Source organism: Vibrio hepatarius (assembly GCF_043642085.1).
In the GTDB taxonomy this organism is placed as follows: Bacteria; Pseudomonadota; Gammaproteobacteria; order Enterobacterales; family Vibrionaceae; genus Vibrio; species Vibrio hepatarius_C.
Genome location: NZ_JBHZSA010000002.1, coordinates 1 through 115,343 on the forward strand (window position 1 = coordinate 1; position 115,343 = coordinate 115,343).

100 protein-coding genes and 1 tRNA gene (1 of these 101 running past the window's edge) are annotated in these 115,343 nt (G+C 44.6%); 47 read left to right on the top strand and 54 right to left on the bottom strand.

What is annotated here, in order from left to right:
- Positions 1-130: 130 nt before the first annotated feature.
- A complete protein-coding gene (locus ACHUFZ_RS03180) occupies positions 131-829 on the bottom strand; it encodes a MaoC family dehydratase (RefSeq protein ID WP_394125850.1) in 699 nt (232 codons plus the stop codon).
- A gap of 316 nt (positions 830-1,145) precedes the next feature.
- On the opposite strand from ACHUFZ_RS03180, the gene ACHUFZ_RS03185 reads away from it, so the two are divergent.
- Positions 1,146-1,236 (top strand) — tRNA-Ser (locus tag ACHUFZ_RS03185).
- 209 nt (positions 1,237-1,445) lie between these two features.
- Here ACHUFZ_RS03185 and ACHUFZ_RS03190 read toward each other — a convergent pair.
- Together ACHUFZ_RS03190 and ACHUFZ_RS03195 are read right to left on the bottom strand one after the other, a co-directional pair.
- The gene (locus ACHUFZ_RS03190; protein ID WP_394125851.1) at positions 1,446-3,926 is read right to left on the bottom strand and encodes a putative bifunctional diguanylate cyclase/phosphodiesterase; all 2,481 of its coding nucleotides are present in this window, start codon (positions 3,924-3,926) and stop codon (positions 1,446-1,448) included.
- Positions 3,923-5,029: a substrate-binding domain-containing protein gene (locus tag ACHUFZ_RS03195; RefSeq protein ID WP_394125852.1), complete on the bottom strand. Its 1,107-nt coding sequence runs from the start codon at positions 5,027-5,029 to the stop codon at positions 3,923-3,925. Before ACHUFZ_RS03195 ends, ACHUFZ_RS03190 begins: the two co-directional genes overlap by 4 nt.
- Positions 5,030-5,205: 176 nt before the next feature.
- Here ACHUFZ_RS03195 and ACHUFZ_RS03200 point away from each other — a divergent pair, with 176 nt between their 5' ends.
- On the top strand, positions 5,206-6,213 hold the full coding sequence (locus tag ACHUFZ_RS03200; protein WP_394125853.1) for a substrate-binding domain-containing protein: 1,008 nt from the start codon (positions 5,206-5,208) through the stop codon (positions 6,211-6,213).
- A gap of 44 nt (positions 6,214-6,257) precedes the next feature.
- On the opposite strand, the gene ACHUFZ_RS03205 is transcribed toward ACHUFZ_RS03200, so the two are convergent.
- Positions 6,258-7,064: an AraC family transcriptional regulator gene (locus ACHUFZ_RS03205; RefSeq protein WP_394125854.1), complete on the bottom strand. Its 807-nt coding sequence runs from the start codon at positions 7,062-7,064 to the stop codon at positions 6,258-6,260.
- 123 nt (positions 7,065-7,187) lie between these two features.
- Between ACHUFZ_RS03205 and ACHUFZ_RS03210 the strand changes: the two genes are divergently transcribed.
- The 4 genes from ACHUFZ_RS03210 to ACHUFZ_RS03225 all read left to right on the top strand — a co-directional run bounded on the left by ACHUFZ_RS03210 (position 7,188) and on the right by ACHUFZ_RS03225 (position 11,899).
- Entirely contained in the window at positions 7,188-7,880 is a 693-nt protein-coding gene (locus ACHUFZ_RS03210; RefSeq protein WP_394125855.1) for an MOSC domain-containing protein, read from the top strand.
- A 216-nt stretch (positions 7,881-8,096) separates the two neighbouring features.
- Positions 8,097-9,107 (top strand): LacI family DNA-binding transcriptional regulator, encoded by a 1,011-nt coding sequence (locus tag ACHUFZ_RS03215; RefSeq protein WP_394125856.1) that lies wholly within the window; start codon positions 8,097-8,099, stop codon positions 9,105-9,107.
- Positions 9,108-9,244: 137 nt separating this feature from the next.
- The gene (nhaC, locus tag ACHUFZ_RS03220; RefSeq protein ID WP_394125857.1) at positions 9,245-10,720 is read left to right on the top strand and encodes a Na+/H+ antiporter NhaC; all 1,476 of its coding nucleotides are present in this window, start codon (positions 9,245-9,247) and stop codon (positions 10,718-10,720) included.
- A 12-nt stretch (positions 10,721-10,732) separates the two neighbouring features.
- Positions 10,733-11,899, top strand: a complete 1,167-nt coding sequence (locus ACHUFZ_RS03225) for a MalY/PatB family protein (protein ID WP_394125858.1) — start codon at positions 10,733-10,735, stop codon at positions 11,897-11,899.
- 67 nt (positions 11,900-11,966) lie between these two features.
- On the opposite strand, the gene ACHUFZ_RS03230 is transcribed toward ACHUFZ_RS03225, so the two are convergent.
- The gene (locus ACHUFZ_RS03230) at positions 11,967-12,422 is read right to left on the bottom strand and encodes a MarR family winged helix-turn-helix transcriptional regulator (protein ID WP_394125859.1); all 456 of its coding nucleotides are present in this window, start codon (positions 12,420-12,422) and stop codon (positions 11,967-11,969) included.
- Positions 12,423-12,501: 79 nt separating this feature from the next.
- On the opposite strand from ACHUFZ_RS03230, the gene ACHUFZ_RS03235 reads away from it, so the two are divergent.
- On the top strand, positions 12,502-13,653 hold the full coding sequence (locus ACHUFZ_RS03235) for an Acg family FMN-binding oxidoreductase (protein ID WP_394125860.1): 1,152 nt from the start codon (positions 12,502-12,504) through the stop codon (positions 13,651-13,653).
- Positions 13,654-13,716: 63 nt separating this feature from the next.
- Here the strand turns inward: ACHUFZ_RS03235 and ACHUFZ_RS03240 are convergent, their stop codons facing one another.
- Positions 13,717-14,955, bottom strand: a complete 1,239-nt coding sequence (locus ACHUFZ_RS03240; protein WP_394125861.1) for a DEAD/DEAH box helicase — start codon at positions 14,953-14,955, stop codon at positions 13,717-13,719.
- A gap of 278 nt (positions 14,956-15,233) precedes the next feature.
- On the opposite strand from ACHUFZ_RS03240, the gene ACHUFZ_RS03245 reads away from it, so the two are divergent.
- The gene (locus ACHUFZ_RS03245; RefSeq protein ID WP_394125862.1) at positions 15,234-16,049 is read left to right on the top strand and encodes a hypothetical protein; all 816 of its coding nucleotides are present in this window, start codon (positions 15,234-15,236) and stop codon (positions 16,047-16,049) included.
- A gap of 47 nt (positions 16,050-16,096) precedes the next feature.
- Here the strand turns inward: ACHUFZ_RS03245 and ACHUFZ_RS03250 are convergent, their stop codons facing one another.
- The 4 genes from ACHUFZ_RS03250 to ACHUFZ_RS03265 form a co-directional block, all read right to left on the bottom strand.
- Entirely contained in the window at positions 16,097-17,347 is a 1,251-nt protein-coding gene (locus ACHUFZ_RS03250) for a lipase family alpha/beta hydrolase (RefSeq protein ID WP_394125863.1), read from the bottom strand.
- Positions 17,348-17,553: 206 nt separating this feature from the next.
- Positions 17,554-19,521, bottom strand: coding sequence for an alkyl/aryl-sulfatase (locus ACHUFZ_RS03255; RefSeq protein ID WP_394125864.1), 1,968 nt, complete (start codon positions 19,519-19,521; stop codon positions 17,554-17,556).
- Positions 19,522-19,650: 129 nt separating this feature from the next.
- Entirely contained in the window at positions 19,651-20,550 is a 900-nt protein-coding gene (locus ACHUFZ_RS03260) for a LysR family transcriptional regulator (RefSeq protein WP_394125865.1), read from the bottom strand.
- 125 nt (positions 20,551-20,675) lie between these two features.
- Entirely contained in the window at positions 20,676-21,569 is an 894-nt protein-coding gene (locus ACHUFZ_RS03265) for a LysR family transcriptional regulator (protein ID WP_394125866.1), read from the bottom strand.
- 115 nt (positions 21,570-21,684) lie between these two features.
- Here ACHUFZ_RS03265 and ACHUFZ_RS03270 point away from each other — a divergent pair, with 115 nt between their 5' ends.
- On the top strand, positions 21,685-23,706 hold the full coding sequence (locus ACHUFZ_RS03270) for an alkyl/aryl-sulfatase (RefSeq protein WP_394125867.1): 2,022 nt from the start codon (positions 21,685-21,687) through the stop codon (positions 23,704-23,706).
- A gap of 100 nt (positions 23,707-23,806) precedes the next feature.
- Here the strand turns inward: ACHUFZ_RS03270 and ACHUFZ_RS03275 are convergent, their stop codons facing one another.
- From ACHUFZ_RS03275 to ACHUFZ_RS03290, 4 genes are all read right to left on the bottom strand, one after another.
- Positions 23,807-24,190, bottom strand: a complete 384-nt coding sequence (locus ACHUFZ_RS03275) for a lysozyme inhibitor LprI family protein (protein ID WP_394125868.1) — start codon at positions 24,188-24,190, stop codon at positions 23,807-23,809.
- Entirely contained in the window at positions 24,190-27,261 is a 3,072-nt protein-coding gene (gene tssI / locus ACHUFZ_RS03280) for a type VI secretion system tip protein TssI/VgrG (RefSeq protein ID WP_394125869.1), read from the bottom strand. The genes ACHUFZ_RS03275 and tssI overlap by 1 nt, the downstream gene beginning before the upstream one ends.
- Before the next feature lie 111 nt (positions 27,262-27,372).
- Positions 27,373-27,891: an Hcp family type VI secretion system effector gene (locus tag ACHUFZ_RS03285; protein ID WP_394125870.1), complete on the bottom strand. Its 519-nt coding sequence runs from the start codon at positions 27,889-27,891 to the stop codon at positions 27,373-27,375.
- Between the two features lie 184 nt (positions 27,892-28,075).
- Positions 28,076-28,984: a DMT family transporter gene (locus ACHUFZ_RS03290; protein ID WP_394125871.1), complete on the bottom strand. Its 909-nt coding sequence runs from the start codon at positions 28,982-28,984 to the stop codon at positions 28,076-28,078.
- A 169-nt stretch (positions 28,985-29,153) separates the two neighbouring features.
- On the opposite strand from ACHUFZ_RS03290, the gene ACHUFZ_RS03295 reads away from it, so the two are divergent.
- The 7 genes from ACHUFZ_RS03295 (at position 29,154) to ACHUFZ_RS03325 (ending at position 34,313) form a co-directional block, all read left to right on the top strand.
- Positions 29,154-30,233 (top strand): threonine aldolase family protein, encoded by a 1,080-nt coding sequence (locus ACHUFZ_RS03295; RefSeq protein ID WP_394125872.1) that lies wholly within the window; start codon positions 29,154-29,156, stop codon positions 30,231-30,233.
- A 62-nt stretch (positions 30,234-30,295) separates the two neighbouring features.
- Positions 30,296-30,559 (top strand): DUF2999 family protein, encoded by a 264-nt coding sequence (locus ACHUFZ_RS03300; protein WP_394125873.1) that lies wholly within the window; start codon positions 30,296-30,298, stop codon positions 30,557-30,559.
- A 138-nt stretch (positions 30,560-30,697) separates the two neighbouring features.
- Positions 30,698-30,958: a DUF5062 family protein gene (locus tag ACHUFZ_RS03305; RefSeq protein WP_053440852.1), complete on the top strand. Its 261-nt coding sequence runs from the start codon at positions 30,698-30,700 to the stop codon at positions 30,956-30,958.
- 182 nt (positions 30,959-31,140) lie between these two features.
- Positions 31,141-32,835 carry an RCC1 domain-containing protein gene (locus ACHUFZ_RS03310; protein WP_394125874.1) on the top strand — a complete coding sequence of 565 codons (1,695 nt, stop codon included), beginning with the start codon at positions 31,141-31,143 and terminating at the stop codon, positions 32,833-32,835.
- Between the two features lie 169 nt (positions 32,836-33,004).
- Entirely contained in the window at positions 33,005-33,145 is a 141-nt protein-coding gene (locus ACHUFZ_RS03315) for a hypothetical protein (RefSeq protein WP_394125875.1), read from the top strand.
- 197 nt (positions 33,146-33,342) lie between these two features.
- The gene (locus ACHUFZ_RS03320) at positions 33,343-33,837 is read left to right on the top strand and encodes a YcxB family protein (protein ID WP_394125876.1); all 495 of its coding nucleotides are present in this window, start codon (positions 33,343-33,345) and stop codon (positions 33,835-33,837) included.
- A gap of 152 nt (positions 33,838-33,989) precedes the next feature.
- Positions 33,990-34,313: a Fis family transcriptional regulator gene (locus tag ACHUFZ_RS03325; RefSeq protein ID WP_394125877.1), complete on the top strand. Its 324-nt coding sequence runs from the start codon at positions 33,990-33,992 to the stop codon at positions 34,311-34,313.
- 360 nt (positions 34,314-34,673) lie between these two features.
- On the opposite strand, the gene ACHUFZ_RS03330 is transcribed toward ACHUFZ_RS03325, so the two are convergent.
- The 7 genes from ACHUFZ_RS03330 to ACHUFZ_RS03360 form a co-directional block, all read right to left on the bottom strand.
- Positions 34,674-35,177 (bottom strand): hypothetical protein, encoded by a 504-nt coding sequence (locus ACHUFZ_RS03330; protein WP_394125878.1) that lies wholly within the window; start codon positions 35,175-35,177, stop codon positions 34,674-34,676.
- A gap of 13 nt (positions 35,178-35,190) precedes the next feature.
- Complete coding sequence (locus tag ACHUFZ_RS03335; RefSeq protein ID WP_394125879.1) at positions 35,191-35,442, bottom strand: HNH endonuclease signature motif containing protein; 252 nt, start codon at positions 35,440-35,442, stop codon at positions 35,191-35,193.
- Between the two features lie 409 nt (positions 35,443-35,851).
- Entirely contained in the window at positions 35,852-36,319 is a 468-nt protein-coding gene (locus ACHUFZ_RS03340) for an ImmA/IrrE family metallo-endopeptidase (RefSeq protein WP_394125880.1), read from the bottom strand.
- Between the two features lie 3 nt (positions 36,320-36,322).
- On the bottom strand, positions 36,323-36,685 hold the full coding sequence (locus ACHUFZ_RS03345) for a helix-turn-helix domain-containing protein (protein WP_394125881.1): 363 nt from the start codon (positions 36,683-36,685) through the stop codon (positions 36,323-36,325).
- A 337-nt stretch (positions 36,686-37,022) separates the two neighbouring features.
- Positions 37,023-39,887 carry an aminomethyl-transferring glycine dehydrogenase gene (gene gcvP, locus ACHUFZ_RS03350; protein ID WP_394125882.1) on the bottom strand — a complete coding sequence of 955 codons (2,865 nt, stop codon included), beginning with the start codon at positions 39,885-39,887 and terminating at the stop codon, positions 37,023-37,025.
- Positions 39,888-40,008: 121 nt separating this feature from the next.
- A complete protein-coding gene (gene gcvH, locus ACHUFZ_RS03355; protein ID WP_004411309.1) occupies positions 40,009-40,389 on the bottom strand; it encodes a glycine cleavage system protein GcvH in 381 nt (126 codons plus the stop codon).
- 36 nt (positions 40,390-40,425) lie between these two features.
- A complete protein-coding gene (locus tag ACHUFZ_RS03360; RefSeq protein WP_394125883.1) occupies positions 40,426-41,721 on the bottom strand; it encodes a serine hydroxymethyltransferase in 1,296 nt (431 codons plus the stop codon).
- A 369-nt stretch (positions 41,722-42,090) separates the two neighbouring features.
- Here ACHUFZ_RS03360 and ACHUFZ_RS03365 point away from each other — a divergent pair, with 369 nt between their 5' ends.
- The 5 genes from ACHUFZ_RS03365 (at position 42,091) to ACHUFZ_RS03385 (ending at position 47,087) form a co-directional block, all read left to right on the top strand.
- Entirely contained in the window at positions 42,091-42,714 is a 624-nt protein-coding gene (locus ACHUFZ_RS03365; RefSeq protein WP_004411311.1) for a helix-turn-helix domain-containing protein, read from the top strand.
- Positions 42,715-42,971: 257 nt separating this feature from the next.
- Positions 42,972-44,090, top strand: coding sequence for a glycine cleavage system aminomethyltransferase GcvT (gene gcvT / locus ACHUFZ_RS03370; protein ID WP_394126363.1), 1,119 nt, complete (start codon positions 42,972-42,974; stop codon positions 44,088-44,090).
- A gap of 105 nt (positions 44,091-44,195) precedes the next feature.
- Positions 44,196-45,161: a S1 family peptidase gene (locus ACHUFZ_RS03375; protein ID WP_394125884.1), complete on the top strand. Its 966-nt coding sequence runs from the start codon at positions 44,196-44,198 to the stop codon at positions 45,159-45,161.
- A 78-nt stretch (positions 45,162-45,239) separates the two neighbouring features.
- Positions 45,240-46,265 (top strand): S1 family peptidase, encoded by a 1,026-nt coding sequence (locus ACHUFZ_RS03380; protein ID WP_394125885.1) that lies wholly within the window; start codon positions 45,240-45,242, stop codon positions 46,263-46,265.
- Positions 46,266-46,418: 153 nt separating this feature from the next.
- Complete coding sequence (locus tag ACHUFZ_RS03385; protein WP_394125886.1) at positions 46,419-47,087, top strand: LuxR C-terminal-related transcriptional regulator; 669 nt, start codon at positions 46,419-46,421, stop codon at positions 47,085-47,087.
- A gap of 59 nt (positions 47,088-47,146) precedes the next feature.
- Here ACHUFZ_RS03385 and ACHUFZ_RS03390 read toward each other — a convergent pair whose 3' ends face one another.
- The gene (locus tag ACHUFZ_RS03390; protein ID WP_134837163.1) at positions 47,147-47,410 is read right to left on the bottom strand and encodes a DUF3012 domain-containing protein; all 264 of its coding nucleotides are present in this window, start codon (positions 47,408-47,410) and stop codon (positions 47,147-47,149) included.
- A gap of 307 nt (positions 47,411-47,717) precedes the next feature.
- On the opposite strand from ACHUFZ_RS03390, the gene rbsD reads away from it, so the two are divergent.
- The 7 genes from rbsD (at position 47,718) to ACHUFZ_RS03425 (ending at position 55,343) form a co-directional block, all read left to right on the top strand.
- Positions 47,718-48,137, top strand: coding sequence for a D-ribose pyranase (rbsD, locus tag ACHUFZ_RS03395; RefSeq protein WP_394125887.1), 420 nt, complete (start codon positions 47,718-47,720; stop codon positions 48,135-48,137).
- A gap of 24 nt (positions 48,138-48,161) precedes the next feature.
- Positions 48,162-49,667, top strand: a complete 1,506-nt coding sequence (gene rbsA, locus ACHUFZ_RS03400) for a ribose ABC transporter ATP-binding protein RbsA (protein ID WP_394125888.1) — start codon at positions 48,162-48,164, stop codon at positions 49,665-49,667.
- Positions 49,664-50,647 carry a ribose ABC transporter permease gene (gene rbsC / locus ACHUFZ_RS03405; protein ID WP_134837160.1) on the top strand — a complete coding sequence of 328 codons (984 nt, stop codon included), beginning with the start codon at positions 49,664-49,666 and terminating at the stop codon, positions 50,645-50,647. Before rbsA ends, rbsC begins: the two co-directional genes overlap by 4 nt.
- Positions 50,648-50,718: 71 nt before the next feature.
- Complete coding sequence (rbsB, locus tag ACHUFZ_RS03410; RefSeq protein WP_394125889.1) at positions 50,719-51,597, top strand: ribose ABC transporter substrate-binding protein RbsB; 879 nt, start codon at positions 50,719-50,721, stop codon at positions 51,595-51,597.
- 142 nt (positions 51,598-51,739) lie between these two features.
- Positions 51,740-52,660 (top strand): ribokinase, encoded by a 921-nt coding sequence (rbsK, locus tag ACHUFZ_RS03415; protein ID WP_394125890.1) that lies wholly within the window; start codon positions 51,740-51,742, stop codon positions 52,658-52,660.
- A 28-nt stretch (positions 52,661-52,688) separates the two neighbouring features.
- Entirely contained in the window at positions 52,689-53,693 is a 1,005-nt protein-coding gene (locus ACHUFZ_RS03420) for a substrate-binding domain-containing protein (RefSeq protein WP_394125891.1), read from the top strand.
- A gap of 111 nt (positions 53,694-53,804) precedes the next feature.
- Complete coding sequence (locus tag ACHUFZ_RS03425) at positions 53,805-55,343, top strand: DUF3369 domain-containing protein (RefSeq protein ID WP_394125892.1); 1,539 nt, start codon at positions 53,805-53,807, stop codon at positions 55,341-55,343.
- On the opposite strand, the gene ACHUFZ_RS03430 is transcribed toward ACHUFZ_RS03425, so the two are convergent.
- Positions 55,325-57,274, bottom strand: coding sequence for a sensor histidine kinase (locus tag ACHUFZ_RS03430; protein WP_394125893.1), 1,950 nt, complete (start codon positions 57,272-57,274; stop codon positions 55,325-55,327). The genes ACHUFZ_RS03425 and ACHUFZ_RS03430 overlap by 19 nt on opposite strands.
- A gap of 117 nt (positions 57,275-57,391) precedes the next feature.
- Here ACHUFZ_RS03430 and ACHUFZ_RS03435 point away from each other — a divergent pair, with 117 nt between their 5' ends.
- Together ACHUFZ_RS03435 and ACHUFZ_RS03440 are read left to right on the top strand one after the other, a co-directional pair.
- Positions 57,392-58,360: an ABC transporter substrate-binding protein gene (locus tag ACHUFZ_RS03435; RefSeq protein WP_394125894.1), complete on the top strand. Its 969-nt coding sequence runs from the start codon at positions 57,392-57,394 to the stop codon at positions 58,358-58,360.
- A gap of 119 nt (positions 58,361-58,479) precedes the next feature.
- On the top strand, positions 58,480-59,463 hold the full coding sequence (locus tag ACHUFZ_RS03440; RefSeq protein ID WP_134835936.1) for a chemotaxis protein: 984 nt from the start codon (positions 58,480-58,482) through the stop codon (positions 59,461-59,463).
- Positions 59,464-59,530: 67 nt separating this feature from the next.
- On the opposite strand, the gene ACHUFZ_RS03445 is transcribed toward ACHUFZ_RS03440, so the two are convergent.
- A complete protein-coding gene (locus tag ACHUFZ_RS03445) occupies positions 59,531-61,492 on the bottom strand; it encodes a DEAD/DEAH box helicase (RefSeq protein ID WP_394125895.1) in 1,962 nt (653 codons plus the stop codon).
- Positions 61,493-61,947: 455 nt separating this feature from the next.
- Between ACHUFZ_RS03445 and rnb the strand changes: the two genes are divergently transcribed.
- Positions 61,948-63,951, top strand: a complete 2,004-nt coding sequence (gene rnb, locus ACHUFZ_RS03450) for an exoribonuclease II (RefSeq protein ID WP_394125896.1) — start codon at positions 61,948-61,950, stop codon at positions 63,949-63,951.
- Between the two features lie 63 nt (positions 63,952-64,014).
- Here the strand turns inward: rnb and ACHUFZ_RS03455 are convergent, their stop codons facing one another.
- Complete coding sequence (locus ACHUFZ_RS03455) at positions 64,015-64,368, bottom strand: DUF3024 domain-containing protein (protein WP_394125897.1); 354 nt, start codon at positions 64,366-64,368, stop codon at positions 64,015-64,017.
- Between the two features lie 156 nt (positions 64,369-64,524).
- Between ACHUFZ_RS03455 and ACHUFZ_RS03460 the strand changes: the two genes are divergently transcribed.
- On the top strand, positions 64,525-65,346 hold the full coding sequence (locus ACHUFZ_RS03460) for a phosphate ABC transporter substrate-binding protein (protein ID WP_394125898.1): 822 nt from the start codon (positions 64,525-64,527) through the stop codon (positions 65,344-65,346).
- Between the two features lie 33 nt (positions 65,347-65,379).
- On the opposite strand, the gene ACHUFZ_RS03465 is transcribed toward ACHUFZ_RS03460, so the two are convergent.
- Both ACHUFZ_RS03465 and ACHUFZ_RS03470 read right to left on the bottom strand, forming a co-directional pair.
- Complete coding sequence (locus tag ACHUFZ_RS03465; RefSeq protein ID WP_394125899.1) at positions 65,380-66,207, bottom strand: sensor histidine kinase; 828 nt, start codon at positions 66,205-66,207, stop codon at positions 65,380-65,382.
- Positions 66,191-67,711, bottom strand: a complete 1,521-nt coding sequence (locus ACHUFZ_RS03470) for an HD domain-containing phosphohydrolase (RefSeq protein WP_394125900.1) — start codon at positions 67,709-67,711, stop codon at positions 66,191-66,193. Before ACHUFZ_RS03470 ends, ACHUFZ_RS03465 begins: the two co-directional genes overlap by 17 nt.
- A 191-nt stretch (positions 67,712-67,902) precedes the next feature.
- On the opposite strand from ACHUFZ_RS03470, the gene ACHUFZ_RS03475 reads away from it, so the two are divergent.
- Positions 67,903-69,240: an NfeD family protein gene (locus ACHUFZ_RS03475; RefSeq protein ID WP_394125901.1), complete on the top strand. Its 1,338-nt coding sequence runs from the start codon at positions 67,903-67,905 to the stop codon at positions 69,238-69,240.
- Between the two features lie 10 nt (positions 69,241-69,250).
- On the top strand, positions 69,251-70,048 hold the full coding sequence (locus ACHUFZ_RS03480) for a slipin family protein (protein WP_394125902.1): 798 nt from the start codon (positions 69,251-69,253) through the stop codon (positions 70,046-70,048).
- Between the two features lie 3 nt (positions 70,049-70,051).
- On the opposite strand, the gene ACHUFZ_RS03485 is transcribed toward ACHUFZ_RS03480, so the two are convergent.
- The 3 genes from ACHUFZ_RS03485 to malK form a co-directional block, all read right to left on the bottom strand.
- The gene (locus tag ACHUFZ_RS03485) at positions 70,052-71,293 is read right to left on the bottom strand and encodes a diguanylate cyclase (protein WP_394125903.1); all 1,242 of its coding nucleotides are present in this window, start codon (positions 71,291-71,293) and stop codon (positions 70,052-70,054) included.
- 23 nt (positions 71,294-71,316) lie between these two features.
- On the bottom strand, positions 71,317-71,607 hold the full coding sequence (locus tag ACHUFZ_RS03490; RefSeq protein WP_394125904.1) for a hypothetical protein: 291 nt from the start codon (positions 71,605-71,607) through the stop codon (positions 71,317-71,319).
- A 213-nt stretch (positions 71,608-71,820) separates the two neighbouring features.
- Complete coding sequence (gene malK / locus ACHUFZ_RS03495) at positions 71,821-72,939, bottom strand: maltose/maltodextrin ABC transporter ATP-binding protein MalK (protein WP_134835924.1); 1,119 nt, start codon at positions 72,937-72,939, stop codon at positions 71,821-71,823.
- Between the two features lie 651 nt (positions 72,940-73,590).
- On the opposite strand from malK, the gene malE reads away from it, so the two are divergent.
- The 3 genes from malE to malG all read left to right on the top strand — a co-directional run bounded on the left by malE (position 73,591) and on the right by malG (position 77,324).
- The gene (malE, locus tag ACHUFZ_RS03500) at positions 73,591-74,772 is read left to right on the top strand and encodes a maltose/maltodextrin ABC transporter substrate-binding protein MalE (RefSeq protein WP_134835923.1); all 1,182 of its coding nucleotides are present in this window, start codon (positions 73,591-73,593) and stop codon (positions 74,770-74,772) included.
- A 74-nt stretch (positions 74,773-74,846) separates the two neighbouring features.
- A complete protein-coding gene (gene malF, locus ACHUFZ_RS03505; protein ID WP_394125905.1) occupies positions 74,847-76,421 on the top strand; it encodes a maltose ABC transporter permease MalF in 1,575 nt (524 codons plus the stop codon).
- A gap of 12 nt (positions 76,422-76,433) precedes the next feature.
- Positions 76,434-77,324 (top strand): maltose ABC transporter permease MalG, encoded by an 891-nt coding sequence (malG, locus tag ACHUFZ_RS03510; RefSeq protein ID WP_394125906.1) that lies wholly within the window; start codon positions 76,434-76,436, stop codon positions 77,322-77,324.
- A 329-nt stretch (positions 77,325-77,653) separates the two neighbouring features.
- On the opposite strand, the gene ACHUFZ_RS03515 is transcribed toward malG, so the two are convergent.
- Complete coding sequence (locus ACHUFZ_RS03515; RefSeq protein ID WP_053440814.1) at positions 77,654-77,899, bottom strand: hypothetical protein; 246 nt, start codon at positions 77,897-77,899, stop codon at positions 77,654-77,656.
- A 142-nt stretch (positions 77,900-78,041) separates the two neighbouring features.
- On the bottom strand, positions 78,042-78,527 hold the full coding sequence (locus ACHUFZ_RS03520; protein WP_394125907.1) for an acyl-CoA thioesterase: 486 nt from the start codon (positions 78,525-78,527) through the stop codon (positions 78,042-78,044).
- A gap of 297 nt (positions 78,528-78,824) precedes the next feature.
- Here ACHUFZ_RS03520 and ACHUFZ_RS03525 point away from each other — a divergent pair, with 297 nt between their 5' ends.
- The gene (locus tag ACHUFZ_RS03525) at positions 78,825-80,597 is read left to right on the top strand and encodes an amidohydrolase (protein ID WP_394125908.1); all 1,773 of its coding nucleotides are present in this window, start codon (positions 78,825-78,827) and stop codon (positions 80,595-80,597) included.
- Between the two features lie 59 nt (positions 80,598-80,656).
- On the opposite strand, the gene ACHUFZ_RS03530 is transcribed toward ACHUFZ_RS03525, so the two are convergent.
- The 20 genes from ACHUFZ_RS03530 to ACHUFZ_RS03625 form a co-directional block, all read right to left on the bottom strand.
- Positions 80,657-81,823 (bottom strand): alpha/beta hydrolase, encoded by a 1,167-nt coding sequence (locus ACHUFZ_RS03530; protein WP_394125909.1) that lies wholly within the window; start codon positions 81,821-81,823, stop codon positions 80,657-80,659.
- A gap of 20 nt (positions 81,824-81,843) precedes the next feature.
- Positions 81,844-82,056 (bottom strand): hypothetical protein, encoded by a 213-nt coding sequence (locus ACHUFZ_RS03535; RefSeq protein ID WP_394125910.1) that lies wholly within the window; start codon positions 82,054-82,056, stop codon positions 81,844-81,846.
- A 213-nt stretch (positions 82,057-82,269) separates the two neighbouring features.
- The gene (locus tag ACHUFZ_RS03540; protein ID WP_394125911.1) at positions 82,270-83,706 is read right to left on the bottom strand and encodes a glyceraldehyde-3-phosphate dehydrogenase; all 1,437 of its coding nucleotides are present in this window, start codon (positions 83,704-83,706) and stop codon (positions 82,270-82,272) included.
- 541 nt (positions 83,707-84,247) lie between these two features.
- A complete protein-coding gene (locus tag ACHUFZ_RS03545) occupies positions 84,248-85,672 on the bottom strand; it encodes a DUF4832 domain-containing protein (RefSeq protein WP_394125912.1) in 1,425 nt (474 codons plus the stop codon).
- Between the two features lie 12 nt (positions 85,673-85,684).
- A complete protein-coding gene (locus tag ACHUFZ_RS03550) occupies positions 85,685-86,083 on the bottom strand; it encodes a hypothetical protein (protein ID WP_394125913.1) in 399 nt (132 codons plus the stop codon).
- Between the two features lie 18 nt (positions 86,084-86,101).
- Positions 86,102-87,202 carry a glycosyltransferase family 4 protein gene (locus tag ACHUFZ_RS03555; RefSeq protein ID WP_394125914.1) on the bottom strand — a complete coding sequence of 367 codons (1,101 nt, stop codon included), beginning with the start codon at positions 87,200-87,202 and terminating at the stop codon, positions 86,102-86,104.
- A 5-nt stretch (positions 87,203-87,207) separates the two neighbouring features.
- The gene (locus ACHUFZ_RS03560; protein ID WP_394125915.1) at positions 87,208-88,410 is read right to left on the bottom strand and encodes a glycosyltransferase family 4 protein; all 1,203 of its coding nucleotides are present in this window, start codon (positions 88,408-88,410) and stop codon (positions 87,208-87,210) included.
- A 10-nt stretch (positions 88,411-88,420) separates the two neighbouring features.
- The gene (locus ACHUFZ_RS03565) at positions 88,421-89,407 is read right to left on the bottom strand and encodes a glycosyltransferase family 2 protein (protein ID WP_394125916.1); all 987 of its coding nucleotides are present in this window, start codon (positions 89,405-89,407) and stop codon (positions 88,421-88,423) included.
- The gene (locus ACHUFZ_RS03570; protein ID WP_394125917.1) at positions 89,404-90,783 is read right to left on the bottom strand and encodes a capsular biosynthesis protein; all 1,380 of its coding nucleotides are present in this window, start codon (positions 90,781-90,783) and stop codon (positions 89,404-89,406) included. Before ACHUFZ_RS03570 ends, ACHUFZ_RS03565 begins: the two co-directional genes overlap by 4 nt.
- Positions 90,780-91,991, bottom strand: a complete 1,212-nt coding sequence (locus tag ACHUFZ_RS03575) for a lipopolysaccharide biosynthesis protein (RefSeq protein ID WP_394125918.1) — start codon at positions 91,989-91,991, stop codon at positions 90,780-90,782. The genes ACHUFZ_RS03570 and ACHUFZ_RS03575 overlap by 4 nt, the downstream gene beginning before the upstream one ends.
- On the bottom strand, positions 91,988-94,150 hold the full coding sequence (locus ACHUFZ_RS03580; protein WP_394125919.1) for a GumC family protein: 2,163 nt from the start codon (positions 94,148-94,150) through the stop codon (positions 91,988-91,990). The genes ACHUFZ_RS03575 and ACHUFZ_RS03580 overlap by 4 nt, the downstream gene beginning before the upstream one ends.
- A 12-nt stretch (positions 94,151-94,162) precedes the next feature.
- Positions 94,163-94,732 carry a polysaccharide biosynthesis/export family protein gene (locus tag ACHUFZ_RS03585; RefSeq protein ID WP_394125920.1) on the bottom strand — a complete coding sequence of 190 codons (570 nt, stop codon included), beginning with the start codon at positions 94,730-94,732 and terminating at the stop codon, positions 94,163-94,165.
- Between the two features lie 2 nt (positions 94,733-94,734).
- Positions 94,735-96,036, bottom strand: a complete 1,302-nt coding sequence (locus ACHUFZ_RS03590) for an outer membrane beta-barrel protein (protein ID WP_394125921.1) — start codon at positions 96,034-96,036, stop codon at positions 94,735-94,737.
- Entirely contained in the window at positions 96,020-97,435 is a 1,416-nt protein-coding gene (locus tag ACHUFZ_RS03595; RefSeq protein ID WP_394125922.1) for an undecaprenyl-phosphate glucose phosphotransferase, read from the bottom strand. The genes ACHUFZ_RS03590 and ACHUFZ_RS03595 overlap by 17 nt, the downstream gene beginning before the upstream one ends.
- A 225-nt stretch (positions 97,436-97,660) precedes the next feature.
- Positions 97,661-98,110, bottom strand: a complete 450-nt coding sequence (locus tag ACHUFZ_RS03600; protein WP_004411362.1) for a dCMP deaminase family protein — start codon at positions 98,108-98,110, stop codon at positions 97,661-97,663.
- Positions 98,111-98,996: 886 nt separating this feature from the next.
- Positions 98,997-100,274 (bottom strand): cytosine deaminase, encoded by a 1,278-nt coding sequence (locus tag ACHUFZ_RS03605; protein ID WP_394125923.1) that lies wholly within the window; start codon positions 100,272-100,274, stop codon positions 98,997-98,999.
- A gap of 9 nt (positions 100,275-100,283) precedes the next feature.
- Entirely contained in the window at positions 100,284-101,522 is a 1,239-nt protein-coding gene (codB, locus tag ACHUFZ_RS03610; RefSeq protein WP_394125924.1) for a cytosine permease, read from the bottom strand.
- Between the two features lie 784 nt (positions 101,523-102,306).
- Positions 102,307-103,653: a magnesium transporter gene (locus ACHUFZ_RS03615; protein WP_394125925.1), complete on the bottom strand. Its 1,347-nt coding sequence runs from the start codon at positions 103,651-103,653 to the stop codon at positions 102,307-102,309.
- A 118-nt stretch (positions 103,654-103,771) separates the two neighbouring features.
- The gene (locus ACHUFZ_RS03620) at positions 103,772-104,995 is read right to left on the bottom strand and encodes an HlyD family secretion protein (RefSeq protein WP_394125926.1); all 1,224 of its coding nucleotides are present in this window, start codon (positions 104,993-104,995) and stop codon (positions 103,772-103,774) included.
- Positions 104,995-105,342 carry an MFS transporter gene (locus ACHUFZ_RS03625; protein WP_394125927.1) on the bottom strand — a complete coding sequence of 116 codons (348 nt, stop codon included), beginning with the start codon at positions 105,340-105,342 and terminating at the stop codon, positions 104,995-104,997. The genes ACHUFZ_RS03620 and ACHUFZ_RS03625 overlap by 1 nt, the downstream gene beginning before the upstream one ends.
- Positions 105,343-105,468: 126 nt before the next feature.
- Here ACHUFZ_RS03625 and ACHUFZ_RS03630 point away from each other — a divergent pair, with 126 nt between their 5' ends.
- Positions 105,469-106,461: an AraC family transcriptional regulator gene (locus ACHUFZ_RS03630; RefSeq protein ID WP_394126364.1), complete on the top strand. Its 993-nt coding sequence runs from the start codon at positions 105,469-105,471 to the stop codon at positions 106,459-106,461.
- 18 nt (positions 106,462-106,479) lie between these two features.
- On the opposite strand, the gene ACHUFZ_RS03635 is transcribed toward ACHUFZ_RS03630, so the two are convergent.
- On the bottom strand, positions 106,480-107,139 hold the full coding sequence (locus tag ACHUFZ_RS03635) for a pyridoxamine 5'-phosphate oxidase family protein (protein WP_394125928.1): 660 nt from the start codon (positions 107,137-107,139) through the stop codon (positions 106,480-106,482).
- Between the two features lie 94 nt (positions 107,140-107,233).
- Here ACHUFZ_RS03635 and pdxR point away from each other — a divergent pair, with 94 nt between their 5' ends.
- The gene (gene pdxR / locus ACHUFZ_RS03640) at positions 107,234-108,658 is read left to right on the top strand and encodes a MocR-like pyridoxine biosynthesis transcription factor PdxR (protein WP_394125929.1); all 1,425 of its coding nucleotides are present in this window, start codon (positions 107,234-107,236) and stop codon (positions 108,656-108,658) included.
- Positions 108,659-108,699: 41 nt separating this feature from the next.
- On the top strand, positions 108,700-109,458 hold the full coding sequence (locus ACHUFZ_RS03645; protein WP_394125930.1) for a class II glutamine amidotransferase: 759 nt from the start codon (positions 108,700-108,702) through the stop codon (positions 109,456-109,458).
- Here the strand turns inward: ACHUFZ_RS03645 and yjeH are convergent.
- On the bottom strand, positions 109,444-110,703 hold the full coding sequence (gene yjeH, locus ACHUFZ_RS03650; RefSeq protein ID WP_394125931.1) for an L-methionine/branched-chain amino acid transporter: 1,260 nt from the start codon (positions 110,701-110,703) through the stop codon (positions 109,444-109,446). The genes ACHUFZ_RS03645 and yjeH overlap by 15 nt on opposite strands.
- Before the next feature lie 214 nt (positions 110,704-110,917).
- Here yjeH and ACHUFZ_RS03655 point away from each other — a divergent pair, with 214 nt between their 5' ends.
- The 6 genes from ACHUFZ_RS03655 to yddG form a co-directional block, all read left to right on the top strand.
- Positions 110,918-111,370 carry an Lrp/AsnC family transcriptional regulator gene (locus tag ACHUFZ_RS03655; RefSeq protein WP_394125932.1) on the top strand — a complete coding sequence of 151 codons (453 nt, stop codon included), beginning with the start codon at positions 110,918-110,920 and terminating at the stop codon, positions 111,368-111,370.
- Positions 111,360-112,280, top strand: a complete 921-nt coding sequence (locus tag ACHUFZ_RS03660) for a LysR family transcriptional regulator (RefSeq protein ID WP_394125933.1) — start codon at positions 111,360-111,362, stop codon at positions 112,278-112,280. The genes ACHUFZ_RS03655 and ACHUFZ_RS03660 overlap by 11 nt, the downstream gene beginning before the upstream one ends.
- Positions 112,281-112,397: 117 nt before the next feature.
- The gene (locus ACHUFZ_RS03665) at positions 112,398-113,012 is read left to right on the top strand and encodes a LysE family translocator (protein WP_394125934.1); all 615 of its coding nucleotides are present in this window, start codon (positions 112,398-112,400) and stop codon (positions 113,010-113,012) included.
- Between the two features lie 38 nt (positions 113,013-113,050).
- On the top strand, positions 113,051-114,046 hold the full coding sequence (locus ACHUFZ_RS03670; RefSeq protein WP_394125935.1) for a Gfo/Idh/MocA family protein: 996 nt from the start codon (positions 113,051-113,053) through the stop codon (positions 114,044-114,046).
- 13 nt (positions 114,047-114,059) lie between these two features.
- The gene (locus tag ACHUFZ_RS03675; RefSeq protein ID WP_004411377.1) at positions 114,060-114,458 is read left to right on the top strand and encodes an OsmC family protein; all 399 of its coding nucleotides are present in this window, start codon (positions 114,060-114,062) and stop codon (positions 114,456-114,458) included.
- 63 nt (positions 114,459-114,521) lie between these two features.
- Positions 114,522-115,343 carry the 5' portion of an aromatic amino acid DMT transporter YddG gene (gene yddG / locus ACHUFZ_RS03680; RefSeq protein WP_394125936.1) on the top strand. Its footprint extends 102 nt past the window's final position, so only the first 822 of its 924 coding nucleotides appear in the window; it begins with the start codon at positions 114,522-114,524; its stop codon lies off the right edge, out of view.

The following is a 115,343-nucleotide window of genomic DNA, read 5'->3' on the forward strand; positions in this document are numbered from 1 at the left end:
TTTCCACGTTCAGTCCTCTTTGTTCCGACCAAATATCCGTTTAGGTATAAGCGTTAGCGCTTATCCGAATGGCATTACGATGATATTCATCGGGCGTTTTTCTTATAATTATAAAGGGGTACGCAGTGGCTTAAAAGTGCAGTTGAATCACTGAAGTAACAACAGCGCCAGGGCGACGAACACCGTCAATTTCGACTTTAATTTCGCGTTCAATTTCTAAGCCTTTGCGGATAGGCGTCACTTTAGAAAGGGTGCTGACTGCACGTACGCGATTGTCTGCTTTAACTGGGTAAGGGAAGCGAACCTGATTTAAACCAATATTCACCACCATTTTAGCGGTAGGGAACATGTTTTTATCTGGATCAACGCTGTCAGTTAACTTAGGCAATAGTGCCAGTGTTAAGAACCCATGAGCAATCGTCGTTTTAAATGGAGACTCAGCTTCAGCGCGCTCAGGATCGGTGTGGATCCACTGCATGTCTTCGGTCACTTGACCAAACTGGTTGATGCGCTCTTGTGATACATCAAGCCAATCGCCAATATGAATAACATCACCAATTTGTTGTTGAAGCTCTAGGTACAAAGCTTGCGCTTCAGGCTTCATTTCGATTGGTTTCGGCTGCTGTGGAACGACTTGATCTGGTTTTACTTCATCGTTGACTGCTGGAGTGTGAAAATCACGCAGGCGTGTAAACAGATGACGATTATGAGCCTTGTTAACAATCTCTCCCCAGTACTCACGCACTGTTGGTGTCATCCAGTGCATAAACTCTGAATGATGCTTAGAATTTGTTAGACCGCGATGTTTAAATAAGTCAGCGACTTTCATAAAAACCTCAGATAAAGACTATTCGACTCTGTTAATTCACTAATTTTGAAACAGTTCACACTATTGTGCAATGACTTTCGGGCGTACAAGTGTTACCTGAAAGTGCTTTTTCATATTTAAATTAATTAGTTATAAATAAAACACTATTTTATTGTAAATGTGTGAGTAGAGCTTTTAGCTCAGAGAATGAGGCGGAAATCACGTTGTGAAGAGTGAACCCTTCTCAGCAACTGCTTAGTTTCTCAGCACTTAAACCATAGGCTGCGAATTAATGCTTTACAAGCTTAGGGCTTATACCTAATATACGTCCCGCAACGGAGAGATGGCTGAGTGGTTGAAAGCACCGGTCTTGAAAACCGGCATACGTTAATAGCGTATCTAGGGTTCAAATCCCTATCTCTCCGCCACATTCAGTAAAAAGGCCGCTAAGAAATTAGCGGCCTTTTTCGTATCTACAGTACTGGCAATCACCTAACGGTATGTCTTTCTATGTGCTAAGTCCCCAAGTACGTTTAGGTTTCTTCCCTGTCATTCTAAGTAAGTCAGTTCGAATTATTGGAATGGTTTGCGAAACCCAGTAAGAAATGCATTGGTCAGCGAAGAATAGAGCCTCAGGTTAACATGTGATTTGACGTTGGGTGTTTGAATCAACTTCGGAGATGAATTCTAGCCATTCAGAAACGGGTAGAGGGCGAGCGAAGTAATAGCCCTGAGCACAAGAACAGCCAATTTGGCGTAAAGCCTCTACGTGTGATTCGGTCTCTACACCTTCGGCAATGACTGAAAGATCAAGCACCTCGGCAAGTTTGAGGATGGCACTGGTGATTTCGTAATCCAATTTGGATGTATTCACTTCTCGGATAAATGTACGATCAAGTTTGATGCAGTCTGCAGATAGGTTTTTGAGCATAGAAAGGGAAGAATACCCAGTTCCAAAGTCATCAATGGCAATTCGGTAACCTTTCGCATGCAGTTTTTCGATAGTCCGAGAGCAGGTTTCAAAATCACGCATCATATCGCGTTCGGTTATTTCTAGCAGGAGCTGTTCTGGCTTACACTCAGTCTCGTTAAGAATTTCTTGTAACTGATCAGCAAGATCTGTTTTATAAAACATTCGTGCGGAGAAATTGACGGAGATGATTAAATTGTCGATATTCGTACCAGCGCGTTTCCATTCAGTAATTAGCGTGGCGACTTTTCGGAACACCCATTTGTCAATTTCGATAATGAGGTCGGTTTTTTCTGCCACTTCTAAGAAGTCGAAAGGAGGCAATAAGCCAAGCGTCGGGTGTTGCCATCTGACGAGTGCCTCTGCCCCTGCAATACGCTGGCTTTCCAGATTCACTTTGGGTTGGAAGTGGACGACTAATTCATCGTTCTTGATGGCATTGTGTAATCCCATGTTAATTTCGATGAGGTCAGTGACTTCATGTGTCATCTGATCGGCATAGATACGATATTGGTCTCTACCGTTTCTTTTCGCATGATACATGGCAGTATCCGCGTTTCTCACCAAAGTTTCTCCATCTTCTCCATGAATAGGAAATTGACAGATCCCGATACTAGCAGAGACAAAAATCGTTCTATCTTCAATATAATACGGCATTCTTAATGCCTTATTAATTTTATCGGCAATCTGTTCACCCTGTTCAGAATTCATATCGGCGAGGACTATCATGAATTCATCCCCACCCATACGCGCAACGAACCCCGAATCGCCGATAAGCTTGGTAAGAATCTCAGAAATACTCACCAATAAGTTATCTCCAGAGGCGTGACCGAGTGAGTCGTTAATCGTCTTAAACTCATCAATATCTAAGTAAAGGAGGAGGAAAGGGCTGGTGTTTGATTGTGAAAATGTAATCTGTTCATCAAGCTTTTTGGTTGCTAACAATCGGTTCGCAAGTAATGTCAGTGGATCGTGATGAGCAAGAAAGTCGAAGTTCTTTTTCTCTTCATGGAGCTCTAGGTACGCTTCTGATAGTCGTGATGACATATTGTTATAGGCGTTTTCGATGAGGCTCCATTCATCGGTACGCCCCAAGTCGATAGGTTTTTTGGTACCGTTGGAAACGAGTCTATCAAAGCCGTCCTTTAGATCATCGAGTGGCTTTCTGATATGGAGGCTAACCACTCGATTAATCAACAGTACAGAAAGCAGTATCGCAAATATACTAATCACGATGGCATTGAATCGAGATTGACCTATTTCTTTCTCAAGTTGCTGCGTTAGTTCGACCGCTTGCGTTTGTACGCGCTTTTCTGTCCCTTCTACCATTCGCAGTAACTCGTTTTGAGCGCCAACTAATGCTTCCATTACAATCCAACGTTGTTCAAGGTTAGCGCGGATTCGACGTAGAGCGGCATTATAGCGCTTAACGGTTTTCTGGATTTTTTTCTTTTGAGCAACGACCTCAGGCGTGTGTATGTCCACGTTTTCAAGGTGAAGAAGCAGTATGTCTAGCTCTTTTTCAACTTCAATTAGCAATACCTTTTCAGTCTCAGGCGTGATGCGGCTATGGATATCGCCAATCATTTTACCTGTGGTGAGGAAGGCTTCCCGTAGCATATTGACTAAATCGATCTCGTTATTGTAATGCTGGATACCATGGCTATTTAGTTGAGCTATCTTGCTGTCAGCAATAACAAACTCTAACTCATTAATTTGAATAGCGAGTCGAGTATCAATCTTATGGGTTTGTTTTAAAATTCGGTTTAGAGCAAGTGAACTTCCTAGAAATCGATGGAAGTTGTCAATAAATGCATCAATCTTGTTAGAGAATGTTTTATTGGTAGAGAGATCTCTAAGTTTTTGAAGTTGTAGATCAATATTGAATGCTTGAGCTGACAAGGTACTTTCACTGAACAGAAACGTCTGTTCGAGTAATTTGACTTTTGACGTTAGGTCAAACACGCGGCGACTGATTTCTGAATTAACGATTAGCTCAGATACATGGGTACTGGTTTCTGTTTTTAATGTAGATTCGACGTAATAGAGTGAGCGGATTACTATCAACACGGCGACACTTACGATAAGTAAAGAAACCAAGCTAGAAATGATGAGGCGCTGCGTGATATTGATGTTTTTTATAATCATTTCGGCTTCCAAATCTTTAAATAAGCTTCGCGATAACCGTTTTGTGGGTCATAAATGCCACTTGCTTGTTGGCTGACAAGTTCGTCGACGTTATCCGGTGTAACCAAATGAACTGGAGCAGAATAGCCACTGGGTTTTAAACCGTTAAAGGCTCGGTTAAGTTCGTCAATGATTTGCCAACCTTGCAAATACAAAGGTTCAGGAACGGTCGCTAGTTGAAAATCATCGTTGTTAATTCGTTTGTATGCCGCCTTACTTCCGTCTCCGGCTGATATGTTACTTGGGACGTGATCGAGTGACTCTAAAGAGGGGATAGCATAATCAATGTATAGGTCGTTTATGGCTAATATATGGGTGATTTTTCTATCATATTTATTCCAAAGACTTTCCATTGTTTTAGGCATTAGCTCTGAAATCTTATCTAATGGTAGATCGTTAACTTCCAATAGCTCGCAATCTTCGCAACGCTTAATAGTGTTCGCCATGGTATCTGATTTTATCGTGGCAATTTTGTAGTTTGAGTCGGTGAAAATAAGCGTGTTCGCTTTGCCTTCTGAATTTGCGATGGCAAGCAAGGCGGCAATTTCTGCGACATCTAAGGGATCGGTAGTGATGTTCATATATAGGCCTATGTCATCATTACCACCCGCTAACTCTGTTGCATGCCACCCGATAACGATGATGCCAAGGTTTTGAGCAAATTTTAGGACATCCCTATGCCTTACAGCATCAATGCCACCAAGAACGATTGCGTCAGGCTCAAAACCGATCGCTTTTCGAATCGCGGCGCCTTGACGGACTTCGGAACCAACGCCGTCGAGAAACCTCAAGTGCCAATCAAGGTGCGAATTGGCCTCAGACATTCCTTTTCCCACGCCATAAACGCCGCCATTTCTGAGATCAGATGCAACGAAGATAATACTTTTTTCGTAAACCGCTTGCGGCCCATTAGTAGGACCGTCCCAAGTCGTATTACTGGAGACTGCTTTTTGTACTTTTGCTTTTGCGTAGTCAAGAAACGTTTCGCTACTGTTGTTCGCGTAACTATAAGAGCTAGATACTGCACAAAAGATCACGAGCAAGCGCCTAATCAAAATCGCCATAAATTTATAATGTGTAATTCATCTGATAATTTTGGTGTATATATTTATAATAATGTTATTACACAATCAAACAATTGGTAACATTTATGGTTTACTTGGTTGATAAAATAGTAAATAAGTGTGTCTTAGTAGTTCTTTTGTTTAGTCCTATAGCGGCATTAGCACATGAATCAGATATGGATGAGAAAAGTCATATCTTCCATCATTTTCAATCTGCTGTGAGTGAAGAGCCGAAGTCAATCAAAAGTGACATCGTTAAGAAAACGATCCAAATTGCACTTATCTATCCGAGTGCTGATATCTCAGATTTCTGGGTTCGTAACTACACGGCACTTACTAAGCGCTTGTCGGCATTGAATATCTCTTATGAAGTTACCGAGTTTTCATCAAAGCAAATTGAACATTCTCTTCAAACGCAGTACACGGACAAGGTGCTGAGCGGTGAAAAAATGTACGACTTTGTTATTTTTGGTCCTTCGGAGTTGGATCTGCAAGCCAATAATATTCAAAAACTATCGGCTTCTAATGATTTCAAAACTTTCATATGGGCTTTCCATACGCCTAATGAAAACTGGGAGTCTCAACCGGATGCATGGTTTGATTTCTCTAGCAGCATGGGCGCAGAAGTGCTTTGTGGACACGTGATTGAACATTTGGGTAAAGATATCGAGTTTGCTGCGAATAGAGGGATCCCTGGTATTACAGATACCCAGCGTTCACAAGGATTTATTGATTGCGTCGAAGAGCAAGGCGATTGGTTAACTGTCTATGAGCATTTTGGCCAATATCAAAAATTAGGTGCTGCCGATGGGGTGAAACTCATTCTGGATAATTTCCCTGAAGTAACCATGATCCACAATGCAAATACTGCCATGACAATGGGAGCGGTTGATGCGCTGCGGGAAGCTGACAAACTTGACCCTATTTATGTCACTGGCTGGGGCGGTACAGCGAAAGAGATTGAGAAAATCCGAGCAGGAGAGCTAGATGCGACGCCTATGCGCATGAGTGATGATCTCGGTGTCGCGACTGCAGAAGCCATAAAGTTTCATTTGGAAGGCCGGGCCGTTGAGGTACCTTTAATCTACTTAGGTAGGATTACCGTGGCACATAACGAAATGAGTGATGCTGAAATTGATAATCTTACGCGAGAGGCCTTTCGTTATTCTGGCGTGAATGAATAGGCGTCCCTTTGTTCCCCACATTCAGTAAAGAGGCCGCTAAGAAATTAGCGGCCCTTAACGCGGAATTGCTGCGGAGTGACATCAAAATAGGCTTTAAACGCTTTGATGTAAGAAGAGTCGTTTTGGTATCCCACTTGATCGGCAATGCTTTGAATTGAACGATCTTCGTCTAACAAAGAGAGTGAGTAAATCAGCCTGATTTGTTGCCGCCATAGCTGAAACGAGGTGTTGAATTCTTTGGAGAACAAGCGTGACAATGTTCGCTCCGACGCACCGACTTTCTCTCCCCACTGTTTGAGTGAAAAATCTAATGCTGGTTTGTCAGTCAGCGCTTCGAATATCAGCTTTAAACGCCTATCTTTTGGCAGCAGCAATTGAAACGTTTGTACATTGTCTTTCATGATTTGATCGTGCAACACAGCGAGCAGGCGCAACACTTCCTCATCACTCACTAGCCCTTCACACTGGCGGCGTATTTCTTGTAGCAACTCATTTAAGAACGGCGTCAAGGTGATGGTTCGAACTTGATGCTCATATTCAGTACCAAAGGCGGGGTTAAGGTAGATGCCGACAAATGTCGTATGGCTAAGGGCGATAGATTCATGTTGAATGCCCGCAGGCACAAACAGCGCAGAGGTGTGTGGTACAAGGTGCTGATAGTAATCTGTTTTGGTTTGTAGCAAGCCTTTGATGGGGAAGATGACTTGATGCCACGTGTGTTGGTGCATCGCATCGATGTAACCTTTAGGCATGTCGATAGTTTTGACCAGCGCTGGTGAGTGAGGATTTGCTGCCATCATTTCATTTGAGGTCATCACACCAGAGTGAGAATCTATTTGGCGGGTTAGCATTGTTAACTGTCCTTACATCCCTATACTGACACGAGTTCACTAGGCTATCATGCTCAACAGTGTGAATGAAGCCGAGAAGGACAACCTATTACGGTATTAATCTTCAGGCAATAAGGAAGAGATATGAAGAAGTTGGGTGTTATTAATAGCGTATTGGCGGGCAAAACCGTTGCCTTTGCACATGGTGCGAAAAGTGCGATTAACAAACAGGTTCTACCGAAGCGTCAGCATGCAACAGAACTGGGTTTTACTAATGATGAACAAGGCGACCCGCGCTTTCATGGCGGCATTCAAAAAGCCCTTCATATTTACCCAAGCGAACATTATCCCGTTTGGCAGCAAGAGCTAGGCGATAAAGCGATTTTTCAATCCGCTGGTGCGTTTGGTGAGAACCTTAGCTCAAGCGGTGTGACAGAAGAGTCCATTTGCTTGAAAGATAAGATCCGCATCGGCTCAACATTATTGGAAGTATCTCAAGGACGTATGCCTTGTTGGAAACTCAACGTACGCTTCGAGCAAAGCGATATGGCGAGAAGGCTGCAAGATACGCTCCGAACAGGCTGGTACTTCCGAGTTTTAGAACAAGGTGATATCGGCGCAGGTGACGAGATTATTTTATGCGAAAGACTTTACCCAGACTGGTCGCTAGCTCGCATCATGGGCGCGGTATTCACTGGTAGCCTAGATAAAGCAGAACTCAGCCGATTGGCCGAACTGCCGTTGGTTGAGTCTTGGGGCAAACTTGTCGAACGTCGCTTAGAAACTGGCGAAGTGGAAGATTGGGAAATGCGCTTGGTTGGCCCCACTGTCGGCTGATGTTCGACCTTCATTAAAATGGCTTGTTAGGCCACTAATCGGATGTCATCTGATTAGTGGCTTTTTGTTATCTTGTGACTCTGTAAATAAGAAGGCTGCATCTTTCTAAAGTTCTATCCTTTGAGCTTACTAACATAATCAACAATAAATACTCGCTACACTCTGCCTCGTTTTATCCTACTTTTCATTCACCTTCATATTCTCTTGGAGAACCCAATGGCGACCATGAAAGACGTCGCGGACTTAGCGGGTGTTTCGACCGCGACTGTCTCACGAGTGATTAACCGCACTAGTTATGTAGAGCCTGTAACTCAAGAGCGTGTCGAACGGGCAATCAAAGAGCTCAACTATCGTAGGGATGCGCGCGCAACCGCTCTGGCAAATCGCAGTAACAACACACTTGGTTTGTTAACGGGTAATTTGGCTGACCCTTTCTTTGCACTTATTGCTAAAAGCGTTGAAGAAGTCGCCCGTGCGAATGGGTGTCAGCTAGTGGTGGTCAGTGGGGGGCATAATGCTCAGCGAGAAAAAGAAGGACTCGACTTTCTCATTAGCCAAGGTTGTGAGGCGATGGTCGTTCACTCAAAAATGCTCGATGACACCACCTTGATGCAATACGCTGCGCAGCTTCCTGCTATGGTGTTGCTTAACCGTACAATCGCACAAATTTCCAATCGTTCTGTCTGGGTAGATAATCGAGCGGGAGCACGCCAATCGGTCGAATATTTGATTGAGCAAGGTCATCGTAAGATTGCCTGCGTTACCAGTGATTTACCTATTGAAGATCGAACAGAGCGTTTAGAAGGTTATCGGGAGGCGATGGACGCAGCCAATCTTGACATCCCGACTGGATGGGTGATTAACCAAAATTTCAGTGAGTCGGGCGGTGAAGAGGCAGGGCGCCAGCTTGTCCAATCGTGCCCGGGTGTCACAGCGGTAGTGACGTTCAATGATGTGATGGCTGCAGGTTTAATGGCAAGCTTGCATGAACAGGGCTTCTCGGTGCCGGATGATATTTCCATTGTTGGCTTCGATGACGTTTTGTTAGCACGTTATCTCTATCCACGACTAACTACTATGTATAATCCGATCGATGAAATGTCGACATATGCAGCGAAACTGGCGTTAAACTTAAATAAAGATGGTTATTCTCCGCCAAACCAGCACCAATTTAAGGCTGACTTAGTGACTCGTCAAACCGTTAAAGCAATAGAAAAAATTGGATAAAACTGTGATGAATATTACATTCGCATACCTCATGTAAGCGCTTACATGAAAACGACACACCGCTCTCATTTTGCCTATTATCTGACCGTTACTATCTATTCCGAACAAACCCTACATCGATCCTGAGGAAAAATAACATGACAAACTCAAAGCCTCTCCCGTCGTTCGGATTAGCACTCGCCCCAATTGCGGTGATGTTTGCACTTCTGGCTGTCGGATACGGAATGCTTGGACTTCGCATTGAAGTCCTATTACTGATTTCAGCAGTTTTCACTGGTCTTATCGCATGGAAGATCGGCTACAACTGGGATGACATCATTAACGCCATCGTAGAGAAATTGGCTAAAGCGATGCCAGTTATCCTGATTCTAGTTTCAGTGGGCGGCCTTATCGCCAGTTGGATGGTCAGTGGCACAATCCCTTACATGGTTTACTGGGGACTTAAAGTCATCAGCCCTGAATACATTCTAATTGCCGCTTTCTTTGTTACTAGTGTTGTCTCTGTTTGTACTGGTACTTCTTGGGGCTCTGCTGGTACCGTTGGTGTTGCGCTAATGGGGGTTGCAGCAGGTCTTGACGTGTCACTTGCCGCTGCGGCTGGTGCAGTGGTATCTGGTGCGTACTTTGGTGACAAAATCTCACCACTATCGGATTCAACTAACTTTGCCCCTGTGGTTTCGGGTACTACTCTGTATGAACACATCCAACACATGCTTTACACGACTCTACCGGGTTTTGTGATTGCATCTGTGGTGTTCTTCTTTGCTGGTCAAAGTGCTGATATCGCTAATATTCACGAGCCAGAGAAAGTGGTCCAAATCATCTCGGGCTTAGACAATCTCTACAACTTCAACATCCTACTTCTTATTCCGCCAGTGATGATCTTGTGGGGCGCATTAACTAAGAAACCTGTTCTGCCACTGATGCTTGGTGCATCAGCAATCGCAATTGTGCTAGGTATGATTTTCCAAGACTTTTCTCTAAAACAAGGTTTCCAAGCTTACGTCGATGGCTTCAACCTAGCGATGTTTGAAGCTAACGGTCACAGCGTAAATAGCTTAGTGCCAGATATCGCCAAACTGCTTAACCGCGGCGGTCTGTTCTCAATGATGAGCACAATTCTATTGGTATTCTGTGCGTTCGCTTTCGCTGGTATTTTGAGCCTGACAGGTGCACTAAACGTGGTACTAGGTAAGTTCCTACACGCGATTCACACCACAGGTCAGCTGATTGCTTCGACTGTAGTGGCAACCATCACTGTGGTTTTCACCACCTCTGACGGCAAGTTAGCGCTGTTGATTCCGGGCGAGTTGTTCCAAAACGCTTACCGCAAAATGGGCTTAGACACGAAGAACCTGTCTCGAACCATCGAAGATGCCGGCACTATCATTGAGCCATTGGTTCCTTGGACAGCGGCAGGTATCTACATGGCAGGTACGTTAGGCGTGGCAACGTTGGATTACCTACCATGGGCAATTCAGTGTTACACCGCCGTGATCTTCGCTCTCATCTATGGCTTCACTGGCTTTGGTATCGCAAAAGCAAAGCCAGAACAAAACGAACAACAGATTGCTGACGAGCATTCAAATACACCAGCAGTAGAAACAAAATAAGGTAAATCATTGATGAACGCTTTCGACCAAATTCTGAACCGCAAGGAAAGTGGCTCTGTTAAATGGGACTTTATGCAGCAAAAGCTGGGATTGGCTGGGACGGATCTACTCCCAATGTGGGTCTCCGATTACGATTTTAAAGCTCCGAAAGTGGTGTTAGACGCGCTACAACAACGTATTGAGCATGGGATCTTTGGTTACGCAGAACGCGATGATGCCTACTACCAAGCGACGATCGATTGGTATCAAAACCAGCATGATACCCACGTTAAGCGTGAGTGGATCACTACGGTACATGGCGTACTTCCTGGTCTTGCGATGGCATTGCAAATGCTCACCGACAAAGGTGATGGCATTGTCATGCAAAGTCCAGGATATGGCTCCTTCCGTAAGATCATTGAATTCAACGATCGTGTTGTGGTCGAAAACCCACTGACAGAAACCGAGGGTGAATATCAGCTCGACTTTGATCATCTCGAAACCTGCTTTGCTAATGGTGCAAAAGCAATGATCTTTTGTAACCCACATAACCCTACAGGGCGAGTTTGGTCTGAAAGTGAAATAACAAAGGTTGCCGAACTGTGTGAGCAGTACCAAGTGTGGCTGCTCAGTGATGAGATATGGGGTGATTTGGTAGTTGGTGATGCGCAATACTATTCAGCTTTGCGTCTGCCACGAAATCTCACAAAACGCCTGATAGTGGCAACGGCTGCAAGTAAGACGTTTGGCTTGTCTTCACTGCGAATTTCTAACTTTATGATTCCAGATGAATCACTCCGAGCACAGTTTACTCGCAGGTTAGATGCTCATGGCATGGACGTGTTCAATAGTCTTTCAATGAGCGCCGCCACCCTTGCTTATCAAGAATGTTCAGGTTGGTTAACCGAGCTAAAAGACTATTTGCGAGCTAACATCACCAAGCTTGAGCTGTTTGTACAAACGCAACTGCCAAAGGTGAAGTTTGTCTCCCCACAAGCAGGCTATTTGGTTTGGTTAGATTGTCGTGCGCTTAACCTAACTGACACTGAACTGGAGCAAAAGTTTGTCGAGGCTGGGCTTGTACCAAGCATGGGCATTGGTTTCGGTAAAGAAGGCTCTGGCTTTGTTCGCCTTAACCTAGGCTGCCCAGTAGGCACATTAGATCAAGCCTTGGTGCGAATCAAACAAGCGCTAAGCTAGTCGTACAAACAATAGATAAAACAAAGCCACGCTACTCAATCAGAAGCGTGGCTTCTTATATCTAATTTTAAGCGTCGCGATTGTTATCTAGCCAATTCTGCAGACGTTGAGAGTGTTCCAGCATCTGCTCAAGTTGCTTCTCGTCCCATTGCTCAAAGCATTGGTCAACGGTGGGCAGAAAGCTCATAAACGCACTTTGAACCTTGTCCAACCCCTGATGATTAATACGAATCCACTTCTTACGCCCATCTTGTTCGTCTTTACGAATCTCTATCAAATCCATTTCAGACAGCTTGTTCACCACCTTAGTGATGCCAGGCTGGTTCATTTGCATCACTTCTGCTAATTGACTGATCGTCTGCTCTTTGCCTGGGTGGCGAGAGAAGTGATTGAGCAGATTAAACTGAGATTGATTAATGCCATGAGGTGCCAAAGCTTTACTTAACCAGGCGTCAGTTAGCTGATTTATTATTCCAAGTGATATCAATAGCTTGAATGAGTTCTGCTGTTTTTCTGTCAACATTTTATAGAATACCCTTGATTTACATTCCGTGGAATGTATATTTATTCCATGGAATGATTCTAGCAGTTCGAGGGATAACATGAACAGAAGAAACTTTATCAAAGTCTTAGGAGCAGGCGGCGTTGTTGTCGCGGCGAGTCCAATTTTGGTTAATCAGTTGAGTACATCCAATAGCGTCACTTATCGGCCGACGCATACCTATGATGATATAAGAAAGACACTGCTCAGTTACGCGATGCTAAGTGCGAATCCGCACAACATTCAGCCATGGAAGGTAGCGTTACCAAATCAAAATCAGATTCTCCTTTACGTCGATTCTGAGCGCTTGTTACCTCAAACTGATCCGATCCATCGTCAAATTCATATCGGTCAGGGAACCTTTATTGAAGGGTTAGTGATTGCGGCAACGCGTTTTGGTATTCGAGCTGAGGTTGAGTATTTTCCGCAAGGGGAGTACGACAATCAGAGCCTTGAAGAAAAGCCGGTCGCAGCGATTACTTTAACTCCCGATCCAGAGGTACAAGCTGATCCTCTGTTTGGTTATCTGGCAATTCGTCAATCGACAAAGACGCCTTACCAGACTGATATCGTGGCTGAGGACCAATTGGCTCTTATACAGAACATTACTGGTGGCGATGGCTTTGCGATGAAGTTTATAAATGCGAAGAGTGACAATGGGGCAATGAGCCAGTTTCTTACTCAAGCCATGACGATCGAAGAGCAGCAAGCGGCGAGGAGCTTGGAGACGATTGCCATGTTCCGTTTTAATGACAAAGAATTTGCAGAGTACAGAGATGGGTTTGGCTTGGCGCAAAATGGCGTCTCTGGCGCGAAACGTTGGCTAGCGGAAAAGCTGTTTGTGACCCGTGAAAATGCAGAGAGTGACCCTAAACGCTTTGGTGAAGAAGGTATCAAAGCGACGCAAAAAGCGGCTGAAAATGCCCCTCACTTTGGCTTATTAGTGAGTGAGGACAACAGCCGTTTAGCCCAGGTAAAATGTGGACGTATATATCAAAGAATCAATCTAGTCACGACGTCGATGGGCTTAGCACAACACCCTATGAGCCAGATTCTTCAAGAATACTCCGACATGCTGCCGTTACAGGATGAGTTCAAACAGCATTACGCAATTGAATCGAATCAAACCGTACAAATGTTGTTTCGCTTAGGCAAGTCAGAACTGACTCCATCGTCGCCGCGCCGAGAAGTGAGCGATATAGTACAAGCGTAACTCAAACAACTCTGGACCAAGCCACTTACAAAATGTGAGAGACGTAAGTGGCTTAGCTAGCGGTTATTTTGCTTTTGGGGCAGAGCGCTTTGCTTTGCCTTGGAACTGCTTAATGCTTTTCTTAGCATTGGTTCGGCGGTTGGCTTTCTTATCGCGAGGGGCGCGTTTGCTCTCACCGGTTGATGGTTTATCAGTGACCGGAAAACCTTCAAGGTCTTGGGTTGGCAATTCACGCTGAGTGAGCTGACGAATGGCATTTAATGCGTCGGTTTCACCATGGCAAACCAGTGATATTGCAACACCTTGCTCTCCTGCACGGGCTGTACGTCCGACTCGATGAACATAGGTTTCCGCATGCATCGGCAACTCAAAGTTAATCACCACTGGTAGTTGCTCGATATGAATACCGCGCGCTAATAGGTCGGTAGCAATCAACACCTGAGTTTGCCCAGACTTAAACTGCGCCAGCGCTTCTTCTCGCTCTGCTTGGCTCTTGTTACCGTGCAGCGCATCGGTTGAGATACCCGCTTTATTTAGCTTCTTCGCCAAACCATCGGCGTTCTCTTTTGCTCCAATAAACACCAACACCTGCGTCCAAGCGTTCTGCTTAACTAGCTCAATCAAAGCTTTGGTTTTGCTTCCTTTGTTAACTAGATACAGCGTTTCAGTGATCTCTTGGTTTGTACTGTTTTCTTGGTGCGCCGCCACCTGTTTGGGATCGCACATAAGTAGCTTGGCTTTCTGCTTCAGTTCATCAGAAAACGTGGCTGAGAACATCGCGGTTTGGCGTTTCGTTGATGTTTTCGACGCAATAGTTTGTACATCCGGCCAAAAGCCCATATCGAGTAGACGATCCGCTTCATCCAACACAAGGTATTGCACGCCGCTTAAGTCTAAACCGTTGTTGGCAAGGTCAACCAAACGACCTGTCGTAGCAACAAGAATATGAGGATTTGCCGCTAGCGCTTGTAGTTGCTGCTCTTTATCGACGCCACCGCACAAACACACCGAGTTAAGACCAAGATCCTGACCAACTTGGTTAATCGCCTCACTCACTTGAGTCGCCAGCTCTCGTGTTGGTACTAAGATAAGCGCTTGCTGCTGAGGATTTGCGTGTAACTTTTCCAATAAAGGCAAACCATAAGCAAGGGTTTTTCCGCTGCCCGTATTTGCTAATGCCAATATGTCTTTACCCGCCATCAGTTCAGGGATCGCCAATGTTTGAATATCAGTCGGCTTTTTGAAGTCTTGTGGCAGTGCTTGGATAAGTTCAGAACTTAATGAAAGAGTAGAAAACGGCATGTGCAGGCCTTTTATTTAACGGCGTTGGAAACAATCACGGTGCGACAGTACGCAGGCGCGGACTTTACCACAATCGAGATGATTAAGTGTAATGCTTTAAGGCTCAGTGTTGATTACGCTGATGCTTCGATAGAGTTTATTTATTGCCTCGACGTAAATCCATAGATAGTAAGAATCAATTAAACCCGACTTAATTGACTGTTTATCTTCGCTCTATCGATAGCTTAGGTCGAAGCTCTTAGGATCTTGATGTTTTAATCAATAACATCGAGAGAGATATGAAGCATCCCATTCCTAAAGTTTTGGCGTTAGCGTTGGTTTCTGCCTTCGCTCATGCAGAGTCAGCACCTGAGAGCAGTGAGCAAGTTCAAGATATGTCTGACCCATTAGCGGTATATACTCAAGGTGGCTTTGGAGTCTCTGATAAAGGCCTAAACCTGAAAGTGGGTCAGACGTATGACACTGGCAACCCTGACACGATGGCGATGAATATCATTGAAGTAAAAGGCATTGCGGGCGAACAGTTGGGTTGGAGCGGTTCGAGTAAACGTGATGATTCGATTGATAGCCTGCGTTTTCGCAACTTTAGTGTCGACACCACCAGTGGCCGTGGTGCGCAGCTAGATATGAACTATAACGTTGCAAAAGAGCAACTGGATACCTCGTATAGCTTTATTCAAGCATTGCCAAAGTGGGGAGCGCTACAGCTCTATCCTCTAGCTGGGGCAGGTGTACGAATCACCAATGGGCAAGTCGATACCACGGTCGATACTGAGTCAGGCACTTACCCCATTGATAAGAGCATTGGCTATACCATACCTGGTGTTTATGGTGTGGTAGGTATGTACAGTAAGCTGGCCATTACCGATAAGATTTGGGTGAACTACAACCCTATGTGGTTAACCGCGATAGCGGGTTCGGATGACTTTATGGAGTCCGCATTTGGTCAAGGAAACAGTGAAGTCTTTGCCAACGAAGTGTCACTCTCTTATCAAATTACTCCAAGATTCAATGTGCGCTATTTTGCTAACTGGACACAGGAGCAAGAATTCAAAGAAGGCGATCAAAGAATCGAAGTGAACTACCAGTTCTAGTTCGCGACAAGGCCAGTTAGTAATACGACTAGCTGGCTTATTATTATTTACTCTTTTTGCTCACTCTCTACTCTCAACCAGAAAGCTCTGATCTTAGTGTAAACATCCGGTTGTTTGAGAATGTCGGTATGGTTGTAGTTAAAGCCATATATTTCTTCTGCTTGTTCTTGCGCTTCTACCCTTAGCTGACTGCTCATCAAAATCGTTCCATCACTGCTCGCCCCGATATCTCCTGTCCCTTTGTCGTACCCAAAGATCAATAAGTGTGGTGGCCGAAGGTTTTTCCTGTCAGATGGAAATAGGTTTTGGATCGCGTGACCATTTGGCATCAAGCCAGTCCATGATGGCATTGCGACCGGAGAATACTTCACACCAGACTCGGCAGATGGCACACCGCCGAAAGGGGAGGCGATAGACGTAAATGATCGAATAGAGTGGCATCGATTGCCGACACTACAGACATTGAGGTAACGCTGAGTTAAGACCCCACCCATGCTATGAGCGACAATATGAATAGGACGGTATTGATACTGTTCGTTGAGTTGTCGCATTAAACTGGCGACAGAGTGTGCTAAGAAAGTGAGTGACAAAGATGAAGGGTAATTAACAAGCCAAGGCTGGTACTTATCTTTATCCAAAAAAGCGATCATCTCTTCAAAGTCTTGACCGCTACCGCCCATACCGTGAATAAATAGCACGGGAATCTTTGCGGGATCATAAGCTTCAAGGAAGAAGATTCCCCCGTAATCGTTTTCAACAAACTGCAGCGGTTGCCACATCCCCATCTCTTTTGCTCGCGCAGAAAACACAGGGTCATCTAATGTGACGACAGCCCCAACACGATCTTCTCTGACTTTAAACTCTAGGTAGGGCACGACAGCTAACCCATCCAAAGTAGGTACACCACCAATTTTCTTGTTATCTGATTGAATAAAAACTCTATTGTTGACTAATGTCTCTTGTTTGAAGAGGTAACTAGGTTCGCTGAGCTGATAGGTAAAATCGAAATTCTGGTCTTCAAAGACAAAGATGTAGTCAGTCAAATTGAAAAAAGAGGGGAAAGCCGTTTTATCGGTTTTTTCCATTGAATTGACTGTGAGCACACTCGACTTATTGAGCTCACTGAGCTGAACAATAATATGCCTTTTTGTGCTATCAGTAGTAGGGACATTGACGGTAATTTCTTTGTATATACTGTCGACGGCTTGCAAGTCAGAGCGTAATGACAGTAAGTTGCCACAGCCGATCAACTGTAGGCTCAGTAAAGTAACTAGGGATAATTTGAACATCATTTCCATATGTGCTCTGTGCGTGATGTTCTTATCATAGCGGTGTCAGTGACTGGATGTAAAACAAGTAAACTGACTGTGAATACTTTGACCAACAAACGGATATCGGTTTATGAGATCTCTATAGGTGTGAAATTCGAGGAATGACAGGTGTAAAAAAGCCCGCGGACTAGACGGGCTTTGACTTAAACAACTATTTGGATTTTAGTAATGGTTTAAGGCGTTACAACACCGAACCACATGTCGAATTGATCAAACACGGACATGAGTTTGTTAAATTCAACTTGATCAGAGACTCTAAAGTCACCAGCTTTGATTTCCTCCTGCAACGTTGCTTGTTTTGTCATCATGTTTTCAAATGCTTGACGGGTCATAGTAATCGTTAGGTCAGCATCGCTAAACTGCTTGTCTGAGTATGATTTAAGTACTGAATTGCTTAAATTCATGGAGTACTGACCATCGCCTTCGACATTGATATTGACCTGAATGTCTAATCCTTTCGCCGCGTCAGGTTTTACCGTTACGCCTAAGTAGTTCATGAACTGATCAAATGGCATATTTTTCGCGATTGCCGCCGTGTTTGGTGTCGCGACTGGCTTGATACCTTGACGAAGCTCTTTTGCGCCGCCTAGGTAGTAGTTACGCCATGGGCCTGATTCTGATTGGTAACCAAGTTGCTCCATTGCATCGGCTTCTAGGTAGCGAGCGTCCATATTATCTGGGTTAGCGAAGGTGACATTGTTCAGTAGTGTTACTGCCCAGCGGTATTCGCCTTTTTCAATCGCTGTTTCAGCGAGATCGATAACCTTGTCTTCACCGCCCATCGCTTCAACGTATTTGGTGCCTTGCTCTGTTGGTGTTAGCGGGTTTAGGTTTGCTGGGTTACCGTCCCACCATGCGCCAAAATAGAAGTCGTACGTTGCACGTGCGTTGTGCGATACCGTGCCGTAGTAACCGCGGTTGTACCACTCTTTGCCTAATGAATCTGGCAACTTGATTGATGCTGAAATCTCATTTGGTGTGTAACCTTTGTTGGCTAAACGAAGCGTTTGGTCATGAACAAATTTGTACATGTCGCGTGTTTTCTCTAGCTGGTTTTGGATTTTTTCTTTACCAAACGTTGGCCAGTGGTGCGATGCAATCATGGTGTCTGCTTTATCACCATAGGTGTGCAGTGCTTCGTCAATGTACTGTGCCCAAGAAGAAGCATCACGCGTTTTTGCACCACGTAACGTAGAGATATTATGGATGGTGTGCGTCATCACTTCTGCTGCCATCATGGTTTTGTATTGCGGGAAGTAGAACATGAATTCAGAAGGGGCTTCTGATTCTTGCGCCATAATCACTTCTAACTCAACGCCATCTACTTCCATCTCCTGACCAGTGATGTTGGCGATGTGGGTAGGTTTAACAATGCCCGGAGCGCCAGAAGAGGTTGTTTTACCTAGACCACCATCGACTTGGCCTTTGCTGCTTGCATCAAGCAAGTTACCGTACATGTAAGATGCGCGGCGTGACATGGTGTTACCCGCCATTAAGTTCTCAGCGATCGAGTGATCAAAGAAACCTTCCGGTGCAAGAATCTCAACCTTACCTGCATCAATGTCTTCTTGGCTTGTTACACCTAAGATGCCGCCGAAATGGTCGACATGAGAGTGAGTGAAAATCACACCTGTAACTGGTAAATCTGCAACGTTATCACGCAGAAGTTTTAAGCCTGCAGCAGCAGTTTCTGGAGAAATCAGTGGATCAACCACTACCCAGCCATCATCACCTCTAATGAAGGACATCACTGAAAGGTCAAAACCGCGGACTTGGTAGATGCCATCTTTGACTTTGAATAGACCATCAAGATTGTTGAGTTTTGCTTGGCGCAGAAGTGACGGGTTAATGGTATCGGTGTTTTTATCTTGTTCTATAAAATCGTACTTGCTGAAGTCCCAAATAACTTTACCGTCCGTGTCTTTGATGGTTTTCTCTGGCCAAGTAGCAATGAAACCACGGGAAGCGTCGTCAAAATCGCTTTGATTGTCGAAGTTTAGGTACTGCTTCAGTTGTTCGTTTTTTGCGACAGTGAAGCTTGACGCGTCTTTGGCTGCATTGGTTGTTGACGCCGCGAAACTGAATGCCGGCGCAAGAGTGGCAACGATAGCTAAAGATACGATTGATTTTTGAAAGTTCATAAGTCATCTCTCTCTGATAGTGCGAACGGGTATGCGTTCGTCGATGAAGAGATAATATGAAGTTTGGATTTATCAATCGATAGGCTTAAATTTAAATGTGGATTTAGTTTTATTTAATCCACATCGCATTTAGCGAAACCGCTTAGTGACTTTAAGTAGAGACTCTTTAAGCCATTGGTGTCCTGTATCTTGCTGTTGGGAGTGATGCCAAGTCATATAAATCGGCAAAGGCACCGATTTAAAGGGGAGCGGGAAAACTTGAAGCTGGTGGCCTGGAGCAAGTAGATCGGCGTGCCATTGACTTGTCACACACAGCCACTCGGTCTGCGCCGCCATCATCACGGCATTACAAATCGAATCGGTCTTATAGACGATATGGCGGGAGGGTTGTGGTTCACAAGCGAGTGAATCGAGGATGTCTTGATTAAAACGTTGTGTTCCCCACAGTAGGTGCTTCTCAGTAAAGAACTGCTCGTGCGCGAGCGAGCCCTGAATGCGTGGATGATTTTTACTACATACAACAACGAGCGGCAGTTCAAATAGGAATTCATTATGATAGCCGTGCTCGTCTAAAGGGATGGTCGTGATAATAAGATCGACTTTACGCATACGCAGATCATCTTGGCGGCTACTTTCGTTGATATGCTCGATATCGGCGGAAAGTTTCACGTTCGGTGCGTGCTTAGCCCGATACTCTATCATTGGTGGCACTAACATGAGGTCGAGGTCTTTATGGCTAGAAATACGAAACGTCCGCTGGCTAGCTTGTGGGTTGAAATGTTGTCTCGATTTAGCGCCATTGAGTAGTAGGTTCAACGGCTCTTGGATCTCTTCGTGCAATTCGATAGCGAAATTGGTCGGTGCAATGCCACGTCCTTTACGAATAAACAGTGGATCTTGGTATTGCTCACGAAGGCGGTTCAATGCGTGGCTGACTGCAGGAGCCGTAATGCCTAAGCACTCTGCGGCTTCATTGACGCTGCGCGTTTTCATTACCACATCGAATGTTTTGAGTAGATTCAGGTCCATAGTTATTCCTATCGTTCAGTTCTAGCTAAGCGCGCTATCACCAAGAAATCATATCTGGGTTGAGTTAATTAAGATAGACAGTCAGGTATCTCTGGCGAAATTAGTAACCATCGTTGCTACTTAGCCTACTCAAAATACGATTTCAGTTTATCCCTTAACCAGATATTGGATGGGCTTTTGCGCACTCGATTATGGGCCATTAAACGATATTGGATTGGGATATCAGTAAACGGTAGTTTTAGTACTTGGATATCTAATTTATCGGCGAACAGCTTAGCGATGCTGGCTGTCATGGTTGCAATGCAGTCACTGGTTGAGACCATCGACATCTGTGAAACTAGAGAGGTACATTCTGCCGCAACCATGCGTTCGCGCAGGCTCTCTTCAGTGAAATAATCCGCCAGATAAGCATCTTCTCGGCGCAGTTTCAAAGTAATATGTCTCTCTGCATAGAACTGATCACGGCTGATGTTTTGCGACACTCTCGGGTGACCTTTGCGGGCAATGACACAAATTTGGTCGTCAAACAGGGCTTCAGTGAAGAATGCATTGGTCGCATGCTCCGTAAACTCGATGGCTAAATCGGCTTGGTGCTGATTTAAACCATGCAGCAGCCTTTCTTCGTTGGAGTGGGTGGGTTGGAGCTCAATGGTGACATTACCCAGCGTCATGTCAGCTTCAATTTTAGGTAATAGCATTAGCATCACGGGCTCAGACGTGTAAACGACGAACTTATGTGGATGATTAGTACTAAACCCGTTGAGACTTTCTAACGCATTGCTGATTTGGATCAGGGCGGGCTCCACATGACGAATCAGTTCTTGGGCGTGATGAGTAGGGGCGATCCCTCTGCCAGAGCGAACAAATAATTGGCTGCCTACTTGTTGTTGTAACCTTTTGAGCAAGCCACTGACTCCAGGTTGGGTCATCCCCATCTCTTCGGCGGCAAGCGTAATAGATTGATGTCGATAAACGGCGATAAAAACTTTGAGGAGATTCAGATCTAAGTCATTGAGCATAATGGCCTACACATAATGAATTGTGATGTCTTAAATACAGTTTCATGCATGTATTGCTATGTGTCAACGGGGTAAATTAGCTTCATACCCGATATCAAACCCCAAGAGGTTCATCATGAAAACTCGATTTGCTCCTTCAGTTCTTTCTCTCGCAGTTGTTATGTCATTTGGCGTATCAGCCAATGATTATGCATCAATCGATACCTATGAAGGCAAACCTGCAACCGAGCACACAGTGAAGGCGAATGCAGCGATGACTAAAATCCTACCATGGGAAGATACTTCTGCATTTGAGCGTACAACTCGCGGCCTAATTGCTGAGTTCGGTACGCACGAAGCTGGCGAACTAAAAAATCGTTTTGAGTACATGACGGATATGTCAGTAAAAGATCTACCACCAACGGTGAACCCATCTATTTGGCGTCAGGGCATGCTTAACTACGCTGCTGGTGGTTTGTATGAAGTGACGGACGGTGTTTACCAAATTCGCGGTGCTGACCTTTCTAATATGACCATTTATCGCACCGATAACGGTTATGTTATTCACGATCCTCTGCTATCAAAACAAGCTGCAGCGGCATCTTGGGAGTTCGCTAAGACACATTTACCAGCGATTAATGGTGAGCATAAAATCACAGGGCTTATTTACTCTCACATGCATGCTGATCACTTTGGTGGCTCTCGCGGTGTTGTTGAGTCTGGTGATTTCGCTGAAGACGCAAAAATCTATGCGCCAAAAGACTTCATTAAAGAGCTGGCAGATGAAAACGTCATTGCTGGTACCGCGATGGGCCGACGTGCGAACTACCAATATGGCACAACGTTAGATAACAACACTAAAGGTATTGTTGATAATGCTTTAGGCTTGGGCACCTCACGTGGTGAAGTGACGTTAGTTGCGCCAACAAATGAAATTCAAGAGCGTGAAAAAGTCATTACCATTGATGGTTTGGAGTTCCACGCGATCAATATGCCAGGAGCAGAAGCGCCGGCAGAGATTGTACTTTATGTACCTGAGTATCGTTCACTCAATACCGCAGAACTTACCTATGATGGTATGCATAACATCTACACATTCCGCGGTGCAAAAGTTCGTGACTCTTTGGTTTGGACTAAGTACTTAACTGAGCTAAAAATGCGCTATGTTGATAGCGGCTTAGTCGACAATATTCACGCGGCTCACTCGGCACCAGTTTGGAACAACGCCAACACTGACGTTAATGAAATCTCAGAGTACATGACGCTACAACGCGATAACTATGGCTTTATTCATAATCAGTCGATGCGTTTAGCGAACCACGGCGTAACGATCAATGATGTTGGTCGCGAGATTGAGAAGATTGTTCCTCAATCACAAATTGATACTTGGCACACTAATGGTTATCACGGTTCATACAGTCATAACGCTCGCGCAGTCGTGAACTTATACTTGGGCTACCACGACATGAACCCAGTGAACACTAACCCGCTACAAACGACTGAAAAGTCATGCGTTTATGTCAACGCAGCAGGTGCAGACACCTTGTACAAAGCAGGTATGAATCACTTTAACCAAGGTGAGTACCAAGAAGCGTCTCAGCTATTTAATGACTTAGTGCAATGTGACCCTAATAACATCGATTACCGTTTTGCATTAGCAGACAGCTTTGAGCAGCAGGGGTATCAGTCAGAAACCATGGCATGGCGTAACAGCTATCTGCAAGGTGCAGTAGAGCTACGTACTGGTGATATTCAACCGTCAATTAAATTGGCTTCAGCAGACGTGATTGCCAATACGCCAACAGGTATGTTCTTAGACTTTATCGCGGTAAGTTTGAATGCACCTAAAGCAGAAGCGGCAGAGCTAAACTTTAACTTTGGTGTTTACCACCCAGATATCGAAGAGCGCTACTACGGTGAAGTATCGAACGCGAACATGTCGAATATCGAGGTCGAGAAAATCCCAGCGGTTGATGTTGAGCTAATCATCCATAAATCAGACTTTACGCGAGTTGTTCTAGGTGAAACAACACTAGATGAGCTAGTAAAGTCAGGCCAAGCAGGTATTAAAGGCGATGCGTCTCTTATCAAGCAGCTAGGTGGTTCACTCGATAAGTTCGACGGCCTGTTTGAAATCTTACCGATGCCGACTAAATAGTTGAGTGAGTAGTAAAACGAAGCCCCGCAATTGCGGGGCTTTTTGTTTAGATAATGAGCGAACATAGGTCGAGTCGGTGAATATTATAGGATTAGACGAGTTAAAAAAATTCTTCGACTACGGCTCTAGTGTCCATTAAATATGATTCACGTTGTTTATATTCTCTTGTCATACATTCGCTAACGGTAATTTCGTGGGTAATAGAGCCTTCTTCAACAAAGTAAGCGTATACATCACAATTTAGAGCAGCACTCTTTTCCCATTGTTCTTGTGAGCGTTTTATTTGGCTTTGGTATTCTTTCACGTCGCTTAGATAATCGAGTAATTCCGAGTAAGTTTTGAGTACTTTAGATTTTGATACTGCCTCTTCCGATTTTTGGCACTCTAAGCGTTCACTTAACGTTTTAAGTTTAGAGCATGCATAAGCCGATACACTCAAAAGAGCACTAGCTAGAATGATCGTTACTGTGACTTTTATCTTCATTAGTTCCTCAAATAATTAGCCCGCTGTCTTCCCGGTTCATAAGAGCTAAGAACCGAGCTTTTTTCAATGTATTCAATAAGGATTTCCTTATCATTACTCATACCTTTAGTCATAGGTCGAGGGCCTTTAGTAAAGCCTTGATAAACAAAGTCAACGAGAACATCTCTTATTTTACTATCTAGACTCACCCATTCAACTCGGGTGTCTTTGTACTTACTCGTCCATTTCTCATAGTTTGTAGATGCCCGTTTTTCATACTGTGGGTAAACTAATTTAAAGAGGTTATATTGATCTTTTCTTGTGATATCGTTTATTCCCTTCCCATGTTGCTCTACAAAGAGCTTTGCTTCATTCCCTTTTAAACCAGCACTTTGTGATATGGCTGATGCTGTTTCAATTTCTACGCCGGAAGAAGTTAAATCAGAGTAAATCTCTTGCTCGCTTCTATTACCACAGTCATAGCCCCTACCAATTGTGACTCCAGACTTAGCGGTTCCTGGCCAATGTATGGTTCTTGAAAAATGTAGAGAACCTCTAATGTCATTCCCTTCCGCATCAAAAGTTAATTGGCCTTTGGGTACAATTAACCATTTTAGATCCATTTCATCATTATCATACTCCCAACCCTCAACCAGAGCTTCATCGAGCCCTAGAATTGTCCCTTGTCCAGTGATGCCATCAACAGTACCAACATCATAAGCAAGATGAGTTTTATTGGTTGGTGTATAGTTCTCTTGGAACAGCTTAATTTGACGTTCAGTGGTTGAACCATAGTCGCCATCTGCGCCAAACTTACCCAAATCAAAGCCTAGTTTTATCAGAGCTTGTTGGATGTATGCTACTTCTTGCCCATTTGCGCCTTTTTTATATGGAGGGGCATCACGGTTCGCGAGCTTATCTAGCGTTAATGATTGTTTTAATGTTGGGGACTTAAGCCGTAGAGCTTGGCTCTCTTCATTAGCAGCTTCAGCAGGTGATGGAGTTGTTTCGTTAGTGCTTGAATTACTCAACTGAGCACTTGTCGTTGCTGCTTGTGCCGTTTGGCTAAGTTCAGTCACAACGTTAGCATCGGCAGCTTGTTTGGTTGCGGTGGCCGTATTCTTTTCAAGTTCGTTGACGACGGTGTTGTTAGCATGCGTTTTCGGTAGTTCTGCTAGCTTTCCTGAGTACCCACTACCTGAGCCTGCACTACCACCTGAATTTAGGTTCACTCCAGCACCAACTAAATGCACGCCAGCAGGATCGACTTTAACAAAGCTACCTGCCGCTTTTAGGGTGATCTCGCTGCCTGCTTCAATGACGACTTTATTGCCAGCTTTTACATGAATTTCAGAGCCTGAATCGTTGACCCATACACTGCCGGTTTTCAGGTGCAGACTGCCTTCAACAATGAGTGTTTGATCTTTTGTAACTTTGCTTCTTTCATCCCCTTCGACCGTTTGGTGATGATTGCCTAGAACCTGCGTTCGTTGGGTGCCCTGAATGGTGAGGTGCTTATCGTGCTTGATATGCAAGGTACTGTCATTGTTAACTTCACTGTCCCAGTCTTTTTGGGCGTGAAGATAAATTTGCTCTTGTCCTGATTGGTCTTCAAAGCTCAGCTCATTGAACCCTTCACCTTGATGGGTTTCAGTGCGGATAACTGTTTTGCTTTTATGCTCAGGAAGAGGGTAAGGCAGCGTATTAGTGAAGTGATAAGTTCGACCGGTAATAATGGGTTGGTCAGGATCTCCATTGAGAAACTCGACAATTACTTCATGACCAATTCTTGGAATAGCGATTGCGCCATATTGGCTGCCTGCCCAAGTTTGTGAAACACGTACCCAACAAGAGCTGTGTTCATCTCCGTCCGAGTAGCGATCCCAAGGGAACTGCACTTTTACTCGCCCGTATTCATCACAATAAATTTCTTCATTCTCTGGGCCAACAACAGTGGCCATCATAGGTCCGTGAATCAGTGGTTTTAGCTCTGGATTAGGCTGCCAATTATATTGGCTTGGGATAACAGAAAATGTATTTGAGTAGGTGGTTGCTCCCGAGCCGGCCTCTTCTTCGAGTGCTTGTGGTTGTGAGCCTACGTGGTGGACAGAAACAATGACCCAGTTTTGATTTACAGCGTCGTCAAAGTGGTCTTGTAGTTCAAACTGATAACCTGCTTGAAGCATTGCCACATTACTCACGCCTTTTGCTAAATGAGCATCTCGGCGCAGGTATTCCAGCCGAGTCTGAGTAAATCTCTGCCCAGATTGATCGTCTTTAAAGCGCCCCGGAGCATCAAAATGTTCATAGATTGAGTCTTGTTGATGAGGATCAGAGGTGCTTGCATGTTGTTGGAAAGAGTAGCGAGGCTTTATAAAGCTTCGATCTTGTGTTTCAACATGACTAGATTGAACAGACGCTGATACATTAAAGTCAGAGACATAAGGCGTATCACTTGTGCCGCCACCAAGGGAGTTGAAAGATACTGGGATTGCTAGGTTAGGCAGAGTGGAACTGTCATCACTAAAGAGCAGAGTGTGCTGACCATTTTTAAATGCAAAACTGTAGTTTAGTCCTTCTTCAGCCGCTAAGCGCTGCAAAAAAGCAAGATCGGTTTCTCGGTATTGGACACAGAATTCTCGTTGGCTGTAGTCCTTTTTAAGTGAGAAAGCGAAGTCTTCGATTTTCATCTCTTGAAGTAGAATTGAGATAATTTCAGGAACCGTTTTTAACTGAAAGATGCGGCAGTTATGTCTAAGTGATAGTCGTTCTAATGCAGGAACCAAGGTAAGGCGATAAAAAGTGTGGTGATGACCGGTGTCGCCTTTACTAAAGCTTCTTGCAATACCATGAACTCGACGAGAAACTTCGCCGTTACGATACAAGGTTAACTGGACAGGTTTATCGACAACGTCCGGCGCCCATAAATCAGGGCGACGACTCGCTAACTCAATATCGTAATGGTATCCGTTGCAGATTTCGCCACTCTCGAAATGGTGGTGAGATAGTGTTTCTGTGCCTTGAAACTCTCTGACCACGAAGGTATCAGAATTCAGTCCGTCTACGGAGATTGTAAAGTTCAAAGTGGTCATTGGCGCGGTCCTACAAAATGACTAAAACCCTAATCAAGAGACAATGCGGATCACCTCTTGATTAGAGCAATAAATGGCCCACCATAGGGCAGGCCATTGATCTCGTAGCGATTAAGCTTCGATAGGTTTACGCCAGTCGTCAGAACCAGACGTACCCGCGTTAACGTGATCCCAAGTGATCTTACGGTAAGACATTGAAACAGTAAGGTTTTGAGTGAAATCAGACATTGATGGATCTTGACAGTGAGGCATTTCACAGTTGATATCAACGATTGAAGCGTTCTCTAGTTTTGTCGTAAAGAAGTTTTCTTGCTTACCTTCGATAGACGTGCGGTACCATTTAAGCTCAACAGTCTTCATCTTCTCACCAGATGAAAGTGCGTTGTAAAGTAGAGGTACCGCTTTGTTTAGTGAAACAGTGAATTGGAACGGCTTATGTACGCGTTGACCTGAAGGCTGACCAGATTGTGGGTCAGTCGGAACTGTCACCGTGTGGTCAAACTTTTGTACTAGCATTTCATCTTCATGGCCTTCAACAAATGAATCACCGATAGAATCAGCAGTACAAGCGCCTGCAGTAATTAGACCCTGAGTTTCACCATCAATAGAGATATAACATGGAGTTGGCATAGCATTCCTTCCTTCTTTAGTAAGTTCAAATAACAATTAAATGCGATTACTAAAGAGCAACTGCTATGCCTGATTTTAATTTGCTTAAAAATCAATGGCTTATGTTTTTATTGTTTAGTGGGCGAGCAAGTCTTTACCTAAGCTAAGCAATAATGTGAGGAACAGGGAGCAAGTATGTGCGAAATTATGCTGTTCGCTTAAATGGTTTGAGCATTTTGCTTCCGAACACGTTGATGAGAGCGCCTGTGACAATCAAACTTCCGCCTAGATAAGTCCAAAAGGACGGAATTTCATTGAATAGCCACACACCAAGTAGCGCTGAAAATACGATTTGAATGTAGGAATAAGCAGAGGCTTTGCCAGCCGCTTGTGTTTGCATCGCTTTGGTCAAACCATATTGGCCAATTTGAGTAAATACACCCACCAGAACAAGCATCAGCGTTAGGTATAGGCTTGGCCAGACAAACTCATCCCACATTAAAAATACCGATGTGGGTAGAGCGACTAAAGGGAAATAGAAGATGATCACTGAGCTGTCTTCGGTTTGGCTCAGCTTACGCACAATGACGTAAGCAATCGAACTCCCCATCGCACCAATCAGTGCTGTCATCACACTAAATAGCGGTAGATCATACGTGACGCTGCTGCTCATGCTCGGTTGTACCATCACCATTAACCCCGCCAAACAAAACGCGATACAAACCATAGTGGATGACTGAACGCGCTCTTTTAAAAACAGCACACCCAGTAGCGCGGTAAAGACAGGGTGTAAATATTGCAAAATGGTAGCTTCGGCTAGGGGAAGTGTCGTCACTGAATAATAGACACACATCAGGGCAAGCGTTCCCACAGTTCCTCGTACCAAGAGCAGTGGCTTGTTATTACCCCAAACGGAAATACGCTTACGTTTTACATCTAGGTAGCTGATGATCAGAGAAACAAGCGCACGAGCGGCGACAATCTCGAAGACAGGTATGCCGTAAGTGCTGACATATTTAACGCATGCCGACATCAGCGCGAAGCCAAGTGCAGAAAGGATCATGTAGCGTATGCCTATAGGCACTTGGTCGAAAGAAAAGCTAGATAACGGCATGGGTGGGCTTGTTTAAGGGAACGTAACGACAATCATGTCATTTGCGCTGCTAAGGTTCAATGGATCTTCTGTTATAGATATCATTCTCTCGCTACCTAAATGAGGTTATTTACTCCGGCGGATTAAGCAGATAAATTGAAATCAAAACCTCTATCTAAGGACAGGATAAATGAGCGCAGAGCTAAAGCAATATTGCCATATTCACCTACCAGGGAACCGTGATTATTCTCCTGCCGAACATTTTACTCAAATGGCAGCTTGGTGCGCCGAGCATAATGTTAGCCATGATGTTTATGGTGATGGAGAAACGATTCAAGCGTTTGAGAAAAAAGTTGCAGATCTGTTGGGCTATGAGGCTGGGTTGTTCGTTGTAACGGGTACAATGACTCAACCGACTGTGCTAGATATGGTTGCACGTAAAAAAAGAAACCCGATAGTGGCGATGCATTCCTCTAGCCATATTTGTTTGCATGAAAAGCAAAATTATCAGCTGCAAGATCGATTCAAAATCCTGCCTATTGGTAATCCGTTTCAACCATGGACGCTGAAAGAGCTGCAAGCATGGCATGATGAAATTTCGGCGGTTTTGTATGAGTTACCGATGCGTGAGATCGGTGGTCAACTCCCTAATTGGCAAGAGCTTGAAGAGATAAAGTATTACTGCGCAAGCAAGGGTATTCACCTTCATATGGACGGTGCTCGTTTGTGGGAATGTGCGGCTTACTATCAGAAGACATATCAGCAAATTGCTCACGGTTTTGATACTGCTTACGTCTCTTTATATAAAGGTGTCGGCGGGTTAGGTGGTTCGATGCTGCTGGGGTCAAAAGAATTCATTGAAGAAGCTTCAATTTGGATGAAGCGACAAGGTGGCAACCTTTATCAACGCACGCCTTATATTGTCTCCGCAGCGATGCAATTTGATGACAGGTTGGCAAATCTACCAAGTTTGTTTGAGCGAACTCAGCAAATTTATCGACTAATAGAAGCATTCCCGCCATTGGTGGTGAACCCAGCAGTGCCTCATGCCAATATGTTTCACCTGATTTTGCCTTGCAGCTATGACAAAGCGTTAGAAGTACAAAAAAGGATGGCGATGGAAAAGGGCATCTGGTTTGGTATTCCTCAAAGAATGGAGCACCCGAATCACTGCAAAGTGGAATGGTATGTGGGCGATAACTTACAAGCGATCAGTGACGATGTGCTACGTAATTTCTTTGCCGAACTACTTGAAATGACGGCGTCTTAACACCACATCAAGAGTAACCGCTTGCTCGATAATGAGCCCATTAATTTAAATTAGGTATTGTAATGAACCCAATTCTTGCGCTTTTGAAAGAGAACAACATCAGTGATGAGCAAATCAACGAGCTTTTTCAAACGTTAACTCAAAACCCATTAGCGGCGATGGCGACGATCGGCCAACTTGGTTTGCCTCAAGATAAACTGCAACTACTTATGGGGCAGGTGATGCAAAACCCTGCACTTATCAAAGATGCCGTTGAAGAGCTTGGGCTAGATTTTTCGAAAGTAGAAGAAGCCAAGCAGAAGCTACAAAACCAACAGCAGCAATAACTTAGAACAGTGAAAGCCAGTCAAATCCATTGACTGGCTTTTTTCTTTATACTGTTTCTCAATTTGAGAGCCTAGTGACCAAGATCGTTGTTCAGCTTGGTATACTCACCAAGAGGATCGACAAGAGAGTGTGATGATATGTCAAAAACAGCAAAGCTCCATAACGAAGATAAGTTAGTCAAAAAAGCATTAGAAATTGGCGGTAAGATGGCCAAAATGCAAGGGTTTGATTTGCCGGATTCTCCGCAGCCAGTCAGGGTTAAAGCCATCTATCTGTTCTTGGTCGATGCTAAGCAAATTGCTCCACTGCCAGAGAGCAAACTCGATGGTGCAAATATCAAACACAGATTGGCATTATGGATTCATAAAGCGTTACCAGATAATGATCCTTTAAAGTAGTCTGTTTACTTTTCTGGTTGTCTAGCTATCGGCTATACCGCTTCGATAAACTATCTAGCAGCACTCAAAACATAATCCAAAACTAAACTTTTGGATTATGTTCTATCCTTATTGATATAAGAATTATTAGTACAATTGTTGGCTTTGCTTGAACATGGCTTCATGTGTCGAGACATCTGCCAATGAAAGTTATTCTTGTCGCCTTTATCACCGTTTTAATCACCGCATGCAAATGGGAGTATCCGTGCGGTGATTTGTCTCCTGTGACGGTGGTGGTATCAAACTGTTCAGCTTCTAATACTGAATCTGAATCTGAATCTGAATCTGTCGTCGTAGCATCGCAAGCAAAGCTCAATGACATTCAACTTAACGGCTTAATGACGTTAGGTAGTACTGCTCAAGTCGTGATTAGTTGTGAGGATTGCCCTGGAACCATCTACTACCGGTGGCTTATCGACAATACGGTAGTCAGTACGTCTGACAGCCATGAGTTCACAGCTTCGGATCTCGGAAAAACCGTTCGTATTGAAGTGCAACTCACCGACTCGCAACAAGTGGTGAGCCAGTCTGAGCACGCGACATTTCAAAGTATTGTGGTAGAAGAAATCATTACCAATCCTTTTGCCTTTGCGGCCAGAAAAACGGATGGCTCGGTCGTTACTTGGGGCACTGCCCCTAATGGAGGAAACTCCAGTTCTGTGGCTGCCGATTTAGTCAATGTCACGACTATTGTTCCCGGAAATGGCACATTTGCTGCGATCAAACAGGATGGTAGTGTAGTCACTTGGGGAATCGCGTCATATGGTGGTGATTCAAGCGCCGTTGCAGGCCAACTAACGAATGTCACTCGTGTTGCGGCGGCGGATTTTGCTTACGCTGCATTAAGAAGTGATGGTTCGGTTGTCACTTGGGGGGATGCTACCCGAGGAGGAGACAGCTCTGCCGTTCAGGCTCAGTTGACTAACGTTGTTGATATCATTGGTAATGGTTTTGCCTTCACTGCGCTTAAAAGTGATGGCAGTGTGGTTACTTGGGGGGACCCTCTCAGAGGTGGTGATTTAGAAGGGTTAACACCAAGCAATATAACCAGCGTGGTCGGTAATAATACGTCATTTGTCGCGATAGATAATTTAGGGGCGACTTACTTCTGGGGTTTAGACGCATCTGGTGGAGTACCGGTTTCTGTAATGCCAAACTACGCGGCAAGTGATGTTCAATCGGCGATTGGGCATGACTTAGCTGTAGCATTGCTGAAAAGCGATGGTTCGGTCACAAGCCACGGTAACAATTCATTCGGCGGAGACATGGCAACCTTAGCCGCTAGAATTACTAACGCAGTTTCGCTATACAGTTCTTGGACTGGGTTTGCTGCTCTTATTAATGATGGCAGCATTGTTAGCTGGGGGAATATTGATGGTGTCAGCTATGGGGTCTCTGGCAACACGGCATTTTTAGAGCCTACAGTGACTAATGCCACCATGATTACCGCCTCAAGAGATGCCTTTGCGGCGGTCGAAGCTGCAGGCACTGTGGTTGCTTGGGGGGATGCTAATGACGGTGGGGATAACAGTGCGGTAGTCGCTGATTTGGTAAATGTGGACTTTGTTGTAGCGGCACGCGCGGCTTTTGCGGCCAAAAAGTCAGATGGCAGTGTGGTCGCTTGGGGGGACGCTACTCGCGGCGGAGATACGTCACTCAACCTATCGGGTGCATTAAGTAATGTTGAGACTATCGTAAGCTCTCTTTATTCTTTTGCAGCGATTACTGATGATAAACAAGTAGTGACATGGGGGCTGCTTAGCCATGCTGATATCAGCTTAGTATCTGCTGATCTTGAGCCGAGCGCAATCCAATTAGACAACTCCTATGCCCCTTAATAGCTCATTAACTTAACTGAAGCTGAATGTAAGTGAATAAAATGCTCAATCTTAAATCTCGCTGACCTCTAGGAGTTCACTGTTGAGGTATATCTATTCAATATTGGGCTAAACAAAGCTTACGAATTTGATCCAATAACTAAACTCGACAATCAGCAAGGCTAAATTAATGACTATTTACTGTGTGTTTCTACTGATATTTGTCGCTGCTGTGATGTGGCGAAATGATAACAAGCTAAACCGCGAGATATCGAGATTGAAGCAGGAAAATGAGTCATTGAAGGAAGAGCGTGATAGCCTAAAAATGTGAGTCTCTTTTGAGGTTTTAGAGCTTGCTTTCCTTTTGGGGATGACGGTGATGCTAGTAGGAGTTTTTATCTTCGGTATTATTGATTTACAAAACAGAATCAAAACTGCTAAAGATAACTCCCGAGAAGCGATACAATGCTCGCGTTGCAAGATCGCTACATGAAATACTCATTCACAGAAACCTCAAAGTAATCATACATGTCTAAAGATTTCGACTTCACCACAGAATACACACTCGACAAACCCTTTTTTGCTGAGTGCTATGATCAAACTAGCCAGCCCGCTAAGTTCCCTCAAGCGTATTTGAAAGGGATACTCTTTCTTATTTTTGGTGTGGTTTTATTGGAATTTGAACTGCTGCCTAATGGCTACGTCGGTTGGTTCTTTATTGTATTGAGTGTGATTGAAGCGTTCAGTGTTTATTGCAAGCGAACCTGGTGGCTATGGCGACAAACTATCAGCTCCAGCCGTGGCAGCAAAGTGGTGTTTCAAGTCAATGCCGACGGCGTAAGCTACAAAAGTGGCAAAATCGACCGCAAAATCGCTTGGAGTGAAATAGACCAACTGGAGCAAACCGATTTAGGTTTTATCCTTCATTTGGGTAAACAACGTCAATATGTGAGTAAATCTTGCTTAAATGAAGAAGTCATCGCGTTTATGGTAGAGCAACAAGCAGCTTTAAAAGCAAGTTAATACTGTTACTGGCAATAAGACTTTGCTGTTAGGCGAGTCACTAAGTTGTCATTAAACAAAGTGATCAAATTGAGTAATACCACTCTCTCTTTAGTGAGTGGTATTAAGGCGATACAGTGGGCATTTAAAATTGCTAATAGGAAGTTCGCTCTATGCGCAAAACAGACAAGAAGATTGAAAATCAAATTCGAGACGTTTTAACCGAAGTTTGTGAAGATACGTTAAAAGGCTACGATGGTTTTCTTTGGGTGACTCATACGGTCAAATACTCCTCTTTTCCACAAAGCTTAGAAATAGTCTGTGTATTCGAAACGAACCAAGATAGAGCAAGTTTTTTGGCGGGAGAAGGCCAGCAGCATGTCTCAGCAACTATCCAAAATGCGTTTAATAAAGTTGGGGTCCAACTAAAGAACGTAGGTAAGCAAATCAGTTACGATACACAGCAAAATCGCGAGCGCGGTCATCAAAGAAAGTGATTTGAGTTTGTTGTGGAAACCTGAGGCTTTGTTTTGCTAGTTTTGATATAAAGCCTGAAGGCTAATGTCTATCCTCTAAAGCAGGACGATTAACGCTTGCCAATCTAAGGCTTTGGTATACCTGAGCTGTTTTGGGTAAATCGCCTTTGCTCCGAGACGAGTTATTACTTGAACTGTTGTTTCCAATAATTTTCTAGTTTTGAGATACAAAAAGTAATGGATGGCAAGAGGCAAGGCCTGACCTCATCTCATTCTGAAAGCTTAGATATCGAAGTAGGTCAATAAAGAAAAAAGGCCCTTATTAGGCCTTTGTTCAATACCAGCAAGTAGTGACTGCTTGATTTTTCTAGTTCAACTTGATTATTGAACCGTGTCTTTAGCGTACTCATCTATTGAGCTATACAAAGAACCAAATCCCTTCGTCGAAAAATTAAATACCCAGTCAGGCGAATCTCTATGAGGGAGCACAAATGTCACTCGCTTGTTTCTGTAGTGATTAAACTCTTTCAACACATAATCATTACTTTTATCTGTAGTGGGGTAAATGTTCAGCCACTCGTTTTTGTAGCAGGTCATATCAAAAGCGACTTTTCTATCGTTTACGGTCATAGTGAGTGAGCCTCGATATGAATTGTCTTTGTCTTCACAAAAGTTTTTGTGAGACAGAACCATCTGAAATTCAACAGAAGGAGAATCACTTTTGAGGTCTGATGGCCTGATCATCGCTTGAAAGTCACTATCAGGGCTATTTACCCACCCTTTGTAGTAGTTATCAGCATCTCTCCACCAAGATTCATTAGCGGCAGTAGCTTGGGTTGTGCCTAGCAGAAGCACGCACACTATAAAGGCATTAATCTTTTTCATTATTAAATCCTTTTTAGTATGGGTATTGGTTGCCTTTACGGCGATTTTCTTGAGTTTGTAAAGCTTGTAGGTTTCTGGCAGCGTTGCTACCACCTTTTGATTTTGGACGCTTGTGATCAACTTCCCAGCCTTTGGCTCCTTGAGTTCCGTAGGCCGGTTTGTAAATTTCGTTGCCTTTTGCGTCACGGCGGAATAGGTTTGGATTCTTTCCGCGGATAGGGCACGCTGCATTCCAAGCTGCGTCTTTTTGCTTTTGAGTAGCCATGTTGGCCTCCAGATTATAAATAGTATTAGTAATAGCCCCTAGCCTTAGAGATAGAGGCTAAGGTCAATTACTTACCGCAATTATTGCAGTGAGGGATTACTAAGCAGCGTTTACCTTTTTTCGGGTAGATAACTTTGCCGTTTTTAGTCACATGACTGACAAAGCTTACCTCGCAAGGTTGCTTACACTTAGGGCAGTATCCGCTTTTCATAGCTCAACTCTCCGTAAGTTTGAGAGCTTCACCGCACTAACGTGTCTTGCGTTTCGACGCAAAAAGTCTATAATCTGGGTTGTCAAACAAAGATTCGACTCGGTTAACTCTCGGGTTAGAATTATCCCTAGCTTCTAGTTTGGTCGCTTGAGCTAAGGTGCCTAATTAGCCCTTTCCATGGTCAGTGGATGGGGCTTTTTACATATAGAAATCAAACGAAAGTTGGTCTGTTTGATATCCCATGTTTTTCAATATTACCTCGGCAAATGTATCAGCTTGCCATTCTGCATCTTCTTCTTTTATCGCGGGTTCATTTGAAAAGTGAAGTACTGGTCTGTGCCCCAAGAACAAATGTCCCATTTCATGTAACATCACTGCCAGAGCGTCACGTTCACCAATGCAGGCGTTATCATAGATAGATTGCGGAACGCATATGGTTGCTTTACTCGGGTCGCAGTGACCTTTAGTTATAAACAGCCATTCACTATCATCGATGACGTTTAAAATTACTCCTAACTCAAAGAGCGATTCGAACACTTGATCCAGTTTGTTCTTGTTTCGTTTGTTAAATCTAAACGCTTTCCCTACGTTATTGGCGACAGTACAGATATGACTATGAGAAACCGGCTGAACTCGGTTGCCTCTTAGTCGATATGCTTCGGGCATACACTACTCTCCATGATGCTTATTAATCTCTTCCAGAAATGTAGCGAATTTTTTTAGTTCATCCGGTGTGAACGGAGAGTTTGCAAATCCAGCAACAAGCATTTGTTGCTGTTGCGAAAGTCCGCTTAGTGAGACGCTTTCATTTGCTACATCTGCTAGTTGAGATAAATTGTTAATTGGTTGGCCTTTTGATTCAAAAAATGCCTCAATTTTATTTACCCAGTCTTTAGATATCTTTTTACTACCAGTTTCTAAGCCACTCAGAAAAGCTGCTGACGTGCCTAGCTCTTCAGACATGGTTTTAAGTGTATAACCTGTGTCTATGCGTGCTTTTCGGACTGTCTTGCCAAATTCTGTAAGTGCCATTTTGTTGCCTCCTGAGCCCTCGTTGAGTGTTTATGTGGGGCTACAATACAAATATAACTCTATCGGTTATTCAATTCAACCAAAAAGGTTAAATTCATTTTAGTTTTGGTTGAATTGGTTTGTCAATAGCTATTCTGGTAATTTATACAGGCTGTATTTGTTTACAGTTTTGCTTAATCAAAGACTCTGTTGGTAAGGGGCCGTTACAAGCATTGAACATTGGGATTGTGTGATAGTCCGATGCAGCTTCTGTCCAATAACTAGTCAAGCCTAACTAACCCAAAAACAAAAAGGCGAACCAACTGGTTCGCCTTTGTCTATTTAGTGCCTACAAAAATTAATCTTCGTAGTTGTCTATGCTTGGGCATGAACAGATTAGGTTACGGTCACCGTAAACGTTGTCTACGCGGTTTACTGTTGGCCAGTATTTCCAAGACTTCGTTGCTGGTGATGGGAAGCAACCTAGCTCACGTGAGTACGGACGATCCCACTCTGCCGCAGAAAGATCAACTTGAGTGTGCGGTGCGTTGACTAGAGGGTTGTTCTCTAGTGGCCATTCACCGTTCTTCACTTTAGTCATCTCTTCACGGATTGCGATCATCGCATCACAGAAGCGGTCTAGCTCTTCTAAATCTTCAGATTCCGTTGGCTCAACCATCAATGTACCCGCAACTGGGAACGACATAGTTGGTGCGTGGAAACCGTAGTCCATTAGACGCTTCGCGATATCTTCTTCGCTGATGCCTGTCTCTTCTTTTAGTGGACGAATATCGATAATACATTCGTGCGCGACGCGGCCGTTAGTACCACGGTAAAGAACAGGGTAGTGAGGGCGTAGACGCTCCATCACGTAGTTAGCGTTTAGAATTGCGACTTTCGTTGCGTCTGTTAGGCCAGCTTCGCCCATCATCGCGATGTAAGCCCACGAGATTGGCAGGATAGAGGCACTACCTAGGTCTGCTGCTGAGATAGCGTAATCGTCACCTTCTACACCGTTTTCAATGTGACCTGGTAGGAAAGGTGCTAGGTGAGATTTAACACCGATAGGACCCATACCCGGACCGCCACCACCGTGTGGAATACAGAACGTTTTGTGTAGGTTTAGGTGAGAAACGTCAGAGCCAATAAAGCCTGGAGACGTTAGGCCAACCTGTGCGTTCATGTTCGCGCCGTCTAGGTAAACCTGACCGCCTGCTGCGTGTACCATCTCACACACTTCTTTCACTTGCTCTTCATATACGCCGTGCGTAGAAGGGTAAGTGATCATGATGCTTGATAGGTTTTCAGCGTGCTTTTCAATTTTCGCTGCTAGGTCAGCCATGTCGATGTTGCCATCATCATCACACTTCACCACAACCACTTTCATTGAAACCATTGAAGCTGTTGCAGGGTTAGTACCGTGCGCTGAGCTTGGGATCAAACATACGTTACGGTGACCTTCGCCACGGCTATCGTGGTAGCGTTGAATTGCGATTAGACCTGCGTACTCACCCGACGCACCAGAGTTTGGCTGTAGTGAGAATGCGTCGTAGCCAGTGATTTCACATAGCTTCTCTTTTAGATCTTTCGCTAGTGCAGAGTAACCTGCTGCTTGATCCATTGGCGCGAATGGGTGAATTGAACCAAACTCAGGCCATGTCACAGGGATCATTTCAGCGGCAGCGTTTAGCTTCATCGTACAACTGCCCAGTGGAATCATACCGTGAGTCAGTGAGAAGTCTTTGTTCTCAAGCTGCTTGAGGTAACGCATCATCTGCGTTTCGCTGTGGTGCGTGTTGAATACTGGGTGAGTCAGGTACTCAGAAGTACGACGTAGTGCTTCTGGAATTGCCGCAAACTCGTTACCAGCGATTTCAGATGATAGTGCGTTTACTTCATCTTTAACGCCAAATACTGCGAATAGTGCTTCGATATCTGCTGTTGTTGTTGTTTCATCACAGCTGATACCTAGTTTGCCATCTAGCTTACGTAGGTTGAGGTCAGCAGCTTGCGCTTTTGCGTATAGTTCTTCAGTGTTACCAGCAGTGTTGATTGTGATGGTGTCGAAGAAGCTATTGTGAGCGAGTTCGAAGCCAGATTTAGTCAGACCAGCAGCAAGGATAGCTGTCATGTGGTGAGTACGACGAGCAATCGTGCGTAGACCTTCAGCGCCGTGGTAAACCGCGTAGAAAGACGCCATGTTTGCTAGTAGAGCCTGAGCCGTACAGATGTTTGAGGTCGCTTTCTCGCGGCGGATGTGCTGCTCACGAGTTTGCATTGCCATGCGAAGCGCTTGGTTACCGTTTGTATCGATAGATACACCGATAACGCGGCCTGGCATAGTACGCTTGTGCTTGTCACGCGTCGCCATAAATGCTGCGTGTGGACCACCGTAGCCCATAGGAACACCAAAACGTTGGGCAGAACCGATTACAACGTCTGCGCCCATTTCGCCTGCTGGCTTAAGTAGAGCCGACGCGAGTAGGTCTGTAGCAACTGTTACTAGTGTCTTGTTTGCTTGCGCTTTAGCGATGATGTCCGTTAGGTCACGTACTTCACCTGTTGTACCTGGGTACTGAACTAGCGCGCCGAATACGTCTTGTTCAGGTAGAGACTCTAAAGAACCAACTTGTACATCAAAGCCGATGTACTTTGCGCGAGTCTTAACCACTTCTAGTGTTTGTGGGTGAACATCGTCAGCAACAAAGAAGACTTTGCTCTTGCTCTTACCTGCACGCTTACACAGCGTCATTGCTTCACCGGCAGCGGTTGCTTCATCCAGTAGTGACGCGTTAGCAATATCCATTGCTGTCAGGTCCATCACCATTTGTTGATAGTTAAGCAGTGCTTCTAGGCGGCCTTGAGAGATTTCTGGCTGGTAAGGCGTGTACGCTGTGTACCAGCCTGGATTTTCAAGCACGTTACGTAGGATGACGTTTGGCGTGAAGGTATTGTAGTAACCTTGGCCGATGAACGTGCGTTTTACTTGGTTTTGGTCGGCGAACTCGCGCATTGCAACCAACATATCTGCTTCGCTTTTCGCTTCCGCAAGTGTCATTGGCTGTTCTAAGCGAATTTGCGCAGGAACGGTTTCGTCGATCAATGCGTCAAGGTTTGCAACGTTGATCGCGTCCAACATTTTCTGTTGGTCAGATTTATTTGGGCCGTTGTGGCGTGCAACGAACTCATTTTGTGTGCTGAGGCTTTGAAGTAATTCAGTCATTGTCCTTTACCTACTCCGGAGTTCGGGTAATGGGTACCATTACTGATACATTTAATTATATGCCCGAACTTAGAAAAAAAGCTGCCATCCAAGGCGGAGGCAGCTTCTTAATGTGTCCTAATTACTCGTCTTCGACTGAGTTTTCGTACTCTTCTGCATCTTTAAGATTATCTAGCTCTGACGCGTCAGACATTTTCACTTTCACGATCCAACCGCCTTCGTACGGTTCTTCGTTGATAAGCTCAGGGCTGTCTTCTAGCTCTTCATTGATTTCGACGATTTCACCAGTGATAGGCGCGTAGATATCAGACGCTGCTTTTACAGACTCAACAAGAGAGAAAGATTCACCTGCTTCGATTTCAGCTTCTACTTCTGGTAGGTCTACGAATACTACGTCACCTAGCAAACCTTGTGCGTGGTCAGAAATACCGATAGTTACTGTACCGTCACCGTTGTCACGTACCCACTCGTGGCTCTCTGCAAACTTCAGTGTCTTGTCCATTGCTTAATCTCCAAATATGAATTTGATAAAAATTGTTTATTGGTAAAGAGGGAAACGGCCACAAAGTGCTTTCACTTCTTTGCGTACACGTTGTTCCACTTCAGCGTTACCTTCTGGGTTTTCAACCAACCCGTCTAGTACATCGCCGATCCAATTACCGATGAGTTTGAATTCTTCTGCGCCAAAGCCGCGGCTTGTCCCCGCAGGGGTTCCCAAACGGATGCCCGATGTAATCATAGGCTTCTCTGAATCGAATGGGATGCCGTTTTTGTTACATGTGATACCGGCACGTTCTAGAGCTTCTTCTGCTTTGTTACCTTTCAAGCCTTTAGGGCGAAGGTCAACCAGCATTAGGTGCGTATCTGTACCGCCAGTCACAATGTCACAACCGCGAGTTTGCAATACTTCTGCTAGAACTTTTGCGTTATCGATCACTGAATCGATATAAGTTGAAAATTCTGGGCCTAAAGCTTCACCAAATGCTACCGCTTTCGCAGCGATGACGTGCATCAGTGGACCACCTTGTAGGCCAGGGAATACCGCTGAGTTAATCTTTTTGATGATGTCTTCGTGGTTGGTCAGGATCATACCGCCACGTGGGCCACGCAGTGTTTTGTGCGTTGTTGTTGTTACAACATGTGCATGTGGAAGCGGGCTAGGGTGTGCGCCCGTTGCGATAAGGCCAGCAATGTGCGCCATATCGACCATTAGGATTGCGTCGACTTCATCAGCAATTTCGCGGAACTTAGCAAAGTCGATAGTACGTGGAATAGCACTACCGCCGGCAATGATCATTTTAGGCTTATGCTCAAGTGCTAGATCACGAACGTCGTCGTAGTTGATTTCTAGTGTTTCACGATCAACACCGTACTGAACTGCGTTGAACCATTTACCAGAAAGAGCTGGGCGAGCACCGTGTGTTAGGTGACCACCTGCGTCAAGAGACATACCAAGAATCGTGTCACCAGGTTGAAGGAGTGCCAGCTTAACTGCACCGTTAGCTTGAGCGCCAGAATGGGGTTGAACGTTTGCGTATTCACACTTAAACAATTGTTTTGCGCGCTCGATAGCAATCGCCTCTACCGTGTCGACATGTTCACAACCACCGTAGTAACGGCGACCTGGATAGCCTTCTGCATATTTGTTGGTTAGGCAAGTGCCTTGTGCCTGCATTACCGCTTTAGAAACGATGTTCTCAGAAGCGATAAGCTCAATTTGTTCGTTTTGACGTGTATTTTCAGCTTGGATTCCAGCAAATACAGCGTCGTCTGTAGCAGCAAGGTTAGTAGAGAAAAAGTTCTCTAGGCTGTGGTTTTGAAACGGTTTGTTCATGGTAGATGACCTTCCATTCGTGCCGACGAGATTTTTTGTAGGGTAATTGTTCTCATCAGTTCTAATTTATTACTGCTCTTCTCTTAGTAAGAACAGGGCGAATTTCCAACCCCTAAATAGTGGGGAAAAACGAATTCAATTGTTAAATCTATCAATCGTTGAATTCGGAAATAACATCTCTACAACTAACAAGCTGGTAACATAGCGGTTGTCGAAGGAACAATCAACCAAAAATTTCCTATTGGAAACAAGGTTTCTATTTTTGTTAACAAGAGCACGGTTTATTTCTTGTTCGCACCTTTCCTCTATTAAACGCTTCGGGCACAATGAAAATGACACAGGAAGTAGTAAACGCATTAAGAGGGAAGCATGCCCGAAGATATCTATGATGAGTATCCATCACTGACGTTATCTAAAGAGTCAGTCGATGAAAATATTGAGCCACTTAAGCTAGGCGAACGGATTAAAACCATTCGTGGCAAGCTGGGGATCACACTTGAGGAAGCGAGTCAGCGTACCGGCTTAGCGCGTTCAACCCTGAGTAAAATAGAGAACGAACAGATCTCTCCAACCTTCCAAGCAATGCAAAAATTGGCAATGGGTCTTCAAATAGATATGCCGCAACTGTTTGAACCGCCAAGAAAAAAGGTAGCGACAGGGCGTCGTGATATCACTAAAGCCAATCAAGGTAAACCGCACCCAACGCCAACTTATGAACATGAGCTTTTAGCGACTCAGCTTTCCAATAAGAAAATGATGCCGTTCAAGAGTCAGGTTCATGCGCGCAACTTTGAAGAGTATGGAGATTGGGTGCGCCATGACGGTGAGGAGTTCTTATTGATCCTTTCTGGCTCGGTCATGTTCTATTCTGAGTTCTATGAACCGGTTGAATTGAGTGAAGGCGATAGCGTTTACTATGATGCCAATATGGGCCATATGCTTATCTCAACCAGTGAACAAGATGCTCATATTCTTTGGGTTACGGCCAAATAAAGTAATAATGATGTAAATTTCTTATAGTAAAGGCAAACGTTTGCTTTTGGTTTTTAGAAGAGTACAATAGCGCCATCTTGACGATTAACTGTTCAAGATGGCGCTTTTATTTTATCTGTTCGATGTGAATATGATGTTAAATGTCACATTTTGAACTGTTCCCACCTTGTTAATAGTGCAAAACCTCTCCACTCGTGTTTATTATTGGAAACAAGGTTTCCTGTATGGAAAACGAACCTGATTAAACGGAGACAATGATGACTCAAGAATTACTGAAAACGCCTTTACATGCTCTTCATGTAGAGGCAGGCGCAAAGATGGTTCCATTTGCAGGCTATGATATGCCTGTTCAATACAAGCTCGGCGTGAAGAAAGAGCACTTGCATACGCGTGATGCAGCAGGTCTTTTCGATGTATCTCACATGGGCCAACTTCGTCTACATGGTGAAGGGGCGGCTGCGTTTCTTGAATCATTAGTTCCTGTAGACATCATTGATCTACCAAAAGGCAACCAGCGTTATGCATTCTTCACTAATGAAGAGGGCGGCATCATGGATGATTTGATGGTGGCTAACTTAGATGATCACCTATTTGTTGTAGTTAATGCGGCATGTAAAGAGCAAGATATCAATCATCTTGAAGCGCATCTTCCATCAGGTGTTGAGCTAGAAATCATTGATGATCGTGCTCTATTAGCACTGCAAGGCCCTAAAGCGGTAGATGTACTTAAGCGCTTTAATGCTCAAGTAGCTGACATGGTCTTTATGGATGTGAAGAAGCTTAATATTCTCGGCGTTGAATGTATTGTTAGTCGCAGTGGTTACACGGGTGAAGACGGTTATGAAATCTCTGTGCCAAACACGCATGCTGAAGAGCTAGCGCAAAAGTTAACTGCAGAAGAGGAAGTTGAGTGGATTGGCTTAGGTGCACGTGACTCTTTGCGTCTTGAGTGTGGTCTTTGTCTATATGGTCACGATCTAGATACAACCACAACGCCAGTTGAAGCAAGCCTACTTTGGGGCATCCAAAAGATTCGTCGTATTGGTGGCGAACGTGAAGGTGGTTTCCCTGGTGCTGATATCATTCTTAAGCAAATCGAAACCAAAGATGTGACTCGTAAGCGTGTTGGTCTAGTCGGTCAAACGAAAGCACCAGTGCGTGAAGGTGCTGAACTGTTTGATGCAGATGACAACAAAATTGGTGTTGTAACCAGTGGTACTGCTGGACCAAACGCGGGTAAGCCTGTTTCAATGGCATATGTTCGCGCAGATCTTGCCGCTATTGGTACTGAAGTATTCGCCGACGTACGTGGTAAAAAGCTTGCAATGACGGTTGAAAAAATGCCATTTGTGCCGCAGAGATATTACCGCGGTTAATCAAATGTGACGAAGCATAGCTTTGTGTGCTAAAACCTCTCTTAGGAGAGGTTTTTTTGTATGAATTTCTCGTACAATAAAACGGATTTTTAAAAGGTAGTAATTATGAGAAGTATTTCTGTTTTAGCTTCTTCTTTATTATTAGCATTTAGTGCTAATAGTGCAGAAGTAAATCCATATATCGTTAACGGAACGGATATCAGTGCGTCGACACATCCTAGCTTTGTAAGCCTTTTTTATGACCGCATTGATTATGACGGGGTGTATGGTCAAGGACCGTATTGTGGTGGCACGCTGCTTTCCGCAAACTACATTTTGACCGCCGCCCACTGTATCTACGGTGATTCAAACTATCAATTGTTTACCTCTGTGGTGCCTCAACTACAAAACGAGAGCGACTTCCCGAATTCAGTGTTACAGCGTGTTATGGTTAGTGAGTATTACTATCCGAGTACTTACAACAACTCGACACTTTATGATGATATCGCGATTTTGAAATTGGCCAGCCCGATCACTGCAGTAAATACTTATGTTGATCTTGCTGACAATAGTGAGCGCTCTACATACCGCCAGACGTCTGAAGTCTTTTATGCGGTAGGGCATGGAAATACCCAAAGCAACGTTGATTCAACGGAAGAGTTACAGCGAACCCAGCTAAAATGGGTTGATAATACGACGTGTGATTCAATTTACACTACAGATACCAGTGAAAACCTGTGTATGGATGGTGCTGCGACAGTCACTTATGACAATGGTACATGCCAAGGTGATTCTGGTGGTCCACTTTACTGGAATGGCAAGCAGGTAGGGATTACAAGCTTTGGACCTGAAACATGTGGAGACCCTGCTGTGGCAGCGAATTCTGTGTTTACTGAAGTTGCTCTTACAAAGCATAGTGACTGGATCAACTCAGTCTTAAATGGTAATGAAACACCTAAAGTGACAGTATCTGACAGTCAGCGCAATGCAACCCTAAATCCTAGTACTGGTGGCGGTGGTGGCGGTGGTTCACTGGGCGTATTGGTTTTATCCGCTCTAGGCCTACTTGGCTGGAGACGTAGACTTAACTAGTCGCATCTTGAGTAACTAAATCTATAAAGTGGGAGTTATCAACTAAACTAAAGATCAGTTCATCAGGGATTCGATGTTATGCCTAAGTTGTATTGGTCTTTATGGTTGTTGATATACTCCTCTTGCAATTATGCTGTTGAAATCCAGCCATATATTGTCAATGGTTCCAATGCGAATATCGTAAATTACCCCTCATTTGCCAGTCTCTTTTATCGCTCTGATAGCCTCTACAGTACTTCGTCATATTGCGGCGCGACCATGATCAATTCGCGGTATGTTTTGACAGCTGCCCACTGTATCTACGGCGATGACAATCTAATGCTACATACTGTCGTTGCCCCTCAACTGGAAGATGAAAGCAATTTTCTTTCCTCGCAACAAGCAAAAGCGAAAGCTTTTTATTACCCCGATAGCTACGTTGATTCTGCAAGCGCTTTATGGCGAGATGATATCGCGATCATCGAATTAGAAACGGCGTTGGCAGTGTCTGATTACACCTCGATACTAAACACCACAATCAATAACACCTTCTCTGATAGTGATGAGTACAAGGCGGTTGGTCACGGCTATATCGAAGGTAATGTTGCTGGTGGCACACGGCTACTTGAGACTGAGCTTACCTACATCAGCACACAATCTTGCCAGTCCATCTATGGCAGTGCTTTAACTTCAAGCCACTTGTGTTTTACCGGACCGATTCAGGGAGGATATCGTAATTCTACCTGTAATGGTGACTCTGGTGGCCCTGTGTATTGGTATAACGGTAGTCAATACATTCAAATTGGCATCACCAGTTTTGGCCCTGCGACTTGTGGTGATACAAGTGTGGATGTGACCTCTGTGTTTACCGATATACATGATTATCAAGCCTGGATAGGTCGAGTGATCAATGGTCAAGAAGAGCCAAAGGCTTATGTTGTCACCTCCGGTGACGTACGAACGTTGATCAATAATGATTCAAATTCAAACGCCGAATCAGTGTCGGCTCCAGTTGAGGCAACTGAGTCTAGCGGCGGAGCATTTGGATTACTAAGTATGCTTTTTGTTACGCTACTACTTTTAGTCAAGCATCCAGTCGCATTAGGCCGAAACGAGTCTAGTTAACATCTTTCTCACAAATAAGAATTGCACTACAACTATATGAATATTATGAATGTTTAATGGTTTATCTATAAACCTTAGCCAATCTACATGTTGACTATTTGTGTCTAAACGATAGTTTTAAGTCACCGATAGAGATGCGCTGAGGTTTCCGCTATGACGAACAATGATGTTTACCAAATCACCCTTATTTCTGATATCAGTATGCAGTCGAAGCTGCTCAAAGATTCATTAGAGAAAGGCCTCCCTATACAGGTTAATATTGTTTCTTCTGAAGCGTTGAGGGCTTTTGACTCTAATGGTGGAAAAATCGATGAGCTGGTCTTGATTGATTTTCATTATTTAGATGACGAGAAGTTTGAGTACTACAACAACGCGAAGAATCAAAGCAAAGCGACTATCAAGGAAATAGTGTTTAATTGCCCGATCGAAGCGCCTTCTAGTCAGCTGTTCAAGTGGCGCAATTTGGTTGGTGTGTTTTATATCGATGATGATGTTTCTTTGCTCTTGAAGGGCATGGATAAGATCATGAATGATGAAATGTGGTTATCACGCAAGGTTGCTCAAGATTACATCGAGCATTTCCGCTGTGCGAATACTGTAACGACCTCACAAGCTTATGCCAACCTGACTAAGCGCGAGAAGGAAATCATGCGTCTACTCGGCCATGGTGCATCTAACGTGCAAATTGCTGATGAGTTGTTTGTCAGCGAAAATACTGTGAAAACGCACTTGCACAACATCTTCAAGAAAATTAATGCCAAGAACCGTCTTCAAGCACTACTGTGGGCCAATAATAATATTGCCTTGGAAGAGCGCGTGTAGCGGCAGTATTCAAAGTCTCTTTTTAAACAGGTCTGATATCGCTATCAGACCTTTTCTATTTAGAATACACAGTGCTTGGTATAGCTAGCAGCGTCATTGGCGCTCCAGTCACCTTTAGGGGTATCTTCAAGATCATTACACCAAGCTTCGCTACCAACAGCATCTTGTAATACGCAGTGTTTCGCGTAATCCACTGCGCCTTGAGCGTTCCATTCACTTTTTGGCGTCTCTGCCATGTTATCGCACCATGCTTGCGTGCCGACTTCATCTTTACATGCGCTTAGGGCTAATAATGTAAATAAAGCTAACGTAATTTTCTTCATCTCTATATTCCTAATTCTGTTCGGCGCAACTATACCTAAAAAGCAAAAAATGTGTGTAAGTAAAAGATTAAAACAGCGAAAAATGGCCCATCGAAACGTTTCGATGGGTGAGGCAGGTCACTTTGCTTAGCTGATCTCAGGCGCCAAAGAGGATCAAATTCACACTCTATAAATTGCACTCTCGTAATTCTTTAATGAGCGATTAATATTCTATCGAAACGTTTCGATGAGTTTTCTCTCAATAACAAGAGCGATAAAAACGACGAAACTCACGCTGGTTTGAACGTGTATTCGATAGGTCGATGAAATGAAAAAAAGTACCCTAATAAATTCTGAGCTTTCCTACTTAGTGGCTACGTTGGGCCACACTGATGAAATCACCATTTGTGATGCTGGTTTGCCTATTCCCGATGAAGTTCAGCGTATCGATTTAGCGCTTACTCATGGTGTCCCTTCTTTTCTCGAAACAGTCAAAGTGATCATGAGTGAGTCCCAAGTTGAGGGCGTGGTTATTGCTGAAGAGTTTGTCACAGTCAGCCCTAAGCACCATGACGCGCTAGTTAAACAGATCAAAGCGGAAAGCGAAGCGACCGGAAAGTCGATTTCAGTGACTTATGTTTCCCATGAAGAGTTTAAGTGTCGTACGGCGAATAGTCGTGCGGTGGTTCGCACGGGTGAATGCACGCCTTATGCGAACGTGATATTTCAAGCTGGTGTGGTTTTTTAGCGCCCGTAACGGAAAGGAATAATTATGACTCAAGCCATCTTACAGCTGAGTTCGATTGAAAAGGCTTTTCCGGGCGTGAAAGCGCTCGATAAGGCGAGCCTGAATGTTTACTCAGGGCGCGTAATGGCGCTAATGGGAGAAAACGGCGCAGGTAAATCGACCTTAATGAAAGTGCTAACTGGTATCTACTCAATGGATGCCGGGTCAATTCACTATCAAGGTGAACCCGCGGCATTCAAAGGTCCGCGAGACTCGCAACAAGCGGGTATTAGCATCATTCACCAAGAGCTTAATTTAATCCCTGAACTGACCATCGCAGAGAACATTTTCCTTGGTCGCGAGTTCACTAGCGCCTTTGGTGGTATTCAGTGGGGCAAGATGTATGACGAAGCTGACAAATTACTAGCGCGTCTTAACGTCAAACACAGATCAAAAACCTTGCTCGGTGATTTGAGTTTGGGCGAACAACAAATGGTAGAGATTGCCAAAGCGCTATCATTTGAGTCCAAAGTCATCATTATGGATGAGCCGACGGATGCGCTGACGGACACTGAAACGGAATCTCTGTTTAAAGTGATTAATGAGCTGCGTGAACAAGGCTGCGGCATCGTTTATATCTCTCACCGATTAAAAGAGATCTTTGAAATCTGTGACGACATTACTGTGCTACGTGACGGTAAGTTTATCGGCCAATGCCAAGTTTCAGAAACCGATGAAGATGGTCTGATTGAGATGATGGTGGGCCGTAAGCTTGATGAGCAATACCCTCGTATTGATGTGACTCATGGCGAGACCTGCCTTGAAGTCATTGGTCTCACTGGCTCTGGTGTCAACGATGTGAGCTTTACCCTTAAGCGTGGCGAGATCCTAGGTATTTCGGGCTTAATGGGAGCCGGTCGCACTGAGCTGATGAAAGTGATCTACGGCGCGTTACCTAGTGAGCGTGGTGTTATCAATCTTGATAACAAAACCATCAATCCGGTCAGCCCTCAAGACGGCTTAATCAATGGTATTGCGTATATCTCAGAAGATCGTAAAGGCGATGGCTTGGTACTGGGACTTTCAGTTAAAGAGAACATGTCTTTATGCGCGCTAGATAAATTGACCAAAGGTGGCCGCATTCAACATGGTGACGAAGTAGTGGCAGTTGAAGACTTCATCAAACTCTTCAACATCAAAACCCCAACTCGAGACCAAATCATTGGCAACCTATCAGGCGGTAACCAACAAAAAGTCGCCATTGCCAAAGGTCTAATGACCAAACCTAAAGTATTGATCCTTGACGAGCCAACCCGCGGTGTCGATGTTGGCGCGAAGAAAGAGATCTACCAACTGATCAACAAATTTAAAGCTGACGGTATGAGCATCATCTTAGTCTCTTCGGAGATGCCAGAAGTGTTAGGCATGAGTGACCGCATTTTAGTGATGCATGAAGGTCGCTTAAGTGGCGAGTTTGATGCCAAAGACGCCGATCAAGAAAAATTACTCGCCTGTGCCGTAGGCAAAAAGATTAATGAGGAAGCAGCATGAGTACCAATACCATGAGCAAACCAACCGCTACACACAGCAAAAAGCTGCTAAGCAAAGAATGGCTGATTGAGCAAAAATCTCTGATCGCACTATTGTTTTTAATCGTCGTGGTGTCGTTTTTAAACCCTAATTTTTTCACCGTCGACAATATTCTAAATATCTTACGCCAAACCTCGGTGAACGCGATTATTGCCGTCGGTATGACGCTGGTTATCTTAACCGCTGGTATCGACTTAAGTGTTGGCTCTGTCTTGGCTCTTTGTGGTGCATTTGCCGCGAGCTTGATCGCAATGGAAGTGCCGGTACTTATCGCAGTACCAACGGCTCTGTTTGCTGGTGCGGCGCTGGGGGCGATCAGCGGCGTGATCATTGCCAAAGGTAAAGTCCAAGCATTTATCGCTACGCTGGTGACGATGACGCTATTGCGTGGTGTCACTATGGTTTACACCGACGGTCGACCAATCTCTACTGGCTTTACGGATACGGCTGACGCATTTGCTTGGTTTGGTACAGGCTACGCACTGGGCATCCCTGTCCCTGTATGGCTGATGGTGATTGTATTTGCTTCTGTTTGGTATGTGCTTAACCACACTCGTTTTGGACGCTATGTTTACGCTCTAGGCGGTAACGAATCGGCGACTCGTCTATCTGGCATTAACGTTGACCGAGTGAAGATTGGTGTATACGCAATCTGTGGTCTTCTTGCAGCGCTTGCCGGCATTATCGTTACGTCTCGTCTTTCTTCTGCGCAGCCGACCGCTGGTATGGGCTACGAGCTCGATGCGATTGCTGCCGTTGTACTCGGTGGCACCAGTTTGATGGGTGGTAAAGGCCGTATCATGGGAACCTTAATTGGTGCACTGATCATCGGTTTCTTGAACAACGCTCTGAACCTACTTGATGTTTCTTCTTACTACCAAATGATCGCAAAAGCCGTGGTAATCCTACTTGCGGTACTGGTGGATAACAAAAATAAGTAACTCATAAATACCTAATTCATAACAGGTTCGGAGGAAAGGACTCCGGACCACCCTACACAAGGACTAACACAATGAAAAAACTCGCAACTCTTATATCTGCTGCACTTCTTTCATCAACCGTTTCTGTTTCAGCGCAGGCACAAGACACGATGGCAATCGTACTGTCTACACTGAACAACCCATTTTTTGTCACGATGAAAGATGGTGCGGAAGCGAAGGCAAAAGAGCTTGGTTACGACCTGATTGTTCTGGATTCGCAGAATGACCCGAGTAAAGAGCTATCAAACATTGAAGATCTTACTATTCGTGGCGTGAAAGCGATTCTGATCAACCCAACGGATTCAGATGCGGTTTCAAATGCGATTCGTATGGCTAACCGTTCTAACATCCCTGTGTTGACGCTAGACCGTGGTGCAAGCCGTGGTGAAGTCGTGAGCCACATTGCGTCTGATAACGTAGTTGGCGGTGAAATGGCGGGTAACTACATTGTCGAAAAAGTGGGTATGAAAGCGAAGGTTATCCAGCTAGAAGGTATTGCGGGTACATCAGCGGCGCGTGAGCGTGGTGAAGGCTTCATGAATGCTGTTAAAGGTAGCGACATGAACGTACTGGCGAGCCAACCTGCTGACTTCGACCGTACTAAAGGTCTAAACGTAATGGAAAACCTACTGGCGGCTAACCCAGATGTACAAGCGGTATTTGCTCAGAATGACGAAATGGCGCTGGGTGCACTGCGTGCTGTTCAAGCCTCGGGTAAAGATGTCATGATCGTTGGTTTTGATGGTACAGATGATGGTATCGCAGCGGTTAACCGTGGCAAGCTATCAGCAACGATTGCACAGCAGCCGGATCTGATTGGTGCGCTAGGTATCGAAACAGCAGACAAAGTATTGAAAGGTACGACGGTTGATCACTACATCCCAGTTCCTCTGAAAGTCATTACTAAGTAATAATTCTGCCTTCCTTCCCATTTTATCTGTCGTATGGGAGGGAGGGCGAATAAGCTTGCGTTCTTCACTGTATCCAAGAGCGCAAACTTATTACTCCTGTTCAAATTGTATAAAAGGTTCACAAAGAACCGAGGATAACCGTATGAATAAGTTAGTGGTTTTAGGTAGTGTTAACGCTGACCATGTTCTTCAAGTGCCTTCTTTTCCTCGCCCAGGCGAGACGTTGCATGGTCGAAACTATCAAGTTATTCCTGGTGGTAAAGGGGCAAACCAAGCAGTAGCAGCAGCTCGCTTGAAAGCAGACACCGGTTTTATTGCCTGTGTCGGTGATGACGCGTTTGGTATTAATATTCGTGAAAACTTTAAGATGGATAACATCAACATCGCGGGTGTCAAAATGCAGCCTAATTGCCCAACAGGCATTGCGATGATCCAAGTGTCAGACAGTGGAGAAAATAGCATTTGCATCTCTGCGGAGGCGAATGCCAAATTAACCGCAGAAGCGATCGAGCCTGATCTTGAACGCATTCGCCAAGCAAACTACTTGCTGATGCAGCTAGAAACCCCTATGTGTGGTATTGAAAAAGCGGCGCAAGTAGCAAAAGAAGCTCGCACTAACGTTATTTTGAACCCAGCGCCAGCGCGAGAATTACCAGATTCACTGCTTGCATGTGTTGATGTGATTACGCCGAATGAGACTGAAGCGGAACTGCTAACGGGCGTGACAGTAACCGATAACGACAGTGCTCAAGAAGCGGCGAATGCACTTCACCGCAAGGGTATTGAAATTGTGCTGATTACCTTAGGCGCTAAGGGCGTGTGGTTAAGCCAAAATGGCCGTGGTGAGCTCATTGCAGGCTTCAAAGTGGATGCGACAGACACCACAGCGGCGGGAGATACCTTTAATGGGGCATTGGTCACTGGTCTATTAGAAGATTTGCCTTTAGAATCAGCGATTAAGTTTGCTCATGCAGCTGCGGCTATCTCTGTGACTCGATTTGGTGCTCAAACATCCATTCCGACACGTGATGAAGTGGATGCATTTCTAGAACAACGAATCTAACTCAAGACCCACGTATGGAGACAATGACATGGCGACAATGAAGGATATTGCCAAACTAGCCGGAGTATCAACTTCTACAGTTAGCCATGTCATTAACAAGTCTCGATACGTGAGTGAAGAAATCTCAGAGCGAGTCAACAGCGCCGCTAGAGAGCTCAACTACCGTCCTTCCGCGCTTGCTCGAAGTCTTAAAGTGAATCGCACTAAAACCATTGGTATGTTGGTGACGACATCAACCAATCCATTCTTTGGTGAGGTTGTGAAAGGCGTTGAGCGCAGTTGTTATCACCAAGGCTATAACCTTATCTTGTGCAATACCGAAGGGGATAACGAGCGCATGCGTGGCTCGATCGATACCCTTTTGCAAAAGCGTGTCGATGGACTGATATTAATGTGTTCCTCTCTAGAGGGTGAGCGCATTGATGTTTTTGAGCAGTACCCTGACATTCCTGTTGTGGTGATGGACTGGGGACCAATGTTGTTCACCAGTGACAAGATTCAAGATAACTCTTTACGTGGTGGTTACCTTGCGGCGAAGCATCTAATAGATTGCGGACATAAGCAGATTGGCTGTATCACTGGTCCGTTAGTTAAGCATCAAGCCCAAATGCGTTATGAAGGCTATAAACGCGCTATCAACGAAGCAGGGCTGACATTTAACGCTGATTGGATTGTAGAAGCTGACTTTGAGTGTGAAGGGGGCTATGACGCCTTTAATCGCATCTACGCCAAAGGCCAGCTGCCAAGTGCTATCTTCGTCTGCAATGATATGATGGCAATGGGTGTGATTAATGCCGCCCATGAAAAAGGCATACAGATTCCTCAAGACCTTTCTATCATTGGCTATGATGACATTCACATCGCCAAGTTCATGACTCCCTCGCTTACCACTATCCACCAACCCAAATATCGCCTTGGTAAGGCAGCAGTTGAAGCTTTGCTTAATAAGGTTGAAGGTGGCTCCACCGATGCTCAGGTGGTTCAGCTAGAACCGACGCTTGTCGAACGCTCAACAGTACTGACGCTTAACTAACTTACCAATAAATAGTGGCGAGTGGCTCTCAAGGGTTGAGCCGCTAATCCCATAAATGGCTAGAACTGTGCTAAACCTAAGTTAGGGCTAATATATTTATTGGATGAGCAAATGGAATTGTTCGCAGACTACAACAAGAACGAGACTGATCCTCCGACTAATCAGCACAAGCAAGCTGAACCTTGGACTGTATTGCTTGTTGATGATGATGAGCAGGTGCACCAAATCACTCGTTTAGCTTTATCAGGATTTTCCTTTGATGGTCGTCCGCTTAATCTCATTTCTGCTTTTTCTGCTCAAGAAGCCAAACAGGTTTATCATCAACATACTGGTATCGCCCTTGCACTGGTTGATGTCGTGATGGAGAGCGATCATGCAGGACTTGAATTGGTAAAATATCTGCGAGATGAGGTTAAAGATACATTAATTCGTGTTGTTCTGCGTACTGGACAGGCGGGACAAGCGCCGGAAGATGTGGTCATCCGTGAATATGAGATTGATGATTATAAAGAGAAGACAGAACTCACAATCCAGAAGCTAAAAACGCTGCTCTATTCTATGTTGAGAGCTTATAGAGATTTATGTCTAATCGATGCTCAAAAGACTGGATTGAAAAAAGTCATTGAGTCGTCAGCCAAAGTGCAAAACACCACCACGCTCCAAACCTATGCATCGTCAGTACTTGAACAGCTTACCTCTTTACTGCAATTGGAAAAGTCTGCGTTTTACTGTGTGGTAAAACCTCGACCTGATGGTGAGCCTTCGCGTGCTCTGACCTTAGCGGCAACCGGAGAGTATGTGGACTGTTACAGTGAGTGTGTGATAGATAAGTTGCCTGAAGAGGTCGCGAGTCGCTGCCAAACCGTTCTTGAGGAACGCAGTTCACAACACTTTGGTGATGCATTTGTTTTCTACGCCCATGATGAGCAGGGTGTCGATAGCTTACTGTACGTCAACTTTCATCAAGTTTTGTCTGAGCTAGACATTCAATTGCTCGAAATTTATATGCAAAATATTGGGCTTACGTTTGAGAATTTAAACTTGATGTTGGATATTCGTGAAACTTCCAAAGAGTTGGTGTATAGCCTTGCAAATGCGGTGGAGGCACGAAGCAGAGAAACGGGAGCCCATGTGCAGCGGGTCTCTATTTTTTGTGAGAAGCTTGCTCTGCTTTATGGTCTTAGTGATGAAGAAGCCAATATGATCAAACATGCGGCTCCACTTCATGATGTGGGTAAGGTCGCTGTGCCAGATTCCATTTTGCATAAACCGGGCAAACTGGATGCAAGTGAATGGGAAGAGATGAAAAAGCATGTGGATTATGGTGTCGAAATTCTTGACCGCTCTACACGCCGTTTGATTGTTAAAGCGAAAGAGATCGCGGCTTACCACCATGAAAAATGGGATGGAAGTGGGTATCCAAACGCGTTAACGGGTGAAGAGATTCCAATTAGCGGCAGGATTGCTGCTCTGGCGGATGTATTTGATGCGTTAGGTTCTAAGCGCAGTTATAAAGAACCTTGGAGTGATGATCAGATTAGACAAGAGATCATAGGTCAAAAGGGCAAACACTTCGAACCTAAGCTGGTGGAGTTATTACTGGATAATTGGGATGAATTTATCGCTGTACGTCAGTCGTTGCCGGACTGATTAGGTATTTCTAACGGCAGTTCTTTCGGTAGAATTAATTGAAACAGTACTCCGCTCCCGAGCTCAGATTCAAAAGCGAGCTCACCTTTTAGCTTTTGTTTGACGAGGTTAAATACCAAGTTCAACCCCAACCCTGAGCCACCCTTACCGCGCTTAGTGGTGTAGAAAGGCTCAAAAATTTTCTGGTGCAAGCTAGCATCAATACCAGCGCCATTATCTCGATACTCTAGAATGATGTTATTTTTATCTTGTTTGAAATGAATAGTGATTTTCGCTTCAGCTACGTCGTCAAAAGCGTGATTGATACTATTCATGATAAGGTTTGATATCACTTGGGTCAGAACCCCAGGAAGGCTGTACATTACTAACGAGGTATCACCTTCGAGTAATGGCGTAACAGGCACTTTTCGTGTTTCGGGATGAAGGCTAGCGACCAAAGCTTCTATAACTTGTTGGACATTGAATTGACTACGACTCTCAGACACTTGGTCCACGGCGGTTTGTTTAAAGTCCCTGATGAGCTTAGCGGCTCGATTTAGGTTTTGTTCAAGCATGGTACTGCTCTCTGTTAAGCAGTCAAGTAGCGTGCGAAATTGCTCTGTGGTTAATGTTTGGTCGTTGAATGCTTGGTTCGCTTCGTCTGTGACTTCTTTAATCACAGAGGTCGCAGTGACCGCTATTCCAAGTGGTGTATTGACCTCGTGGGCGACGCCAGCCACTAAACCGCCAAGAGCCGCTAATTTTTCTGATTCGATTAACTGATCTTGGGTTTGCTTAAGTTGTTGCATACTTTGCTCAAGATCTTGAGTGCGAATCGCGACGGTTTTTTCAAGATTTTGGTTGAGCTCCTCGATCTCGATTTGAGTCAGTTTAAGCTCGGTAATGTTGATTGCTGTGCCGCGGAAACCAATAAACTCCCCTTTGTCAAAGCGAGCTTTTGCCTTAAACAGTAGGAAAACTTGCTTGTCATTGATGGTTAGGGCTTCCTCGCACATCGAGATGTTGTATTGGTTTTTTAGCCTGCTACAGAGAGATTTACATGGTGCTAATGCAGGTACTTCTTCGAGTATAGGTTTAGTATCCGTGGCGATCTTTAATGCGAAGCGCATACTCTCTGAGCAGTAGACTAGTGCACCGGTGGCATCGGTCTCCCATAACCAGTCAGATGATATATGGGCAAACTCTGCCAAACGTTCTTGTTCATTTTTGATGTTCCCATACAGCCTAGTGACGTTATCGGTAATCTTATTGGTTTCGGCGGCCAACCAGTCGATCTCGTCCTCCTTTTCTGTGATCCACTTGAAGTGCTCTAACTCTATCGGTTTGGCTGGGTGTCTAGGGTTGTATTTACGTAGATACTGAGCAATCGAAAATATGCGTCGATTAATGCTTTTGTGGAACACTATTAAGATGACAAAACAGACCAGAAAGGTTTTAGCTGCATTTAAACTTAAGGTATAGATTGCTTGCCATATGAGGTAGTTATATATCTCTTGTGCGTCGGATTGAACGTGTATCTGGCCGATTTCTTCAAAGCGAGTGGTATTGGGGTGATGGTAGACCAAAGGGTACTGTTTTGATATTGAGTTTGTAAGTACTTCCTTACCTGACTGGAATGTGTAATCACCACTTGTGATTTTTAAATGATCTACTCTGGGTAAATTAACTAAGCCGTCAATTTCCTGCTGAAGTGCAATTAGATCGAAGTCCCAAAGAAGAGTCGCGATTAATGGAGCGTGGACATCTCTTACTTCGATTTGGCGCTGTTGAACCGTATCAAACTCTTTTTTATAGTCCCATGAAAGCTGTAATAGTGTGGTGAGTAGCGTAATTGCACCGCTGAGCAAAACCATGATCAAAATAATTCTTCTACCGATGCGGCTATAGAAGGGACTAGTCTGACTTTCTTCTATCTGTTTTGTTCGACTCATGGCGCTCAATCAATAGTTTATTTCTGAGTATAGCTTGCCGTAGAGTAAGTGGGACAATCATCCTGCAGAGAGCATTGAGCACAACTACACTTACTAGAGAGTTCAGAGGAGGTCATTATGCGTCTGCTAGCTGTATTGCTCATTATGGTAACGACAAACGCTTTTGCGACCAAAGTATTGCTCATCGAGAGCTATCACGCTGAGTACCCTTGGGATGTTAGCTATGTCAAAGGGTTAGAACAAACATTGCTGCCTTCAGTGATACTAGAAACGTTTCAGATGGACACCAAGCGAATACCCAAGAGCGAGTATGAACGTAAAGCAAACGAAGCTTTTAACGTGTATCAGCAACTCAAACCAGAGATTGTCATACTGGGAGATGACAATGCATTAGCATATATGCTGCCTAAACTTTATGATGAAGATATATCGATTGTTTTCTTGGGCATTAACTCCAATCCTAGGCACCTCTTTGGTCAGTACAAAGGCCAAGCAAAAATCACCGGCGTATTAGAAAGGCCGCTATTTGTTAAGTCACTTGGTGAACTAAGAACTATGTTTTCCGATGATCCTTTCAAGGTTAGGGTGATGTTTGATTCAGGGGTGACTTCCCAGATCGCAAAAGAGCACATAGATAATCAATATCGCTTAATTCAAGAAAATTTGGGTATTGATGTGGAGATTCTAACTATTGGCACTAAGCAAGAGTGGCGCGAAAGCGTTTTGCGAGCCAAAGAGGAAGGCGTTAGTGTGATTATTATTGGTTTGTACCATACTCTGGTCGATGAGACGGGTAAAAATGTACCGGCTACTCAAGTGATCAATTGGACAAGTGATAATTCACCTTTACCTATCTTTGCTTTCTGGGATTTTGCTGTAGGGGAGGGTAAAGCGGCAGGAGGCATTGTATTATATGGCTATAGCCAAGGTGAGATGGCGGCCACTTTGGTCAATAGAATTGTAAATGGAGCGTCGGCTAGTAGTATGCCGATTCAGATCGAAAACAAGGGCAGTGCTATTTATTCACAGGTGGCGATGGAGCAATGGGGTTTGACTGCTCCAAGTCATTGGAAGTCCATTGATTAGATGAATTGGATGTTGAATGAATCACAATATTTGCTAATGTTCCCAAATGGAATTTACAAATAGCTTAATAGCGGTTACAAAGTCGCTAGCCCTTAAAATTGAGCGTAGGCCAAAAAAATATGAGTGTATCAAGTAGTACGATACTGACCGAAAGTGGTACTAATGAACTAGAGATTATCGAGTTTCACCTAGTGAAGCGGATGCCTGATGGTAGTAAAAAGACCTGTTACTACGGTATCAACGTTGCGAAAGTTCGTGAGGTAATTCAAGTACCAGAAACGACGGACTACCCGAATGCTCAACCCCATATGATCGGCGTTTTTTCATCACGTGACGTGTTGACACCGCTGGTTGATTTAGCGGGTTGGTTAGGTGTACCGACCAATAGTGAGCTTGAGCGTAAGTTTGTTATTGTTACTGACTTTAACAATATGACCAATGGCTTTTTGATCGATTCGATTAGTCGTATTCACCGAATTTCTTGGAATGATGTTGAATCACCGAGTCAGTTTTTAGAGGCTGGTGAACAAGATTGTGTGGTTGCTGTGGTTCGTAAAGATGGCAATCTGATCATGATTTTAGACTTTGAGAAGATCATCGCAGATATCAACCCAGAGCTAAGCATGGAAAAATACGATGTGACGCTTGATAGAAGTGTTGACCTGAACCAGCGCATGGTCACTAAGCGTAATGCTAAAACAGTTATGGTCGTCGATGACTCTGCGTTTATCCGCTCTATGATTCAAGACACATTGAGCTCTGCGGGCTACAACATTATTGCGTGTAAAGATGGTGGAGAAGCGCACGAGAAACTGATGAATCTTATCGAGGTAGCGAAGGAAGAGAATCTGCCGGTTAGCGAGCTTATTGATGGCGTCGTGACGGACGTTGAAATGCCACGTATGGATGGTATGCACTTGGTGAAGCGTTTACGTGATAGTGAGGCTTATGCCACTATGCCGATCGTGATGTTCTCTTCGTTAATGAGTGAAGATAATAGAGCAAAAGCCTTGGCTCTTGGGGCGAATGATACGATCACCAAACCAGAGATTGGCCGTATGGTCACCTTGATGGACAAGTATATCTTTAGTAATAACGCTTAGTTGTTATTTAGAGCTGGCATAAAAAAAGGATACGCATTGCGTATCCTTTTTTGTTTGAGTCGGTTGATTAACCTTCGCTGCGGTTACCGCGACCATGGCCTCGTTCGCCACGGAAGTTACCACGGTGATCGCCACCACGGTTACGGTCAAAGCGACGCTCGCCATCACGACGGCCGCCTTCACGGTTACCATCACGACCGCCTTCACGGTTACCACGGTAGCCACCTTCGCGGTTGCCGTCACGGTTACCACGGTTGCCTTCACGGTTACCACGGTAGCCACCTTCGCGGTTGCCGTCACGGTTACCACGGTAACCACCATCACGACGGCCGCCATCGCGGCGTGGTTCGCGGAAATCGTTGAAGTCACATACTACAGCGTCAACTTGCTTCTGACGAATACGTAGTTTTTGTAGCTTGCCAGCAGTCTCAGAAGACATTGCTTTTGGTAGCTGAACGTATGTTTCGCCTTGTGCTAGTTTGATTGCACCGATTGAACCTTTTGTTAGGCCAAGTTCGTTTGCAAGTGCGCCAACGATGTCTTTAACTTGAACGCCTTGCTCACGGCCAACTTGCAGTTGGTAAGTATCCCAATCTTGAGTATTGAAGCTGCGACCACCTTCACGACGACCGCCGTCACGGCCACCATCGCGATCACGACGTTCTTTACGACGTTGCTTGTCACGCTCAATTGCTTCAATCATTGGGTCTTCGCCAATGTAGAATAGTGGGCGCTTGCCTTGCTGACGCTTAAGCAGGATTGCTGCTAGTGTCGCTGGGTCTAGCTCTAGAGACTCTTGTAGTTTTTCAACTAGCTCAGAGAACTTCTCTAGTGCTTTGTGTTCTTTTTCAGTTTCTAGTTCAGCACCTAGCTTAGCTAGACGAGCTTCTGCTACTTTGTCACGGTGTGGAAGTTGGATTTCTTCCATTGATGACTTAGTTACACGCTCGATAGTGCGAAGCATACGCAGTTGGTTTGTACGAACTAGAAGGATCGCTTTACCTTTACGTCCAGCACGACCTGTACGACCGATACGGTGGATGTATGATTCAACATCGAATGGGATGTCGTAGTTGAATACGTGAGTAATACGTGGAACGTCAAGACCACGTGCTACAACGTCAGTTGCAACTAGGATATCGATAACACCTTGTTTGATGTGATCAACAGTACGCTCACGTAGAGACTGAGGAATGTCACCGTGTAGTGCAGATGCTTTGAAGCCACGTGCAGATAGCCAATCAGCTAGACGTTCAGTGTCTTGACGAGTACGTACGAAGACGATTGACGCGTCAGTTTCTTCTGTTTCTAGAAGACGAGACATTGCTTCGTCTTTCTCTACACCTTTAACAACCCAGAACTGCTGTTCTACTTTGTCTACTGTGTGGTTCTTACCTGCAACGTCGATCGTTTCTGGATCACGTAGGAAGCGCTCAACAATGTTTTTAAGCATTGGAGGCATAGTCGCAGAGAATAGTACACGTTGTGCAGAAGAAGGAGCGTGCTCCATGATCTCTGTTACATCGTCAACAAAGCCCATGTTTAGCATTTCATCAGCTTCGTCTAGAACGAATGTGTGTACTTCGTCTAGGTGTAGACGGTCACGGTTGATAAGGTCTTGAACACGGCCTGGAGTACCTACAACGATATGAGCACCGTTTTTAAGAGCACGCATTTGATCAACGATAGAAGCACCACCGTAGATCTCTAGCACTTTAAGGCCAGCGATGTTTTTACCTAGGTTCTTAACTTCTGCTGCTACCTGAATCGCTAGTTCGCGAGTTGGTGCAAGAACGATAGCTTGAGGCTTACGTTGGCCAAGATCGATTTTGTTAAGAAGAGGTAGAGAGAAAGCAGCCGTTTTACCAGTACCAGTTTGAGCTTTACCTAGTGCGTCTTTACCAGCCAATAGGTGCGGGATAGCAGCAGCCTGAATTGGAGTTGGTGAAACAAAACCCATACCATCAAGAGCTGAAAGGATAGAGTCGTTAAGCGCTAGATCGCTGAACTGAATTACAGAATCTGTCATTGGGATCCTACTGTATATAAGTCAATAAAAGGTCCCACGAGCTCTACCAATTCCAATACCAATCCAGATATTTGCTGAGATCCGTTCAGATGCGGATAAGTCGTAAATCGCATCAAGCCGCTAGGGACATAAAAATATCGTTGCGGCGCAATGTAGTGAACATCAATGTTGCAGCGTCGATATGAGGGGGCGGATTATTCCTTAAATGCATAAAAAAAGCTAGAAAAAATTGAAATTCATCACAATTTTTTCCTAGATTGAGACTGTTTTTTCACATAATCGTCATTCTTTTTCATTGGTAGTATGAATTTCGCACTGTGGAACCACTTGGCTAACTTATTGAATTGTTCATTATTCAACAGATAGTCACGGTCAGACGCTAGCTAGGGTAAGGGCTCAATGGTATAGTGTGCACAATTTTTCGGTGTGATACTTAATCGGTTAAAACAAGATAGATGTTTCAAGATAACCCTCTACTGGCTCAACTTAAGCAGCAAATTCAAGAAAACCTTCCTAAGAAAGAAGGCACGATCAAAGCGACTGAAAAAGGCTTTGGTTTTTTAGAAGTCGATAGTAAGACAAGTTACTTTATTCCGCCTCCGTATATGAAAAAATGCATGCATGGCGATAAAGTGAAAGCGATCATTCGTACAGAGAAAGAGCGCGAGCAAGCTGAACCAGAAGAACTATTGGAACAAGGTGTTAACCGTTTCATCGGTCGAGTGAAGCTGTTTAAAGGCAAGTTAAACGTTACGCCAGATCATCCACAACTTAAAAAGCTCTCTTTGAAAGCAAAGACGCGTAAAGGCATTAAGAGTGATGATCTAAAAGAAGGCGATTGGGTTGTTGCTCACCTTACGCAACACCCATTAAAGGGCGATAACGGCTTCTTTGTAGAGATTAGCGAAAAGATCACAGATACCGATGATAAGATCGCACCTTGGTGGGTAACACTGGCTCAAAATGATTTACCTAATAGCGAACCAGCGGGTATCGATAACTGGGAAATCAAAGATGATGCGGATCTAGAACGTGTTGATTTGACGCATGTTCCATTCGTAACCATTGATGGCGCATCAACCAAAGATATGGATGACGCACTTTACGCTAAGAAAACCGAATCTGGTGATTTTGAGCTGACGATTGCGATTGCCGATCCAACTGCGTACATCACACCAGATAGCGAAATGGATAAAGTTGCTCGTGAACGTGGCTTCACGATTTACCTACCAGGTCGTAACATCCCTATGTTGCCGCGTGACCTAGCGGATGAGTTGTGCTCACTAATGCAAGATGAAGTGCGTCCAGCGCTTTGCTGCACGGTAACAGTAGGTAAAGATGGCGTTATTGGTGATGACATCAAGTTCTTCGCGGCGAACATCAAGTCACACGCTCGCCTTGTTTATGACCACGTATCAGATTGGCTAGAAAATGGTGAATCTACGGAGTGGCAACCAAACGAAGAAATCGCGCAAATCGTTCGTGATCTTTACGACTTCTCTTTAGCGCGTGCGGATTGGCGTGAGCAGAATGCTGTGGTATTCCCGGACCGTCCAGACTACCGTTTTGAGCTGAGTGAAGATAACGATGTGATTGCGATTCATTCAGACATGCGTCGCAGTGCAAACCGCCTTGTCGAAGAGTCAATGATCACGGCAAACATCTGTGCTGGTCGTACGCTACAGTCAACGTTTAACTCAGGTGTTTTCAACACGCACCTTGGCTTTAAGCCAGAGAAAATTGCTGATGTACTGGGCTTCGTTAACCCAGAAGGTGAGTTGCCGTTCACTGCTGAATCTGTAGCCACACTGGAAGGCTTCGCCGAGCTACGTCGTTGGTTAGGTAAGCAAGAATCAAGCTACCTAGATAACCGTATTCGTAAGTTCCAAGCGTACAGCGAAATTGGTAACCAGCCTCTACCACATTACGCGATGGGTCTCGATATCTACGCAACGTGGACGTCCCCGATTCGTAAATATGGCGATATGATCAACCACCGTATGCTGAAAGCACACATCTTAGGTAAAGAGCCTGTTCAAACGGCTGATGAGACAGTGGGCGAAGAGCTAGCACTGCACCGTAAACACCACAAGATTGCTGAACGTAACGTTGGTGATTGGTTGTACGCTCGTACTCTTGCTGAAGAGCCAGCGAAAGAAACCAAGTTCAACGGTGAAATCTTTGATATTAACCGTGCTGGTATGCGTGTTCGCCTAATTGAAAATGGTGCAGCGGCGTTTATTCCGGGCTCTTTGATTCTTGCTAATAAAGAACGTCTAGAGTGCAGCGCAGACAATGGTACGGTTTCTATCGATAAAGAAGTAATTTACCGACTTGGTGACGTACTTGAAATCGTACTGACTGAAGTGAACCAAGAGAATCGCAATTTGGTGGCAAAACCAACGCAGATCTTTGAAGATGTAAAGACGGTTGAAGAAGTAGAAAAAGCGGCAGAGTAAGCGCCACTATCTATTCAGAATAGTGAAATAAAAAGGGCGCTCGGTGAGCGCCCTTTTTTCGACTTAATCTAACCAAAACATCGATTTAGGGTCTTTGTCTATTTCTCTCATAATGGCAGTGAGATCACTGCTTCGAGCAAGGTAAGGATAGGGCAGCCATGTGTCTAGCTCTGATTCATGAGGAAGGAACAACTGCCATTGATTGGAGTCGTGGCACCACAAGACCTTGGCTATAGGGTTCATATAGTTGCAGTGGCTTGAGTCTAGCAGAAAGTGCTGCTTGATAAAAATCACGCCATCGGTCAGTGGCTCATAGCTGGCCTTTCCGAGTTCAGCAGGCGTACTTTGATTACGCTGCTTACATATTAGTTCAGCTCTGCTCTCGACTTGACGCTGCAACAAACTCACTAATCCCATATTACCCTCATCCTTGCGCGGTTGGCAGAATACACTTGCTTTAAGCATAGTAGGAGTAAGTTATTTGATTGTCTGTATGGGTTTTCACAAAACTGTCATCTAATCGAAATACCATAACGCACATTATTTAATGCCTTTTTCGATTAGGAGAGAATTATGGTTCGCGTTGCACTAGCAACACTTTTGTCGACTTCATTGCTAGTGGCTCCCGCTTTAGCAAAGGAAGTGAATGTTTCAGGATCTACTTCGGTAGCCCGTGTAATGGATGTCTTGGCTGAACACTTTAATAGCACCCACTCTGATACGTATGTAGCGGTTCAAGGCATTGGTTCTACGGCAGGTATTACTCTAGTAAAAAAAGGTGTCGCTGACATTGGTATGAGCTCACGCTACCTCACAGACAGTGAGCAAGATGAGTCACTATCGGTTTCTCCTATTGCCTTTGACGGCCTAGCGGTTGTGGTTAACCAGTCAAATACCGTTAATAATGTCACTCGTGAGCAGTTGTTTGATATCTATAAAGGCAAGATCACCAACTGGAAGCAGTTAGGCGGAGCGGATCAAAAGATCGCAGTTGTGACACGCGAAGCGTCATCGGGTTCACGTTATAGCTTCGAGAGTTTGATGGGGTTAACTAAGATAGTGAACGGCCGATTAGTGTCGGACATCAACCCAGACAATTTAGTGGTAAACAGCAATAGCATGGTGAAAACCATTGTCAATCACAATAAACAAGCGATTGGTTTTATCTCAACGGGATCTGTTGATCACTCGATCAAAGCGATTCAGTTTGAAGGTGTTAGCCCTAGCAGCCAAACCATTGGTAGTGGCGAATATGAGCTATCTCGCCCGTTCCTAGTACTGTACTCCAAAGAGAAGATTGACCAAGACTCAAAAGAATTCTTAGGCTTTCTAAAGAGCAAACAGGCTAAAACTTTGATTGCAGAATATGGTTACACGCCACTCAGTGACAAGTAATGACCGAATACAGGCGGCAATTAGCCGCCTTTTTCATTCTTTGTCTTCCAGTAAAACTGCCGGGCCAGGTATCGAAATTGTAAATGTGGTTCCTTGTCCGATGATGCTATGGCACTCGATGGTACTGTTAGCACGGGAGAGCACATTTTTCACTATGGATAATCCAAGGCCAGTACCGCCATTGTCTTTGGCCGTGCTATAGAAATCCTCAAAAATCTTGCTTAATTTCTGCTCTTCAACTCCGATGCCATTGTCTTCCACGGTGATGACGACTTTATCCTCTTGATAGTCGTCCATGCTGACAACAATTGTTGGTTGAGAGACGTTGTGAAACGCGTGTTTTTGGGCGTTTAAAATCAGATTGGAGATGACGTGGTAGATGAGGCCAGTATCCGTTTTTACTTCAACATTTTGAATATTAACCATCTTGACTTCGACCCCTCGCAAATTGGGTTCTAACGCCAAGATGGTGTCTCGGATTTTATTGCCGATATTGACCTTCTCAATCAAAGAGTGAATGTTGTCGGTTGATAAACGTTTAAGCCTTTTAATGATATCGGCAGAGCGGTTGAGGTTACTCATTAAGATATGATTGATATTGGCTGATGATTCAAAAAAGTGGTCTAACTCACTGCGAGTAAGCTTGTTTTCTCTTACTCGACTTTCCAGTTGTTGAATCAGCTTAATTAGGTGGCTGGCGGTAGTAATGCTGTTTCCGATCGGGGTGTTGACCTCATGAGTAATCCCCGCAACTAATTGTCCGATAGATGCTTTCTTTTCCGCTTCCAGTAGTTGCTGTTTAGTGGAGTGCAGTAACTCTTCAATTGTGTTGGTCGAGTCGGGATTAGTCTGGGTAGGCATTTCTTATCTCAAGGCATTTGTCGAAGATAGATAAGAACGCATCGCAGATCTCTGGGTCAAAATGCTTGCCACGTTGTGAGCGAATATAGTCCCTTATCGTTTCGGATTTCCAAGGTTCCTTGTAACTGCGTTTGGACGCTAAGGCATCGAAGACATCTACGATCGCAGTAATTCGGCCCTCGATAGGAATTTTGTCCTCTTTGAGTTGGCGAGGGTAACCTGTACCGTCCCATTTTTCATGATGATTTCCCGCAATTAGCGCTGCGATCTGCAAAATCTCTAGGTTTGAGCCAGATAAAATCTCCTCGCCGATTTCGGCATGGGTTTGCATGATCGCCCACTCTTCAGAATTCAGTTTACCTGGCTTGTGTAAGATACTATCGGGAATGGCAATTTTACCAATATCATGTAACGGGGAGGCGAGCTTGATTTTGTTGGCATATTCGTCTGACAATCCGATATGCTTCGCCAGTACTTCTGAGAGAATAGCGAGGCGCTTAACATGGCTCCCAGATTCCTTAGAGCGAGTTTCCACCACTTCACCCAATCGATAAGCGATCTCTTTCTGAGTTTCGACAATGTCTCGCAGAAGGAATGTTTTGTCGTATGCTGCAATTGCACTGTTGATGAAAATGTCGATCAGCTCTCTCTGTTTTTCAATGACCTCTGCGGGTGACTCAATAAAGATCAGTCCTTGGCAGTGGTTGACGGAGACGGGAAGTACGTAGGTGTTATGATCAAACTCTCTGATTTGTGGGCTACCGAAGTCATACTGCTGCGTACCCAAATCACAGTATTGGGAGAGCTTATTACCGAGTGGGCGCATAGAGGTGTTTGAGGTCGCGACTATGGTCCACTCACCATCGAGAGGGGCGGCGCCAAAATGAACCGCATGGACTTCATCGAGCCTCAGCAAAGCGACCACTTGCACTAAGATTCCTTGCAGCCACTCTGCACTCGAGTCCTCGGTCAAAATATTCGAGGTCGAGTTAATGATGCATTTGAGCCCCGCGCGCGTTTGCTCAATGGTTCGAATGTCATTGTAGGCGCGTATCGCCGAGAGCGTCGATGTGGTTAGGCGGGTAGAGTTGAGCTCAGTTTTATTTTTATAGTCGTTAATATCGTAGTTAAAAATGATCTCTTCTTCAGGAGCATCACCTGGTTGCCCTGTCCTTAAGATGATTCGACAGTTATGATCATCGTATTCGTCTCTAATCCATCTCACCAGTTCTAAGCCCGCTTGACGTGTTTCCATCACCACATCTAACAAAATCACCGCAAACGGAGTCTCTGCTTGTTCGATAAGTTGGCGTGCTTGTTTCCCCGAATAGGCGTGAGTGAACTTAAGGTCGCGTCCAAGGAACTGAAAGCTATTTAGGACAATACAGGTGATATCGTGGACATCTTGCTCATCATCCACGATTAACACTTCCCAGTGTCGGTCGGGACTTACTTCCTCGTCGGATGGTTCGTCGGCAAAACAAAAGCTATCATTCATATCCATTCAATACACTTGGTCTGATAAAGCGAAAGTGTCAGCTACTACTGTGCAATGTACTTACTAAGTTTTAGGTTACAACTTAGCCAATTTCAACAGTAGGTCTTGCAGATACTGCAAGTATTGCCCCTATAAATGAGCACCGTGTTGGTTGGGATAGTCTAAACTCAAATCAACAGTATCGGTGGGATAGCGCAATGTACCTGCAGAGAATAAAAGCACTCTTATATGCTTTTTTGATCTTGTGGTGGCCGGCCAGTGTTGTTCAAGCAGAAGAGAATAATGCGCTTAATCAAACGGTACCGGTCATTTCCATCAGTGGAGCAATTGGCCCTGCTGTGGGCGACTACGTCATCAAGCAAATCCAATTAGCCAATCAGCAGCCAAATGTGCCTGCTTTGCTCATGACCATTGATACTCCTGGCGGGCTCGTCAGTAGTTTACGCGATATAAACCAGACCATACTTGCTTCAAATATTCCTATTCTATGCCTTGTTCATCCGCAAGGAGCAAGAGCCGCCAGTGCTGGTACTTTTATTCTCTATGCTTGCCATATTGCTGCCATGGCTCCCGCAACAACCCTCGGCGCAGCCACACCGGTCAGCATTGGCGGTGGTGGAGCACCTAATCAGCCACAAGAAAAGCCAGAGACACCAACTGCAATGGAAAAGAAAGTGCTCAATGATTCTATTGCCTACATACGCTCTCTCGCACAGTTAAGAGGGCGTAATGCGGAATGGGCAGAGTCTGCGGTACGTGACGCGGCGACCTTGTCTGCCAGTGAAGCGAAAGAGAAAAATGTCATCAATTTGATTGCTGAGTCGCCCGAACAACTGTTGTTATTGTTGGATGGTCTCACCATCGAAGTTGCTGACTCTCAAACCACGCTAGCGCTCTCTTCGGCCAAGCTAGAACATCGAGCGCCCGACTGGCGCAATCAATTTATGTCGACCATCACCAATCCTAATATCGCCTATTTATTACTGATCATTGGTTTTTATGGCTTGTTGCTTGAGTTTTATAGCCCAGGTTTTGGCGTTGCCGGGGTCGTGGGGGCGATTTGCTTGCTGGTCGCTACTTATGCTTTTCAAATGTTGCCAGTGAACTATGTCGGTGTTGGCTTGATTGTATTAGGACTCGGTTTACTGGTGGCGGAATCCTTAGTGCCGAGCTTTGGCATTTTGGGCTTTGGTGGCGTGGTGGCTTTCGTGTTGGGCTCAATATTCTTGTTCGATAGTGATATCCCTGAACTGCGAATCTCGATGAGCCTTATCTACTCCATTGCGTTTACTTCAGCCGCGTTCGTGATGTTTGTATTGCGCAGGGTGTTGCAACTGAGAAAGAGCCAAGTTGTCAGTGGTATTGAAGATCTTATCGGCAGTGACGCTGTGGTTGAGAGGGCATTTGAACAGCAGGGTTATGTGCGAGTCAATGGTGAGCGTTGGGCAGCGCAAGGTGATGAACATTACTCGGCAGGTGAAGTAGTAATGATCGAAGATATTGAAGGATTGACGCTGAAAATTAAAAAACAGTAAGGAGGTTAAGATGTTGGAACAATTGCTCGTAAGTGGGATGTTAACACCAGTCATCTTAGTGGGCTTGGTGCTGTTAATTGCGTTTAGCTTGTTTCACGTTTTACGTGAGTATGAACGCGGGGTAATTTTCTTCTTGGGCCGTTTTCAAATGGTTAAAGGCCCGGGGTTAATTGTCGTTATCCCGATGATTCAACAAATCGTTAAAGTCGATATGCGAACCGTGGTGATGGATGTCCCAAGCCAAGATGTGATCAGCCGTGACAACGTCTCGGTGCGCGTTAATGCGGTGATCTATTTTCGAGTGGTTGATGCGCAAAAGGCGATCATCAATGTCGAAGACTATTTAGCGGCCACTTCTCAACTTGCTCAAACTACGCTGCGTTCAGTATTGGGCCAGCATGAGTTAGATGAAATGCTGGCTAATCGTGAAATGCTCAATACAGATATTCAAACCATATTGGATGCACGCTCTGACGGGTGGGGGATCAAGGTATCGGACGTGGAGATTAAGCACGTCGACCTTAATGAAAGCATGATTCGGGCGATAGCCAAACAAGCGGAAGCTGAACGGGCGAGAAGGGCGAAAGTTATTCATGCCTCGGGCGAAATGGAAGCATCAGAGAAGCTTGTTGAGGCCGCGAGCAAGATGGCGACTCAGCCTAACGCTATGCTATTGCGTTATCTACAAACCTTGACTGAGATTGCTGGAGAGAAAAGTTCGACCATTGCCTTTCCATTACCTATGGAGCTAATGGAGGGGCTGTTTAAGCAAAGAAGTCGTGAAAGCCATAAAGGCGATGATAATTAGTGCTTATGAATACAAGTCGTTGGCGGCCTCGTTTGGTTTATGCGTAGGGTGTTGATTGATATGAGTTAAACAATTTTTACCACTTTCCTTGGCATGATAGAGGGCTATATCAGCATTTTTAAACAAACTTGTTTTATCACATGAGCAAGGGGAAGTCGTGGCGATACCGATACTCAATGAAATCTCTTGCTCTTTGACGAATTTGAGTTCGTTATAATTACTGAGTAGCCTTTTCGCATAGCTTATCGCATCGTTTTCACTTAGATCAGGACAAACTAAGATAAACTCATCTCCTCCCCAGCGTCCTATATAATCGTACGAACGTGTGCTTTCTTGTAGAAAGCGCGCAGTGTCACGTAATGTTATGTCGCCAATATCGTGACCTAGGTTGTCGTTTACCGATTTGAAGTTATCGATATCGACCAAAAGAAGCGATAGAGGTTGGCTAGAGCGTTGGCAGCGGTCAATCTCTTTTTGCAGTAGCTCATCTAACATCCAACGATTGAGCAAATTGGTTAGATGGTCTTTTTCTGCCTTATGTTTTAAAGCGTTGTGGTAGGTCATGTCTCTTAAAACACAGACAGTGCGCTTTTCTTCTCCTACTTGACCTGTTGCTAAAGTGATTTCTAAATCAATTTCCTTATTTGATTTGGTGAGTGCTTTTACCCTCTGGGGTTTGTAGCTGGCTGCATCACCTTTTAGTTTCGAGAACACTTCATCTCTATAGCGTTGGCAGTACATGCGAAATTCAGGAGTAACAAGTTGTTCAAGCGCAATCTCTGACAGTTCGGCTTGGGTATATTCGAGCAGTGCGCAGGCTTTATTGTTGGCTTGCAATATAGTGCCCTGCTCGGATATGTAGAGAATGCCATCGGGAGAAATATCTAAGATGGCTGACAATTGATTGGACAGCTTGTGGACTTTGCGAATGGCTTGCAGCATAAAGTAGCTGACGGCGACGATGATGGGGGCGACGATAAGGTTGAACAGTAAGGTCAGGTTACTTAGTGTAGTTAGCTCTGTTTTTGTTTGTTGATATATATTCTCAAACTTGGGCAGCAAGTAGCTCTGTAATGAACGTAATGCTGTGTCGGCTAATTCATCGTCCACTTGTACTTGTATATCTAAGTCTTGAATCGTCATATAGTCAGGCAGATACTTCGCCAAATGCAGGTTATTGTGATACTCCTCTAGAGTGATACGTAAATGCTCTATTTCATGAATTAGATCGTTCTTGTCGGTCATCGACTCAAACTCATATATCTTCTTCAAGGCTTTTTCATAGCTGTGATTGGCCTGAATGTAGTAGGTTTCATCCCCGCGAATAATGTAATTTTTGAAGTGATGAATAAACCCACATAACCAATCGTCCGTTCAATGTCGGCAAGCTTTTGTGTCATCTCGAAACTGATCGGAGCCTCATCAAGCACAACAGTTTCAAGGCGATGTATCGAGTTCGCCTGAACGATTAAGTAGGCAACAAATAAGATATTTAGGATGACGGATATACCAATCACCCATGGGTAATCTTTATTAATACTAAGCGATTTCCTTTTCACTGCTCTCTCATCTTGTTATGAAAGTACTTTAATAATAGTTATTGAAAGAAAATCTGTTTTCTAAATTCTGTTTATTGTGAGCTGAATAAGGCCAGTTATTGATTGAGAGCAAACTTTGAGTAGGAATGGCAAGCGCCCGGTAGGGGTGACAAGTCACTTCGATGAGAAATAAAAAAAGCCCCGTTGAAAGGGGCTTTGTCATGAGATATCAGGTTACTCGCTGTCGAGACCCGCTTCTTTAAACAGCCTACGACATGCTTTGCCGTCACTGTGGAAGAGGTGACAACGGTGAGCCGGGATGCCAACAGATAGCTTGTCGCCTGCTTCAACGGCGAGCGTATCAGGCTGGCGGTAAATCATGTCTGCGTCAGCGGCATCAATGTGCATGTAAACTTGAGTTTCGTTACCTAGCTTCTCAACGATGTTCACTTCACCTTCAATGGTAGCATCGCCTTCGTTTGCTGGCAGTAGATGCTCAGGGCGAACACCAAGAGACATACGTTCTCCAGCCGTTACGGTTGTACCGTCAACTGGAATCCAGAAAGTCGTGCCATTAGCTAGCTGAACCATTACGCGTTCTTTTTCGACCGCTTCAATGAAGACGCTCATAAAGTTCATCTTTGGCGAACCAATAAAGCCAGCCACAAAGCGGTTTTGTGGGTAGTGGTAAAGCTCAAGCGGCTTGCCTACTTGTGAAACGAAACCAGCATCTAGAACCACAATCTTATCGGCCATGGTCATCGCTTCGACCTGATCGTGGGTTACGTAGATCATGGTGCAGCCAAGTTTACGTTGCAGCTTAGTGATCTCAGAGCGCATCTGTACACGAAGCGCGGCATCTAGGTTAGATAGCGGCTCATCAAGTAGGAATACATTCGGTTGAGAAACTAGGGTACGACCGATAGCAACACGTTGACGCTGACCACCAGACAAGGCTTTAGGCTGGCGCTCTAAAAGGTGGCTTAATTGAAGAATTTCAGCGGCATGTTCGACGCGTTGATCGACCTCTTTCTTGTCGGCTTTTGCCAGCTTAAGGCCAAACGACATGTTGTCGTATAGGTTTAGGTGTGGGTATAGCGCGTACGATTGGAATACCATGCCAACCCCGCGTTTAGAAGGCTCTACATCGTTCATGCGCTCATTACCGATGTAAAGTTCGCCCGAAGTAATATCTTCTAAACCTGCAATACAGCGCAACAGCGTAGACTTGCCACAACCTGATGGACCGACAAAGACAACAAACTCACCTTCCTGGATATCTAAATCTACATTTTTAGAAATTAGTACGTCGCCATATGCTTTACATACATTTTTTAACGTGACACTCGCCATCTAGCTCGCCCTCGATCGATGTTATTTTACTGCCCTTCATTATATGAATTGTATTGGCGGCAATAATAGTAGGAATTTGATAAGAGATTGGATTCTACCAAACAGTAAGAAAATATGGGTGAAGAACTGTTTCAACACCCATCAAGCCAAATTCAGGTTTGCTTCCCCCGTGTCCATTGAGCTTCTCCCCCGAAAGAATCAGTCACCTAATTACCTACGTCGCTCAATGTCTCTGTGCAAACCCTGCGGCATTGTAACCAGTTACCTTAAAACGGGTAATACTGGAAAGGGTTCTTACCATCCACTCTTGGATAGCTTTATTCTGCTCAAATAGGTGTTGCGCGACATCCTCCTAGCTAAATTATTTAAAGGGGGAGTAGTTAGGGAGGAGCAGAACGGAGGAGTAGACAGAGTAGAGAGACTGAGCTCAAAAAAAATCACGCAATCTAAGTGAAGTTAATCACATTCGGGGTCGGTTTTGTGACTCCAATCTCTAACCCGTCACGATGAGGATCACGAAAATAGTACATAATAGCTAGGGCGTAGGGAGTAGGAGGATGAGTCATTTGTCAGTTTGGCTGAAAATAAGCGATGAAATAAGGCGAAACCACCGGTCGAACCCTACAACACAAATATAAAAAGGATATGAACATGAAAAACGCCCTAAGCACAGTCGCGCTCGGAACACTTGTTGCTCTTGGCTCATTTGGTGCAAATGCTGCTATCGAAGAAGGTCAACTTACGATCTGGATTAATGGCGATAAAGGCTACAACGGACTTGCAGAAGTAGGTAAACAGTTTGAAGAAGACACAGGTATTAAAGTGACCGTTGCTCACCCTGATGCGCTTCAAGACAAATTCCCACAAACAGCGGCTACGGGTGACGGTCCTGATATTGTTTTCTGGGCACACGACCGTTTTGGTGGTTACGCAGAAGCTGGTCTACTTGCTGAAGTTAACCCTTCGCAAGAGCTAAAAGAAGGCATTGTTGATTTTGCTTGGGATGCTGTGAAATACAATGGTAAGACGATTGGTTACCCAATTGCGGTTGAATCTCTATCACTTATCTACAACAAAGATCTTGTTCCTAACCCACCGAAAAGCTGGGAAGAAGTTGCAGCGATGGATGCCAAGCTAAAAGCGGATGGCAAGTCTGCAATCATGTGGAACCTGAAAGAACCGTACTTCACATGGCCTCTAATGGCTGCTGACGGTGGTTATGCATTTAAATATGGCTCAGCTGGCTATGACGTAAAAGATGCTGGTATCGCAGCTGACGGCGTTAAAGACGCAATGAACTTTGTAAAAGGTTTGGTTGATAAAGGCGTAATCTCTTCAGATATGGACTACTCAGTATCTGAGTCTGCGTTTAACCAAGGTAAGACAGCGATGACGATCAACGGTCCTTGGGCGTGGGGCAACATCGAGAAGTCTGGCATCAACTACGGCGTAACGACTCTGCCTAAGTTCAATGGTCAATCTTCTAAGCCTTTCGTTGGCGTACTGACTGCAGGTATCAGCACAGCATCACCAAACAAAGATCTAGCGGTTGAGTTCATCGAGAACTACCTACTGACTAATGACGGTCTACGTAAAGTAAACAACGACAAGCCACTAGGTGCGGTAGCGCTTAACTCATTCCAACGTGAGCTAGATGCGGACAAACGCATTGCAGCAACAATGGACAACGCAATGAATGGCGAAATCATGCCAAACATCCCTCAGATGAATGCTTTCTGGGGTAGCGCGAAAAACGCAATCATCAATATCGTTGATGGTCGCCAAACAGTGGATGCTGCTCTAGCTGACGCTGAAAAACAGATGACTAAATAGTTTTTTCCTCACTTTTAAGGAGGGGGCAACCCCTCCTTCGTTTCTAAGTACTATCATCGTTAGCAGGTTCTTTTATGCAGTCAGTTCAAGGTACAGATGTTATGACATCTCAAACAGCGAGCTTGCCATCTAGTAAGAAAGTGTTCATTAAGTGGGGGCTGCTTGGCTCTATCGGTATTCTTAATGGCTACGCGACTATCCTAATGTATTCTCGTGGTGAGTTGGCATTTGCCCTACTTACCCTGATTTTAACCGCACTCGCATTATTCATTTTCGGTAGTAAAAAGACTTACGCCCACCGTTATATCTATCCGGGTATTGCAGGCATGATCCTGTTTATCCTATTTCCTTTGGCGTATACCGTAGGTCTTGCCTTCACAAACTACAGTGCGAAAAACCAACTTTCTTATGAGCGCGCGCAAACCGTCTTAATAGATCGCACTTATCAAAGTGGCGATAGTTACCCGTTTACCCTTTACAAAACTGATAATGGTCACCGTTTAGCAATTAAAAAAGGCGATCAACTGTTTGCGACTCAAGCTTTTGATCTTGAATCGACCGCGGCAACGGATATGGACTTGAACCAAGTAGACTCTGTTGCTGGTGATAAAGAAAAAATCAAAACCATCATCAAAAACAAAGTCGCACTGGGTGCTATTGATCTGCACTTGCCATCGGGTGAAGACATCCGTATGAGTGGCCTACGTAAATTTGCCGCAGTGGTACCACTCTATACCTTGCAAGAAGATGGCATATCACTTCACAACAACCTTACCGGTGAACTACTGAAGCCAAATATGGAGGTAGGTTTTTACCAGCCTGTTGATGAAAATGGTCAGTTTATCGGCGCTACAGTGTCACCAGGTTTTATTGTCGATATCGGCACGCATAACTTTGAACGTGTGTGGAAAGATGAAGGCATCAAAGAACCGTTTGTCAGTATCTTTATCTGGACGGTGGTTTTCTCGGCGCTGACCGTGGGCTTAACGGTTGTGATTGGTCTTGTACTCGCAAGTGTTGTGCAGTGGGAAGAGCTGAAAGGGCGTGCGATTTACCGCGTACTACTGATTCTGCCTTATGCGGTTCCAGCGTTCATTTCCATTCTGATTTTTAAAGGTTTGTTCAACCAGAGCTTTGGTGAGATCAATATGGTGCTAGAGTCATTGTTTGGCATCAGCCCAGCGTGGTTCTCTGAGCCTATCCTGGCTAAAACCATGGTGCTTATCGTTAACGTTTGGCTCGGCTTCCCTTACATGATGATTCTATGCATGGGCTTGCTAAAAGCGATTCCTGAAGACTTGTATGAAGCGTCTGCGATTGATGGAGCAAACTTCATCGATAACTTCCGTAAGATCACTATGCCGCTGATGATCAAACCGTTAACGCCACTATTGATTGCTGCCTTTGCATTTAACTTCAATAACTTTGTACTGATTCAACTATTGACCCAAGGTGGTCCAAACATGATTGGTACGTCTGAGCCTGCAGGTTACACCGACCTATTGGTAAGCTACACCTACCGTATTGCGTTTGAAGGTGCTGGTGGCCAAGACTTCGGTTTGGCAAGTGCGATTGCGACACTTATCTTCCTGCTTGTTGGTGCGCTTGCGCTTATCAACCTACGTTTCACCAAGTTGTCTCAGGATTAAGGAGAGTTTCCAATGGCAATGGTACAAGGTAAATCACTTAAATACCGTGTATGGGCAACGCATATCGTGATGTGGTTGTTCCTAGCGTCAATCATTTTCCCATTATTGATGGTTATCGCGATCTCATTCCGTGAGGGTAACTTCGCAACGGGCAGTATTATCCCAGACAACCCATCACTGGAGCACTGGAAGCTGGCGCTAGGCTTTTCGGTCACGAATGCGGATGGCTCGGTAACGCCACCACCATTCCCAGTACTTACGTGGTTGTGGAACTCGGTCAAAGTGGCAGGCATTACGTCAATTTTGATTGTTGCTCTGTCGACGACTTCAGCTTATGCGTTCGCTCGTATGCGCTTCAAAGGTAAGAACACCATCCTAAAAGCGATGATGATCTTCCAGATGTTCCCTGCGGTGTTGGCGTTAGTGGCACTTTATGCCCTATTTGATAAGTTGGGACAGTACATTCCATTCCTAGGTTTGAATACGCATGGCGGCCTAATTTTCTCTTACCTAGGGGGCATCGCTTTGCATGTTTGGACAATTAAAGGCTACTTTGAAACGATTGATAGCTCGTTAGAAGAAGCGGCGGCTCTGGATGGCGCAACCCCTTGGCAAGCCTTTAGATTAGTACTATTACCTCTGTCTGTACCTATCCTAGCGGTAGTGTTCATTCTGTCATTCATCGGGGTGGTGGGTGAAGTTCCAGTGGCATCTCTACTACTTTCTGATGTAAACTCGTATACATTAGCAGTAGGTATGCAGCAGTATCTATATCCTCAGAATTATCTTTGGGGTGATTTTGCAGCAGCAGCAGTTCTTTCTGCAATGCCTATTACAGTTGTATTCTTACTTGCACAGCGCTGGTTAGTCGGAGGATTGACGTCTGGTGGTGTGAAAGGTTAATAAGAACAATAAGGGCGACCTTATGGCCGCCCACTTGTACTTCGCTTAACACTTTTGGTTTGGCCGCCGATCAGTTAAGAAAAGTACAGTTCTGGCGTTACGCATAGCTGGCTGTTAGCTAGATTCCTTACTATTTCACTACTAACAGTTTTTGTAACCAAAACCCGGTTTGTCCCGGGTTTTTTTGTGTCTGTCGCCAGTAATGTGAGTATAAGAATTGAGACAAACAGCACCACTGCACGTCTAAATTGATGCGACGCGCCTATGGTTACTTATTGAAATGGTGCAACTTTTTGCACTAAATTGCGGTGCTGTGCACGGTGTGCGAGTTAAAGCTCGCGACTAGATGGGGCACAACCTAGGTGGCGAAGTAAAACGTAGATACTTTCTTGAGAGAGTGCGACTTTACGAAACAGATCAGCAAACACGGCGTCGCCTCCAAAGCAGGTTTGGATGTAGTGGTTGATCTCTTGATCGGCATACCCTTCGACATACATGGTTCTTACCCATTGGTACTCGACGGCTTTCAGGTTTGAGAGAGTTGATTCACTGAGGGTAGTTTCACCAAGGCTCAAGCAATATTCCTTCATTTTTATGACTTTGCCGGCGAATTTAAGCAAACAAAGATGAAAGAAAGATGACAGTGAGATTGGTTTACAAGATGCTGACAAAAATAGAGGGGCGGCCCCTCTATTTTGGAAGATTAGTGCAGCGAAGCTATTTTAGATATTTCACATGTGCTTCCATCTCTTCGCCAATCTGTTTACGCATGTTCATTAGGCGAATAGCCGAATCACGAAGCTCAATATCTTCTAGTGTTTCAGGTACCCATTCAGGGACTTCAGTAGGCTTACCACTCTCATCGACCGCAACCATAATCACAATACAGTGAGTAGTTAGGCGGTTTTTAAGCTCTTTAGGATCGCTTGCTTGAACATCAATCGCGATGTGCATTGAGCTTTTACCTGTATAGATGACCTTGGCACTAACCTCGACCAAGTTACCTACATGAATTGGTTGCACAAATCGAATACCACCTGCGTACGCGGTAATACAATATTTGCCACTCCAAGCGGCTGCATTGGCATAAGCGGCCAAATCGATCCATTTCATTACGGCACCGCCGTGGACCTTACCGCCAAAGTTTACATCTCCGGGCTCAGCTAGAAAGCGAAGGGTTATATCTCGTTGACCATTACTCATCTGTCAATCCTTTGTTGTTATAGGTGTTATGTTTACATTTAACTAAATAACAAAGCGTTTAACTCTCTGCAACATATATTCACTCATTACGTAAATAAGCCTTTTTAGCTCGGGTCACGTTAGTCTGTTCCTAAAGTAAGTATTCTCATATTTGATACAAAATAAGGTTGAAGCAATGTCCTACATTAATTGCATATCAATTATGAGGTAATAGTAGTTTGATTCGCCTAGCAGTGGTTATTTAGAGCGCTTTATTGGAGCAAGGCAGTTTAATGCCTGAAGACGAAGAGAGAACAAATGAAACAGTTTAAGATGAAAAAGACGTTAGTAGCGGCATCGATGATTGGTATATCGACATTACTTGCGGCGTGTGGCCAAGCTGAAAAAGTCGATCAGACTACCCAAGCTGAGCCAGCGGCAGGGACGCTTTATGTCAGTTCGACAATGATTACTATGAATGACGAGCAGCCAAGAGCTGAAGCAGTGTTCGCCGATGAAAACGGTACCATTGAGTTTGTCGGCAATAAAGATAAGGCTAAGCAGTTATACCCTAATGTAGAGGTGGTCGATCTTGGTGAGCGCGTTGTTATGCCGGGCTTTATTGAGCAACATCTCCACCCGTTTTTAGGGGCGTTAACACTAAGCATGCCAGTAATTGCGCCAGAAGAGTGGCAACTACCTAGTCGCACTTGGCCAGCCGTTACGGGCCATGAAGCGTACTTGAGCGCATTAAAAGCGGTTGAAGCAGAGATACCTGATGATAATGAGGTGCTTTGGACGTGGGGTTACAATAACTTTTTCCACGGTGAGTTAAACCGAGCGATCTTAGATACCATCTCAGAGACGCGTCCAATCGCGGTTTGGCATCGCTCTGCGCACGAATTTTACATCAACAGTGCGTTTGTAGCGAAATACGGCTTGAATCAAGCAGATATCGATAAACAAGGCGAAGAAGTTATAGCGCAATCGGATCTGGCTGGTGGTCACTTCTGGGAAGGTGGCGCACTGATTTATCTGTTGCCGCGTATTTATACTGACTTGGGTAATAAGGAGCGCTTTGAATTCGGTTTGAATCAGATGGTTGAGATGCTGCATCAAAAAGGCGTAACGGCTTACAATGAGCCGGGCGCATTTATCCCACCTGAAATGATCGACACTTACCTACGAATTTTAGGCGCAGAATCAACGCCAATGTACTCGTTCTTTACTCCAGAAAGTAAAACGCCGTTCTTGATGAAAGGTAAAGAGGGCGTCGTTAAAGCGGTTGAAGAAGTGACTAAGACACTGCCGGAAGAGGGCAAGGTTCGTTATTTTGATAAGCAAATCAAAATCCTATTTGATGGCGCTATCATCTCTCAGTTGATGAAAATGAAAGATGGCTACCTAGATGGTCACCATGGCGAATGGATTCAAACGCCGGAAGACGTTGAAGCTATTACCAAAGCGTTTTGGGAGCAAGATTACCAAATTCTCGTACACGTAAATGGTGATAAAGGCGTTGAAGAGCTAATAGAGATTATGAAGCGCCGCCAAGCTGAGTATCCAAGAGAAGATCATCGCTTTACCATCGTTCATTTTGCTAACTCGACTGATGAGCAAGTCAAACAGTTGAAAGAGCTGGGCGCAATCATCAGTGTGAACCCATACTACGTTACCGGCTTTGGTCAGCGCTTTGGTGAAGTGGGTCTTGGTGAAGAGCGAGCGCATGCCATGGTTCGCTTAGCAACGATTGAGAAAGAAGGTATCCCTGTATCGCTACACTCAGACATGCCAATGGCACCGTCAGATCCGCTGCTTCTTGCTTGGAGCGCGGTGACTCGCCAAACCAATGAAGGCAAAGTTCTACGCCCTGACTTAGCTCTTTCTCTTGATGCTGCGTTACGCGGTATTACGATTGAAGCAGCTTACTCATGGGGTATGGAGGATACGCTAGGCAGTATTGAGGTAGGTAAAAAAGCCAACTTTACCATCCTTGAGCAAGACCCGTATAAAGTGGATATCAATAAACTTAAAGACATTCCGATTTACGCGACGGTGTTTGAAAGTAAGCTTTTCCCAATCGATAAATAAAATAACAACGCCCAGCAATGCTGGGCGTTTTACTATTTCGAGTCTATAAGAGATTTGGGTTAAGAGTTCGGTGCCATGACTTTATCCATTAAGGCCATGCTCTGCGCAAAATACGGATTATAAGTTAATCGAGCATGTGTTTTTCCGGGTTCGATGTAACCCCAAGCTGAGAACCAAAGATCGTCTCGATTGGTGCACTGAGCCTCAGCTGCTTGGCCGTTACTACAAATCAAGTTTGTACCATGAACACCATAGTTTGGGTTGTTTGGCGAGAACAGTAATCCCATGTGCGAACCGTTAGAGATACGTTGTTCTGGCAGTTTCATGGTGAATTGAGTTGAGCGAGCATCATTGAGCTTGTGTTCACCCTGCCAGACAAGGTGGCTATTTGGGTTTGTCATTGCGTTAGAGAAGGTATCAATCGCATATTGTGTACTGATGACCTTGTCCCCTTCACTCAATAACATAAACACAGGTTTATCATACTTAGCATGTTCAAGTTGCTGCTGAACAACGGCCGATGTCTGATAATAGACGGCGGCAGCACTCATCGGTAATGAGTTATAGCGTAGCGGGTTATCTTCAGGATCTTGATCTGCCCAAGTGACAAAGTGGCTCGCTAAGCCAGCGAATTGAACGGCACTTGAATTTGGCTGCAGTGCTGGAGAGAACAGCAGTAGGCCATTGATCGAATCATCGTCCAGACCTTCTGACGTCACAAGGTTTGCTCCGGTTGAATAACCGCCTAGCCACACCGAATCAGTATCTTTTTTCAGTAACTCAATATGGTGATGTACTACGTCTTGCCAATCTTCAAGCGTTGGAAGTTGGAGATCGCCGACTTTACTTGCGTGACCGGGCAGCAATATCGTTCTGACTAAATAGCCCTGCTCAGATAAATGAGTGGCAATGTCGGTGAACGAATAGGGTGAGTCCCCCAATCCATGCACGAGCAACACGCCCTGACCATTAGGCTTTGCTGGTCGATACTCTTTCGGAGCGACAAGTTCTAGCTCAGCGGCCTTATTATTGGTGATAAATAGTCGGTTTTGCGCGAGCCATTGCTTAGTGTCATTGATGTATTGGGCAAAACTACTTTGAGAGTGATTTGGCAGTTGTTGCGCTTTTTCGAACGCTGGATCTTGTGTTTGTGCCGTACAGCCAACAACTATCAAAGCGGTGGCTGCGGCAGCGAGATAAAAAGCAAAAGCGGTTTTCTTACGCATTATATAGTCGATTTTTCTTCTTATTTTGATACGTCTTCATACTCTCCTTCAAGCACAGAAGTTTTAGATGACTGCTGAGCTGAAAAAGGTGAACGATTCATCTTTAGAGATTTCTCAATCTTTTTACCTGTGATGAGTGCTGCTATGGTCAATGGAATCGCAAGGATCAAGGTAAATACCAAGGTAAACATACCAATGAAAAGGGCGAAAATACCTGAAATTACTCTATTCATAATCAATACCTCTTAGTTATGTAGTTAGAATACCCGCTAGTAAATGAATCGAACATGAACGAGATATCAAAGCGAGGGAAATTGTTTATTGATGACGGATACATGATCAAAAAAGCCACTTTCAACGAGTGAAAGTGGCAAACAAAGGGGGATTATAATAAGTATAGGTGTTGTGGAGCTTTGCTCCCGACCGCAGTCAGGAGCGATATTCGGTTATTTGGTTGGGTACGTTTTAAAGCGAACGCCCATCATCTGTTCCATACAATGTACCACTTGGCAGCTGTAACCAAATTCATTGTCATACCAGATGTAAAGTACGCAGCGATTGTCTTGAGCGATAGTTGCAGCGCCATCAACAACCCCAGCGAAGCGAGAGCCTACTAGGTCAGTAGAAACAATCTCAGTCGAGTCTGTGTAGTCAATTTGTGCAGACAGCTCTGATGTTAGCGCCATTTCGCGTAGGTAAGCATTTAACTCGTCTTTATCGGTACCGTTTTCTAAGTTCAAGTTAGCAATTGCCATTGAAACGTTTGGAGTTGGAACTCGAATCGCGTTACCTGTTAGCTTGCCAGCCAGTTCAGGAAGCGCTTTCGCTACTGCTTTAGCTGCACCTGTTTCAGTCAGTACCATGTTCAACGATGCACTACGGCCACGACGCTCGCCTGAATGGAAGTTATCAATCAGGTTTTGGTCGTTAGTGAAAGAGTGAACGGTTTCGATGTGACCAGAGATAACACCGAACTTATCGTTAACCGCTTTCAGTACAGGAGTGATGGCATTGGTCGTACAGCTTGCTGCTGACACGATGCGATCTTCTGCTTCAATAACGTTGTCATTAACGCCAAATACCACGTTCTTAATGTCACCTTTACCAGGTGCAGTCAGTAGAACTTTCTCTGCGCCTTTACATTCAAGGTGCTGAGCAAGGCCGTCAGTATCACGCCATACGCCAGTGTTATCGACAACCAGAGCGTTGTTGATACCAAAGCTTGTGTAATCCACTTCTTCTGGCTTGTTCGCGTAGATGAACTGGATGTAGTTACCATTCGCAATGATTGCTTTGCGCTCTTCATCGACAATGATACTGCCGTTGAATTGGCCATGCACTGAGTCACGGCGTAGTAGGCTTGCGCGTTTTTCTAAGTCACCTTTTTTGCCTCCGCGTACAACAACCGCACGTAAGCGTAGTGGGTAACCTGGGCCTGATTTCTCAACTAATAGGCGTGTGAGTAGACGACCGATACGACCGAAGCCGTAAAGGACTACATCGCGTGGTTCAGAGACGGTTTCACCGTTCATCGCACCCATTAGAGAAGTGTGTAAAAAGTCTTTCACACCGTGGTCGTCATCGCGACCTTGCCAGAACTGGTGAGCTAATTGACCGATGTCGATACGACATGGAGAAAGTTCCATTTCAGCCAGAGCTTTAATTAGAGGAAGAGTTTGTTCTGGAGTCAGTGCTGTGCCAGTGTAACGGCGAGCTAAACGGTGAGTTTTGATAATATCGATAGTTGCTGCGTTGACCAGCGTTTTACCAAAAAGTAATACTTCGACGCCTTTATGACGGTACAGTTGACCAAGAAGTGGAGAGATAGTTTCCGCAATCGTTTGGCTCGTTTGCCAATCTAAGAGGTGTTTCTCTGGGCTCATTGTATTCGGGGACCTTTCACGTTTTTGAGGGCTGACTCTACTTAACTTGTAGGGAGTGAGTAGAGGTTGTATTAATTTTGTAATTTTTATGCGGCAGGATTGTAAGGCTTAATATCTTATTCTGCTAGGAAAATTAATTAGGCCTATATTTGCTGTATAAGAAATGATTTTTGGCGTAATACACTGGTTTTTGTTGGGCGAGGATCGTATTGACTTTAGCAAACCATCGAGCTTAATTCGCGTAAAAAAACACTTGAAGCACGTTATTTGTGTAACTTATATGACTTATTCTCATATCCTTGGTGATCGTGATCGACTTTGCTACTAAAAACGTGAACATAGAGGCGGGGATATAGGACTAGAGGTTAGGATTACGCAATTACGACTCTTTATATTAAGAAATGGATTGATTGTTGATCACGTTTTAAGGATCTTGTCTTGGTTGTTGGGGGATAGGGGGCGAGTGAAGAGACTTCCCCTATACCTACACAAATTAAAGTGCGTAATCGATATAGGGGTCAAGGATTAGCTTGCTACTTGATTAGTTTGCACTGCGGACTTCAATTGTTGATAGTTGGTACCAACCATCTTGCTGTTGCCCTTCATTGGCGAGTGTTAGACCCTCCTCACCACAGTCATTAAGCAAGGCGATCTCAATTGAGTAAGTGCCAGCCTGAACTTCGTTTGGAAGGAGTTTGCTGATCTTAGAAACATGCGTACCAGGTAGCCACTCCTCCGTATTTTGCGAGTCCTTACCAAGCGGAATGATCACGCCTTTACTAGAGATGAGTCGATAGTGCACAGCGTAAGGTTGATAAGTTGGCGCAACGCCTTCGTTAATAAACTCGCTTTCAATCACCAAAGTTTCATTTTGATTGACCGAGTATGGGTGCTGAGTCTTATTAACTCGGAAGCGGAAACCGAGCTTTTTCATCGCATTATCAACGATGTCACGGTATTCGGCTGGGACTTCTAATGATTTCAAGTTAATGCTGCTAGCATGGTTTTCTAGCGCCCAATCGAAGGTTGCTTTGACTTCTTCGCGTGTATATTTCTGATCGTTTAACCACCCTTGCATATTGCCACAGACCTCAAAGCTAACGGGCGCGTGTTGCCAAGCGTTGTCGAAGTTTGTCGTGGTCTGCTCAGCTTGGCCGATTCGATACGGGTAGTCATCATCCATATGGCTCCACGTGGTCGAAAAGTGATGCCAATCACCCAGACAGTCAGCTCGCCAGCCTGCGCCTTTTCCTACCGCATAAGCCAAGGGCTCACCGGCATTGATAAGCATGATTTTATTGGTTTTAGGAAAGGCTTGGAAATGTAAGTCAACGATGTAATTTAATTGTTCTGGAGAATAGCGCTCATTGAGCGGAGGCAGCTCAGAGAAGTTACTGTTGTGCCACTCTCCCCAAGAGCCAGCCATGCCGATGTCTACATGGGCAAGGTGCTTATTACCGTCGTAACGTTGACCCAGTGCGTCTAGGAGTGTTTTTACGTAATAGAGATAGGTAGAGTCATCGAGATCGGGTACGAATGTTTTGCCATTGGAAACCCATTTACCTTTGATGCCTTTATCAACCAGCCAGTTGGGGATTTTAGTACCAGAATAAGGTTCATCCATGGTCATGAAGCGCAAGGCGATGTGGCGAGGTTCTGGTAGGGATTGGTTCATCTGAAATAGTGAATCAATCATCTCGAAGTTGAATTGACCTTCTTGCGGTTCGATTTCATTCCAGTAAAAACGATAGTAGTCAATGCCGGTTTCTGGGTATTGCTCTGAAGTGAGTTGGCTACCCCAGCCATTGTGAAAGGCTTCAATACCGACGCCGGGGTTTACGATGATAGAGTCTATTTCTTTTGGGTATTGGACATTAAGGTCTTGATTTGCCATTGCAAACGGAGCAACGGATGCTCCGCCAACAAGGCAAGTTAGCACGAGTGTGCTGATGCGCTTTTTCTTCATAAATTTCTTTACCTACAAACTTTTAAACCAGTCCCATATGCCGAAGGAATAATCTTGGAAGATGTCGATTCCGACAGCGGACTTTAATAAATAGAGTGCAAGAACAGAAAGCGAAGCCATTGACAATATGAGTAGCACTACCATAACAAGCACTAAGTACTCTGAAAGAGAGAATTTATCTCGAGGTAGGCGACGTCGGTCTTTACCGGCAAGGAACACAAAGAAATAACGTTTGCCAAAAAACGGAAAGCTTTTACGAATATCAACAGGTTGTCTGTTGACGAGGCTGACCGTATTTAACGCTTGCTCAATCGCTTCTTTCTGCTCTTGAGTAAGGTTTTCTTGGGTGTTTTTATCGAGCAATGTATAAAACTGCTGTACTGCTCTACTTTGTTTTTCCTGCTTAGACATCTTTACTGAGGACTTCTGTTATTTGGTACGAAGGATTCGATTATAGGTGTCGACGGTTTGCGACGCAATTTTATGCCAATCATACTTCGCTAGATATTCGCTGTAATCTTGCAAACTCAGTCTACTACGCTTATTGATAACTTTAGTAAGAGCGGCAACATTCTTGACCGGGAAATAACAGTCGTCATTGAGTTGCACCTCTTTGTTTGGAGCAATGTCACTAACGACCACAGGCAAGCTGTAGGAAAGGGCCTCAAGTAGCGCAATGGGCAATCCTTCATGGTAGGAAGGCATGACAAATAAACGGGCTTGAGAGAATAAAATCTGCAGTTCATCCCCTTTAACGAAACCAGTCAAAATGACGTTTGGTGTCTCTTTAGCAAGCTGTTTTAGCTTAGCGCTGTACGGGGTTTCATGATCGGTATCGCCAACCAATACTAGCGGCATTTCAACGTCACTCACTTTGTATGCCTCAATAAGATCATGGAAGCCTTTTTCCTCGACAAAGCGGCCGACACCAACGATATAATTACCTGCAGTTAAACCGTGTGTAGCTAAGGTATGGCTGATAGTGGAGTCATCATATTTATTGGCCGGAAGTACACCGTTGTAGATAAGGTTGGCATCGTAACGCTGGTACTTTTCCTTAATCAAATCGTTGATCACCTCAGAGATGACAATTACTTCATTAGCCCAACGAACAGCGAATCGCTCGCCAAGCTTGAGGATTGTTTTAGCGAGTTTGCCCCATTTTTCTCGCTCATAGTCTGGCCCATGATGAGTAAAGACCACTTTCTTTCCTAACAGTCGCAGCAGAGGAGCGACTAAGCCGGGGCCAATTGCGTGAACATGGACGATGTCAGAGCCATCAAACAGAGTCGAAAAAGAAGCGAGGGTCGAGTGGATAATCGCTTCAAGCGACTTCTTTTTCGGTGCCCAAATAGAGCGTGTAGCCACACCTTTGTACTCAGACTTCTTGTAATCAACATATGGCGAGCGAGCAGTGACACAAACATCAACACCCTGTTCAACAATCAATGGATACAAGTGCTGACAATGGGTCTCTACGCCACCTAAAACGTCTGGGATACCTCGTGTGCCTATAACGGTTACTTTCATGTTAATTACCCCAGCAATTCTTTATAAAGTGAAATCAGTTTTTGGTGGTGTGACGTCAAAGAGTAAGTAGCGACTAAGCGCTTACGAGCAAATTTACCTAGCGCTTGTCTTTCCGAGCTCGATTGGGCCATCTCATCCATCACTTGGGCTAATGACTGTGGGTTGCCTGCTTCAAATAATCGCCCTTCAACATTGTCTCTAACCTGCTCAGGAATACCGCCAATATTGGCGCCAATGATCGGTTTGCCATAAGCCATCGCCTCTAGCACCGACATTGAGCAGTTTTCATAGCACTCAGAAGGCACAATAATGGCGCTCGCCTCACGAATTAATTTGTGCAGGGCTTCACCGCTTTGGAATCCGAGCAGTTCGACATTCGGGTAGTTTTCACTGAGCTCTTCAGTCAATGGGCCGACTCCTGCGACTTTGAGCGGCATTGATTGCGAACAAAGCTGGTAGGCCTTTGCCATGGTTTCGACACCTTTTTCTTTGCTCAGTCGTCCCAGGTATAAGAAGTACCCTTCATCGCTAGTGTTGGCCATATCGACGTTTTCATCGATGCCATTAACAATGACGTCAATTCTGTTGCTAGGCAGTTTCTGTTTGATGATATTGGCTAAAAACTGGCTCGGAGAAACAATCACATCGAGCGCTTGATAGTTCTTAGCCAGAGACTGATAAATTGCTTCCGCTGTCAGTAACCCACTTTTGAACAGCGAGCCGTCATAACAGCGGTTTTTAAATGCATTGAAAACGCTACCCTGCAAGCACTCTTCACACGTATGACCATCACGGTACATGGTGTAGCTAGGGCAGGCGATTTTTGTATCGTGCGCGGTTAATACAGTCTTGCACCCAGCCGCTTTCGCCACCTTGATGATAGAAGGCGTTAACTGGTGATAGATGTTGTGGAAATGAACAATATCTGGTTTTTCTTGTGAGATAAGTGCCGCGAGCTTTTTACACGCTTCACTATTATGAATAAAGCGAAAGGCGGTTTTCAGTGCATCAAGTGCGCTGGGTTTTGAGTGATAGTCAATATTGTCGACAAAGAACGCTTCGTATTGGGACGCGAAGTTTTTCTCATGAGCCATAGAGAAATCGATGACGCTGACACCCATGTCTTGTAGCATCTCTCGCTCTTGGAAAAAGACAGTCTCAGCACCGCCTTTGAGAAAGAAGAATTTATTGACGACAAGTACTTTCATTTGATGAATCTCACTCAATTAGACGATTTTTTGGAGGTACTGTTGGGTTCTTGGTCGGCGAGAAAAGTCCACGAACTAAGCCAGCGGCAAAAACAGACAGGTTAATGACACTTAAACAGGCATCTTTCACAGAACGGTTCTTGATTGCTTTAAGGGTAAAAAATGCGCCCAATGGAGCAAGGCTTAGTAGAAAAACAATCGTAGGTGCAAAAAGACCCATAGAGATAACGCCGAGTAAGTAGCAAGCAAAGATCAGTTCGTTCCTCACCGTCGACAAGGCATCTTTGAAGTGAGCTTTACCAAATGCACTCTTCAATAACTCCCCTGGAGCGAATAAGTATCGGCTTTTCCAGCGATATTTAAGTAATTGCAAGGTTGGCATATCGTAAGAAGTATGTAAAAAGAACGGTGTATCCAGACGATGTAGCTTGTAGCCCGCGTGTTTGAGGCGCATGCCCAATTCTGCCTCTTCATAGGCATGAAGTGTGCGGTGGGTTAAATAGCCGATTTCATCGATAGCACTTTTTCGATACATACCACCGCCGCCAAGATGGCTACAGTCACCAAGTGGGTAGATTTTGTGTAGGCGCTGTTTACGAGATTTAAATTCGTAGCTCGACGCCTCATCCATTTCGACAGTACCTGCAACTCCAGCATAGGTAGGGTTGGACTCGAGGAATGCTACTGCTTTATCGATAAAACCGTCGCCTAAGGTCATATCGCCGTCCATCAGTAGCAGGTAATCACCTTCACTATGTAAGTAACCTAGCTGGTGCCCAACGCCGCAGCAGCGGTCTTGCTCTTCAATCAATGAAACCACTTTTGCGCCATTGTCTAAGGCAATCTGCTGAGTGTTATCCGTTGATAAACTGTCAGCGACAATCACACTGTGTTCATAGCCAGATAGTTGCTGCTTAATGCTTTGAATTGTGGCGGCAATACCCGCTTGCTCATTAAATGTCTTAATGATGACGGTGATGCTGGGTAGGGTATTCATACTTTTGCCTCTTCCATATTTAACACAGATTTTCGAAGAACTAAGCTTGCGCCTAAAGATAGATAAAACTGGAACTGCAACATGGGTACTAACATCAAAATCTGACTGTATGGAAGACTGAGTAGCCCTGCGACAGAAAACGCGATAAACGCGGGTTGCCAAGAAAGTAGTTGAACATCCTGCGGCGATAATTGTTCGAGTGATAAACGTTCTTTCGGCATGGCGATTTTCAAAACGTACAAGATGACCGCTAAGAACAGCACTGAGCCGATAATACCCATCTCCCACAGCATCATACTTAGGGAGGTGGAATCAATTAATACATTGAACACTATGTTGAGGAAACCAGGGGCAACGGAGCTGCCATGGTTGGTTGCATTGAGTCCGTAGCCAAACAATACACTTGGCCAGCCATACAGATCACTGTTTTCTAGCCAGAAGAAAATGGTCGTCATTCGCCCTAGCTCGCCGGTCGGTAGGATGTAATGCGCATCAAAAATATAGTCGAGCGAGTCAAAGAAAACCTTAAATGCGCTTTGGTTTGGATCCGAATCAAAAGCTGAGGCATATGAAGCGGCCAGTACAAGAATCGCGAGGAAAATAAGAAGCGACATCGAACCCAGTATCAGCAGTACTTTCTTAATATCGTTTTGCCTTACGCCATGAATATAACTAGGAGAAAGCCAAACAAAGATCATTAGGATGGGTGAAATGAGAATAACGAACTTGATTTCACCAAGGACACACAAAATGAAGGCGGCACAAATATGTAGCCCAGCATTAAGCTTACCAATCACGCCGTGGCGAAACTCAGAGAGCTTTAACAGCATGATCAGTAAACAAAACAGCCCGAGAGCGGCACTGTTACCCCCGCCCATAGGGTTACCACCAAAGGTGCCGACAACCGAATCCCATTTTTCAAATTCACCATGAGCGGCGACGCGTTTTGGTACCACTATCAGGATTTGGTAAAGAATCACAGGTAGCTGTGCGTAGAAGACCCAGTATAAGACCTTGACCGTTCTATAGAGCTGGGACTCTCGAATAAACCCAAGCAGTAAGCAAAAGAACACCAGAGAGAGTGCGAGCTCATTTTTGAAGCCGACAATGACGACCTTTGCTCCACTTTGCAGAAAAGTGGAGGCGAGTACCAAAGCGCACATGCCGATATAAAGCACCGCAATGCACACTTGGTGGACATCATACTCAGGTGATTCATAGTTGTTTTGCAAAAACAGCAGCATGACCATCGCCATGGCAGCTAGGAATGGAAGCCATAAGATTGCTCCTACCCCTAATAAATATTGTACTAAGCCACAAATCGCTAGGGTGAGAACAACATAAGCTTGTAAGTATAAGCCGTTGTTGATTCTCATACCGCTTCCAACCTTTGACTCACTTCGTTAGCACGTGAGTTGACCCTGATGAAGATAAACGCATATCGAAGCGCAGATAAAAGAGCAAACGCGATAACCGAGTAAGCGTAATCCGGAGAGATATACGGCATTAGAGCGAAGGCGATAAGTACAACCGCTAACTGTTCAATTTGAATTCGCAAAAAATACTTCGGTGAGCCGTAGACCAATTCAATCACGGTAAGCGGACAAATCGCTAACGCTGTAAACAAGTAGGGCAGTAGGTAACGTGACGTGGGTATTGATGCAATCCACTCGTCGTTAAACCCAAGATTCATGACAATTGGATAGAAGATGAATACGCCCGCTGTCGCGATGATGCCAAGTGACATCAGTAATTTGCGTACCTTTACGAACTCCGCATAGTTAAAACGATTGTTGCGAAAATCGATCGACCAGTTTGAGAAGATGGAGTTACGAACCGCGTTGCCAACAATGATGACAGGAGATAAGCAAAAGCGGCTGACAACGGCAAAGTAACCAGCGACAACCGGGGTAAACCAAATATTGATCAGGATAACAGGCAGGTTGCCGTTGAGCATGGCGAGAATCTCTGCGCTGCCCACTTTAGTAATGTGCTGACTGTTGCTTTTGAAAAAACGAATATTTGATGACAGTGATAGCTGGCTCCATTTTAATGCTTTAGCTGGAATAGAGTAGGCGATGAACATTGAAACATAAGCGAGTAGTGCACCTCCCCATGCCCAGTAGAAGGTATCCATATCATGCATGGTGTAGATCAGCGCAAGTACCAGTCCGGATATGGTTGTGCGTTGTAGCGCTAACACCTTCATTTTCGAGTCACGTAGTAACAAGTTCTCTGAAATTAAGATCCAAGAGTGGCCAAGTATCAGTAAGAAAAGCTGCTCATAACTGCGTTCGAAGAAAAAGCCTGTCGCTAAGGCGACGAACACTGAGAGAAACAAGCTAAACAGTAAGCAAAAGACAATGTTCTGGCCTAATGCCTCGTCAGCCTGTTTCGGGATAAGTAACTGGGAGGCAAAGGTACACACCTGGGCACCTATAAGAGCGATGCTGTACGTCATCGCATAGTAGCCAACATCGGCCATGCCATAGCTGGTGGATATCAACCATATCGAAATTGCCCCAATCACTTGAGACAGCATCGAAGAGCTAGCTATGGTTGAGATCTTTTTGAGCAAACTCATAGCAGCTCCTCACTTTCGAATAGCTCGGTGCTGTTATGTGCTGCAAAGCGTTTGGCTTCTTCACTGGTTAACATGTCTTCTTTGGTCATGTTAAGCACGCCATAAACGTCGCCATTAACCAGAGCAGTGATTTTGTTTAGCTGTGGCACGATTTCAGGAGACGTATAGTTATCAGCTTTAACCGTCACTATGATCGCATCCAAAGCTGAAACTAACATTTGCGTATCTTTGTTTTCGCTAAGCTCCGGTAAGTTAACCACCACTTTGTCGAATTCAGTGCACAAGCGTTGATACGCTTCTAAACTGTGGCTATTGGCAAAGAAACTCAGCGGGGACTCAGTAAGCCCACCCAACGGCATAAAGGTCAGGTTGTTAGTAATGTTTACGGTAACCTCACTAAGTGTGCGACTCTGGCTTACAAATTCACTAAATCCAGCGCTGTTGTCCTCTTGCTGATGATCTTTCGGTAGGGCATCCATCACATTACGAGTCATGCTGTTCTTGCTGCGATAGTCTAGGTCGAGCAATAACGTTCGGTGATTACTATTTAGAGCAGACGCTAATATGTAGCTAATCGCTGATGCTCCTTCATGAGGAAAAGCAGCTAATACACCAACCGACTTGTTTTCAGGCGCCTTTAACGACAATGCGGTAGACAGGCCATGGGCGATTTCGTTTGAGTTCGGGTTTTGTGTAATGCGACGACAAAGCTCCAGCGTTGTAATCTGTTCTTTTTTACCTGCGAAGTTTGGTAAGTCGATAAGAGGTGTCAAACCTAAGCGAGTCTGTAATTGTTCTAAATGGGTAATGGTTCGCTTTAGCGCTGCTTGGACGATAATCAACAGTACCCCGATAATGAAGGTCATTATCGCGATCATGACGATCATCAAGCGTTTATTTGGTTTTGCAGGTTTATCACTGACAGTCGCCGGATCGTAGATTAACGCATCGGGTTCACGATATTGTGCGTTAACGGCGTGCTCTGCGCTGCGTTGGTATAGCTGTTTGTAGAGCTCTTCAGTTTTGTTGAGTTCGGTCATCAAGCTATCGTACTGATCTCGTTTATCGATCAACTTAGAATAACTGACTTTTTCTTTATCAAGCATCTTCTTGTAATGATTTTCTTTGATCAGTTCTGCTTGATATTTCTTATGCAAACCTATTTTTAACTCTTCTAAAAGTCTGTTGGTTTGCTTATGAATTGCTTCGAGTTGAGCGTTAGCTTCTAGAATCTTATTGTGTTTTGGTCCGTAGACGCGCTTCAAATCGGCCAGCTTTCTTGTGGCTTGAATTAAGGCAATACGCAAATCTTGAAGCTGAGGGTGAGAAGAAATTTCGGGAATGGAAGAAAGATCTTCAATATCTCCTCCCTGCATGTATTTTGCCACCAGTTCATAGGTTGCTTGGGCTGCCAGACGGCGTTCTTTTGCATCAGCGTATTTGTTGGTGAGAATACCTAGCTGCTCTGTTTCAATCCCATCGATACCGCGGAACATAATAAGGCCTTCCTTATCAAGGAAGCGTTGTAGTTCACGTTTTTTATCTTCAACTTGCGACTTTAGTGTCGCCATTTGTTGATGGTTCCAATTTTGAGCTTTAAGCGTTTTCGCTACTTTCTGTTCTACCGTGTAATCGATAAAAGCTTTAGCTACACCGTTAGCGATTTCTGAGGCGCGATCAGCATTAGGAGATTCGTAAGATACATAGACTAGTTGAGTCTGGCGTACCGCAGTAAATTTTAGGTTCTTAGATAGGTTTTTTATTGCGTTCATGATGCGAGTATCTTCAGGGAGATCCCACATACCTTCGTTGCCTAGAACTGCATCATTAAAGGATTCGTCTTGTTCAAGCTTCATACTCAGCACGGCGCTTTTTAACACCACACGTGACTGCATGAGGTTGAGTTGGGTTTCGTAATAAGGCCCACGAGTCGAGTCATAACCGTCTACCTGATCGAGCGGTGATGCGTTATCTGACTGAGCCTTAATAAGTACGGTTGCGGTTGAAACATACTTAGGAGTCATTGTTTGAATCAATGGAATACTTAAGCCGGTAATAATGGCAGTAACCATTACCAGCTTTAAAGCGTGCTTCTTCATCGCTTTGATCAAAGGGTCAAAGTTAACTTGGCTTTCTAGCGATTTGCCACGTTCTATCATTACTGCTCTCTTTTAGAAAAAACTTTGTTCAACAATGACGACATCGCCGGGGTATACGGCATCAGTCAAATTGACATTTTTCAGTAGCTCGGTAGAGCCCGAAGGACGAATGTTTATATCATCGCGATCTGCTCGGTCTGTAAATCCGCCAGCGAGTGCGATCGCTTTCTCTACGGTAAGCTGAGGCTCATATTCATAACCGTCAGGATCTTCAACCTCACCAGTAATGAAGAACTTACGAAAGCTATTCATTTGCACGGTAACCATTGGATCTAGCATGTAGTCAGCCTTTAGACGTGCTTCCATATCGAGTTCAATTTCTTCCGTCGTGCGGCCAGTTAACTGAACATAGCCGATATAAGGAAAGTTCACGCCACCGCGTTTGTCGATGGTGAACTTCATCGTTAAGTCTTGATCGCCATAAACTTCTATATTCACTCTGTCACCAGGGCCAAGTAAGTATTCGCGTTGCTGCGACGTTCTGCCGTTCGGATCGTCTTCCGATTTTGAAGAATCAGCCAAGGCGGTATGGCTGATTAAAATCAACAATGCCCCAACGAGGTGTAAGATAAATTTTTTCATGATTAAATTTGCACCTTAAGCATCAAATCAAATTGGCTTTTGTTGTAGCCAAGTTGTCGTATTTCAGGAATATTGGTATTTTCGCCAATATAAAATGTGGTTGTTTCGTGGTTTGAAGTCTTACTAGTATATTGGTAATTAAACTCCAAGCGTACAGACGGCCGAAAATCGTAGCCCAACGCGAATGAAGCTACGTTTGAGCTATCTTCTCGGTCACTATCTTGTGACTTATAGTCTTCAAATTCTTGACCAACATCGAATTTGGTATTCAAACGGTCAACAAACCATTTGTGATTCCATGAAAGCCCATATTTGGTTTTCAAAATATACCCACCAACTTCGGTTGGGTCTTCTACCCTACGTGAGCCGTATAGCTGAAATTCGGAATGCTTCACAGGTTTCCAATTCAGCGCTGCCTGCCAGTTAAAGCCGTCAAAAGTTTGTGCTTGTGGGTTATTCTTAAAGTCTTTGTGTAGCCAAGCAATATCACCTTCTACGCTGGTTTTACCTGAGCGCTTAGATTTAATACCAAACACCAAGTAATGCTCGTCAGAATCACGAATAGGTGAAGACGCATAGTGCCGATAGTTATTGATCGAGCTGTAGCGAAAACGAGTGTCTTTAGAGTACTGATCGAAGAGTTCTATGGTGACAGTTTTCTCTTGCCATTGTTGATCTTCAATATAGGCATAAAAGTCGGCACTGGTTTGCTCTACTGTATCGGTATCTGTAAAGGAGAGATCCTTAACCTGTAGTGCAAGGTTAAAGTGACCTCGCCCTTCCGATCGGCCGTAGATGTAACGGAGTTCGCTATTTAATAACTCACTGCTTAAAGGTTGATTAATACCGTACTGGCGAAATTGCTCGTTAGTAAACCCTTCTGTGAGACCTGTACCTCTATCTTCATGCCCCCACGTCTGCTCGATAAACCAGTTGAGTTCGTGCTTGTCACCAAAACGCCATTTAGGCAAGAATAAAAAATAGTGGTCACTATAGTCGTCTACCGTACTAGTTTGGTCTTGATACTGTAAGTATTTACCTGAGTAGACTAACAAGTATTGGTCTTCACCACGTTCACCCACGGCCTGCAAATAGGGTTCGACCATAACGTAATCAGACTCGACTGAGTCATTCGATTGAGTCTGATAAGTGACGTTGGAGTCTCGGCCATATTTCATACCGAGCTGAGACTGAAAGTCGATTCCTGCGATACCTATATGAGGTTTAGGGGTCAAGTTCGCCTGAGAATAGCTAGCAAACGTCACCCCTAAACCACCAATAAGCAGCTTAGTATGCTGTTTCACTTACAAAGCCTTTAAAGACCGTCATAAAGATAATTTTTATATCCCAAGTTAATGACCAGTGTTGCAAGTAGGCGATATCGTATTCGACACGCTTTTCCATTTTGTAAATGGTGTCAGTTTCACCACGGTAACCGTTGATTTGTGCCCAACCTGTGATACCCGGTTTAATTTTGTGTCGAATCATGTAGTTATCAACGATAACACGATACTCTTCATTATGAGCGACAGCATGTGGCCTTGGGCCAACGATTGACATCGAGCCCTGTAGAACGTTAAAAAACTGCGGCAGTTCATCCAGTGATGTACGACGAATAAAAGCACCAAATTTGGTGACACGTGGGTCCGACTTGGTGGCTTGTTTTACTTCATCGTCATTTTCCATCACGCTCATCGAGCGAAACTTCCATACTTTGATTTTCTTACCACCTAGGCCGTAACGATCTTGTTTGAATAGCACAGGGCCAGGTGAACTCAGTTTTACACCAATGGCAATGACAAGCAGGATAGGGGAGATCAGAAGTGTAATGATTCCACCAATAATAATATCCTCAATGCGTTTCACTAGCGCGCCAAAGCCATCAAATGGCGTTCCAAATACCGATAGTGCCTGCATGTGGCCAATAGACTCAAAACGTGAAGATGATAGATTGTAGCTATGTAAATCTGGTACGACAAATGTATCTACAGTGGTGTCAGATAATTTAGCTAAGTATTTAGTAATCTTATCTTTTTCGACCATTGGTAGTGTTATGTAAACTTCATCAATTTCGTTGCGTTTGGCTTTTTCTAATAGCTGCTCAAATTTGCCTTTGTAGCTAGATTTAGTGATATAGCCAAACTCATCTTCACTTTTTTCAGCATACAACTCTAATTCCAAGTATCGGCTCGAATGCAAGGCAAGGATCTGATGCTCTAGCGCAATAGCAGTCGGTGTGTAACCAAAGATTGCCACAGTTTTAACTTTTTTGTATCGACGGTAAACTGCGCGAGAAACGGTGAGTATTAAAATGCGGACAGCAATAACCGATGCAATAGATAGAGCAAATAGATAGTAGTACCAACCTTTGCTTAGATGGTTGATGTTTGCACCTTCATTGGAACCATAAAAATACTTAATGACTTCGACAGTAATGAAGGTAAAGAAAGCAGCGACTAAGATTCTCGCGACAGAGGCGCCAATACGCTTTCTGACGTTGATAGAATAAACATTGCAATATTCTGAAAATAGGAGAAAACAGGTGGCGATAATAAACGCAACCGCGAAATCTATGGCTGTTTCATTTCCATAATTAGCGTCAATCACAGATTGTATGGAAAAATTGATGATCAAAAAATCCAATACTTTTAACAGTGGCGCATAGCCATCTTCAGCAAATTTTACAACTCGCTTACCATTCATTTACCAATCTCCATCTTTGATGCTGAATAGTCATTAATCACCTTACATAATTTATCATTTCCTTACATTATGCATGGTGCAATTGTTGGTTTTGTTAAGGTGTTGTCAGATGCCTTACAGGATGTAGGGCAATTCTGACAGGAGGCGTGGAAAATTTGGCACTGTCATTTTTTACTCGAAGAAAGAGCTTGATACCACATATAATGCCGAATAACTGATAGGGATTTATGAGTCAGATAGGTCTTCTAGTGGTAGCCAGTTAACTTTAACCCCTGCTTGCAAAAACATTTCTTGGCTGACTTTGATTTTGTCACCCCAGCGGGACAAGAAATCCGGTGTTTGCTCTGGGCAGTGTACTGCTGAGATACCTGTTTGAATGATTTTTGCAGCACAATTTGGGCAAGGGAAGTGTGTAACCCAAATCTCACATCCATCAAGATCACGTTTAGCGAATAGAATGGCATTTTCTTCAGCGTGCAATGTCTTTAAATACTTCATTTCACGATCATCGGTCATAGCACTGTCCGAAATACCGTGAGGGTAGCCATTAAAACCAACAGAAACGATGCGGTTTTGTTTAGTAATGACAGCGCCAACCTGAGTGGAAGGGTCTTTACTCCAAGACCCAACTAATTCTGCCATTTGGTAAAAGCGTTGTGCCCATTTTGAAATCATTCAAGCTTTCCTCTAGGAAATGAGGCCGAGCTCGAGACAGAAGCTAAGCCAAATAAGTAGTGTGATAGAGATCTCCTTATAATATCCTAATTTAGCTCGATGAAGTCTAGTAAAAGCGTATAAAGATGCGGTTTAACTTGATTACTCGATAATGGGTGATGTGTGTCACAGGCCTTGTTTACTACCAAATGGGAGCTATGGGGTGTTCAGCCATAAGTCTTGTGCGAGATCTCTCACAAGCTCGTGAGTAAACGTAGTTATATTGGTTGGGATATGACGTTTTAGTTATCTTAAGTTACTGATTAAATTTGGATTGTTTGATTTTTAATCTGTTTGTGGTAGGCAAATTAACGATATTTGCCATTGTGAAAACTCACCAATCGCATAATCTTAAGTTGTCAGCAGGGAGCAGACACGGAACAGGAAAGACCCAAGGATAGGTCATCTTCAGGACGAAGATTCGATTATTCAGGATGAATGGTCGGCATGGAAAGCGAAGGACATTGGCTGGACGCTAGTAACTAGGATGGTTACACAAGGAAAGACAATGGACACTTAACGGACTAAGGCAATTTCTATCAGGATGATAGAGTCAGGGACACCGCTTAAGGATTAAGTGATGAGAGTTAGCGAGGATTGCTAACGGGCTGGATTGCCAAGGACACCGCTAGGATGGCGATGATAAGGAAAGTGCTGAAGGATTCAGCGTACTATCAAGGAATAGATGCAGGGAGCACCTATTAGTAGCCGGATTGCTGCGAGTAAGACTATACCCCACTAGGCGAAAGCTTAGTGGGGTTTTCTTTTGCCCTGAGATAACTCACCAAGTTATTAGGAATAAAAAATGGGAGGCTAGAGCCTCCCATTTTTGATTAACATTGCGTGTTTAGCGCTTAAACGTCACTTCTTCTTGTTCAGCAAGGTGAATCTGCGTGGTTGCTGGTTGTGTTTCAGCAATCACTTTACCGTTGCGAACTGAGTAACGAACTGGAACTTGACGGCGTAGTGCATCGAAGCCATTTTCAGCAGGAAGAATCAGCAGGCTACCTGGCTTACCTTCTTCAATACCATGCTGATCTTGAATATTCAGGGTACGAGCCGAGTTCTCGCTAATCAGATCTAGGCCATTGTTGATTTGGTCATAACCCATTACTTGGCTTACATGCAAGCCCATGTGTAGTACTTGCAGCATATTCGCTGTACCTAGCGGGTACCAAGGATCGAACACATCATCGTGACCAAAACAAACGTTAATGCCTGAATTAAGCATCTCTTTAACACGCGTCATACCACGACGTTTCGGGTAGTCGTCAAAACGGCCTTGCAGATGGATGTTAACTAGTGGGTTAGCCACAAAGTTGATGCCTGACATACGAAGTAGACGGAATAGACGCGAAGCATAAGCGCCATTGTAAGAGCCCATCGCTGTCGTGTGGCTAGCCGTTACTTTATGGCCCATTTCATATTTGTGCGCCAATGCAGCTAGAGTTTCAACAAAGCGCGATTGTTCATCATCGATTTCATCACAGTGAACATCAATCAAGCGATCGTACTTACGCGCCAGTTCGAATACATAGTGCAGAGATTCCACGCCATATTCACGAGTGAACTCAAAGTGAGGAATTGCACCGATAACATCTGCGCCTAGCTTGACGGCCTCTTCTAGTAATTCTTTACCGTTCGGGTAAGAAAGGATGCCTTCTTGAGGGAATGCAACGATTTGAATGTCTACCCACTCTTTCATCTCTTCACGTACTTCGATCATTGCTTTAAGCGCGATCAGAGTTGGATCTGACACATCAACGTGAGTACGAACGTGTTGAATACCGTTAGCGATTTGCCACTTTAAAGTCTGCTTAGCACGAGTTTTTACGTCCTCGATAGAAAGCATCTCTTTACGCTCAGCCCAACGCTCGATGCCCTCAAACAATGTTCCTGAGATGTTCCAATTCGGTTCACCGGCTGTTTGAGTGGTATCTAGGTGGATATGAGGTTCGCAGAAAGGTGCGACCGCAAGGCCGCCCTCTGCATCAAGAATATTGCCTGAAAAAGCAATATCCGCATCGTTTTCAAGAATTTGCTTGAATTGACCGTCTTCAATCAAGATTTGTTTTAATCCTTCTTGATTGCGAAGTGTCGCGTTTTTGACCAATAGCGTTGTCATGATGCTTCCTTACGCTGCTTGTGTTTTCAGCGCGTGTTTATTTAGTAGTGAATTAAGTGCAACATAGCTTAGTGCACCGCCTAGAACAGCGTTTAGTGGTACAACACCTGGAATGAATTTACCTGCCGCAACACCGATAGCTACCGCTAGGATGCCTGCCCAGTTAATGGTCTGGAATTCAGCTTTGTCAAAGTTCTGGTAGCGTTTACGGTTAATAAGGAAGTCAGCAATGATTACGCCGCCAATTGGTGGAATTGCTGTCGAAAGGAAGGTTAACCAACCAACGAAGTTATTGTACAACCACAGAGCGAAGATTGTGCCGACGATACCGTTAACGATAGACATTACTGTGCTTGAACGCCCAGTGATGTTTGAGAAACCAAGACCCGAAGCGTAAAGCGCGTTTTCATTGGTCGTCCAAATGTTTAAGCCAAGCACGATGATAGCAGGGAGTAGAAGGCCTTGCGCAATCATTACGTCAGAAATATCTGCTTGACCCGTTGCTGCTGCGCCTGCCGCGCCGAAGATAAACATCAGTGAGTTGCCAATAAAGAAGGCAATCATAGTCACTAATACAGCGCTTGCTGGTTTTTTACCAAAACGAACGAAGTCAGCAGTGAGCGTACCTGCACTGACGAACGAACCCACTACCATTGCGAGAGCAACTGAAAAGTCCATCGGTGTTTCTGGCTGAATCAATTGAAGTTGTTCTAAACCACCAATGCTATCTACTGCCATTGAAACTGAGTAGCTACCTAAGATTGCAATCGCGGGTACAGCAATCGCAGAGAGAATCATCAGCGCTTTAATACCGAAGTAAACCGTTGCAGTCATTAGTAAGCCAGAAACGATAATAAGTGTGTTGGTATCAATGCCTGTTGCTTTCTGAACTGGGATGGCGAACATTGCCACGCCGACACCAAACCAGCCAACTTGAGTCCCGCCTAATAAAGCAGAAGGAAGCCAAGAGCCTTTAGTACCAAAAGAGAAACGAGCAAGAAGGTGAGTAGAGAGACCAGTAGAAGCGCCAATGTAACCGAGGAAAGAGGTGTAGATACCGAGGATGAGGTTACCAATAAGAACAGCGAGGAAGAAATCATTAAAAGAAAGACCAGTACCGAGGGAACCACCGGTCCACATACTTGCAGAGAAGAAAGTGAGTCCAAGCATTACCATGGTAAGTGAAGCGACTCCTTTCCTTGCCGTTGTCGGCACGGGTCCCAGACTGTAGTTATTGTCCGCAGCCATTTATAACCTCCGCAAATAGATTATCAATACAAATTGTGTGAGTTTTAGGTAAACGGCGCGTATTATGATGATATAAAAAGCTGTGTCAATGATAATTTTATCGTTAGATTTGGTTTTTCTTTTGTGTTTAGTTTAAGTGTTTGATATTAATGGTTAATTATTTTAATTTAATTGTACTTATCTCTTGTTTTAACCTTTGCTTTTGGAATCAAAGTGTTTATTTATTGATGCTTGATGTCTGGGTGTGCTCTATGTCTTATGAATTGTGTTCTATATAGGCTGTTGCCAATTTTTACAACGATATTGCCAGTGTGCAAACGTTACCTTTATGTGTTTATTAGAGTGATCAGCAGATACAACCTTTGGTGAATAAGAAAGTTGCTACTTATGAGGGTTATGGTTTGATATCTAGGTGTGATGCTTGTTTTTGGTTGTTATTTTTGCGCGTTATGGATGCAATATAACCAAATTTTGGACTTTTTTGAATTTTACTTAAGAAGTAGAGTTTGGCGAGAAGATAAAGAAAAGGCCAATCTCAAGAAGGGAGATTGGCCGCTATACTTGTGAACAAAATTTGAGTTCACTAACAACGTCAGTTGGCTAGGTGACCCTCGGCTTAAGAAGGGTCAGTTATATAACTGCAGTATATGTGCCAACTTTAATAGCACTGAATTGCTATGAAATTGATTATATTTTGTACTTTTATGCTGTTCTCTTTGCATATTGAAAATGCAAATTGCAAATGACCATACATTTGCTAATGACATAAATGATATCAATCGCGTTACAACATCACCAAACTCGCTGTGCCCAAGAAAGCGAAGAAGCCAACGACATCCGTTACAGTTGTCAGGATAACTGAGCCTGCTAATGCAGGATCTAATTTCAGTTTATCGAGCGCGATCGGGATCAATACACCAAATAGCGCAGCGGTAATGATATTGACAATAATCGCCAACGCGATCGTTACTCCCAATATCGCAGACTGAAACCATAAACCTGCTAGGCCGCCGATGATCAGTGCCCAAAGCAAGCCGTTAATTGAGCCGATACCAATTTCATTTTTCAATAAGGCCCAGCGGTTACCTGAGGTGATCTGGTTTAAAGCCATGGCACGAATCATTAGGGTTAGAGTCTGGCTACCCGCGATACCGCCCATAGAGGCAACAATCGGCATTAGCACAGCCAACGCGACGACTTGGGCAATGACATCTTCAAATAACCCAATCGTGACTGAAGCCAAAATCGCCGTCATTAAGTTGATCCCTAGCCAAACGCCACGCTTTTGTGAGCTTTTGATCACCGGTGCAAACAGGTCATCGCCTTCATCCATACCAGTACCCGCCATCAAGCGAGCCTCATAGATTTCACGCTGAGTGCTTAGTGCGAACTGCCAGTCGACTTCACCAATCAATAATTGATCGTCGTCGGTGACAGGCATGGTGGAAAGAGAGGAGTGCTCAAGAGCCTCGATACTTTCCGCCAGAGTTAGCGTTGCGTTCAGCGTGACCACATTGTCGATAGCAAGGTGACGCAGTCGTTCTGTTGGTTCTGATCTTAATAGATCGATATAGCTGACGACACCGCGGAACTGCTTACGTTTGTTAATTAGATATATCTGTTGTGGGGCGTCATAACTGTAACGCTCCATCAATCCTTTGGCTTTTTCTACAGAGATATTAAAAGGCAGCGTCACCACCTTTCTTTCTGCCCAACGGCCTAATTCATCATCTTGATATTCGTTGGCTTGATCGTAGAGTTCTAACTCATCTTTCTCGATCAGTTGTAGCGCTTCGTTGATGATCTCGTCGGGTAGAGAGTCGGCCCACTCAATCAGAGATAGGTTATCGAGTTTCGCTAGGGTGAGCTTTAATTCAATCTCAGACAGTTCATCAATGATTGATCGGCGTACTTCAGCACGAGCTTCAGTCAGTACATCGATGTGAAGTTCTAATGGAAGCCCACGCCACAATTGCACACGCTCATCGATTGGGAATGCTTCTAGGATCAAGGCGATTGAGCCCGCTTCCAACCCTTCCTCGATGAGTTGGTTGAGGATGTTGCTCTGCTGTTCTGGCTCAGCTTGGGCGATGGTTTCAATTTGGAAAGATAAGTCTTGAAATTCGCTCATTAAGAAGGCTCCGTATTGTTACGGTTTAAATCTAGATGAGCGATATAGTATCAGAAAGGGGAGGTTGGAGAAGGTTAAAAATAGGCAAAAAGCCCAGTAAAACTGGGCTGTTAGCTAATTAGATTGAGTAGAAGTAGTACAATTGCGACTTCATTCGAATAATAATCCCTCGGATGACGTCCAAGAAGGCCATAAAGCTAATTGGTTTATCACCACTTACCCATGCTAAGCCAACCGAACCGACTGGAATGTCGTACCCTTCGGTCTCTTCAATCTTTAGGCGAACAAAGTGATGTTTGTTTTGCAGGTTCTGGCCAGTCGTTGCTCTTACAGAGGGATCAAAACCTAACAAGTTACCTTGAGCCTCTCCTGTTGCTTCAACAATGCCTTCGACGTGTGCTGAAAAGATTTTGCCTGGATAGACGGATGAGGCAAACTCTGCCACGTGACCTGGCTGTACATTACGAATTGCTTGATGATTAACGCGCATCAGCACATATTTTTCATCGGTGTACATCTGTAAGCGCGGCATCATAGAGACGCGCTGGCCTTCACGTAAAATAAAGTTAGTTACAAAGCCATCAGCAGGGGCATATACCTTAGTGCTATCGAGATCCCACTGCGCTTTCGCCAATTGTTCTTGGCTCTTTTTCCAGTACGCTCGCTTACTCTTCACACTTAGCTTCGCTTTGCTAATGTTCAGCTGCGCTTTTTCTGCATCAACAACTTTAGTGCTCAGCTCTGATTTTAGCGTTGAGATGTTGTGCTTCGCTTTTTCTACGGTCGTTTGCTGTTTATCAATGTCACTGGCGGTAATGGTATTTTTGACCACACGGTTTTGCTCTTGATAGCGCTTTAGCATTTTGACTTGTAGGTCATAGTCTGCTTTTGCTGTCGCTAAACGACTCTTAGTTGTTTCCACATCAAGTAGCATGGATTGGTGTTCGGCTTTAGCTATTTCAATGTCTTCTTGGGCGACATGGTATGCAACTTGAGCCGCTTCCTGCGTGACTTGAGCTTGATTAAACGCGATTTGATATTGAGTCGGATCGATCTCATAGATGAGCTGGCCTTTCGTCACTTCTTGGTTCGGCTCAATATAGATCTTGTCGACTTTACCGGTGACGTTAGGCGAGTCTGGACGCAGTTGAATATGTGGTGACTGAACCACAGAGCCACCTGACAGATCCATTGGCGTGAAGTTAATCAATCCAACCCAAACAAACATCAACCACGATGCACCACCTAAATAGGCAAAGGATTGAGTGAATTTGTTCCAAGGCATTCCAACCAGCCGAAGCAGGTAGATAAAAAGCGCCCATACGGCTAAGCCCTCTAACATTATGCGTCCTCCTGAATGGTTACATGCTCATCTTTGGTTTGAGGGTGACTTTTGGGTGCATGGCGCCAAGTATCGCGAAGATTGATGATTGCTTTCTCCATATCGACAAAGGCCAGAATGACGGCGACCACCCATACCCAATGCCAAATAAAGCCGATCCACGTCAACGCAGTTATGAGCCCTATTTGATGATGGTTTTTACTGTGGGCTTTGTTGATTGGCAGTTCGTGAAACTTCCAGAAACCATAGATGGCAGCGGCCACGGTAGCGACAAGTACTACCCCAGCGACCACGTGCAAAACTGTATCGGCAGTTGTCCCAACGAAAGGGACACTTAATAAGCTCATTCAGCTCTCCAGATTAATTAGACCCGCCGATTGTGATCTAAATTTGAAAAGTTGATTTTTATGTGACAGATTGAGTCATATGAGATTTAAAATTGACTTGATCTGTAAATGAATAAAGTTAGATTCATGCGAGCTATTGGTATTTACAAAATTCACCAAAGTGTTCGTAATCAATACCAGTTGGCTGATGGTGCGCTTGGCATTCCAGAAGCTGTGTTTAACAACCCGATGACCTTAGTCCCTGTTACTGAAGTGAATAACTGGTATCAAAAGTTGGAGCAGCAGACGCAAAATCCAGACATTATTCTCGACTCAATGATGGAGCAGGATGTTGCGAGTATTGGCGCAATTAGCCACTGGCTGCTTTCTGGTCACGATTTTGCTTCAACGATACGACGGTTGAACTATGGCTTAAATAGTTTGCAAAACGGCGCTTTTTTATCGGCAGCCATCAGTGGCCCTATTATTAAGTGGGCTTATAGAAACCCTCGGTTTAGTGCCGAATGCAAAGTGCATGACAGCATCCGAATTGCGATTACTTTGGTCAAAGTAATGCGGCTCTATTTAGGCAAAGACTTTTCACCACTGCGAGTACGATTATCCGGCTCACGCAAAAACGTGGAAAAGTACCGCGCTTTTTTCGGTTGTGATATCGACTGGAGTCATTCATGCACCGAGATTTGGTTTCACTCAGAACTTAGGCTCGCGACGAAACAGTTGGGGAACATAAAAAAAGGGCGCTTAGCGATGAACTTTTCTGATTTGGATGAGCTGCTGAACATGCCGGATCCGGAAGATGAAGTAAAAGTGATTTACGAAGTATTAAACTACAGCCGTTACTTTGGTTTGCCTACCTTGGAGCATGTTAGTGATTTATTGGGTATGTCTACTCAGCAATTACAACGTGCTCTGCGTAAATTGGGAATGAACTTTTCCACCGTCTGCGGCTACGTGTTGAGTAATATTGCTGTGTCGATGTTTATCTCTGGGGTCCATATCGATGAGGTCGCGCGTCGCTTGGGTTACCAAAATACCGCAAGTTTTAATCGCATGTTTAAGAAGAATCGAGGCATGACGCCCACCCAATATATACAGCATTTTAGCTTGGATGAGCGTTAACAAGGGTACACAGAGCTGTTAGCTTCGGTGATGCCAGCGTTGGGGGTAGGCACTGCTATAGTCCGGGGTTGCAGAATGAGTCGAATCCTCCTCAGCAACTAACGGCCCAACGACAGTACGGTAAGGCAAGTAACCAGCAAAAACAGGCTGCTGCATATCGGCCAAATCATCATTAACTTTGCCGTTACTCACTTTCACTGATGCTTCGGTTAAGGGGATTTCGAGCAGCATGGTCGCATCAAGTTCTTTTTGGTTACTGAGACGGACTTCATCGGTTCTTCCCGGTGCGATTTGTTCGATAAAGTGATTAAGCAGGCGGTCTTTTTCACCGCTGTCCTCAATCGCCGTAAAATGGCCAAGTACCACGGCACTACGATAGTGCGCACTATGGTGGAAAGCGCTTCTCGCCAATACCCAACCGTCAAACAATGTGAAGGTAAGGCAAGTGCTGAATCCTCTTCTTAGATTCCTCATTAAACGGCTGTTGTTCGCACCATGGATATACACTTTGTCCGTGACACGCCATGCCAACATCGGGATAACAAACGGTTGTTCGTTGTCGCCGATGGCAATATGCGCGACCAAAGACTCATCAATAATATCGTAAAGTGTTTGCGTTTCAGTGACCGCCTTATGTGCGCCTTTTCTAATTTCTGTCCTTTGAGTAGTAGATAGCATATAGAGTCCCTCATAACCGTTTGATTTATCGCTAAGGTACTCTTAAATTGGTTCTTTATTTAGGGCCAGTTTTAGATAATGGATGGATCCACTTATGGCGTTGATTGATATTGGTGATTTACAACTGGGTCGTGACAGTCGCACTAAGCAAGATGCGCTGTTTGATGCTATTAGAGATAAAATTGTCGCTCAACTATGGGGCAAAGGGCTAAAGCTTCCATCGACTCGCAAGTTAGCTCAAGAGCTTAGCTTAAGTCGAAATACGGTGATTCATGCTTATGAACAGCTGCATGCCGAGGGCTACTTAGAGAGTAGGGCTGGGTCTGGCTACTTTGTCGCACTAGAACTGCCCGATCAATTTGTCGCCACTGACCATCCATCTGAATTGCCCAATCAACCGATAAAACCAAAAAATCACAGCCGCGCCTTTTCTCCTGGTGTGCCTGATCTTAGTGAATTCCCAAGCCAAAAATGGCAACGCTTGTTAATGCGTCATACTAGCCGTATCAGCTTGCTGGGCGGGCAAGATATTCAAGGTGATGAGAGCCTGCGCGCAGCACTTTCTAGCTATTTAGCAACTAGCCGTTCGGTAGTCTGCGATCCTGAAAGAATTGTGATTACCTCGGGCGCTCAGCAAGCGTTAGCGATTGCCGCTTTGCTCACTTCGCAAAAAGATCGTCGATTACTCATGGAGCAGCCTGGATACGCGCAAATGGCCAAAGTCCTTAAACTGTTCAATTTTGAGCTGCACTCTGCGCCGGTTCGCCCAATACAAGGTCTTGATCTCGATGCGGTCGAACGCAGCGACGCCGAGGCTATTTATGTGACGCCAAGTAATCAATATCCTTTGGGGACTACACTTGATATTAACCAGCGTTTGCGGCTAATCGAATGGGCTAAAACGCGCGGTGGCTGGATTATTGAAGATGACTATGACAGCGAGTTTCAATTTGCTCATCGCCCTTATCCTAGTTTACAGGGGTTGGCTGCAAAAACGGGCCACGACCAACATGTCATTTATGTCGGCTCACTGAGTAAGGTGATGTTTAATGGATTGCGAATGGGCTATTTGGTTCTGCCTCAATCTATGGTAGCCGAAGCATTGGTGCTTAAGGATGCGTTAAGTGGTGATTCTCCTACCCATACCCAAGCAGCATTGGCAGATTTTATAGCTGAAGGCGATTTAGTTCGGCACATCCGAAAGATGCGCCGTCTATACAAACAAAAGCACCAGTTAATGGTCACCATGATTGAGCGTTATTTCTCGGATTCGGTAGAGGTAATAAGCCAAGCGGCCGGGCTGCACGTAACGTTAAGGTGGTATGGCTCTATCTCAGAGCTGGAATGGGAAGAGCGAGCCAATGCTTGCGGTATTGTTATTCGCCCATTTAATTACTACGAGCAGTTTGATGGGGTGGAGCTGCGGAATTGGTCTGGTGCGGTATTGGGGTTTGGTAATGTGCCTTTAGATGATATTGAACCTAAGATTCGTACACTTGCTGAATTGTTCAATTCGTGATGTTATTGATAAAGGTGTAATTAGCTAAGGAAAGGAATCGTATGTGCCGATGGTTAGCCTACCAAGGAGAGTCCATTTATTTGGATAAGTTAGTTTATGAACCGGAGCACTCTTTGGTGCATCAGAGCTTAGAAGCGCGTAAAGCGGTCACGCGAGTGAATGCCGATGGCTTTGGCCTTGGTTGGTACACAGAGCGAGATACACCGGGACAATTTCACGAAGTACTTCCCGCTTGGGGGGATGAAAACCTTCGCTCATTGACCCACCATATTCGCTCTCATCGTTTTATGGCCCATGTGCGTTCCTCTACAGGTACACAAGTTTCTCGTTCTAATTGCCACCCCTTTATGAGTGAAAACTGGATGTTCCTCCATAATGGTCAGATTGGCGGGTTTGAGCAGGTTAAATTTGATCTTGAACGTCAATTATGTGAGTCGCTATTTCTGAAACGAATGGGGACTACAGACAGTGAATTGATCTTTTTGCTGATGCTGCAAAATGGCTTAAAGGACAACCCAGTTGAAGCGATTAAAATGACCTTGTCGATGATCGTGAAGGTGATGGAGAGTAAGCTGATAGAGGAACCGTTAAAAGCCTCAATCTGCATCTCAGACGGGGAGCAGTTTTGGGTAGTTCGATATAGCTCTGATCAAGAAGCGCCAACGGTGTTTATCAAACAAGATGGCGCAAATGTTGTGTTGGCTTCAGAGCCTTTGGAAAAGAGTCCACAGTGGAAGCAGGTCAGCCCGCAGAGCATCCTCGCTATCCACCTAGACAAGATAACGTCATACGTTATTTGATGCTTTCACTGCTCGCCATTTTTGCCAAGGCAGGTTTAGCAGCGCAAAGACACTTACTGCATAGAGCATTGACCAGCCTAGGCAAATAAACACAGCGGTACACAGTACTAACGACACCACAGCTAAATGACGGCTAATCCCTGTCAGCAGTTTATAGGCGGCAAGCATGGCGAGAAGATAGATAAGCACAAAAATGCCATTGGCGAGCTTCAAAAAGAACTCGAGATCCAACCCTGACAGTTCACCAATAATACATGAGACAAGTACTACCGCGCCGACCGCTAACGTCGCATTTGCAGGAACACCACGAATGGATAAACGAGCCAACGAGCTATTTGGGCTGTATTCTCTTGCTTGCGCCCATAACATACGTGATAGGCTTTGTGTGTACAGGTTTACGCTGGCAAAGCAGGCTGCGAACCCGATGATACTGATGAGTGTTTTAAACTCAGCGCCAAACAGCTGATTGGCAACCCAAGGGATTGAGCCACTGTCGAACATTGGCGTACCATACGCTTGCATCTTAAGAATGATCACTGAGCATACCCAGTACGTGGCGCCAGCAACAAAGCAACCAATAATGATGGCAATTGGGAAATCTCGTTGAGGATTCTTAAACTCTTCGCCCATATGAGCAAAAGCCTCGATGCCGACAAAGCACCAAAACATGACACCGAGTGCTAGACCAATCGGCAAAATGCTTTCAGTGGTGAGCTCAGGCAATATCAAGTCGTTACTGCTGAAATCGCCTTGCCACCAAAATGCCGCAATCAAAGCAAAAATTGCCAGTGCGATAACGGTTTGTAGCCGGCCTGACGATTTAGCGCCAGCTAAGTTAACCCCAATAAGCAGAGCAACCGTAAGGATTTGAGCAAAGATGGGTGAGTTTAGTCCACTAGGCAGTAGCTGTTGCAAAAAACCAGCGGCTAATGCAATCGCAGCAGGAACGCCGACAGGGATGACACTTAAAAACAGCCAAGCGACACTTTTTTCTAACTTAGAGTTAAACGCTTTACGCACGAAATAGGCGGTGCCACCCGCACTTGGAAATCGCTTGCCCAGTTGAGCAAAGGTCAAAGCGATTGGGCATATAGCAACAAATAAGACTATCCATGCCCATAAAGAAAATTGCCCAGCAGTACCCGCAGCAATGGCCGGAACCATGAATAAGCCAGTGCCAAGTAAGGTGGTCGATAGCTGGCCGATGCCAGAGAGTAAGGTGATCTCTTTTTTCAATTGGCTCATCATGCTCTCCTTGCTGATAGTATTCGACAGATGAATGCGTCAAATTAGGTTAACGTATGCGGCTTAGTTGTGCATTAGTCATTTCGTCGCAGATTGCCGTCACATTGTCGGAAGCTGTTTATATTTCTGTCATTTTGTCAGCTTTCATCTGGGTAAGTTTTATGTCACATTGCCAAAACCAACGGAATAAGTTGGAGGGAAAGGAAGCACTTATATGGATAAATTCGACGCTCAAATCGTCTCAATACTAAAAAATAACGCTCGAGAGAGTGTCAGTGACATTGCGCGGCAGGTTAACTTATCGCGCTCTGCGGTTACCGCTCGGATTCAAAAGCTTGAGCAAGAGAATATCATCCTTGGTTATCATGCTGATATCGCGCTGGCTAATCCTAAAGATCTGATTAAAGCCTATTTGGCGCTGAAGTTTGATATGTCGAGCTCGACTCATTACTGTGAAGCTTACGCTGAGATGATCTATCAGATCGACGGCGTCAAATGGTGTCATGCTATCAGCGGTGAAACTGACATGATGTTGTATGTCGAAGTCGAGACCATGACACGCTTAAATGAGATTCGTGATGAATTGCAGCGAATCCCAGAACTCCGCCATTTGATGACACATACCGTATTAACCGAATTCTTCAACACCATGCAAAATGTTAAGTAATTTAAATTTAAATCTCCTTCGCTCTCTTCACGTCTTGCTCGAAGAGTGCCACGTGAGCAATGCAGCGCATCGGCTTCATATCACGCAGTCAGCGGTGAGTCGTCAATTGGCTCAATTGCGTGAAATTTGCGATGACCCTTTGTTAGTTAGAGATGGCAACCAACTCGTTCCTACGCCGCGAGCTTTAGCGATGCAAGACAAGCTCAGAAGCCTATTGGAAGAGTTTGATGCTTTATTGGCTGAGAAAGCATTTGATCCTCAAACGTGGCAACAAGAATTTGTGTTGTCATCGAGTGATTACGTTGCGCAGTATATTGTGCCTGACGTGGTTGAAACCGTGGTTGTACAAGCGCCAAATGTGAACATCGCTTATCGATTATGGCAACCGGACTTTCTTAACCAGTTTGAACAATCAGGTATTCATTTAGCATCGACGATGTTGGATGCGCCACCGGAACAGTTGAGCAGCGTGAAAATAGGGCAGGATAAGTCGGTTTGCTTGATGAGAAAAGATCATCCTCTGCAAATGAGCGGTGAGCTAAGTTGTGATGACTTGGTTGCATTTCCTCACCTTAAGGTGACTGGAGGAGGAGATAAGGACTCTAAAGCCGACGTTGCTCTGCACCAGCTTGGTTATCAAAGACGTATTGCGTTAAAAGTGCCATTTTTTTCCGCAGCGATTAATGCACTCAAGAATAGTGATTACCTCATGGTTGTTCCAGAGCACATAGCTCGGAACCTATCTAAAGAGTCGGGGCTAGAATATTGCTCATTGCCTTTCGATACCCAGCTTCATCACTATTGGCTGATGTGGCACCCTAAATATGATAACGACAAAGCACATCAATGGATGCGAGAGAAAGTACTCCATGCAATGCAAACCTCGCCATACTCAATTGGTATGATTTGAAATCATGAAGGTCATGATTAACTTTGATTTCAAATCATCCCCTAACTTAATTAACGTTGGATGTATTCACTGAGCCAGACAACAAGGCTCGGTATCTCAACGAAAGGATCTGACATTATGACGTTCACGGTTTGGTTATCACTTTTTACAATCTGTATTCTTGGCGCAATGTCGCCGGGGCCAAGCTTAGCTATGGTCGCCAAGCACAGTCTTGCGGGTGGACGCCTTAACGGTTTAGCGACAGCATGGGCTCATGCAATTGGTATTGGTATTTATGCCTTCATTACTCTGATTGGCTTAGCCGTAGTGCTGCAGCAGTCCCCTCTGTTGTTTAAGGCTATTAGCTATACAGGTGCGGCTTATCTTGTCTATTTGGGCTACAACGCACTGCGTTCAAAAGGGGGCGTTGCTGAAAGGCTCGAATCTGGGCAGCAAACCAGTGTTTGGCAGTCAGCAAAAGAAGGTTTTTTGATCTCATTGTTGAGCCCAAAAATTGCGTTATTCTTTATCGCTCTATTTAGTCAGTTTGTGGCGGTGGGTGACAGCGTGACGGCTAAGAGTGTCATCGTTATGACGCCACTCATTGTTGATGGTCTGTGGTATACCTTGATTACGTTTTTACTTTCGAGCCCTCGACTGATTGATAAGATTCGTTCTAAAGCACAATTGATTGACAGATTGTCCGGCGCGGTACTTATTCTGCTGGCAATACGCGTCGTACTTACGGTGTAATTGTCTTTTTAATTTTTCGCGCAGGTTAAGGAAAAATAATGATAAAACTTGCTGTTATTGGTACAAATTGGATTACCGACCAGTTTATTGAAGCTGCGTTAAAAACGGGTGAGTATGAGCTGACCGCCATTTATTCTCGCTCACTTGAGAGCGCGGAGCAGTTTGGGCAAAAATACTCATCGCCTGCCTTATTCAATGACTTAACAACCTTGGCTGAATCTCCTTTGGTTGACGTGGTTTATATTGCTAGCCCGAACAGTTTGCATGGCCCTCAGGCGATTCAAATGATGCAAGCGGGCAAACATGTCATTGTCGAAAAGCCAATGGCCGCAAGTTTTGCGTTGGCAGCCGAGATGTTCGATGTTGCTAAAGAGAGTAATGTGTTGCTGTTTGAGGCGTTTATGTCGCCTCATCTACCCAACTTTAAACGCTTGAAAGAGGCAATGTCGGGTATTGGGAAAATTCGCAAAGCGCTGATCACTTATTGTCAGTACTCTTCACGTTATCCGAAATACCTTGCGGGCGAGAACCCCAATACTTTCAATCCAGAGTTTGCCAATGGTTCGATTATGGACATTGGCTTTTACTGCTTAAGCTCGGCGATTGAACTGTTTGGTGAGCCTAACACGGTGAAAGCTCATGCTCAGTTACTTGATTCGGGCGTGGATGGCAGCGGAAGTGTTATCTTAGGCTATCAAGGCTTTGAAGTGGTGTTACAGCACTCGAAAACGAGTGACTCTTATTTGCCAAGTGAAATCCAAGGTGAAGATGGGGCGTTGCTGGTGGAGATGATCTCGACTGCTAAAAAGTTGACTAAGTTTACTCGTGGGAGCGATATTGGGATCGATCTCAGCGTTAAGCAAGATTCTAACCCTATGTATTACGAGGCGCTTGAGTTTGCTCATCAGTTTAATAACAAAATGAGTAATGAAAGTTGCACCCAACGTTCGTTGATTGTGGCAAAATTGCTAGAGGAAATTCGTCATCAGACTGGCGTTAAGTTTCCATCCGATAACACGTGCTCAAATAAGTAGAAGAGAGAAGCAGATGCAAGCTGAAGTAAAATGGATTGAAGAGTTTAAATTTTTAGGTCAATCCCAGTCAGGTCATTCAATTGTAATGGATGGTAACGGCGGTGCAACAGCGCCAAGCCCAATGGAAATGGTACTGATGGCGGCAGGTGGCTGTAGCTCTGTAGACGTGGTTGATGGTCTAAAAGAAGCAGGACAAGCCGTGACAGCTTGTAACGCAAAACTGACTACCGAGCGTCGTGAAACCGCTCCGCGTATCTTCACTCAGGTTAACATTCACTTTGAAGTATCTGGCGACAATTTAGATCCTGAGATCGTGGCAAAAGTGGCGGCAGATTCACTAGAGAAATACTGTTCAGTATGTTTGATGCTAGGCAAAGGTATTGAGATGACACACAGTTGGGAAATCATCTAATACGTCACCAATATTAAGAGCCGGGCACTCTGCTCGGCTTTTTTATTTTTAGTTGGGAATCACATGAACAATCGCCATAAATTTACTTTAGCGGGCGTGGCCGCCATTCTCCTGTGGAGTAGCGTCATGGGGCTTGCTCGCGCTGTGACTGAAATGCTCGGACCTATTGGTGGCGCGGCAGCTATCTATACCGTAGCATCGATCTTCTTGATGCTTGTGATGGGAGTACCTAAGCTGCGTTCGTACTCACCTCGCTATGTATTGCTCGGTGGCAGTTTGTTTGTTGCCTATGAGATTTGTCTAGCGCTGGCCTTGGCAATGGCAAACACGCGTCAGCAAGCGATAGAAATGTTGGTGATTAATTACTTGTGGCCTGCACTAACAGTGCTGTTGGCGGTATTAACCAGTGGTAAGAAAACCAGCTTGTTGGTCTATCCAAGCATTGCGTTAGCGTTTCTTGGCGTCGCTTGGAGCATTACTGGAGAGCAAGGGTTATCGGTGGCGCAAATCGCTGCCAACGTTGCAACCAATCCAGTGACTTATGCCATGGCTTTTACTGGTGCGTTTTTATGGGCGATTTACTGTAATCTAACCAAACGTATCGCCAATGGGCAAAATGCGATTACGCTGTTTTTCATCATGACCGCTATTACGTTATGGATAAAATATGCGTTAAGCAGTGAAACCGGAATGGCACTAAACCTCGAGTCTGGGGGATTACTGCTGATTGCTGGCATCGCTATGGGCAGTGGTTATGCGCTGTGGAATTACGCGATTATTGGCGGAAACATGGTGCTGCTGGCAACGCTATCCTACTTTACGCCTGTACTGTCGACGATTATTTCATCGGTGATCTTAGGCCTAGTGCTGACGCAAAGCTTCATC

Excerpts from the sequence above, each read along its gene's own strand:
- ACHUFZ_RS03180 (WP_394125850.1), bottom strand. The coding sequence starts at position 829 with ATGAAAGTCGCTGACTTATTTAAACATCGCGGTCTAACAAATTCTAAG.
- ACHUFZ_RS03190 (WP_394125851.1), bottom strand. The coding sequence starts at position 3,926 with ATGATTATAAAAAACATCAATATCACGCAGCGCCTCATCATTTCTAGC.
- ACHUFZ_RS03195 (WP_394125852.1), bottom strand. The coding sequence starts at position 5,029 with ATGGCGATTTTGATTAGGCGCTTGCTCGTGATCTTTTGTGCAGTATCT.
- ACHUFZ_RS03200 (WP_394125853.1), top strand. The coding sequence starts at position 5,206 with ATGGATGAGAAAAGTCATATCTTCCATCATTTTCAATCTGCTGTGAGT.
- ACHUFZ_RS03205 (WP_394125854.1), bottom strand. The coding sequence starts at position 7,064 with ATGCTAACCCGCCAAATAGATTCTCACTCTGGTGTGATGACCTCAAAT.
- ACHUFZ_RS03210 (WP_394125855.1), top strand. The coding sequence starts at position 7,188 with ATGAAGAAGTTGGGTGTTATTAATAGCGTATTGGCGGGCAAAACCGTT.
- ACHUFZ_RS03215 (WP_394125856.1), top strand. The coding sequence starts at position 8,097 with ATGGCGACCATGAAAGACGTCGCGGACTTAGCGGGTGTTTCGACCGCG.
- nhaC (WP_394125857.1), top strand. The coding sequence starts at position 9,245 with ATGACAAACTCAAAGCCTCTCCCGTCGTTCGGATTAGCACTCGCCCCA.
- ACHUFZ_RS03225 (WP_394125858.1), top strand. The coding sequence starts at position 10,733 with ATGAACGCTTTCGACCAAATTCTGAACCGCAAGGAAAGTGGCTCTGTT.
- ACHUFZ_RS03230 (WP_394125859.1), bottom strand. The coding sequence starts at position 12,422 with ATGTTGACAGAAAAACAGCAGAACTCATTCAAGCTATTGATATCACTT.
- ACHUFZ_RS03235 (WP_394125860.1), top strand. The coding sequence starts at position 12,502 with ATGAACAGAAGAAACTTTATCAAAGTCTTAGGAGCAGGCGGCGTTGTT.
- ACHUFZ_RS03240 (WP_394125861.1), bottom strand. The coding sequence starts at position 14,955 with ATGCCGTTTTCTACTCTTTCATTAAGTTCTGAACTTATCCAAGCACTG.
- ACHUFZ_RS03245 (WP_394125862.1), top strand. The coding sequence starts at position 15,234 with ATGAAGCATCCCATTCCTAAAGTTTTGGCGTTAGCGTTGGTTTCTGCC.
- ACHUFZ_RS03250 (WP_394125863.1), bottom strand. The coding sequence starts at position 17,347 with ATGGAAATGATGTTCAAATTATCCCTAGTTACTTTACTGAGCCTACAG.
- ACHUFZ_RS03255 (WP_394125864.1), bottom strand. The coding sequence starts at position 19,521 with ATGAACTTTCAAAAATCAATCGTATCTTTAGCTATCGTTGCCACTCTT.
- ACHUFZ_RS03260 (WP_394125865.1), bottom strand. The coding sequence starts at position 20,550 with ATGGACCTGAATCTACTCAAAACATTCGATGTGGTAATGAAAACGCGC.
- ACHUFZ_RS03265 (WP_394125866.1), bottom strand. The coding sequence starts at position 21,569 with ATGCTCAATGACTTAGATCTGAATCTCCTCAAAGTTTTTATCGCCGTT.
- ACHUFZ_RS03270 (WP_394125867.1), top strand. The coding sequence starts at position 21,685 with ATGAAAACTCGATTTGCTCCTTCAGTTCTTTCTCTCGCAGTTGTTATG.
- ACHUFZ_RS03275 (WP_394125868.1), bottom strand. The coding sequence starts at position 24,190 with ATGAAGATAAAAGTCACAGTAACGATCATTCTAGCTAGTGCTCTTTTG.
- tssI (WP_394125869.1), bottom strand. The coding sequence starts at position 27,261 with ATGACCACTTTGAACTTTACAATCTCCGTAGACGGACTGAATTCTGAT.
- ACHUFZ_RS03285 (WP_394125870.1), bottom strand. The coding sequence starts at position 27,891 with ATGCCAACTCCATGTTATATCTCTATTGATGGTGAAACTCAGGGTCTA.
- ACHUFZ_RS03290 (WP_394125871.1), bottom strand. The coding sequence starts at position 28,984 with ATGCCGTTATCTAGCTTTTCTTTCGACCAAGTGCCTATAGGCATACGC.
- ACHUFZ_RS03295 (WP_394125872.1), top strand. The coding sequence starts at position 29,154 with ATGAGCGCAGAGCTAAAGCAATATTGCCATATTCACCTACCAGGGAAC.
- ACHUFZ_RS03300 (WP_394125873.1), top strand. The coding sequence starts at position 30,296 with ATGAACCCAATTCTTGCGCTTTTGAAAGAGAACAACATCAGTGATGAG.
- ACHUFZ_RS03305 (WP_053440852.1), top strand. The coding sequence starts at position 30,698 with ATGTCAAAAACAGCAAAGCTCCATAACGAAGATAAGTTAGTCAAAAAA.
- ACHUFZ_RS03310 (WP_394125874.1), top strand. The coding sequence starts at position 31,141 with ATGAAAGTTATTCTTGTCGCCTTTATCACCGTTTTAATCACCGCATGC.
- ACHUFZ_RS03315 (WP_394125875.1), top strand. The coding sequence starts at position 33,005 with ATGACTATTTACTGTGTGTTTCTACTGATATTTGTCGCTGCTGTGATG.
- ACHUFZ_RS03320 (WP_394125876.1), top strand. The coding sequence starts at position 33,343 with ATGTCTAAAGATTTCGACTTCACCACAGAATACACACTCGACAAACCC.
- ACHUFZ_RS03325 (WP_394125877.1), top strand. The coding sequence starts at position 33,990 with ATGCGCAAAACAGACAAGAAGATTGAAAATCAAATTCGAGACGTTTTA.
- ACHUFZ_RS03330 (WP_394125878.1), bottom strand. The coding sequence starts at position 35,177 with ATGAAAAAGATTAATGCCTTTATAGTGTGCGTGCTTCTGCTAGGCACA.
- ACHUFZ_RS03335 (WP_394125879.1), bottom strand. The coding sequence starts at position 35,442 with ATGGCTACTCAAAAGCAAAAAGACGCAGCTTGGAATGCAGCGTGCCCT.
- ACHUFZ_RS03340 (WP_394125880.1), bottom strand. The coding sequence starts at position 36,319 with ATGCCCGAAGCATATCGACTAAGAGGCAACCGAGTTCAGCCGGTTTCT.
- ACHUFZ_RS03345 (WP_394125881.1), bottom strand. The coding sequence starts at position 36,685 with ATGGCACTTACAGAATTTGGCAAGACAGTCCGAAAAGCACGCATAGAC.
- gcvP (WP_394125882.1), bottom strand. The coding sequence starts at position 39,887 with ATGACTGAATTACTTCAAAGCCTCAGCACACAAAATGAGTTCGTTGCA.
- gcvH (WP_004411309.1), bottom strand. The coding sequence starts at position 40,389 with ATGGACAAGACACTGAAGTTTGCAGAGAGCCACGAGTGGGTACGTGAC.
- ACHUFZ_RS03360 (WP_394125883.1), bottom strand. The coding sequence starts at position 41,721 with ATGAACAAACCGTTTCAAAACCACAGCCTAGAGAACTTTTTCTCTACT.
- ACHUFZ_RS03365 (WP_004411311.1), top strand. The coding sequence starts at position 42,091 with ATGCCCGAAGATATCTATGATGAGTATCCATCACTGACGTTATCTAAA.
- gcvT (WP_394126363.1), top strand. The coding sequence starts at position 42,972 with ATGACTCAAGAATTACTGAAAACGCCTTTACATGCTCTTCATGTAGAG.
- ACHUFZ_RS03375 (WP_394125884.1), top strand. The coding sequence starts at position 44,196 with ATGAGAAGTATTTCTGTTTTAGCTTCTTCTTTATTATTAGCATTTAGT.
- ACHUFZ_RS03380 (WP_394125885.1), top strand. The coding sequence starts at position 45,240 with ATGCCTAAGTTGTATTGGTCTTTATGGTTGTTGATATACTCCTCTTGC.
- ACHUFZ_RS03385 (WP_394125886.1), top strand. The coding sequence starts at position 46,419 with ATGACGAACAATGATGTTTACCAAATCACCCTTATTTCTGATATCAGT.
- ACHUFZ_RS03390 (WP_134837163.1), bottom strand. The coding sequence starts at position 47,410 with ATGAAGAAAATTACGTTAGCTTTATTTACATTATTAGCCCTAAGCGCA.
- rbsD (WP_394125887.1), top strand. The coding sequence starts at position 47,718 with ATGAAAAAAAGTACCCTAATAAATTCTGAGCTTTCCTACTTAGTGGCT.
- rbsA (WP_394125888.1), top strand. The coding sequence starts at position 48,162 with ATGACTCAAGCCATCTTACAGCTGAGTTCGATTGAAAAGGCTTTTCCG.
- rbsC (WP_134837160.1), top strand. The coding sequence starts at position 49,664 with ATGAGTACCAATACCATGAGCAAACCAACCGCTACACACAGCAAAAAG.
- rbsB (WP_394125889.1), top strand. The coding sequence starts at position 50,719 with ATGAAAAAACTCGCAACTCTTATATCTGCTGCACTTCTTTCATCAACC.
- rbsK (WP_394125890.1), top strand. The coding sequence starts at position 51,740 with ATGAATAAGTTAGTGGTTTTAGGTAGTGTTAACGCTGACCATGTTCTT.
- ACHUFZ_RS03420 (WP_394125891.1), top strand. The coding sequence starts at position 52,689 with ATGGCGACAATGAAGGATATTGCCAAACTAGCCGGAGTATCAACTTCT.
- ACHUFZ_RS03425 (WP_394125892.1), top strand. The coding sequence starts at position 53,805 with ATGGAATTGTTCGCAGACTACAACAAGAACGAGACTGATCCTCCGACT.
- ACHUFZ_RS03430 (WP_394125893.1), bottom strand. The coding sequence starts at position 57,274 with ATGAGTCGAACAAAACAGATAGAAGAAAGTCAGACTAGTCCCTTCTAT.
- ACHUFZ_RS03435 (WP_394125894.1), top strand. The coding sequence starts at position 57,392 with ATGCGTCTGCTAGCTGTATTGCTCATTATGGTAACGACAAACGCTTTT.
- ACHUFZ_RS03440 (WP_134835936.1), top strand. The coding sequence starts at position 58,480 with ATGAGTGTATCAAGTAGTACGATACTGACCGAAAGTGGTACTAATGAA.
- ACHUFZ_RS03445 (WP_394125895.1), bottom strand. The coding sequence starts at position 61,492 with ATGACAGATTCTGTAATTCAGTTCAGCGATCTAGCGCTTAACGACTCT.
- rnb (WP_394125896.1), top strand. The coding sequence starts at position 61,948 with ATGTTTCAAGATAACCCTCTACTGGCTCAACTTAAGCAGCAAATTCAA.
- ACHUFZ_RS03455 (WP_394125897.1), bottom strand. The coding sequence starts at position 64,368 with ATGGGATTAGTGAGTTTGTTGCAGCGTCAAGTCGAGAGCAGAGCTGAA.
- ACHUFZ_RS03460 (WP_394125898.1), top strand. The coding sequence starts at position 64,525 with ATGGTTCGCGTTGCACTAGCAACACTTTTGTCGACTTCATTGCTAGTG.
- ACHUFZ_RS03465 (WP_394125899.1), bottom strand. The coding sequence starts at position 66,207 with ATGCCTACCCAGACTAATCCCGACTCGACCAACACAATTGAAGAGTTA.
- ACHUFZ_RS03470 (WP_394125900.1), bottom strand. The coding sequence starts at position 67,711 with ATGGATATGAATGATAGCTTTTGTTTTGCCGACGAACCATCCGACGAG.
- ACHUFZ_RS03475 (WP_394125901.1), top strand. The coding sequence starts at position 67,903 with ATGTACCTGCAGAGAATAAAAGCACTCTTATATGCTTTTTTGATCTTG.
- ACHUFZ_RS03480 (WP_394125902.1), top strand. The coding sequence starts at position 69,251 with ATGTTGGAACAATTGCTCGTAAGTGGGATGTTAACACCAGTCATCTTA.
- ACHUFZ_RS03485 (WP_394125903.1), bottom strand. The coding sequence starts at position 71,293 with ATGACCGACAAGAACGATCTAATTCATGAAATAGAGCATTTACGTATC.
- malK (WP_134835924.1), bottom strand. The coding sequence starts at position 72,939 with ATGGCGAGTGTCACGTTAAAAAATGTATGTAAAGCATATGGCGACGTA.
- malE (WP_134835923.1), top strand. The coding sequence starts at position 73,591 with ATGAAAAACGCCCTAAGCACAGTCGCGCTCGGAACACTTGTTGCTCTT.
- malF (WP_394125905.1), top strand. The coding sequence starts at position 74,847 with ATGCAGTCAGTTCAAGGTACAGATGTTATGACATCTCAAACAGCGAGC.
- malG (WP_394125906.1), top strand. The coding sequence starts at position 76,434 with ATGGCAATGGTACAAGGTAAATCACTTAAATACCGTGTATGGGCAACG.
- ACHUFZ_RS03520 (WP_394125907.1), bottom strand. The coding sequence starts at position 78,527 with ATGAGTAATGGTCAACGAGATATAACCCTTCGCTTTCTAGCTGAGCCC.
- ACHUFZ_RS03525 (WP_394125908.1), top strand. The coding sequence starts at position 78,825 with ATGAAACAGTTTAAGATGAAAAAGACGTTAGTAGCGGCATCGATGATT.
- ACHUFZ_RS03530 (WP_394125909.1), bottom strand. The coding sequence starts at position 81,823 with ATGCGTAAGAAAACCGCTTTTGCTTTTTATCTCGCTGCCGCAGCCACC.
- ACHUFZ_RS03535 (WP_394125910.1), bottom strand. The coding sequence starts at position 82,056 with ATGAATAGAGTAATTTCAGGTATTTTCGCCCTTTTCATTGGTATGTTT.
- ACHUFZ_RS03540 (WP_394125911.1), bottom strand. The coding sequence starts at position 83,706 with ATGAGCCCAGAGAAACACCTCTTAGATTGGCAAACGAGCCAAACGATT.
- ACHUFZ_RS03545 (WP_394125912.1), bottom strand. The coding sequence starts at position 85,672 with ATGAAGAAAAAGCGCATCAGCACACTCGTGCTAACTTGCCTTGTTGGC.
- ACHUFZ_RS03550 (WP_394125913.1), bottom strand. The coding sequence starts at position 86,083 with ATGTCTAAGCAGGAAAAACAAAGTAGAGCAGTACAGCAGTTTTATACA.
- ACHUFZ_RS03555 (WP_394125914.1), bottom strand. The coding sequence starts at position 87,202 with ATGAAAGTAACCGTTATAGGCACACGAGGTATCCCAGACGTTTTAGGT.
- ACHUFZ_RS03560 (WP_394125915.1), bottom strand. The coding sequence starts at position 88,410 with ATGAAAGTACTTGTCGTCAATAAATTCTTCTTTCTCAAAGGCGGTGCT.
- ACHUFZ_RS03565 (WP_394125916.1), bottom strand. The coding sequence starts at position 89,407 with ATGAATACCCTACCCAGCATCACCGTCATCATTAAGACATTTAATGAG.
- ACHUFZ_RS03570 (WP_394125917.1), bottom strand. The coding sequence starts at position 90,783 with ATGAGAATCAACAACGGCTTATACTTACAAGCTTATGTTGTTCTCACC.
- ACHUFZ_RS03575 (WP_394125918.1), bottom strand. The coding sequence starts at position 91,991 with ATGAGTTTGCTCAAAAAGATCTCAACCATAGCTAGCTCTTCGATGCTG.
- ACHUFZ_RS03580 (WP_394125919.1), bottom strand. The coding sequence starts at position 94,150 with ATGATAGAACGTGGCAAATCGCTAGAAAGCCAAGTTAACTTTGACCCT.
- ACHUFZ_RS03585 (WP_394125920.1), bottom strand. The coding sequence starts at position 94,732 with ATGAAAAAATTTATCTTACACCTCGTTGGGGCATTGTTGATTTTAATC.
- ACHUFZ_RS03595 (WP_394125922.1), bottom strand. The coding sequence starts at position 97,435 with ATGAATGGTAAGCGAGTTGTAAAATTTGCTGAAGATGGCTATGCGCCA.
- ACHUFZ_RS03600 (WP_004411362.1), bottom strand. The coding sequence starts at position 98,110 with ATGATTTCAAAATGGGCACAACGCTTTTACCAAATGGCAGAATTAGTT.
- ACHUFZ_RS03605 (WP_394125923.1), bottom strand. The coding sequence starts at position 100,274 with ATGACAACGCTATTGGTCAAAAACGCGACACTTCGCAATCAAGAAGGA.
- codB (WP_394125924.1), bottom strand. The coding sequence starts at position 101,522 with ATGGCTGCGGACAATAACTACAGTCTGGGACCCGTGCCGACAACGGCA.
- ACHUFZ_RS03615 (WP_394125925.1), bottom strand. The coding sequence starts at position 103,653 with ATGAGCGAATTTCAAGACTTATCTTTCCAAATTGAAACCATCGCCCAA.
- ACHUFZ_RS03620 (WP_394125926.1), bottom strand. The coding sequence starts at position 104,995 with ATGTTAGAGGGCTTAGCCGTATGGGCGCTTTTTATCTACCTGCTTCGG.
- ACHUFZ_RS03625 (WP_394125927.1), bottom strand. The coding sequence starts at position 105,342 with ATGAGCTTATTAAGTGTCCCTTTCGTTGGGACAACTGCCGATACAGTT.
- ACHUFZ_RS03630 (WP_394126364.1), top strand. The coding sequence starts at position 105,469 with ATGCGAGCTATTGGTATTTACAAAATTCACCAAAGTGTTCGTAATCAA.
- ACHUFZ_RS03635 (WP_394125928.1), bottom strand. The coding sequence starts at position 107,139 with ATGCTATCTACTACTCAAAGGACAGAAATTAGAAAAGGCGCACATAAG.
- pdxR (WP_394125929.1), top strand. The coding sequence starts at position 107,234 with ATGGCGTTGATTGATATTGGTGATTTACAACTGGGTCGTGACAGTCGC.
- ACHUFZ_RS03645 (WP_394125930.1), top strand. The coding sequence starts at position 108,700 with ATGTGCCGATGGTTAGCCTACCAAGGAGAGTCCATTTATTTGGATAAG.
- yjeH (WP_394125931.1), bottom strand. The coding sequence starts at position 110,703 with ATGAGCCAATTGAAAAAAGAGATCACCTTACTCTCTGGCATCGGCCAG.
- ACHUFZ_RS03655 (WP_394125932.1), top strand. The coding sequence starts at position 110,918 with ATGGATAAATTCGACGCTCAAATCGTCTCAATACTAAAAAATAACGCT.
- ACHUFZ_RS03660 (WP_394125933.1), top strand. The coding sequence starts at position 111,360 with ATGTTAAGTAATTTAAATTTAAATCTCCTTCGCTCTCTTCACGTCTTG.
- ACHUFZ_RS03665 (WP_394125934.1), top strand. The coding sequence starts at position 112,398 with ATGACGTTCACGGTTTGGTTATCACTTTTTACAATCTGTATTCTTGGC.
- ACHUFZ_RS03670 (WP_394125935.1), top strand. The coding sequence starts at position 113,051 with ATGATAAAACTTGCTGTTATTGGTACAAATTGGATTACCGACCAGTTT.
- ACHUFZ_RS03675 (WP_004411377.1), top strand. The coding sequence starts at position 114,060 with ATGCAAGCTGAAGTAAAATGGATTGAAGAGTTTAAATTTTTAGGTCAA.